Genomic DNA, 115,343 nt, shown 5'->3' on the forward strand with positions numbered 1-115,343 from the left:
CCATTTAGTGGATGCGCTCAATACATCGGCCGTGCGCGATCTCTTTGCCGCCAATATCGGCAAGGCGGTCAAGGCCGAGGCGATCAAGGCTGCTTTCGACAAGAGCTTCGGGCCGGGTGCGGGCGAGCGCGTCAAGATGAGCTGCCGGCGAGCCGGCAATGTCAGGGTGATCAGCGAGTTGACGATCGGCCTGTCTGCGGATGCGGGAACGGCATCGGCAAAAAGCGCGGGCCTTGCCGATCTGATCCAGGGAGCGGGAAAAACCACGTTCGGCTGTGACGAGGGCGTTGTCGATGCAGCGGGCTTCTGACCGGAATCCGGCGTAAACGGGTTTCGGCGTTGCTCACAGGCGCTGTTTCGCCTACATAGCGGCACGAAACGAAGTTTCCCGCCCGGAGCAGCGCAGCATGGCACGTCAATTCATCTATCATATGTCCGGCCTCAACAAGGCTTATGGCAACAAGAAGATCCTGGAGAACATCCACCTTTCCTTCTACCCGGATGCCAAGATCGGCATCCTCGGACCGAACGGCGCCGGTAAATCCACTGTGCTGCGCATCATCGCCGGCCAGGACAAGGAGTATACCGGCGAAGCCTGGCTCGCCGAGGGTGCCACGGTCGGCTATCTCGAGCAGGAGCCGAAACTCGACCCCACCAAGACGGTTTTCGAGAACGTCATGGAAGGTGTTGCCGCGAAGACGGCGATCGTCGATCGTTACAACGAATTGATGATGAACTACTCGGACGAGACCGCGGAAGAGGGGGCGAAGCTCCAGGACATCATCGACAGCCAGAACCTCTGGGATCTGGAAAGCCAGGTCGAGATGGCGATGGAAGCCCTGCGCTGCCCGCCGCGCGATGCCGATGTCACCAATCTTTCCGGTGGTGAGCGCCGCCGCGTCGCGCTCTGCCGTCTGCTGCTGTCGCAGCCGGATCTGCTGCTGCTCGACGAACCGACCAACCATCTGGATGCCGAAACCATCGCCTGGCTCGAAAAGCACCTGCGCGACTATCCCGGCGCCGTGATGATGATTACCCACGACCGCTACTTCCTGGACAACGTCACCGGCTGGATCCTCGAACTCGATCGCGGCCGCGGCATCCCTTATGAAGGCAACTACTCCGCCTATCTGCAGGCCAAGGCCAAGCGCATGCTGCAGGAAAACCGCGAAGAGGCATCACGCCAGAAGGCGATCAGCCGCGAGCAGGAATGGATTGCTTCCAGCCCGAAGGCTCGCCAGGCCAAGTCGAAGGCGCGTATCAAATCCTACGAGCAGTTGGTGGAGGCGGCCGAGAAGCAGCGTCCCGGCGACGCGCAGATCATCATCCCGGTGAGCGAGCGCCTCGGTCAGGTGGTCATCGAGATGGAGGGCATCACCAAGGGCTTCGACGGCCGCACGCTGGTCAACGACCTGTCGCTGAAGCTGCCGCCGGGGGGCATTGTCGGCATCATCGGTCCGAACGGCGCCGGAAAGACGACGCTGTTCAAGATGATCACCGGCCAGGAAACGCCGGATGGTGGTACGATCCGGATCGGCGAAACCGTGCACCTCAGCTATGTCGACCAGAGCCGCGATGCGCTCGATCCCAACAAGACCGTCTGGGAAGAAATCTCCGGCGGCGCCGAAGTGATCAAGCTCGGCAAGTTCGACATGAACTCCCGTGCTTATTGCGGCGCCTTCAACTTCAAGGGCGGCGATCAGCAGCAGAAGGTCGGCAGTCTCTCGGGCGGCCAGCGTAACCGCGTTCACCTCGCCAAGATGTTGAAATCCGGCGGCAACGTTCTGCTGCTCGACGAGCCGACCAACGACCTTGATACGGAAACGCTTGGCGCCCTTGAGAACGCGCTTGAGAATTTTGCCGGTTGCGCCATCGTCATCAGCCACGATCGCATGTTCCTCGACCGCCTGGCGACGCATATCCTGGCTTTTGAGGGCGAGGGCCATGTCGAATGGTTCGAAGGCAACTTCGAGGATTATGAGGAGGACAAGGTCCGTCGCCTCGGCCCGGATGCGCTCAATCCGGGCAGCCAGGCCCATAAGCGCCTGACACGCTGATCCCTGCTTCATTTCTGCTTCCGAAGCCCCGGTTCGACCGGGGCTTTTTCGTGTCAGACCCCGTCGCAATTTGCGCAGGCAATTTCGCGAACAGTGCGAATTGCCGCTTGCCACCGCTTTTCAAATCACATAAAGATATCTTTATATCTTGATTGGGCCAATGATGAGCGAACCTTTGAAGCTGGGACTGGATGGGCTGGTGGACGTCTTGAAGGCGGCCGGAGAACCCACGCGTCTGCGTCTTCTGGCGCTTCTCGACGGCGGCGACCTGACGGTGACCGATCTTACTGAAATCCTCGGCCAGTCGCAGCCGCGCATCTCCCGCCACCTGAAGCTGCTCGGCGAGGCCGAACTGATCGAACGCTATCAGGAAGGCGCCTGGGCCTATTTTCGCCTCAAGCAGGACGGCAAGGCGGCCATGCTGGTGCGGGCGCTGCTGAAACATGTCTCCGAGAACGACCCGACCATCCTTCGTGACGGCGAGCGTCTTTCGGCTGTCAAGCGCCAGCGGGCCGAGCGGGCGCAAGCCTATTTCAGCCGCAATGCCGCGGAATGGGACGAGCTTCGCCGCCTGCACGCGGCGGATGAGGAGGTCGACGCCGCCGTCATTCGGCTGCTCGGCAACCAGCCGATCGATTCGCTGCTGGATCTCGGCACCGGCACCGGCCGCATCCTCGAACTCCTGTCCGGACTTTACCGCCGTGCTGTCGGTGTCGACGCCAGTCGCGACATGCTGAGCGTGGCGCGCGCCAATCTCGACAAGTCCCGCATCACCAAGGCGACGGTGCGCCACGCCGATATCTTGAACCTTCCGTTCGAGGGGCAGGATTTCGACCTTGTGACGATCCATCAGGTGCTGCATTTCTTCGATCAGCCGGAGATTGCGATCGCGGAAGCGGCGCGCATGCTGCGGCCGGGCGGGCGGCTCGTGGTCATCGACCTCGCGCCGCACACGCTCGAATATCTCAGAGACGAACATGCCCATGTCCGTCTCGGCTTTTCGCACCAGGCGATGTCCGACTGGTTGCGCAAGGCCGGGCTCGACGTCGAGCAGGTCGTCGATCTTCATCCGGGTCAGCAGGGCGGGCAGGGGTTGACGGTCACCGTCTGGCTCGCGCGCGATCCGAGGCGCCTCATGGCTTCGCAAACGAGCGAAGGCGCCGAACCCACATTTGCCGGGAGAGTATGACATGGCTTTGAAAAGCGAAGGACGCGGGCGCAACTTCGGGATCTCCTTCGAATTTTTTCCGCCGAAATCGGAGGAAATGGAAGGGCAGCTCTGGGATACTGTCAGCAAGCTGCAGGATTGGGATCCGGATTTCGTGTCGGTGACCTACGGCGCCGGCGGCACCACCAAGGCGCCGACGCTGTCTGCTGTTACGCGTTTCCTGTCGCAGACGCCGCTTGCCACCGCCTCGCACCTGACCTGCGTTGGTGCGACGAAGGAGGAAACGCATCATATGATCGATACGTTTCGCAAGGTCGGCGTAAAGCATTTCGTGGCTTTGCGCGGTGATGCGCCCGGCGGCGTCGGCGCGCCCTATCAGCCGCATCCCGGCGGTTACGCCAATGCGGCAGAACTGGTGGCAGGCCTCAAGTCGGTCGGTGATTTCGAGATTTCGGTCTCCGCCTATCCGGAAAAGCACCCGGAAAGCCGTGATACGGCCGCCGATATCGACATGCTGAAGCGCAAGGCCGATAACGGCGCCGACCGGGCGCTGACGCAGTTCTTCTTCGACAATGACAATTTCGAGCGCTACCTGGAGCGGGTGCGCGCCGCCGGCATCTCGATCCCGATCGTGCCAGGTATCATGCCGATCCAGAACCTGACGCAGTTGAAGCGTTTCGCCGGCGCCTGTGGCGCGGTCATCCCTGGCTTCCTCGACGAGCGTTTCGCGGGCCTCGACGATAAGCCCGAGGACCGGGCGAAGGTCGCGGCCGAAGTTGCCGCCGAGCAGATCGAGGATCTCGTCCGGCGCGGCATCGGTGATTTCCATCTCTATACGATGAATCGCGCGCCGCTGGTTTCCGCGGTGCTTGACAATCTCGGCTTTGCCCGCCGAACGACAAAGAGCGCGGGAGCCGCCGCCTGATCCTTGCAGACGTTCAAAAGTGAAAAAGCGCATGTCGGGCGGGACATGCGCTTTTTCGTTGGCGGATTGATCAGGGGAGTTTAGGCACTATCAGCGTTCCGCCTCCGTCATTCCGGCTCAAATGAAGAGCATGGATAAGACGAAAGCAAACGCTGCACTGACCAACAGAACATTCAAGGATTGCGTGAGTCCCATGTCTGTCTCCTCGCGTTAGCCGTCGGATATTATGTCTGAAATATGTCGGTTGGGAAGCGGATTTTATGCTGCGCTGCCGAAACGGCCAGTGGACAAGTCGAACATCATTTTCCTAAGGCCATGAGATGAAACGATAATTTCGAGAAAATTTTTCTTCACACATTTTAACACGGCGTTAAATCAGGCGACTGCGAATTTACCTATGCGCCCGAAACTTGGCGAAGCCGCAACTGGTTGAAAACATACGAAAAATGCAACCTGAGGTCAGGCGGGCTTGGCCAGCAGGCGATAGGCGCGCCCGTCGAGGATGACGAGGCCGAAACCGATCAACGCCATGCCGGCGAATTCGCTCAGGCTGAGCCTTTCGCGGAGGAAGAGCACGCCGAGAAGGATGGCGCTCGGCGGCACCAGCAGCGTGACGAGCGAGGCGTTGGTGGCGCCGGCGGTCGCGATGACCCTGAAATAGAGAATATAGGCGAAGGCGGTCGAAAGCAGCGCCAGCGCCAGGATGGCAAGCAGCACTTCGAGTGGCGGTATGGTCAGTGCCCAGGGTCGATCGGCCAGCAGCGACAATGGCAGAGCGATCAGTGAGGATGCGGTCAACTGGCCGGCGGCGGTGACCGCGGCAGGGACGCCCTTGAAACGCTTGCCGTAGGTGGCGGCAAAACCGTAGGAGACGGCGGCGAGCACCGGAAACAGCAGCGCCCAGAGCGGGGCTTCGCTGCCGGTGGAGATGCCGGGGCCGACCAGCACGATCGTCCCGAGGAGACCCACGAGGCAGCCTGCGATCTTGGCCGAGCTCAACTTCTCGTCCGAGGTGAGGTAATTGGCGATGAGCACCGTCCAGATCGGCGTCGTCGCGTTCAGGATCGCCGCAAGGCCGGCGCCGATGCGGGTCTGGCCGAAGAAGATCAGGGCATGCGGCAGGACATTGTTGATGACGCCGAGGATCAGGAACTCGCGCCAGCGGGCCTTGAAGATCGAATAGATGTCAAGACGCCCGGCAATATAGACATGCAGCGCGAGCGCGGCGAGCAACAGCCTGAGGAAGACGAGGGTCAGCGGTGGCACGTGCTGGACGGCGATGCGGGCAAAGAAAAAGGAGCCGCCCCAGATCAGGCCGAGCAGGACCAGCAGCCCCCAAGTCCAGGCATTCATCTTGCTGTCCATGCCGCTTCCTCCACCGCAAGCGAACCGTCCGCAACCGGCACCGGTTCTTCATCAGGAAGCTTTAGCCCAAGCGGCAAATGCCGCCACCCGTTTCTTGCAAAACGGGTGGCGGTAAACGTCAGCGGCGATCAGAGAGCGTTGAGAAGGGCAGGCGTCGCCCAGCCGTCGGCCGGTATCCCCAAGCGCTGCTGTTCCTTCTGGATCGCGATACGCGTGCCGGAACCGAGAATGCCGTCGATCTCTCCGACATCGTGGCCGAGCGACTGCAGCTTGGTCTGCAGCGTCTTCATCTGGTCGTTGGCAAGCCCTTGTTCCGGCGCGCCCTTGAGATAGGTCGGGGCGCCGGAAAGGCGGGTCGCGAAATAGGCGGCCGAGGTCGTGTAGATGAAAGACTTGTTCCATTCGAGATATATCTTGAAATTCGGGTAGGCGATGAAGGCCGGTCCCATGCGGCCCTGCGGCAGGACCAGATCGCCCTCGAGCTCACCGAAGGCCGTATTGCCGTCGCGCGGCTTGACGCCGAGCGCGAACCACTCGCTGGCCTTCATTGCGCCGCCAAGGCCGGATTTCTCCCAAGGCAGGTTGTCGGGCAGGGTGACTTCCTGCAGCCAGGGCTGACCGCGCTCGAAGCCGAGATGCTGGATGAATTTCGCTGCCGTCAGGATGGCGTCCGGGCCGCTCTGCTTCAGGCGGACATGGCCGTCGCCGTCGCCGTCCATGCCATAGGCGATGATGTCGCGCGGCAACATCTGGACCTGGCCGATCTCCCCGGCCCAGGCGCCGGTGTTGGTGGCGGGGTCAAGGTCGCCGTGCTCGACCATCTCGATCAAGGCGATCAGCTGCGGGCGGAAGAGTTCTGGGCGGCGGCAGTCGTGCGACAGCGTCACCAGAGCATTGCGGGTGTTGAAATCGCCCTGGACGGCGCCGAAATCGGTTTCCATCGCCCAGAATGCGGTGATGACGCCTTGGGGAATGCCGAATTCCTGCTCGGCCCGGGCAAAGACGTCGGCATATTGCTTCATCTTCTGGCGGCCGATGTCGAGACGGGCTTGGCTGACGGTGCGCTGCGAGAATTCTAGGAAGGTCTGCTTGAAGACGCCCTGGGCGCGATCCCGGCTCAGGACCTTGGGATCGATTTCGGCGCCGGCCAGCGCCTCGTCGGCGGCTGCGGCGCTGGCGCCTGCGGCGACCGCATCAGCCTTGACGCCCTGGAGAAAGGCAGACAGATCGCCGCCGCAGGGGGCTGCCGGAGCCGAGGCCGCGGGCGCCTGCTGGGCGGCCGCGCCGCCTGCAAAAGCGAGGGCAAACAGGAGGGCGAGTGCAGAGCGGCTTGTGAGCGAGCGGTGCATGAATGCGGTCCTTATAGCAAATGGATGCCCGTCGCTTTCACAGAGGAATGTGACGGAAGCAAGAAAGATTGAAAGACGTTACTAAGAATTTCTATCCTTGGAAACGGCCGCGACCCAATTGTTCCAGTTCTTTGCGCTGCCGGCAAAGACGTTGATGTCGGTCGGCCCCTTGATGCCGGGAATCACGCCGGTCGAGGTATATTGCCAGAAGGCCCAGCGGCGGTCGGAATAGGTCACCTCGGGATGTTTTGCCACCGAGCGGACCCAGAAATGATAATCCTGGAAGTAGCCGGCGAGATTATCGCGGTGGAAATCGACCGAGGTGTAGATAATCGGGCGCTTGCCATAATAGGCCTCCAGCCGGTCCATGAAACGCTGCATTTCGGAGCGCACGGTTTCCGCGTCGGGGCGGTAACGACAGGTCTTCGATTCGGCGTTCCATTCGACGTCGAGCACCGGCGGCAGGCGCATGGCCTCCTTCGGCACGTTGCGGATGAACCAGTCGGCCTGCTCATCGGCCGAGGAGCAGAAATAATAGAAATGGTAGGGGGCGTGCGGGATGCCGGCGGCCCGCGCCTCGCGCCAATATTCATCGAAGCGGGGGTCGACCCTGTCCTTGCCTTCCGTCGCCTTGATGAAGGCAAAGGCGACGCCGGAATTCCTCACCGTGCTCCAGTCGATATCGCCCTGCCATTTGGAGATGTCGATGCCGTGGATCGCATTCTGCTGCGGATGCTTGGGGCCGAAATCCTGCGGATCGGTATCCCGGAAGCGCGTCTTCGGCTTGATCGATGCGGTTTCGAGATAGTCGTGACCGGAGGAGGAACACCCCGCCAGCAGGATGGCCAGGGGCAGAACGCAAAACAAAAGCCGGCGCATGGGTATCCCGTCGTGAACCGAATGATCTCTTTGCTCCACAGCCTGACCTTCGAAAATGACGAGCCCAGCAGAGGAATAACCCTCTTTTCATCATATCAACGTAAAAAATCGGTTAGTTTCAAGCGAATTATGAGCGCCTGCTGATGATGGCCGCCCGCCAGGCGTAACCGCCGCCGACTGTTTCGAAGGATAAACGCGCATTGTGTTCCTGGGCCTGCGCTTCCAGGACCTCCCGCAGATCGGCGCGCGGAGTGACATGGAATCTCGCAAGCCAAGCCTGCAGCATGCGGCGGAACCAACGCGGCAGGCCTTCCTGCTGGCCGAAATCGACGATATGCAACTGGCCGCCGGGATTAAGTGCGGCGATCGACGCGTCGACGGCGCGTTCCCAGTCCGGGATCATCGACAGGGCATAGGAAATGAGGATGCGGTCGAAGCCGCTGACGCCGAATTCGCGCGGTGTAAACGCCGTCGCGTCGGCGACGCGGAATTCCGGGATGGTCGCCTTGGTGGCGAAGGTCTTGCGGGCCGAAATCAGCATTTCCTGGGAAATGTCGAGGCCGAACAGCTTTGCGCCTGGAAAATGCTTGTGCGCCAAGGCCATGTTGCGGCCGGTGCCGCAGCCGACTTCGAGCAGGGTGCCGCCGTCTGGCACGTCGAGATGGCGGATCGTGCTGTCGCGGCCGAGGAGGTAATATTTGCGGGTCAGGTCGTAGATATGGCGCTGGTAGCGGTACATGCCATCCATCAGGCTGGCATGTTGATCGCTCTTTCCTGCCGTCTCGGCGCCGATCTTACTCACGCCTTCTTCCCGTAAATGTGGAAACCGCCGTAGATCGCGGAGCGATCGAGCGCGGTCAGTTCTCGCGATTTCTCCTCGAAATAATCCCATTGGTCGCGGATCGAAGGAGACAGACGGCCTTCGATGATGCTCTTTTCGGCGGCGGTGCGGAAGATCACGCGCGCGCCTTCGCGCGCCGTGCGGGTGATTTCCCGCCAGACGTCGTTCAGTTGGTCGTCAGTCATCCAGTCCTGCGCGTCGAGCAGGATATAACGGTCGCGAGAGGCTGCCGGCTCGCAGGCCAGAAGTTCGGTGAAGCTTGCGTGGTGGACGTTGACGCGGTCGACATTGGCGCGGATCACCTCGTAGTGCTCCGCCTTTAGATAGGTCGGCAGCGGGCCCTCTTCTTCGGTGCCGTAGCGGCGGCCGAAGGCCTGCCAGGCGAAATAGTTGTCGCGCATCGGGAAATGACAGGCGAGCTTTTCCAGGCGATGCTTCAGCACCGGTGCGATCGAATGATCGGCGGCAAGGCTTGCGAGCTCGTCATATTGCTGCGGCGGAATGCCGAGGCCGAAGAGTGAGCTCTTGCGGCCGGTGATCCAGCGCACGACCGGCTTTTCGAACAGGGGGGCGATCTGTTCTTCGAAGAATTGGCGCTGTTCGCGGATCGAGCGGGTCTTGGTCATTTCGCGCAGCTTGACGCCATGCAGGCGGGCCAGAAGATGGGCTGCGCCGATGAAGCGGCCGAGCAGGCCTGTTTCGTAGATGTTGCGGTCGAAGACGGTGACGCGGCGGCGGCCGAACTTGCGGCCGTTCCAATAGCTGCGGGTCGCTTCATCGAGTTTGGCAGCGAGATGCTGGTCATAAGCGCGGCTGTTCGACTTCTCGTTCGGCATCGCCAGGAATCGGACGAGATCGGCGTGACCGGGAAGGTGCTTGAACGCAGCAAGCTTCAGGCGGTTCAGCGCGATGTGGTGCGGGTTGAGGTCGACGACGTCGATCGAGGCCGGCGCCTTGGAGAGATAGGCGAGCATGTTGCAGCCGCCGGAGCCGATGGTGACGATGCGATGATCGGGCTTCAGCTCCATCGCCTGCATGTCGAGATCCGGATCCTCCCAGATCTGCGGATAGACGAGACCGGAGAAGAGAAGACTGAAGAGACGCTCGGAGAAGCCCTCCTTTGAAAAAGCCTTGTGGCGGAGAAGGGCGTCCTTGAGTTTCCGGTTCTTGCGGAAGCCGGCATCCGGTGCAAATTCTGACATGAGTCTGTCACCTTTTTAGCGTTCAGGGCGTGTAGCGCGCCACTGCTACAGTTTGATGACGCGGGCTGTGGGCCTGTGCCGTTCGAAAACATCGCCCCTCCTCGGAAAGTGATCGGGGTGACGGAATATTCTTCGCGCCGCGCCCTTCCAGGCAGGCGGAATTCCTGCTTCTCTCCGGGCATTCGGAGGAATGCCATGCGATTTGTCCTGCGTGTCCTGAAGGCGCTTGCGCTCCTTGTCGTTCTCATCGTCGTTGCCGGCGCCGTCTGGCTGCTCGTCCGGCCGCCGGAGCTTCTGCGCGTCGGCGACGGCTATGCCGCCAAGATCGTCTGCTCCAATGTCTTCGTTGCCGGCCGGAACGCCGAAGACGTGCTGGCGGATGACGTGCAGGCGCCGGGAAATCCGTTGCTGCGGCTCGTGCGCGTCAGCGTCGACCGCGACAACAACCGTGTGACCGCGCGCTTCCTGGGGCTGTTTGCTTCGAGCTACGCGCTTTACCGCGGCGCTTTCGGCTGCACGAGCGTGCCCGACGGCGATTTCGAGGCGGCGGCGAATGCCGTAGCTTTCGACGCGCCGGCAAGAATGGAGGCGAACGCGGCGCTGTGGCCGGAAGGCGAGGGTGTCGGCGGTCGGGACGAAAAGATCGCTGCGGTGCTTAACGACACAGGGATTGCCGGCCCGGCCATGCGAGGGATTGTGGTCGTGCGCGATGGCCGAATCGTCGCCGAAGCCTATGGTCCCGGATTCTCAGCGAAGACGCCGCTGATCGGCTGGTCGATGACGAAGACGGTGAATGCGGCCATCCTCGGCCGGCTGATGCTCGATGGTAAGATTTCCTTCGACGACAATCATCTGCTGGCGCAGTGGAAGGATGATGCGCGCGCCAAAATCAAAGTTTCCGACCTGCTCGGCATGGAGAGCGGTCTTGCCTTCAACGAGAATTATGGCGATGTCGCGGATGTGACGCGCATGCTCTATCTCGACCCCGACATGGTGTCGTTGCCGGCCAATGCGCCGATGGAGGCGGCGCCGGGTCAGCGCTTCCTCTATTCGAGCGGCACGGCGGTGCTCTTGTCGCGCATCTGGATGGACAGAGTCGGCAGGGCGCCGGCAGCCTTCTCCTACCCGCACGACGCGCTCTTCTCCCCACTCGGCATGACGAGTGCCGTCTTCGAACTCGACGCGCGTGGCACCTTTGTCGGAAGCTCCTATCTCTACGCGACGGCGCATGATTGGGCCCGCTTTGGGCAGTTCCTGCTGCAGGATGGCGTGTGGAACGGCCAGCGGCTGTTGCCGGAGGGTTTCGTCGGCGCCATGCGCACGCCGACGGCGGCGTCGAACGGCCGGTATACTCAAGGTCAGGCCTGGCTCGCGCCCGGTGGCTCAAGCGCCGCGTTCGGGCTGCCCGAGGATACGTTCTGGCTCACGGGGCATGACGGGCAGAGCATGGCGATCGTGCCTTCCGCCAATCTGATCGTCGTTCGGCTCGGCCTGACACCGGGCTGGCTCGGCTATCAACCGCAGACGCTTCTGAAGGCAGTCCTGGCGGCGTTGCCGCAAGCGCGAGCGCCGCAACAGCAGGCCGAATCACAGGGGCATCAGCCGCAACCGCAGCCGTAGGCTACGACCGCTGTTTCGATTGGTTTGTCTCGATAGCTGCCCGGTTTCAGTAATTACCCTGGGCGACATCATTCATGCCCTTGCGCTTGGCATCGTAGTAATAGCCGCGCGCATAGAGGCGGACGGCGTCGTCTTCCTTGTTGTCAGAGACGAGCCAGGCGCCACGCAGATATTTCGCGGCATATTTGATGTTGGTCTCGGCGTCGAAGAGGCCGCCCGGCGCACCGTCATAGCCCATGGATTTGGCGGTGTTGTATTTAATCTGCATGAGGCCGAAATAGCCGCGCTTGTTATAAGCCTTCGGATTGTAACGGCTCTCGCGATGGACGATGCGGTGGAGCAGCGTCTCGGGAATCTCGTAGATCTTCGAATATTTCTGGATGAGCTTGGTGACGAAGCTCTTCTCGACGGTCGGCGCATCGTCCCTGTCGTCGTCGCTGAACATCGGGGGAGCTGTCGGCGGATCGATCGGTCCGGATTCGTCGAAGCCGTAATCCATGGAGCGCGGCGTCGTGTCGACGGCGGCCAGTGCTGCAAGCGCGCTGTTCTGGGGGGTGGCGGCAAAGGCAAGCTGCGTCGCCGGCTGTGACGGCGTTCCCGGGCGCGGGGTCGGCACGACGGATTGGATCGCCGTCATCTCAGGCGTCAACGGGATCTGCGCATAGGCTGCCGGCTGTATGCCTGCCTGCATGGTAAGATCGACCGGCTGGGATGCGGCCACCGCCGGCATTGCCGTTGCGGTGAGCGACGGGCGTGGCTGGGGAAGCATGGCGCCTGCAATTGCCTGGCCGGTCGCGCCTTCTGCCGTCGGGATCGCGGCGAGTGTCGCGTCTTCGCCAGGCTTCGGCGTCGGCACCACTGTCTGAGCGGCTGTCAGTTCGGCCTGAGAGGTATATTCAACGCTCGTGCAGCCGGTGATCACGCCGCAGCAGAGCACCGTGGAAACGACAAGACTGCGTTTCAGGCCGGACAATCCGATCGCTACCATTCCGTCACTTTCGTGAAATCGCGCCGCCCCGGCAGCGTATAAAAGTTACTAAAAAATTTAAACCCGATGACCCCATTAACCTATTCGTTGCATTCCGGCAACCACGGAATATTTCTCAGCTGCAATAGCGCGATACCCGGATTTCAAGCCGCAATACGGCGATACCCAGCCGTTACGGCGCCTGCAGCGATCAGCAGGGTGCCGCCGGTCCGGTTCACGGCGCGCTGGACACTCGCCTTGCGAATCAGTCCGCGAGCGGAATGGGCGAGAAAAGCGTAGGCAGCGGCGTTGAGGATCGCCAGCACCAGGAAGGTCGCTTCCATGATCGCCATCTGCCCGAAGAAGGGCAGGGTCGGGTTGAGGAACTGCGGCACGAAGGCGACGAAGAAGACGATACTCTTCGGATTGAGGGCGGTGACGACATAGGCGTGGAGGAAGATCTTAAGCGACTTTTCCTCCGGCAGATTGTCGTTGTCGGCGACCGGCTCGCCAATCACGGGAGCCCGCCAGAGCTTGATTCCCAGCCAGATCAGGTAGGCGCCGCCGATCCACTTCAAAAGGGTGAAGAGGGCGGCGGAGGTGGCGAGCACTGCGCCGAGACCGAAGAGGGATGCGGTCATTGCGGTGAAGTCGCCAAGCGCCACGCCGCTCACCGTCGCAAAGGCCGTCCGGCGGCCATGGCCAAGCGCATAGGAAACGACGAGCAGTATCGTTGGTCCCGGTATGGCCAGCATGATGGCGGATGCGGCAGCAAAAGCGAGCCAGGCTTCAAGCGACATGGAATCTCCTCCTATTCCGTCGGGAATAAGCAAAGACACCATATTAACCGTCCGTCAATCATGCTTCTTTGTATTTCTGCCCTATATTGTCCATGACTTCTGCAAACCACGCCGTCGACAGGTCGAAAGCTTTGCCACCTTTGATGCGGGGAAATTCTATAGTGCGCAACTTACCGTTCTGCGCTTCGTCATGGCCGGTGACGCCGGACACCTTATTGAGCGCGCTTTCGACGGCGAGATCGACCATGCTCTGGATCAGCCTGAGGTCGTCGCCATTGGCCGGGGCCGAGCGAGCGAAATAGCCCGATTTCTGCACCAGCGAACGCTCGGCGTCCAGGAGGTTGGCGAACTGCTTCTGGAACCAGGCGCCGACATTGATCGTGTCGATCTTCACGTGGCCGAAAGCGTCACGCTTTACGGTCTCACCCGCAGCTTCACGCTCGGCGACGATAGCGTCGAGGCAGGCGCCTTCCGAGACGAAGACGGTGGCATGGCCGGTGCGGTCCATGATTTCCTTCAGGCGGGCGGCCTCGGCGTCGAGGTCGAAGGACATTTCGGGCAGATAGACGGCGTCGATGCTCTTCAGATGCGCGTCCATCAGCAGGCCGTCGACATACTGGTTGCGGCTGGTGCGCTGAAGATAGGAACGGGCGGTGGCTGCCGTCAGCCAGCCGCAATGGCGGCCCATCACTTCGTGGATGACGAGCGTGCGCGGCGCAGCCGTCTGCTCGTTGCTGACATTGTCGAAGAAATGCGCACCGACTTCGGCGGCCGTCCAGGCGCCGAGCGATTGGCGGATGGGCACGACATCGTTGTCGACCGTCTTCGGCAAGCCGACGACGGTCAGGTCATAGCTGTTGGCGGCGAGGTAGGCAGCAAGGTCGGCGGCCGTCGTATTGGTGTCGTCGCCCCCGATCGTGTGGAGAATGGTGATGCCGTCATCGGCAAGACGCTCGGCGGCGACCCTCAGCGGATTCTCGCCTTCCTTGACAAGGCCGCGCTTGACGCAGTCGGCGGCATTGGTGAGCTTGACGCGGCTATTGCCGATCGGTGAGCCGCCATAGCGGTGCAGCAGCGGCGCCTTTGCACGCATTTGACCGGTGATCTCGATGCGGTCACCGAGCAGCACGCCCTGATAGCCGGACTTATAAGCGACGATGTCGATTTCGGGGGCGATGTCGCTGTAGCGTTCAATGAGGCCGCCGACGGCAGAGGAAAGACAGGGCGCCAGGCCTCCAGCGGTCAGCATTGCGACTTTCTGTTTGGCCATGGATCCCTCCTGCGATGTTTCTGTGGGCAGCGTTAGCTAGCGCATGGATGCGGCAGGGAAAGGGCCCTGTAAAGTAAAGAATTTACGAAAAACGCGGCTTTCTGCCGAGTTGAACGGCAAAGGCGGCGGGAAGCGCGATATAATCGTTTCAAGCCCGAGCTGCCGCCGGGAACTGTTTGTGGAAATCGGCGGTCAAGCATTGAGCGAGCGTGGTGCGGCAACCCCTCTCACGGCGGATCCGGCGAACCGGTCGATCGCTTGCTGCAGTGCAATAATTACTGAATCGTGAAAACTGTTTTCGATGCTACGACCAATAGTCGCCTTGCAAAGGCTACGATTCTTTGGTCAAGCTGATTGCTCATACTTGGCACGCTTACGAGAGATTTCGATGTCCTTCTGGGAAAAATTGTTGAATGCCATTGGCAATACCGCGGGCAATGCGCTCTCCGCGGTGGTCGAGGCTATTCGAACGGTTTTCGAAGGCGATCCCGAGACCCGGCGTAAAGTGGCTTTCTCCGTGGCGATCATTGCGCTTTCGGCCAAGATGGCCAAGGCCGACGGCATCGTCAGCGAGAAAGAGGTCGAGGCTTTCCGCGAGATCTTCGAATTTCCCGAGGATCAGGCCAAGAATGTTGCCAGGCTCTATAATCTCGCACGCCAGGACGTCGCCGGCTACGAAGCCTATGCCGAGCGGCTTTCGACGCTCTGCGTCACCTGCGCGGCCAATTGCCCGGTCTTGGAAGACGTGCTTGACGGCCTGTTCCACATTGCCAAGGCCGATGGGCTGATTCACGAGAAGGAGCTGAATTTCCTCGGCCATATCGCCGAGATCTTCCAGATGAGCGAGACTCGTTTCGAGCAGATCGCAGCTCGCCATGTCTCGTCCGGCGGCGATCCCTACAAGGTGCTCGGCGTGTCGCCTTCCGACGATTTTCCGACGATCCGCCGCCGTTACCGTGGCCTGGTCAGCGAACATCATCCCGATCGACTGATCTCGCGCGGGGTGCCGAAGGAGTTTCATTTGATCGCCAATGAGCGCATGGCGGCGCTGAACGCAGCATATGCGGCGATCGAGAAGGAACGCCGCGCCGCATGACCTCTTTCGAGGCCGATTATCGAGGCGCTTGCGTGCGGCCATCGCCCAACCGAGGCGAGCGGGCGGGCGGGCGTCGTCCCGATATGATCCTCCTGCATTATACCGGGATGCCGACGGCCGATGGCGCGCTCGACTGGCTGTGTCGGGAAGAGAGTCAGGTTTCCAGCCATTATTTCGTGCATGAGAATGGCGAGGTGATCCAGCTTGTGCCGGAGGCGCGGCGCGCCTGGCATGCCGGCAAGAGCAGCTGGCACGGCGAGAGCGATATCAATTCGCTGTCGATCGGCATTGAAATCGCCAATGCCGGCCATCCCGGCGGTCTTCCCGATTATCCGAAAGAGCAGATCGCAGCAGTCATCGAATTGTGTCGTGACTGTGTCAAACGTTGGTCGATTGTGCCGGAAAGAGTGCTCGGGCATTCCGATGTCGCACCGATTCGCAAGGTTGATCCTGGCGAGAAATTCCCTTGGGCCGAGCTTCATCGGGCGGGTGTGGGCCATTGGGTCGAGCCGGCGACGATCACCGGCGGGCGTTTCTTCCAGCGCGGGGACGCCGGCCAGCCGGTGGAAGCGCTGCAGTCAATGCTGTCGCTTTACGGTTACAGCACTGAAATTACGGGCAAATTCTCCGAAAAGACGGCCGGCGACGTGGAAGCCTTCCAGCGCCATTTCCGGCCCGAACGGGTGGACGGGATCGCCGATTTCTCGACGATCGACACGCTGCACCGGCTGCTGTCGGCGCTACCGCGATTTTCCTGACGGCGGCAGCCGGAATTCCGGGCAGTTTTGCCGTCACAAGCGAGAAATCCGCCCCGCCACATCATTTCCCTATTATCTCCTCATTGCGATGGTCTAAGGACGCCCGCTGAACGGCGCTCGCGGCTGATTTCAAGTGTAACCGTGGCCGCCAAATGAAACGATAAGAATTGCCATGGAGCGCGATCAGTCCTTGATCGCGTGTATCCGGATGACAGCGAGGCGCGCAGTCCCTGCAGTTCTTTGGGTCGGAGTGAAGAAACTATATGAAAGAGTTTATTATTGGTGCTGCGGCATGCCTTGGCATGCTGCTGGCGGGGTATAACTTTGCCTCGGCTAATGATGACTGGGGCGTCAGGGCCGAAACCATCCCGCTGAAAACCGTCGATCGACAGAGCGGCTATGCCATGCCCGATTTCTCCAACAGCATTCCCTATGCTGCGCTGATCAACAAATATGCGGCTGAATACAACGTTCCGGTGGCGCTCGCCCAGGCGGTCGTTCGCGTCGAGAGCAATTTCAATCCGAAGGCACGCGGCAGCGCCGGCGAAATCGGCCTGATGCAGATCAAGCCGGCAACGGCCAGGATGATGGGATATTCCGGCACGCGCAAAGGCCTGTTCGATCCCGAGACCAACATCAAATACGGCATGAAGTATCTGGCGGCCGCCCACCAGCTCGGCGGCGGGCAGACCTGCAACACCATCCTCAAATATAATGCCGGCCATGGCGCAACGCGCATGAATCCGGTGTCGAAGACTTATTGCGGCAAGGTCCTGGCGATGCTCGACTGAGCCGCCGCGCGGCTCGGAGGGAAATCTTCCGCTGCTGTTTTTGTAATATGAATCGGGACGCTCGCCGTGATATCCCACCTCGAAACGAGGTGGTCACCTCGATATGAGGTGAGATATGGCAGTCGATTTCAGGTTCATCGTCATCGGGCGCGGCATGATGGGAGCGGCGGCCGCACGGCATCTCTCTTCCATGGCCGACGGCGTCGCGCTGATCGGCCCTTCGGAGCCGGAGGATCGCAAGGTCCATCACGGCGTTTTTGCCAGCCATTATGACGAAGCGCGCATTACCCGCACCTTCGACGGCAATCTCGCCTGGGGAACTTTCGCCGCGCGGGCGCTCCGGCGCTACCGCGACATCGAGGCGAAGAGCGGCATTTCCTTCTTTTCGGAAGTCGGATGTCTTTTTGCCGGTCCCCCACCGAAGGACGAGCAGGACTTTCTTCTGAGGGCGCTGACCGTCAGCGAGACGCTCGGCAGCGATATCGAGATCGTCGCCCCGGCGGAACTCGACCGGCGTTTTCCCTATCTTGCCGTCGGCCCTGATTTCAGCGGATATTTCGAGCGCAAGCGCGCCGGGCACATCAATCCGCGGGCGCTGGTGCGCGCGCAAGCCAGGCTTGCCGAACAGGGCGGCGTCTCGCTGATCAAGGCGACCGCGACGTCGGTGCGCGACACAGGTTCCCATGTCGAGGTGACGGCCGGTGACAGAAGCTATAGCGCCGAGCGCGTATTGGTCGCGGCCGGCGCTTTCAGCAATTTCCATGCCCTGCTGCCGCGTCCCGTCGATTTGAGAGTGATGGCGCGTACCGTTGTCTTCTACGAAATCGGCGACCGCGAAATGGCGATTTTCGGCGACATGCCATCGACCATCGTGCTCGGCGACCGGGAGGAGGACCACATCTATATTCTGCCGCCGGTGCGTTATCTGGACGGCAAGATCTATCTGAAGCTTGGCGGCGATACCGAGGCGCTTTCCTTCAGCCGGCTGGAAGAGGCCGGCACGTGGTTCCGTTCCGACGGCAGCATGGCCGAGCGCGATCATCTCTCGCGCATCGCCCTGCGACTGATGCCGGAGCTTGCCGGATGCCCGGTCACGTCGGCTCCGTGCGTGGCGAATTTCACCCCGACCGGTTATCCTTACGTCGGCTTCACGCCGTCGCCGCGGATCGCGGTGCTGACTGGCGGCAATTTCGTCGCGGCCAAATCTTCCGACGAACTCGGGCGTCTCGGCGCCGTGCTTCTCAGGGAAGGGCGGCTCGGGGATGAGGATTTCGGCCGCGAGCTGACGCCGGTCTTCGCTTGAGAGGGATATCATGGCAGTCGATTTCAAATATATCGTCGTCGGCCGCGGGCTGATGGGAGCCGCCGCCGCGCGGCATCTGGCGCGGCAGACGGATGGTGTCGCGGTAATCGGCCCGGACGAGCCTGACGATCGCAAGGCGCATGAAGGCGTTTTCGCCAGCCATTACGACGAGGGGCGCATTACCCGCACCATCGATCCCGACCGCAACTGGGCGCTGCTCGCCAATCGCTCGATCGGTCGCTACGGCGAGATCGCGAACGAGAGCGGCATCGACTTCTATCGGGAGGCCGGCTGCGTCGTCGTCGCGCCTGATAGAGGCGATTATCTCGAAAGGACTCGGCAGGCCGCCGTTTCGCTCGGCATCGAGACCAGGCTTCTGGACGCGGGCGGATTGAAGACCGCATTTCCCTTCTTTGCCTTTCCCGCCGGCAGTGCAGGTGTGTTCGAGGCGAGGGGCGCCGGACATATCAGCCCGCGCAAACTGGTCAAGGCACAATCTCTGCTGGCAGAAAGGGCAGGCGCGACTGTCATCCGAGATCATGTGGTCTGGATCCGCGAGGAGGACGGGCTAGCGAGCGTCAAGACTGCCGGGGGCCTCAGCTATCGCGGTGAAAAGGTGCTGCTGGCAGCGGGCGGATTTTCCATTGCCGAAAATCTCTTGCCACGGCCTGTTGCCATGACGGTTTATGGCCGGACCGTAACGCTGTTCGAGATCGGCGAGGCTGATGCGCTCCGCCTTGCGGCGATGCCGTCGCTCATTCTCGACGTGCCCGGCACCCATATCTATCTGCTGCCGCCGATCCGTTATCCCGATCGCAAATTCTACCTGAAGATTGGCGGCGATCCCGACGATCTGATCTTACACAACGACATCGAGATGCGGGCCTGGTTCAAGACCGAAGGGCGAGAGAGCGTGCGCTCGCATCTGCAGCGCTTCGTCGCCGACCTTGTGCCCGATATGGCGCCGCTGTCGATTTCGACGGCCGCCTGCGTCGTCTCCTATACGGAAAGCGGCTATCCGATGATCGGCTATACCTCTTCGCCTGCGATCGCGGTGCTGACGGGCTGCGCCGGCACCTCGGCGAAGAGTTCGGACGAAATCGGCAGACTCGGCGCGGAGCTGCTTTTGTCGGGCAGAATCAGCGAACAGGGCTACTCCACGGATTTCACACCTAATTTCCGTTAGGGCTGTCCCCTATATTTCGGTGGCATTTACGGGCTCTCTCGTTTATGGGAGCCCTGCCAGTTGGCCGGGCAGCCGCGCTTTACCAATGCCGAAAGGCGGTAAGGTGAGGAAAGTCCGGGCTCCACGGAAACACGGTGCCGGATAACGTCCGGCGAGGGCGACCTCAGGGAAAGTGCCACAGAAAGCAAACCGCCTGTCAAGACAGGTAAGGGTGAAAGGGTGGGGTAAGAGCCCACCGCATCTCCGGCAACGGATATGGCACGGTAAACCCCACCGGGAGCAAGACCGAATAGGGATGACGTGGAGGGCCGAAAGGCTCTCCGGCCGGTTTCCAGGCCAGTCATCCGGGTGGGTTGCGTGAGGCAGCGTGCGAGCGCTGTCCCAGAGGAATGGCTGCCACGTTCCGGTTCGCGCCGGAGCCATACAGAACCCGGCTTACAGGCCAACTGGCGATTAACATCCGAGCTGCGGCAGGGCCTGGATTTTCAGCCTAAGTCGCTGAAACCGACTGTTTCCAAGCTGATATTCATGCACGTTATGGACGGATTTTAATAAGGCGCAATCAATGCTTGCCATCTGCAAAATGGCTGCGCTAACCCTTTGTTAAACTTAACAGCTTATAAATGTTTGATCATACGTCCGTTGCAAAACGGTCGCATCCCATTGACGCCCATATGGTCCCATGCTATCCCAAATGCGCACTGCGCCAGGGCAATCATTTGCCCATTCATCGCAAAGCAAAGGCGCCTTCCTCTCTGGAAGCGTCGGGTGGGATTTGGCTCATCCGGCTTGCGAGGCTGTGCCTGATATTGGGACTTTCGGGCGTCTTTTTGTCCGGCTCCCTGCGGGAACGGATGTTTCGAGTCATGAGCCGCTTCCTTTCGAACGCGACCAACAGGATCGATGCCAAGGGCAGGGTTTCCGTGCCTTCGGCATTCCGTTCCGTGCTGGCGCAGCGCAACGTCCAGGAGCTCTACTGTTTCCAGGACTTTGTGTTTCCGGCGATCAGCGTCGGCGGCTCGGATCTTCTCGAAAGATTCGAGCGGCAGATTGCTGCGGAAGATCCATTTTCGCCGGATGCGAACGCGATGTCGCTTCTGATCCACGGAGGCGGGGTCTTCATGAAGCTCGATGCCGAGGGGCGGCTGATGGTCACGGATTTCATCCGCGACTTCACCGGCATCTCGGACGAAGTGACCTTCGTCGGTCGAGCGGATCATTTTCAGCTCTGGCAGCCGCAGGCATTCTTGGCTGCGCAGGCGCAGGCACGAGGGGAGCGCAAGCTGGCGGGCAAGCGTTCCTAAAGGAACGAGGGAACGGAATGGTGACGAATCCTGGCGGAGGTTCAACTGATGCCGGTGGCGGACCGGTTCGTCACATTCCTGTTCTTCTCAATGAGGTCCTCGCAGCGCTCTCGCCCGCACCCGGCAAGCTCATCCTCGATGGTACATTCGGTGCGGGTGGTTATAGCGCGGCCATCCTCGCGGCCGGCGCCGAGGTGATTGCGCTCGATCGTGATCCCACAGCGATTGCGGCGGGCCAGGCGATGGTTGCCGCTCATGCCGGCCGCCTCCGGCTCATTCACGCGCAGTTCTCGAATCTTGCCGATCATGCGCCGCAGGGCGGGCTTGACGGCGTGGTGCTCGATATTGGCGTCTCTTCCATGCAGATCGATGAGCCCGAGCGCGGCTTCTCCTTCCAGAAGAGCGGGCCGCTCGACATGCGCATGTCGGCAACAGGCGTTTCGGCCGCCGATGTCGTCAATCGCGCCAAGGTCGCGGATCTGATCCGCATCTTCCATTTTCTCGGCGAGGAAAACCAGGCACCGCGAATCGCACATGCGATCGAGAAGCGGCGCGAGGAAAAGCCCTTCGAAACGACGCGCGATCTTGCCGGTCTCATCGAGTTGGTCACTCCGCGCAAGATGAAGGACAAGATCCATCCCGCGACGCGCGTCTTCCAGGCATTGCGCATTTTCGTCAATGACGAGCTCGGGGAGCTGGCGCAGGCATTGTTTGCGGCGGAACGAGCTCTGAAGCCCGGCGGCCGGCTCGTCGTCGTCACCTTTCATTCGCTTGAAGACCGCATCGTCAAGAAATTCTTCTCCGACCGCGCCGGCAAGGCGACCGGCTCGCGGCACCTGCCGGCAGCACATGAGCGGGCGGCGACGTTCACGGCAATCGGCAAGCCGATGGTTTCTGCGAGCGAGGCGGAGGCTGAAGCCAATCCGCGCGCCCGCTCCGCCAAGCTGCGCGCCGGCCTGCGGACAGACGCGGCCGCCGAGGCCGCGGATATGTCGCTCTTCGGGTTTCCCAATCTTGCCTCGCTCGGAAAGCTCGGAGGTTGATATGCTGAAAACATTCGATCTCGTGCTCATCGGCGTCATGACGGCGACTGCCGCCGTCACCTACACGATCAAACATCGCGCCGAATTGAAGCTCGAGGAGGTTCATCGCCTCGAAGCCGAGATCAAGCTCGAGAAGGACACGATCGATCTTCTCAAGGCCGATTGGGCGCTGCAATCGCAGCCGAACCGGCTGGAGCGGCTGGTCAATGCCTACAATGCGGAATTGCAGCTGCAGCCGACGGATTCGACGGCACTCGTGCATGCCAAGGAATTGCCGATGCTGAAATCCGCGGTTCCGGTACCCGACGTAACGGAGGCCAAAGCCGATGCCAAGGGTGCGACGGTCGCCAGCGCCAAAGGCGCGACCGGCAAAGCGCAGCCCGTGCCGATGCCCGCGCCACGCGGCGCAGCACAGCAGCGCGACGCGGCCGAGCAGCGTGGAGTGGTGGCGGATGAAGCAGACGAGATCGAAACGGGGTCGGTGGAATAATGTCGTTTCTTTCCCGCATCATGGTCCTGAAGAGCCAGGCGCATTTCTCCGCCGGCGTCTATAACCGCTTCGGCGGCCCTTCTGCCGGCGTCGCCATCGAGGGGTCGCGCAAGAAGAAGACGGGGCAGGCAAAAAGCCGCGTCGGGCTGCTGATCCTTGGCTTCATGGGTGTCTATGTCGTCATCGGCGGCCGTCTGGTCGAATATGCCATGAAGGATCAGGAGGTCGTCTCCAGCATCCTGCCGCCCGACCGGCTTATGGCCTCGCGGCCCGACATTCTCGATCGCAATGGCGAGGTGCTGGCGACCGACATCCGCACGGTCTCGCTGTTTGCCGAGCCGAACAAGATCGTTGACGTCGATGAGGCGGTCGAGAAGCTTGCAACTGTTCTGCCGGAGCTCGACGTCAGGGACACCTACAAGAAACTTTCGGTCAAGAGCTCGCATTTCGCCTGGCTGCGCCGGCAGCTGACGCCGAAGCAGCAGAGCCAGATCCTGGCGCTCGGCATTCCCGGCATCGGCTTTCGGCCGGAGAAGCGCCGCTTCTATCCCGGCGGCTCGACCGCGGCGCACATCCTCGGCTATGTCAACATCGACAACCGCGGCGTGGCCGGCATGGAGAAATTTATCGACGACCAGGGGCTCGCCGATCTCGCCTCGGTCGGCATGACGAGCGACCAGCCGCTGGAGCCGGTGCGGCTGTCGATCGACCTGCGCGTGCAGAACATCGTTCGCGATGCCGTCGTCAACGCCGTCAACAATTTCCAGTCCAAGGGGGCCGGCGCGGCTGTTATCGACGTGCACACCGGGGAAGTGCTCGGCATGGCATCGGCACCCGACTTCGATCCGAACAATCCGCAGGAGGGCGCCAAGGAAGGCTGGCTCAACCGGATGACGAACGGCACCTTCGAAATGGGGTCGACCTTCAAGACCTTCTCGCTGGCGATGGCGCTCGACAGCGGCAAGGTGAAGATGTCCGACACGTTCGACGCCAGCAAGCCGATCTATATCGGCGGCTTCACCATCCATGACTTTCACGGACAGCGGCGCTGGCTGACCGTTCCCGAAATCTTCCAGTATTCATCGAATATCGGCACGGCGCGCGTCATCGACCTCGTCGGCATCGACGCGCAGAAGGACTATCTGACCAAATTCGGCTTGCTGACGAAGATGCAGACCGAACTGCCGGAAGTGAAGATGCCGAGCCAGCCGCGCGTCTGGAAGAAGATCAATTCGATCACGATTTCCTTCGGCCACGGCGTCTCGACGACCGCGCTGCAGACGGGCGTGGCGGCTGCCGCCCTTGTCAACGGCGGCAAGCTGATCGAGCCGACATTCCTGCCGCGCACCCGCGAACAGGCTGACCAGGTCGCCAAGCAGGTCCTCAAGAAGTCGACCAGCGATGAGATCCGCTATCTTCTCGATTTCAACGGTTACAAAGGGTCGGGACGCGTCGCCCGTGTTCCGGGCTTTGCCGTCGGCAGCAAGACCGGCACGGCGGACAAGGTGGTGAACGGGCGTTATTCCGCGACGCTCAACTTCAACTCATTCATCTCCGCCTTCCCGATCGACAATCCCCAATATGTGGTCATCACCTTCTGCGACGAGCCGAAAACAGGCGAGAAGCAATATGGTGGAACGATCTCCGCCGGTACTGCCGGCCCGATCGCTCGTGAGATCATCCGCCGCGCGGCTCCCATTCTCGGCATCGAGCCGAAATTTGGGGAGGGCGGTTCGGCCTTGCTGGTGTCTTATTGAGTGTGAATGAATACCGACGCCGATTCGCGAGGGGTGAACCGGCTTCAAGAGAGAAAAGTGCGTTCGATGAAATTGCGAGACCTGGCCGGAGATCAGTTTCCGGAACTTGAAGCACAACTGGAAGGCCCGGCAGGCTTGCTTGATATCTCAGGCCTGTCTTCGGACAGCCGCAAGGTGGAACCGGGCAACGCTTTTGTCGCGGTCGCCGGCACCAAGGCGGATGGCGCGGGCTTCATCACGGATGCCGCCGGCCGCGGGGCCGCCGTCGCGATCACCTCCCAGGCTGTCGATGCTCCCATCCCGGTGCTTGCGGTCAAGGAGCCGCGCCGCTTCCTTTCCATTGCCGCCTCCCGCTTTTACGGCAGGCAGCCCGAGACCATGGTCGCCGTCACCGGCACGGCCGGCAAGACTTCCGTCGCCTCTTTCACCCGCCAGATCTGGGCACATGCCGGCCAGGCAGCCGCGATGATCGGCACAACAGGTGTCGTTTCGCCGACGCGCAATGAATATGGCGCACTGACGACGCCGGATCCGGTGTCGCTGCACAAACTGCTGGCGGAGCTCGCCGACGAGGGTGTTACGCATGCCTCGATGGAGGCTTCCAGCCACGGCCTCGACCAATGCCGTCTCGACGGCGTCAGGCTCGCCGCCGCAGCCTTCACCAATCTCGGCCGCGATCACATGGATTATCATCCGACGATCGAGGCCTACATGGCCGCCAAGATGCGGCTTTTCGATACGCTGCTGCCCAAGGGTGCCCCGGCCGTCGTCTTCGCGGACGATCCGTGGTCTGCTCAGGCCATCAAGGCGGCTGCCGATGCGGGTCACGATGTCCGCACCGTCGGGCGCAAGGGGCAATATCTGTCATTGAAACGCGTCGAGCATTTTCGCCACAAGCAGACGGCAGAGATCCATATCGGCGACGAGATCTTCGAGGTGGATATTCCGCTGGCCGGCGATTTCCAGGTCGCCAACGCGCTGGTTGCGGCAGGACTTGCCATGTCCACGGGAGTCGAACCGAAGGTCGCGATGGCGGCGCTCGAGAAACTGGTGGGCGCGTCCGGCCGCCTCGAACTGGTCGGCCATACCAAAGATGGCGCACTCGCTTATGTCGATTATGCCCACAAGCCGGATGCGTTGGAAAATGTGCTGAATTCGGTGAGGCCATTCACCACCGGCCGTGTCGTCGTCGTCTTCGGCTGCGGCGGCGACCGCGACCGCGGCAAGCGGCCGATCATGGGTGAAATCGCCTGCCGCCTTGCCGATGTCGTCATCGTCACCGACGACAATCCGCGTTCGGAGGAGCCGGCTTCGATCCGGGCCGAGATCATGGCGGCAGCAGGTTGCGCCTCCGAGATCGGCGATCGCGCCGCGGCTATCCGCGAGGCGGTCGGCATGCTGAAAACCGGCGATACGCTGATCGTTGCCGGCAAGGGGCACGAGGAGGGGCAGACGATTGGGAGCGTCACACTGCCGTTCTCCGACCACGCGGAGGTGCGCAAGGCCTTGGAGGAACTGCAATCTTGAGCTGGCTCTGGACGACCGAAGACATGATCGCAGCGATGGCGGGGCGCCCCTTCGGCACGCTGCCCGAAGGCATCACCGGCATTTCCATCGACAGCCGCTCGATTAGATCAGGCGAAGCCTTCTTCGCGATCAAGGGCGACCGCGTCGACGGTCACGATTATGCTTCGATGGCAATGGCGAATGGGGCTTCGCTGCTGGTCGTCAGCGAGGCGAGGCTTCCCGCGATGGGTCGCCTGACGGTGCCGATGATTGTCGTCGACGACGTGCTCGCCGCACTCGGCCGCCTGGGACAGGCTTCCCGCGAGCGCTCGCGGGCAAAGATCATCGCCGTCACCGGTTCTGTCGGCAAGACAACCACCAAGGAGATGCTGCGGCACGTGCTGTCGCCGTCGGGCAAGGTGCACGCCTCCGTCGCCTCCTTCAACAATCACTGGGGCGTGCCGCTGACGCTGGCGCGCATGCCTGATGATACGGATTACGGCGTCTTCGAGGTCGGCATGAACCATCCGGGTGAGATCCGGCCGCTGGTGGCGATGATTCGCCCCGATGTCGCGGTCATCACGACGATCGCGCCGGCCCATCTCGGCAATTTCAAGAGCATCAGGGAGATTGCTGCCGCTAAAGCGGAGATCTTCGAGGGGCTCGAGCCCGGCGGCCATGTCGTGCTCAACCGCGACAATGACCAGTTCAATTTCCTTGATCGAACGGCGCAGTCGCTCGGCATCGAGCATATTCATTCCTTCGGCCAGCATGCCAAGGCGGAATTCCGGCTCGCGGAATTCAACGGCTCGGACGAGAATTCGACGTTGTGGCTGACGATCGGCGGCGAGACGCTGGAGGTCGCGATCGGTGCGCCGGGCCGCCATATCGCCGAAAATGCTCTCGCGGCGCTCGGCGTTGTCAGGATCGTCGGCGCCGATATGGAAAAGGCGATCGGGGCGCTTGGGACGCTGCAGCCGGAAAAGGGCAGGGGCAAGCGCCACCGGCTGTCGATCGGCAGCGGCAGCTTCACGCTGATCGACGAGAGCTATAACGCCAATCCCGCTTCGATGCGCGCGGCGATCGCACTGCTGGCGGCCTCCGAGCCGACCGGCCGCGGACGCCGTATCGCCGTGCTCGGCGACATGCTCGAGATGGGCGAGTATGCTCAGAAGGTCCATAGCGATCTCGCCGTGCCGCTACTTGCGGCCGGCATCGAACATGTCTGGCTCGCAGGAGCAGAGATGGTGGCGCTGAAGGAATCGCTGCCGGAAAGCGTCCAGGTCGAATATAGCGAGAGGACGGACGAATTGGCGAAATATGTATTGAACTCGGTCGCACCGGGCGACGTGTTGATGGTGAAATCGTCTCTGGGCATCGGTTTCGGCAAGATCGTCGCCGCGCTCCTTGACAAGTTCCCAGCATTTGCCGACACGCAACGCGAACTTTGATCGGGTAAACAAGGGGCCCTGAATGCTGATCTGGCTTGTCGAACTGTCGGAATATTTCAAATTTCTGAATCTGTTCAGATATATCACTTTCCGCACAGGGGCCGCTCTCTTCACCTCCGCATTGATTGTTTTCCTGTTCGGGCCGACGATCATCAATTCGCTGCGCATCCGGCAGGGCAAGGGGCAACCGATCCGCGCGGACGGGCCGCAGACGCATTTCAAGAAGGCCGGCACGCCGACCATGGGCGGGCTGATGATCCTGGCCGGCATCGTCGGGGCGTCGCTGCTCTGGGCCGATCTTTCCAACGTCTATGTCGTCGCCACCTTGCTGGTGACGCTGGGCTTCGGCGCAATCGGCTTCTATGACGATTATCTCAAGGTGACCAAGCAGAGTCACAAAGGCTTTTCCGGCAAGGCGCGTCTCGGCATCGAATTCGTCATCGCCGGCATCGCGGTCTATTTCATGATGCGCACGGCCCTTGCATCGGGGACCGCCGGTTCGACCTTCGGTTCCTCCATCGCTTTTCCCTTCTTCAAGGACTTCCTGATCAATCTCGGCATCATGTTCGTCGTCTTCGGCGGCTTCGTCATCGTCGGCGCCGGCAATGCCGTCAATCTGACCGATGGCCTCGACGGGCTTGCCATCGTGCCAGTCATGATCGCTGCCGCCTCCTTCGGCGTCATCGCCTATCTCGCCGGCAATGTGGTGTTTGCGAACTACCTGCAGATCAATTTCGTGCCCGGCACCGGTGAGCTCGCCGTCGTGCTCGGCGCCGTCATTGGCGCCGGCCTCGGCTTCCTCTGGTTCAACGCGCCGCCGGCCGCCATCTTCATGGGCGATACCGGCTCGCTTGCGCTCGGCGGCACGATCGGCACCGTTGCCGTCGCCACCAAGCATGAGATCGTCATGGCGATCATCGGCGGCCTCTTCGTCATTGAGACGCTGTCGGTCATCATCCAGGTCGGCTTCTTCAAGATGACCGGCCGGCGCGTCTTCCTGATGGCGCCGATCCATCATCATTTCGAGAAGAAGGGCTGGACCGAGAGCCAGGTGGTGATCCGCTTCTGGATCATCGCCGTCGGCCTGGCCCTGCTCGGCCTTTCGACGCTGAAGCTCCGGTGAGGCGGCGATGATCCCCGCCACGACGCTCAAGGACAAGAAGGTCGCGCTCTTCGGGCTCGGCGGCTCCGGTTTTGCGACTGCTCACGCGCTCGTCGCGGGCGGCGCCGAGGTGACCGCGTGGGACGACAATCCCGACAGCGTCGCCAAGGCTTCGGCGGAAGGCATCCGGACGGAGGATCTGCACGTCATCGACTGGAGCCAGCAGGCGCTGTTCGTGCTGTCCCCCGGCGTGCCGCTCACCCATCCCAAGCCGCACTGGACCGTCGACCTCGCGCGGGCGGCCGGCGTCGACATCGTCGGCGACGTCGAGCTCTTCGTGCGCGAACGCCGCGCCCATGCGCCGGATTGCCCCTTCATCGCCATCACCGGCACCAACGGCAAGTCGACGACGACGGCGCTGATCGCCCACATCCTGAAATCCGCAGGCTACGACACTCAGCTCGGCGGCAATATCGGCACGGCGGTGCTGACGCTCGATCCGCCGAAGGCGGGGCGTTATTTTGTCATCGAATGCTCTTCCTATCAGATCGATCTGGCGCCGACGCTGAACCCCTCCGCGGGCATTCTGCTCAACCTGACGCCCGATCATCTCGACCGCCATGGCACAATGCAGCACTACGCCGACATCAAGGAGCGTCTGGTCGCCGGCAGCGATGTCGCAGTCGTCGGCATCGATGACAGCCATTCGGCGCTGATCGCCGACCGGATCGAGCGGGCAGGTGTCAAGGTGGTCCGGATTTCGCGCCGCAACGTGGTGGCTGAGGGCATCTATGCCGAGGGCACTACGCTCGTTAAGGCCGGCGGCGGCGCCATGCTGCCCTTTGCGGAGATCGACGGCATTCAGACGCTGCGCGGCAGCCACAATGCGCAGAATGCCGCCGCGGCCGTTGCCGCCTGCCTTGCCGTCGGGGTTTCCGCCGACGACATTCGTTCGGGCCTTGCCTCCTTTCCCGGCCTCAAGCACCGTATGCAGCCTGTGGGCAAACGAGGCCGCGTCGTTTTCGTCAACGATTCCAAGGCGACCAATGCCGATGCCGCGGCGCCGGCGCTTTCGAGCTATGATCGCATCTACTGGATCGCCGGCGGCCTGCCGAAGGCTGGCGGCATCACGACGCTCGTGCCCTATTTCCCGCGCATCGCCAAGGCCTATCTGATCGGCGAGGCGGCAGCGGAGTTCGCCGCCACACTCGGCGAGGCCGTGCCCTACGAGATCTCCGGCACGCTGGAGCGCGCAGTCGCACATGCGGCGGCCGATGCGGAGCGCGACGAAGCTGCTGCTTCCGCCGTGATGTTATCCCCGGCTTGCGCAAGCTTCGACCAGTATAAGAACTTCGAAGTCAGGGGCGATGCCTTCGTCAGCCATGTGGCCGCCCTTGACGGAATGACGATGCTGATCGGTCCGGCAACAGGAGAGAGATGACATGGTAAGCCGCGCGGAACGTGGGCCTCTGGCCGATTGGTTCTGGACCATCGACCGCTTCTTCCTGGCGATGTTCATATTCCTGATGGGCATCGGGTTCATGCTGTCGTTTGCGGCATCTCCAGCTGTTGCCGAGCGCATCGGGCTCGAACCCTTCCATTTCGTCAAGCGTCATGCGGCCTTCATGATCCCGTCGATCGCCGTCATGCTCGGGCTGTCGTTCCTGACGCCGCGCCAGGTGCGGCGAACCGCGATCCTGCTCCTGATCATTTCGCTCGCCATGATGGTGCTGGTTCTCTTCGTCGGCCAGGAGGTCAAGGGCGGCAGGCGCTGGATCTGGATCGCCGGCCTTTCAATCCAGCCGTCGGAATTCATGAAGCCCGCTTTCGTCGTCGTCTGCGCCTGGCTGTTTGCCGAGCATGCGCGTCAGCCTGAAATCCCCGGCAATCTCTTTGCCATCATTCTGTTCGGCATCGTTGCGGCGCTGCTGGTCGCGCAGCCCGACCTCGGTCAAACCATCCTGACGACCGCCGTCTGGGGTGGCATGTTCTTCATGGCCGGCATGCCGTGGATCTGGATCATGCTGCTCGGCATCGGCGGCGCCGGCGGTCTGCTCAGCGCCTACTACGTCTTTCCGCACGTTGCGCTGCGCATAGACAAGTTCATGACCGGCGAAGGTGACACGTTCCAGATCGACACGGCGCGTGAGGCGATCATCCGCGGCAGCTGGTTCGGTCAGGGGCCGGGCGAAGGCATCGTCAAGCGTATTATCCCGGATGCGCATACCGACTTCATCTTCTCGGTCGCGGCCGAGGAATTCGGCATCGTCTTCTGCATGGCGCTCGTTGCGCTGTTTTCCGCGCTGGTGCTGCGCGGCCTCTCGCATGCCTATCGCGAGCGCAATGATTTCAACCGCTTTGCCGTCGCTGGCCTCGTGCTGCAGATGGGCATTCAGTCGATTATCAACATCGGCGTCAATCTTGAACTGCTGCCGGCGAAGGGGATGACGCTGCCGCTGATTTCCTACGGCGGCTCGTCCATGGTGGCGATCTGCGTCACCGCCGGCTTCATTCTGGCGCTGACGCGCCACCGCCCGGAAAAACGTGCGCAGGACCGGAGCCTCTTCCGCGTCCCGCACGGCATGCCCGCGGAGTAAGAGGTCATGAGCAAAGGCATCGTGCTGCTTGCCGCCGGGGGGACCGGCGGCCATGTGTTCCCGGCGGAGGCGCTGGCCTTCAAGCTGAGGGAGCGTGGTTATTCGGTGCATCTCGTCACTGACAGCCGGGCCGAACGCTACGCCGGCAAGTTCCCGGCCGAGGAGATCCATGTCGTGCCGTCGGCGACGATCGGCTCGAAGAACCCCGTTGCCGTCGCCCGCTCGCTGTGGACACTGTGGAGCGGCATTCGAGCGGCCAAAAGGCTGATCCAGCGGCTGAAGCCGGTGATTGTTGTCGGCTTCGGCGGTTACCCCACCGTGCCGCCGCTGCTGGCCGCGACGCGGCTCGGCGTCGCCTCGATGCTGCATGAGCAGAATGCGGTCATGGGCCGCGCCAACAAGGCGCTGGCGCCGCGCGTCAGGGCGATTGCCGGCGGCTTTCTGCCGGAAAGTGGCGATGCTTTTTCCGATAAGACGGTTGCAACAGGCAATCCCGTGCGCCCGGCAATTCTTGCCGCAGCCGAGCAGCCTTACACGCCGTCGCATCCCGGTGAGCCCTTCAATCTCGTCGTTTTCGGCGGCAGCCAGGGCGCGCAGTATTTTTCCAAGGCCATGCCGACGGCGATCAGCCTTCTCGATGACGGTCTGCGCACACGGCTCAGGGTGACGCAGCAGGTGCGCCCTGAGGATTTGGAAATGGTCAGCGGCTGTGTCGCCAAGCTGGAGATGGGAGCCGACATCGCGCCATTTTTCAACGATATGGCGGAACGTCTTGCACAGGCACATCTGGTGATCTGCCGCTCCGGCGCTTCGACGGTTTCGGAGATCTCCGTCATCGGACGCCCGGCCATTCTCGTGCCCTATCCGCATGCGCTCGACCATGATCAGGCGGCGAACGCCGCAGCACTGGCTGCGACCGGGGGGGCGAAGGTGATCTCTCAGTCTGAGCTTTCACCTGAGCGTATCGCCTCTATACTGAGCCATGTGATGAACGATCCGGACAAGCTTTCGCAGATGGCGGCGGCGGCCAAGCTCGCCGGGAAACCGAATGCGGCGAACTTGCTTGCCGACATGGTTGAGGCTATTGCCGCCGGCAAGACAGTCTCAGAATTCAAGAGGACACGCGCATGAAACTGCCGAAGGCGATCGGTCTCGTCCATTTTATCGGCATTGGCGGCATCGGCATGAGCGGCATTGCCGAAGTGCTGCACAATCTCGGGCACAAGGTGCAGGGATCGGATCAATCCGACAGCGCCAATGTGCAGCGACTGCGCGACAAAGGCATTGAGGTATTCGTCGGCCATCGCGCCGAAAATCTCGGTGATGCCGAAGTTGTGGTCGTTTCGACGGCGATCAAGAAGACCAATCCGGAACTTATCGCCGCGCGTGAAAAGCTGCTGCCGGTGGTACGCCGCGCCGAAATGCTCGCCGAGCTGATGCGCTTCCGCAATGCGATCGCCATTGGCGGCACCCACGGCAAGACGACGACCACCTCGCTGGTCGCCACCCTGCTCGAAGCCGGCGGGCTCGATCCGACCGTCATCAACGGCGGCATCATCAACGCCTACGGCACCAACGCCCGCATGGGCGAGGGCGAGTGGATGGTGGTCGAGGCCGACGAATCCGACGGCACCTTCCTGAAACTTCCAGCCGATGTCGCCGTCATCACCAATATTGACCCGGAGCACCTCGACCATTATGGCAGTTTCGACGCCGTGCGCGCCGCCTTCCGGCAATTCGTCGAAAACGTGCCGTTCTACGGCTTCGGCGTGATGTGCCTCGACCATCCCGAGGTGCAGGCGTTGGTCGGCCGCATCGAAGACCGCAAGATCATCACCTATGGCGAGAACCCGCAAGCCGACGTGCGTTTCAAGAATGTGCGCATCGACGGCACGCGCTCGATCTTCGACGTCGAGATCCGCCGTCGCCGCACCGGCCAGAGGACCGAGCTCAAGGGGCTGGTCATGCCGATGCCCGGCCGCCACAATATATCGAACGCCACGGCGGCGATCGCGGTCGCCAACCGACTTGGCATCTCGAGTGAAGATATCGCCAAGGGGCTTTCTTCCTTCGGCGGCGTCAAGCGTCGCTTCACGCTGACCGGCGAATGGAACGGGGTGCAGATCTTCGACGACTACGGCCACCATCCGGTGGAGATCAAAGCGGTGCTGAAGGCGGCCCGTGAATCCTGCAAGGGGCGCATCATCGCCGTCCATCAACCGCATCGTTACACGCGTCTCGCGAGCCTGTTCGAGGAATTCGCCGCCTGCTTCAACGACGCCGACAGCATTTTCCTGGCGCCCGTTTATGCGGCAGGCGAGGATGCGATCGAAGGGATCGACTCCATGTCGCTCGTCTCGCGGATTAAATCCGGCGGCCATCGCGACGCCCGCTTCCTCGCTTCGGCGGAGCTTCTGCCGCAAATGGTTGCGGAGGTTGCAAAGCCTGGTGATTTCGTGGTTCTGTTGGGGGCTGGGAGCATCACATCATGGGCGGCAGCACTGCCCAAGCAACTGGAAGGTCTATCGGGAAAGTCCGCATGAAACAGGTGAATGGGGAAAAGCTTCTGGCGTCTCTCGGAGACGGTGTAAAGGATATCCGCGGCCGTATCACGCCGGATGCCCCCATGGATCGCGTCACCTGGTTCAGGGCCGGCGGCCTCGCCGAACTGATGTTCCAGCCGCATGACGTCGACGACCTCATTGCCTTCCTGAAGATATTGCCGGAAGAGGTACCTCTGACGGTGGTCGGCGTCGGCTCCAACATCCTGGTGCGCGACGGCGGCATTCCAGGCGTTGTGCTGCGCCTCTCGGCCAAAGGCTTCGGCTTCGTCGAGCTTGCCGGCGAAAACCGCATCCTCGCCGGCGCCATCTGCCCCGACAAACACGTCGCGGCAATGGCGATGGACAACGGCATCGGCGGCTTCCATTTCTTCTACGGCATTCCGGGCGGTATCGGCGGCGCGGCGCGGATGAATGCCGGCGCCAACGGTGTCGAGACGCGTGAGCGGCTGATCGAGGTTAACGCCGTCGACCGCAAGGGCAACAAGCATGTGCTTTCCAATGCGGAGATGGGTTATTCCTACCGGCATTCAAAGGCACCCGCCGATCTGATCTTCACCTCGGTCCTGTTCGAGGGCTATCCGGAAGATCGCGCCCAGATCCGCGCCGAAATGGACGCTGTGCGCAATCACCGCGAGACGGTGCAGCCGGTGCGTGAGAAAACCGGCGGTTCGACCTTCAAGAACCCGCCCGGCCATTCCGCTTGGAAGCTGATCGACGAAGCCGGCTGCCGCGGCTTGGTGATCGGCGGTGCGCAGATGTCATCGCTTCACTGCAACTTCATGATCAACATGGGCCAGGCGACCGGCTATGATCTCGAATATCTCGGCGAGCAGGTTCGCCGTGAGGTCTTCGAGAAAGACGGCATCAAGCTCGAATGGGAAATCAAGCGCCTCGGCGTCTTCATGCCCGGCCGGGAAGTGCGCCCGTTCCAGGGCGTGACGAGCGAATAGGGCCTACTTCACTGCCAGTTTCAGCCCTTCGCGCGGGGTGACGACGGGCGACCAGCCCAGAACCTCACGCGCCCGGGATATGTCGACCTGTAGCGAACCGCAAAGGCGCTGGTAGACGGCTTCCTTCCCGGCTGCCTTCGCCGCCATGTGCAGCAGCGCAGGCGGGACGGGGACCAGCATCGGCTTGACGCCGAGTCCTGCGGCAACTCCCCTGATGAGCTCAGGCGTCGAGAGGTCCTCGCCATCTCCGGCAAGGAAAGTCTCGCCCGCGGCGGCGGGATGGTCAATGCAGGCGATGATCAGATCGACGAGATTTTGCACCGCGACCAATGTGCGGCGGTTCTTCAGTGAAGCGAAGGGGAGTGGCAGCTTCTTGCGGACAAGATTGACGAGAAGCGCGAAGTTGCCGCGTGCGCCGGGGCCATAGACCAGCGGCGGGCGGATGATGACGACTTCCATGCCGGTGCGTGCCGCGATTTCGCGCAGGCCGATTTCGCATTCCAGCTTCGAAATGCCGTAGGGATCAATCGGCTTCGGTGTGTCATCGTGCCGGAACGGCCGGTCGTTCTCTTCTCCGTTGACCTTGATGGTGCTGACGAAGACGAATCTCTTCACGCCGGCGCGGGCGGCCTGTTCGGCGAGATTGAGCGCGGCGGCGGTGTTGACCCGGCGGAATTCCGCCAGCGGATCGGCTGCGCGGTCGTCCATGATGTGAACGCGGGCGGCGAGATGGATGATGACGTCGACGCCTTCAAGCGCGGCCTTCCAGTCGGTTCCGTCGGTAATTTCAATCGGAAAATGCGCTACCGCAGACGGAAAGGCAGAGGTCTTGGATCTCGTGGTGGCCACGAGCTTGCAAGTCTTGTCTGTGTGCAGCCGTTTGACAAGCGGACTACCGACGAAGCCGGCAGCGCCGGTGACGAGGCATCGCATGATTTTCTCCCTGCTCACCCATGCGCCTTCGCTAACCGGAAGCGCTATCGGCATCAATAGAAAAGCGGTGACGCCCGCGCGCCGAGGCGCTCTGCATTAATCAATTCGAGACGCCGGCCGCCGCCTCACTGTTGCCGGTATCCGGCTGAGAGATTGCATCCGATTCCCTTGGCTATCTCCATCGCGGGTGAGCGCAATTGGGTATGTCGTTGAACGGATGCGCTTTTTCACCTCCGCGCAGGTTCATTCCCGGACGGCGAGGGGTCGGTCGCACAATGAGCAAATGTTAAAAGGCCGCGAAACTCCGGGCTAACAGTTAACCAAAGTAAACACTTCATTAACCATAATGATGCTCTAATGCATGTGAGGCCCGGCAAAGGCGCGAACGACGTAGACAGCTTCGCGCAAGCGTCGATTTCAAAAGTGGAAGTTATTTTTGGGGGCGTTGATGAGTCGCAAGCATGTTGCTGTCCTGATGGGCGGATTTTCCTCGGAAAGGCCCGTCAGCCTTTCCTCGGGAAAGGCTTGCGCAGAGGCACTCGAAGCAGAAGGCTTCAAGGTGACCACGATCGATGTCGCCCGCGATGTTTCTGAAAAGCTTGCGGCATTGAGGCCCGATGTCGCCTTCAATGCGCTTCATGGGCCGTTCGGTGAGGACGGGACCATCCAGGGCATCCTAGAATATCTGGAGATCCCCTATACGCATTCAGGTGTGCTTGCCTCGGCGCTCGCAATGGATAAGGACAAGGCGAAGCGTGTCGCTGCCGCCGCCGGCATCCCTGTCGCCGAATCGCAGGTCATCAACCGTTTCGCCTTTCCTCCGACGCATCCGATAAAGCCGCCTTATGTGGTGAAGCCTGTGCGCGAGGGCTCGAGCTTCGGCGTCGTGATCGTCAGCGAAGATCAGGCGCATCCGCCGCAGGTCGTCAGTTCGCCCGAATGGCGTTATGGCGAAGAAGTGCTGGTCGAACGCTATGTCTACGGCCGCGAGCTCACCTGCGGCGTCATGGGCGAGACTGCGCTCGGTGTCACGGAGGTGGTCCCGCAGGGACACAATTTTTATGATTACGATTCCAAATATGCTGCGGGCGGTTCAAAACACGTCATCCCGGCGAAAATTTCACCGAATATTTACCAAAAAATACAAACATTGGCCCTAAGGGCGCATCAGGCAATCGGTTGTCGCGGCGTCAGTCGGTCCGACTTTCGTTACGACGATCGTTTCTCCGAAGACGGCGAGATCATCTGGCTGGAGGTCAATACCCAGCCAGGCATGACTCCTACCTCGCTCGTGCCCGAAATGGCCGGTCATGCCGGCTATTCCTTTGGTGAGTTTCTCCGGTGGATGGTGGAGGACGCGTCTTGTTTGCGTTGACGGTCAAAAGGATAGGGCGCCCCAGCCATCATGCCGTGCTTCCGATCGTGGAGGCCGAAGAGCGGTTCGTGCTGCCGCGTCCGCTGCGCCGCGTCACCCGTTTCCTGATCAGTCTCGGCAGCGGCCGCATCTACATTCCGGCCCATACCGGGACGGTGTCGGCGCTTGCCTTCCTGGTTGCGACCGGCCTCTACGGCATGTCGCTCGGCGGTCACACTGAAGCCGTCGCGCAGGCCACGACGACGGCCGCAGGTTTTGCGATCGAGGACGTAAAAGTCTCCGGCAATTCGGAAACCTCCGAAATCGAGATCCTGCAGCTGATCGGTCTCGACGGCACGACCTCGCTGGTCGCGCTCGACGTCGATGCGGCCCGCCGGAAGATCGCGCACCTTCCGTGGGTCGAGAATGTCGAGGTTCGAAAGGTCTATCCGAGGACGATCGAAGTGAAGCTCAAGGAGCGTGAGGCCTATGCGATCTGGCAGCACGGGCAGGAGCTTTCGCTCATCGAGAAGAACGGCAGCGTTATTGCGCCACTGCGTGACAACAAGTTTTCGTCGCTGCCGCTCGTCGTCGGCCGCGACGCCGAGACCGCGGCGGCTTCGCTCGGCGACGCCTTCTCGAAGTGGCCCGACGTGAAGGCCCGCGTGAAGGCCTATGTGTGGATATCGGGCCGTCGTTGGGATCTGCACATGGATAACGGCGTCATCGTCAAGCTGCCGGAAGACGGCATCGATCAGGCGCTGGCGACGCTTTCGAAGTTCGACAGGGAGCATCAGCTCCTGGAGCGGGACATCGCCGCGGTCGATCTGAGATTGCCCGACAGGACCGCGATCCAGCTGACACCGGAAGCGGCGGTCCGCCGGCAGGCGGCGGTAACGGAGCGTACCAAGGAATTGAAGAAGGCGGGGCAGAATATATGAGCTTGTTCGGTTCATCCCATTTCGGATTGCCGCGCCTGAAGCCGCTTTCGTCGAAGCGCTCGCATGTCGTTTCGGTGCTCGACATCGGCTCGACCAAGGTCGTCTGCATGATCGGTCGGCTGACGCCGCGCGAGGAAAGCCAGATCCTGCCGGGCCGCACGCACAATATCGAGATCATCGGTATCGGCCATCAGCGCTCCCGCGGCATCAAGACCGGCGTCATCGCCGATCTCGACGCGTTGGAAGGCGTCATCCGTCTTGCCGTCGATGCGGCGGAGCGGATGGCGGGGCTGACCGTCGAAAGCCTGATCGTCAACCTGACGGCCGGCCGCCTCGGCAGCGATATCTACACCGCGACAATCGACCTGGGCGGCCAGGAAGTCGAACTCAACGATTTGAAGAAGGTGCTGTCGGCCGCTTGTCAGCAGTCGCTGCGCCAGGACCGTTCGGTGCTGCATTCGCTGGCGACCGGCTTCTCGCTCGACGGCGAGCGCGGCATCCGCGACCCGCTGGCAATGTACGGCGATGCGCTCGGCGTCGACATGCATGTCGTGACCGCGGAGCGCTCGGCGCTGAAGAATCTGGAACTCAGCGTCAACCGCGCGCATCTGTCGGTCGAGGGCATTGTGGCGACCCCCTATGCATCCGGTCTTGCGGCTCTCGTCGACGATGAGGTCGAACTCGGCTGCGCGGCGATCGACATGGGCGGCGGCACGACGACGATTTCGGTCTTTGCCGAAGGGAAGCTCGTTCATACCGATGCCGTCGGCCTCGGCGGCCATCATGTCACCACCGACCTGGCGCGCGGCCTTTCGACCCGCATCGAGGATGCAGAGCGGCTGAAGGTCGTGCATGCCTCCGCACTCTTGAATTCCTCCGATGAGCGCGAGCTGATCTCGATCCCGCCAATCGGCGAGGACGATCGCGACCAGCCGTCTCAGGTGCCGCGGGCGCTGGTTTCGCGCATCGTATCGGCCCGAATCGAAGAGACGATGGAACTGATCCGCGACCGGATCCAGCGTTCCGGCTTCAGCCCGATCGTCGGAAAACGCGTCGTGTTGACGGGAGGCGCGAGCCAGCTGACCGGCCTTGCCGAGGTGGCGCGGCGCATTCTGGCCCGCAACGTCCGCATCGGCCGTCCGATGGGCGTCTCGGGACTGCCGACGGCGGCCAAGGGCCCGGCCTTTTCGACGGCCGTCGGCCTGATGATTTATCCGCAGGTCGCGGACATGGAGACACATGCGTCACAGAGCGGTCTGCTCATGTCGCTTGGGGGAAATAACAGCCGCATAGCCCGCATGGGCCAGTGGCTGAAGGAAAGCTTCTGAAATTTGCGTAATTGGCCGGCGTGGCGATGCGGCCAGAGAGAGAAGGAACAGGTACCATGACCATCAAGCTGCAAAAGCCTGACATCACCGAGCTGAAGCCGCGCATCACCGTGTTCGGCGTCGGCGGCGGCGGCGGCAACGCCGTCAACAACATGATCACCGCAGGCCTCCAGGGCGTCGACTTCGTCGTTGCCAACACGGACGCGCAGGCGCTGACGATGACGAAGGCCGAGCGCATCATCCAGCTCGGCGCCAACGTCACCGAAGGCCTCGGTGCCGGCTCGCAGCCGGAAGTCGGCCGTGCGGCCGCCGAAGAGTGCATCGACGAGATCATTGATCACCTGAACGGCACGCATATGTGCTTCGTCACCGCGGGCATGGGCGGCGGCACCGGCACCGGCGCTGCGCCCGTCGTCGCGCAGGCAGCCCGCAACAAGGGCATCCTGACGGTCGGCGTCGTCACCAAGCCGTTCCATTTCGAAGGCGGCCGCCGCATGCGTCTGGCCGAGATGGGCATCCAGGAACTGCAGAAGTCTGTCGACACGCTGATCGTCATTCCGAACCAGAACCTCTTCCGCATCGCCAACGACAAGACGACCTTCGCCGATGCTTTTGCCATGGCCGACCAGGTTCTCTATTCAGGCGTCGCCTGCATCACCGACCTGATGGTCAAGGAAGGCCTCATCAACCTCGACTTCGCCGACGTCCGCTCGGTGATGCGCGAGATGGGCCGCGCGATGATGGGCACCGGCGAAGCCTCCGGCTCCGGCCGCGCACTGCAGGCAGCCGAAGCGGCAATCGCCAACCCGCTGCTCGACGAAACCTCGATGAAGGGTGCGCAGGGCCTGCTGATCTCCATCACGGGCGGTCGCGACCTCACCCTCTTCGAAGTCGACGAAGCTGCGACCCGCATCCGCGAAGAAGTCGATCCGGACGCCAACATCATCCTCGGCGCCACCTTCGACGAATCGCTCGAAGGCATCATTCGCGTCTCGGTCGTCGCGACCGGTATCGACCGGGCGATCAGCGAAGCCGCCGAGCGCAACTTCCAGCCGGCCGCCAGGCCCGCTATCCGTCCCTCCGCGGCTGTTGCTCCGGCAGCGGCCGCAGTTCAGCCTGCCCCGGTGATGCAGGCACCGAAGGCCATCGATCCGATCGCGCAGACCATCCGCCAAGCCGAGATGGAACGTGAGCTCGAAATTTCGGCCCCGCGTGCCGCAGCACCCGTCCAGCAGCCTGCTGCGCAGCAGGAAGTCTTCCGCCCGCAGAGCAAGATCTTCGCGCCTGCACAGGAAGCTCCGGCGATCCGTCCGCAGGTGCAGCAGCAGGCTCCGGCGCCGGTAATGAGCCAGCCGGTGATAAGCCAGCCCGTCCAGCAGCAGCCCATCCAGCAGCAGCCGGTCCGACAGGAGCCGGTTATCCGGCAGGCGGCTGAACCGGTGCGCATGCCGAAGGTCGAGGATTTCCCGCCGGTCGTCCAGGCTGAACTCGACCATCGCACGCAGCCGGCTTCCGCGCATAGCCAGGAAGAGCGCGGCCCGATGGGCCTGCTCAAGCGAATCACCAATTCGCTTGGCCGCCGCGACGATGACGCCGTTGCCGCCGACATGACCGCCGCACCGCCGGCCGCGTCACAGCAGCGCCGTCCGTTGTCACCGGAAGCAAGCCTCTATGCGCCGCGTCGCGGCAATCTCGACGATCAGGGTCGCGCGGTTCCGCAGGCTCGCATGATGCAGGAAGACGATCAGCTGGAAATTCCGGCATTCCTGCGCCGCCAGTCGAACTGAAATATCGGGGCATCGGCACCGTTCATGCCCGGGATCCAGGTCCCGGGCATTGCTGTTTTTCGGCCGGGAATTCTTGAGCGATATCAACCGTGTGACTTCGTAACAAAACGAAAGAAACAGTGATTTGGATTGGAGCGCCGGCGCACGTAAATATGGCGCAAGAAAACTGCGCTGGGAGTCGTCTGGACGAGACTCTTTCTGCAGAAGGAATGATAACCGCGCCGTGGGACAAGCCGCTGGAGCGGAAAAATAAAGGCAGATTTTATGGCAATTGGCTTGCTGGGTTTTCAAACGACGGTTTCGCGTCCCGTGACGCTCTCGGGCATCGGCGTTCATTCGGGTGCGAATGTCTCGATCACGCTGAACCCGGCCGAAGCGGACACCGGCGTCGTTTTCCAGCGCCTGCACGATAATGGCGACATCACCGAACTGAAGGCCGTCTCCTCGCAGGTCGGCAATACAGACCTCTGCACGGTGCTCGGTTTCTCACCCACGCGTTCAATCGCGACGATTGAACATGTCATGGCCGCCGTCTATGCGCTCGGCCTCGACAATGTCATCATCGAGGTGCAGGGCGCAGAAATGCCGATCATGGACGGCAGTTCGCTGCCCTTCGTCGAAGCGATCGAGCAGGCCGGTCTCGTCTCGCTCGGCGTCAAGCGTCGTTATATCCGCATCACCAAGCCGGTGCGGATCGAGCATGGCGGCTCCTGGAGCGAATTCCGTCCCTACGACGGCACGCGCTTCGAAGTCGAGATCGATTTCGAATGCCCGCTGATCGGCCGGCAGAAGTGGGTCGGCGACATAAGCGCCGCCGTCTTCAAGTCCGAACTTTCTCGCGCCCGCACCTTCGGCTTCATGCGTGATGTCGAGCGTCTCTGGGCATCGGGCCATGCGCTCGGTTCTTCGCTTGAAAATTCCGTCGTCATCTCGGACGACAATACGGTCATCAATGTCGAAGGCCTGCGATACGCCAAGGACGAGTTTGTCCGCCACAAGACGCTTGATGCCGTTGGCGACCTGTCTCTCGCCGGCGTCCAGTTCATCGGTTGCTACCGATCCTATCGTGGCGGCCACAAGATGAATGCCAATGCTTTGAAGGCGCTGCTCGCCGATCCCTCTGCCTACGAGGTGGTCGAGACTTCGACGCCGCGCCAGCGCGTCGCCGCTCGTGAGCTGATCGCCGTCAGCGCTTCGGAATTCACTCCCTGGTCGGCATGACCTCCAGCATATTCTCAAGACCAGGCCGCCTCTTTCCCGGAGGCGGTTTTTTTATATCCGGTCGCACTGGCGGCAACAGGCATTTCTTGCAGATGCGCTGCTGCAACAGATCGGCAAGAAGATGAAAAGCCGGCCAATCCGGCGGCGGCTGCCACAAAAATGCGTTAATGCCTTATCATTGCGTTGCTCTTGATGCACATTTGTGGCTAGAAACGCCAGCGAGGCGTGGCTGTCGTGGAGCGAGCGGCGGCAGTGGGGTTCTTTTGAATGGCTTATGCAGGATCTGAAGGTATGATGAAGACAGCGCGCGCTTTGTTCGCATCGCTTCTGGTGCTTAGCGCAGGCGCCTCGATCTCCGGCTGCCAGTCGGATCCCGATATCGACATCACCAAGCTTGGCCTCGAAACCGATCCGCCTGACGTGCTCTACACCCAGGGCCTTGCCAATATGAAGGCGGGCAACATGGCGGAAGCGTCGCGCAAGTTCGATGCGATCGATCGCGAGAACCCATTCTCCGAATGGGCGCGCAAGGCGCTTGTGATGAGCACCTTCGTCAAATACCGCCAGGGCAAGCTCGATGATGCGCTTGCGTCGGGCAACCGTTACATGTCGCAATATCCGAAGTCTCAGGACGCTGCCTATGTGCAGTATCTCATCGGTCTCACCTATTCCAAACAGATCGTCGACGTCACCCAGGACCAGCGCGCCTCGGCCAAGACGATCGAGGCGATGCAGGCGGTCGTCGACAATTATCCGAACTCCGAATATGTCGACGATGCCCAGGCGAAGATCCGCTACGCCCGTGATCAGCTCGCCGGCAAGGAAATGCAGATCGGCCGTTACTATATGGAGCGGAAGGAATATCTCGCCGCAATTTCGCGCTTCCGCATCGTCGTCGAGAAGTATCCGAACACGAACCAGATCGAAGAGGCCCTGGCCCGTCTCGTCGAGGCTTATTACGCCATGGGTATCGTCGACGAGGCGCAGACCGCGGCAGCCGTTCTTGGTCACAACTATCCGGACAGCCAGTGGTACGCCGATTCCTACAAGCTGCTGCAGACGGGTGGCGCCGAGCCGCGTGAGAACAAGGGCTCGTGGATCGCTGCGGCAGGCAAGAAACTCCTGCTCGGTTCCTAAGTCCCATGCTGATCCAGCTTTCGATCCGCGATATCGTCCTGATCGAGCGGCTGGATCTTGCCTTCGAGACCGGCCTTTCCGTGCTGACGGGCGAGACGGGAGCGGGCAAATCCATCCTGCTCGACAGTCTGTCGCTGGCGCTCGGCGGGCGCGGTGATGGCGGTCTGGTGCGCCATGGCGAAGACAGGGGCCAGGTGACGGCGGTGTTCGATGTCGGCATGGACCACGGGGCGCGGGTGCTCCTGCGTGAAAACGGCATAGACGACGATGGCGACCTGATCTTCCGCCGTCAACAATCAGCCGATGGGCGCACCAAGGCCTATGTCAACGACCAGCCGGTCAGTGTGCAGCTGATGCGCCAGGCCGGCCAGATGCTGGTCGAGATCCACGGCCAGCACGATGATCGCGCTCTTGTCGACACCAATGCCCACCGCAACCTGCTCGATGCCTTCGGCGGCCTTACTGATGAAGTCGCTGAGGTGTCCCGGCTGTATCGTCTGTGGCGCGACAGCGAACGGACGCTGAAGAAACACCGCGAGAAGGTGGAAAGCGCGGCGCGCGAGGCTGACTATCTGCGTTCCTCTGTCGAGGAGCTCGAGAAGCTTTCGCCGCAAGACGGTGAGGAAGAAGAACTCGCCGAAAGCCGGCAGAGGATGATGAAGGCAGAGCGAATCGCCGGCGACATCGCCGAAGCCTCCGAATTCCTCAACGGCAATGCCTCGCCGGTGCCGCATATCGCCTCGCTGGTGCGCCGACTGGAACGCAAGAGCCATGAAGCGCCCGGGCTGCTCGAGGAGACGGTGACGCTGCTCGATGCCGCGCTCGACCAGCTTTCCAATGCGCAGATGGAAGTCGAGGCAGCGCTGCGCAAAACCGAATACGATCCCAGGGAGCTGGAGCGGGTGGAGGAGCGGCTTTTCGCGCTCAGAGCCGCGTCGCGCAAATATTCCGTGCCGGTCACCGAGCTGCCGGCGCTGGCGGTGCGCATGATCGCCGATCTTGCCGACCTCGATGCGGGCGAGGAGCGGCTTGCGCGTCTGGAAGCGGAGGTCGGTCTGGCGCGAGAGAATTACGATTCGGCGGCGCGCTCGCTTTCCGACAAGCGCCATCAGGCCGGCGCCGCGCTGGCTGCCGCCGTGATGGCCGAACTGCCAGCTCTGAAGCTCGAACGCGCTCGTTTCATGGTCGAGATCACCACGGATGCGCAGGAGGCGCTGCCCGAAGGCATCGACGTCGTCGAGTTCCATGTCCAGACCAATCCCGGCACGCGCCCCGGCTCGATCATGAAGGTCGCCTCCGGCGGCGAATTGTCGCGTTTCCTGCTGGCGCTGAAGGTGGCGCTCGCCGATCGCGGGTCCGCGCCGACGCTCGTCTTCGACGAAATTGATACCGGTGTCGGCGGTGCTGTGGCCGATGCGATCGGCCAGCGGCTGAAGCGGCTCTCTGATCGGGTGCAGGTGCTATCGGTCACGCATGCGCCGCAGGTCGCAGCCCGGGCGGCGACGCACCTGCTGATCTCCAAGGGGCCGGCGGCCGAAGGTTCCGAAAAGATCGCCACTCGCGTCGCGACGATGGCGCAGAAGGACCGCACCGAAGAAATCGCCCGCATGCTCGCCGGCGCTTCGGTGACGGAGGAGGCGAGGGCGGCCGCCAAGCGGTTGCTGGCCGGTAACGGCTGATCGCTGCTGCCGGCAACGGTGACAAGCGTTCGGCTTGACGGATATTGTCCGACCAGCGCTTTCCATTTCTACGATCAAGTTTGGCGCGAACATTCACGTCAATCTCCCTCATCCCTGTGGCCTCAGGGCTTTGCCCGAGGGAGGTCACAGAGATCCAGCAAGCTCAAGTCCTTGGGCGCGGAAGACTCCTTTCATTCTGCGTGAGTCATTCACCGCGCAGACGCGCGGTGGCTGGATTCCTGTGACGGGCACAGGAATGAGGAGGAGAGGTAGGCGAGCTTGTCCGATGCTGAGCCATCCGGCATGCTATACATGCAGCGGTGACAAATATTCCGCTTCACATTATGCCGGTCACTCCGATCAGCGGCGATCCATTGCCATGCGTCTTTTCCATTTCAGTGATGGTCCCGACATTGCAGCCTTCGAGCCGCGCCGGGTTCGCATTCCCTCGGCCCGCCCAGCGGGCAAGGAATGGCTGAACGCTCCACTCGTCTGGGCGATCGACGCTGACCATGACTTCATGTATCTCTTTCCCCGCGATTGCCCGCGCATCCTGATATGGGCAACCTCCGAGACGTCCGGAGCCGAGCGGCGGCACTGGCTCGGCGACTGGCGGGCTGCCGCCTTCATCGAGCGCCAGTGGCTGGAAAAGCTCGAAGCGGAGACGATCCATCGCTACGAGCTGCCGGTCGAGGATTTCGAGGATCTCGGCGATGCAGGCATGTGGGTCGCCCGTACACGCGTCGTTCCCATCGAGCGAACTGCGATCTCGCGCGTCGACCGGGAGTTTGCGCCGCGCGGGGTGGAGCTGCGGGTAGTCGACAGCTTGCGGCCGCTGAAGAGCCTTGGGAATACCGGCCTGCATGTCAGCGGCATCCGGCTGCGCAATGCGCGGGATTGGGAATAGGGCGGGCAGGACGGCGACAACGGTTTCGTGAGCAGAGGTCTGGTGCATACGCCTACCTCAACTTCCCTCATCCCTGTGCTCGTCACAGGGATCCGGAACGCCCAAGTCTTTGGGTGCGAGAGATTGTTTGCCGACCTGTAAGTCATTCACGGCGCGGACGCGCCGTGGCTGGATTCTTGTGACAGGCACAGGAACGAGGGTGGAGAAGCCGGCGGGTCGATCTTCCCGATACGGGATATGCAGCCTCTCTTTTCATCCGTCGATTTTGCTCTAAAAACAATGCAGATTTCTGGCCAGATTCTCTGGAGTGATGTTCCATGTCCACCGAAAGTTCCGCCGTCGATACGGTGACGATCGAAGAGGCTGCTGTCGAGCTCGAACGGCTGGCGAAGGAGATCGCGCATCACGATGCGCTCTACCACGGCAAGGACCGGCCGGAGATTTCGGATGCCGATTACGACGCATTGAAGCGCCGCAACGATGCGCTGGAAGCGCGGTTTCCCGAGTTGATCCGTGAGGACAGCCCGTCGCGGCGGGTCGGTGCTGCGCCCTCGGTCACCTTCTCGCCCGTCGTCCACGCGCGGCCGATGCTGTCGCTCGACAACACCTTTTCGCAGGAGGACGTGCAGGATTTCGTCGCCAGCGTTTATCGATTCCTCGGTCGCCTGCCGGACCAGTCGATCGCCTTTACCGCCGAACCGAAGATCGACGGGCTTTCGATGTCGATCCGCTACGAGAACGGCAGGCTGACGACGGCTGCCACGCGCGGCGACGGCACCACGGGCGAGAACGTCACCGCCAATATCCGGACGATCGCCGAAATACCCAACCAATTGCCGAAGGGCGTTCCCACGGTCGTGGAGATCCGCGGCGAAGTCTATATGGCCAAGAGCGATTTCCTGGCGCTGAACCGGCAGATGGAGGCGGAGGGCAAACAAACCTATGTCAATCCGCGCAACACGGCAGCGGGGTCGCTGCGCCAGCTCGATGCCAAGGTGACGGCGAGCCGCAAGCTGAAATTCTTTGCCTATGCCTGGGGCGAGATGTCTGACATGCCGGCCGATACGCAATTTTCCATGGTGCAGACCTTCAAGGATTGGGGATTTCCGGTCAATCCGCTGATGAAGCGGCTGAATTCGGTCGCCGACATCCTGGCGCATTACGATGAGATCGGCCTCAAGCGCCCGGATCTCGATTACGATATCGACGGCGTCGTCTACAAGGTCGACAGCCTGGAACTGCAGCAGCGCCTGGGCTTCCGTTCGCGCAGCCCACGCTGGGCGACGGCGCATAAATTCCCGGCCGAGCAGGCCTTTACCGAGGTCGAGAAGATCGAGATCCAGGTCGGCCGCACCGGGGCGCTGACGCCTGTGGCGCGGCTGAAGCCGATCACGGTCGGCGGCGTCGTCGTCACCAATGCGACGCTGCATAATGAGGATTACATCAAGGGCATCGGCAATAGCGGCGAGCGCATCCGGCCGGAGGAACACGATATCCGCGAGGGCGATACCGTCATCGTCCAGCGCGCCGGCGACGTCATTCCACAGATCCTCGATGTCGTGATGGAGAAGCGGCCGGAGGCGGCAAGGTCTTACGAATTTCCGAAGACATGCCCGGTCTGCGGTTCGCACGCGGTGCGCGAGGTCAACGAGAAGACCGGCAAGATGGATTCGGTGCGTCGCTGCACCGGCGGCTTTATCTGCCGGGCGCAGGCGACAGAGCACCTGAAGCATTTCGTGTCGCGCAATGCCTTCGATATCGAAGGGCTCGGTTCGAAGCAGATCGACTTCTTCTTTGAAAACGAGGACCCGTCGCTGCAGATCCGCACGGCCCCGGAGATTTTCACGCTGGAGAAGCGCCAGCAATCCTCGCTCACCAAGCTGGAGAATATCGACGGCTTCGGCAAGGTCAGCGTCGGCAAGCTCTATGCGGCGATCAACGAGCGGCGCAGCATCGCGCTCCACCGCTTCATCTATGCGCTCGGGATCCGCCATGTCGGCGAGACCACGGCAAAGCTCTTGGCGCGCTCCTACGGCACCTATGAGGCCTTTGCGACCGCGATGAAGGAGGCGGCACCGCTTTCCGGCGATGCCTGGAACGATCTCAACACTATCGAGGGCATCGGCGAGGTCGTGGCGCGCGCCATGGTCGAGTTCTACAAGGAGCCACGCAATATCGAGGTGATCGGCCGCCTGCTCGACGAGGTGACGCCTACGGAGGCCGAACAACCGGTCACGTCAGGCAGCCCGGTCGCCGGCAAGACGGTGGTCTTCACTGGTTCGCTCGAAAAATTCACCCGCGACGAGGCGAAGGCGAGGGCCGAAAGTCTCGGCGCCAAGGTGGCGGGCTCGGTGTCGAAGAAAACCGATATCGTCGTCGCCGGCCCTGGCGCCGGCTCGAAGCTCGACAAGGCGCGTGAGCTCGGCGTCCAGACGATGGACGAGGATGAGTGGCTGGCGCTGATTGGCGGGTAGGAGATCGGTGTGAAAGCCTTGAGGGTTCCTCGGAGTCATCCTCGGCTTTGTGTCGAGGATCTCCCCTGTATCGATCGTTGCAGATGCTCGGGACAAGCTCGAGTATGACGAAGGAGCGTTTGGCAGGCCCTCCCTGCGTTTGACGTCGGTGTCGATGGCCCTTTGTCTCAAGTCCTCAGCCGCGCCATCGTGTAGGCGTCGACATATTCTCCGGCGCGGTAGGCGAATGCGCGCAGGAGCCCTTCCTTCTCGAAATCGAATTTCTCGTAGAGGGCGATCGCGGCCTCATTATCCGTGTAGACGGTCAGTTCCAGCCGTTTGACGTCGAGCCAGTCGTCGGCGGCGTCGACCATCGCACCAAGCAAGATAAGGCCGAACCCGCGGCCGGTGAAGTCGTCATGCACGCCCATGCCGATGCTGGCGACGTGTTGCCGGCGGCCGCCGAGGCGGTTGAGGCCGCAATTGCCGACGATCTTGCCCTCCAGCGTGACGACGAGGTTGAGCGCGCCTGGCGAAGGATTTTCCATGTTCTTGCGGACCTCTTCGACCCGCTGGTAGGGCGGCCGCAGCGTGCCTGCCCGATAGCCCGGCAAATTTATGAGATCGGTGATTTCCTCGGCATCGGAAAGACGGACGGCGCGCACGACGACGCCATCCGGAAGGCGCGCTCGGTCGCGGGGTTTATTCTCTTCGGTTTCAGACATTGGATGGCCTCCTTGGATTTCAGGGGAGGAGAGCCGGCTTTTCGAAAACCCTGCTCGCCTCGGCAGGGTTCTCGGGATGATCGGACGGCTAGTGACGCACCATCGCTCCCGCGTACCCCGGAAGGGTCGTGGCGATATGATGCATGGTAAGGGTCACAGAGTTGATCATGCGCGGAAGTTTCCCCACCGGTGTGCAGATGTCAACAGGTCGAAATTTGCCTTCGCGCGCCGCTATGGTTATTCCGGTAGGGCAGACGATTCGGATATTTATCCTTGACGACCATTGCCATCGATTTCGAGACTGCCAATGAGCAGCGCGGCAGCGCTTGCTCGGTCGGCCTTGCCTGGATCGAAGAGGGGCGGGTGACGCGTGTCGAGGAGAGGCTGATCCGGCCGCGCAACATGCGGTTTTCCGGCATGAACATCGCGATCCACGGTATCCGGCCGGAGCATGTCGAGGATGCGCCGGAGTTTCCCGAGGTGATGGACGAGTTCTACGATGATATCAGCGGCGCGACGATGATCGCGCACAACGCGGCCTTCGATTTCAGCGTCTGGCGGGCGAGCCTCGATCTCTACCGGCAATCCTATCCGGAACTGACCTATCTCTGCAGCCTGAAGATGGCGCAGCGGATCTGGCCACATTTCCTCTCACATCGGCTGAACCTGATCGCCGAGCATCTTGGGCTGCGTTTCATGCACCACAACGCCGCCGAAGATGCGGCGGTCTGCGCGGCAGCGGCGATCGAAATGGCGAAGGCAGTCAAGGCGAAAGCCGTGGAGGCGATCCCGGCGCTGATCGGAATGACGCCGGGGCGGTTGACGGCGAGGGGCTATGAGCCCTGCACCTGCAGGAAGGGCTGAGTGTCCCGCGCCGCAGCGGCGCTTTCTTGCAAAGCCTGTGGGCATGCTTATCTAGGATGCGGATCATCCAGGGAGCCGCCATGTCCAAGCTGCGCACGTTTTTTCTCGCCGCATTTTCCTTCGCTGCCATTTCCGCGGGCGCCACCTCGGCCGAGGTCGTCGGCAAGGTCGGGGTCGACTGGATCGGCAACGACATCATCGTCGAGGCACTCTCCGATCCCGAGGTCAAGGGTGTCACCTGCCACGTCACCTATTTCGATCGCAGCCTGATCGATCGCTTCAAGAACGGCAACTGGTTCGAAGATCCGTCCAACAATTCCATCGCATGCCGGCAGACAGGCCCCATAGAGATCGGCAACATCGACCTCTCCAGGGACGGCAGCGAGGTGTTTCGTCAGGGCATGTCGCTGATCTGGAAGACGCTCGTTGTCAACCGCATTTACGACAAGAGCAACGACACGCTGATCTATCTCGCCCATTCGCGGGAGTTGACGGACGGCTCGGCGAAGATGTCGATTTCGACCATTCCGCTCTATGGGCAGAATGTGACGTGGAAGAATGGGAAGCCATAGTAGGGTTGCGGATGTTAGGAAGGGTGTGAGTCGTCTCCCCAAACTCCCTCATCCCTGTGCTTGTCATAGGGACCCAGCGCGCCCAAGTCTTTTGGCGCAGAAGACTCTCCGCCCATCAGGTCAATAGGTCAGATCAGTCACGTCTTCCAAAACGAAAAGGCCCGGACGAGCCGGGCCTTCTCAATCTCTGGTGATAAATATCAAGCCGCCTGATTCAGCTCGTCGGCGATGACCGTATCGAGGTTCAGGAAGCAGACCATGGTCTTCTCCAGCGCGACGATGCCACGGCAGAAGGCGCGCTGGGCTTCCGGGATGATTTCCGGCGGCGGCTGCAGGTCTTCGCTCTTGATCGTCATCATGTCGGAAACCTGCTCGACCAGCAGACCAACCAGCTTGCCCGCGATGTCAGTGACGATGATCGCCGAACGCTCGGAAGGCTCGGTCATCTTCATGCCGAGGCGGCAGGCCATGTCGATGACCGGGATCACCGCGCCGCGCAGGTTGATGAGGCCGAGAACGTAGGGCGGGGTGTGCGGCATCGGCGTCACCGGCGCCCACCCACGGATTTCGCGGATGGCCATGATGTCGATGCAGAACTCCTGGTCGCCCAGGTGGAACGAAACGATTTCGAGGTAGGCGCCTGACTGCTTGATGGCGTTGTTGTTCATGATCAGAATTCTTCCCAGTTGTCCCCGGCGGGAGCGGCGATGGCTTTGGCGGCGGAACCGCCGTTGAATGCGCCCGCGACTTTGCCTATCAGGCTGCGTGCGGGAGAAGGTCTCGAATGCGAGGCGGCCGTTGCCTCTCGCGGCGTTTGCCGGGCGCTCATGCCCTCGCCGGTCTTGAACTGCTTGACCAACTGCGTCAGGTTTTCGGCATCGATGGCGAGCGTATGGCTTGCGGCGTTCGTCTCTTCCACCATGGCCGCGTTCTTCTGCGTGACCTGATCCATCTGGCTGATCGAAGTATTGATTTCGTGCAATCCAACCGATTGTTCGCGCGCAGAGGTTACGATTGATTTAACATGCTCATCGATGCGCAGAACATCCTCGCCGATCTGGCGAAGCGCTTCACCTGCGGCCGTCACCAGTTCGCCGCCGATCTTCACTTCCTCGCCGGATTTTCCGATCAAGGCCTTGATATCCTTGGCAGCACCCGCAGCACGGCCAGCGAGTTCGCGCACTTCCTGGGCGACAACGGCAAAACCCTTGCCGGCCTCGCCGGCACGCGCTGCCTCGACACCGGCGTTGAGCGCGAGGAGGTTCGTCTGGAACGCGATCTCGTCGATGACGTTGATGATCTTGCCGATCTCGCGGGAGGCGCCCTCGATTCGCTCCATCGCGGCCATCGCATCACCAACGACGATGTCCGACTTCGCTGTATTTTCGCGGGTGTGAGAGACCATGTGGCCCACTTCCTCGGCGCGGTTGGTGGCGTTACGGACGGTGGCGGTGATCTGGTCGAGGGCGGCGGAGGTCTCTTCCAGCGAGGCGGCCTGCTGCTCGGTGCGTTTGGCGAGGTCGTCGGCGGCGGCGCGCATCTGGCGGCTGTTCGCTTCGATCGAGCTGCTGTTGATGGCGATGTCGCTCATCGCTTTGCGCAGCGTCACGGTCGTCTGGTTGAAATCCAGGCGCAAGCGCTCCAGCTCGTCGCGGAACGGCTGATCGATCGTTACGGTCACATCGCCGCCCGACAGACGGGTGAGGCCGGCGCCGAGAGCGCTGACGGCGGCGTTCAGAGCTTCAGCATCGGCAAGCTTGGCGGCTTCGCGGGCACGGTGCTCGGCATCGCTGCGTTGCCTTTCGGTCTGAGTCTGGGCTTCAAGGTCGCGTTTTTCGATGGCGGCGAGGCGGAAGCTGTCGGCGGCGCGGGCCATTTCGCCGATCTCGTCGCCGCGGTTCTTTTCCTGAACGTCGCTGGCTAGGTCGCCGCTCATGATGCGCTGCATGCTCTGGCGCACGGCGCCGATGCCGCGCCGGATCGAGCCGCCATGGACATATTGCAGGACGCCCATTGTGAGGATGGCCAGGACACCGAGGCCGATCTGCAGGATGAGGGCCTCCCGCGATACGGCATTGGCGAGCTCGACATGTTGTTGGGCGAAAATGGTGCCGTCAGCGGCCAGCTTGTCGAGGGTCGCGGTCAGCTCGTCGCCGGCGCTATCGATCGCGTCGTCGATCTTGTCGAAGTCCGCATCGGGCGCGCCCTGCTGAACCAGCGCGACTAGATCGGTCTGGATGGCCTTACCCATTGCGGCGACGTCGGCGTCGTAACTCTTTAGCAGATTGCCGTCATTCATCTCGTCGGCGAGCAGACGCATTTCCTTCGAGCCGCTGGTAAGGGCGGCGAGGGAGTCGCCGATCAGCTTAAGGCGTGCCGGCTCCACCACCTTGTCATCCTTGTCGACGATGATGTCCATGGCGGCCAGGACCATCGTCAAGTTCGCAACCCGCATGTCGTCGATATGATTGACGCTCGTCTGTATTTCGCCGGCGCGACGCAAGCTGGCGTCGACCCGCACATTTTCGTACCAGCCGATGCCGAGCATCGTGCCGAAACCAATGAAGGCCGCGCCGCCGAGCGTCCAGAGCCGCTGGCTGACCGACAGGCTCTTGCGCACTGCTGATTTCGTCATGAAAGACCTCCCATAAACCGCGCGGGGTTTATCTTTTTCCTACCCTCATGCGGACGTCCGGAGGTTTCGCCACTCGGCAGACTTCATGTCAGAACGGCTCGAGTACGCCGCACGCACCGCTAAATATAGACATGACGGTTTAAGCCTTTCCTAATGGTGTTGATCGTGAGATCGTCGGTTCGGGCAGAAGGGAAGTCGTTCAAGCGCAATGCTTTTTTGATGAACGCCAAGTCTGGCAGGCTGACTTTCGGGTGATCGACGGCTGCGGTTCGTGAGACAATTAATCACGGGTCAAAAAACATATTCTTGAATTGCGCGCCTTCGGCCGAGACGATAATCACGCCGACAGGGGCGGGTGGCAAATCCGCCCGATCGAGGATCACGCCATGAAGACATTCCGCATCGCCGTCTGGATCGGTGTTCTGATACTTGCCGGAGTTCTCGGCGCGGTGAGTTATTCCATGAAGTCGCGGGATGTCGTGGCGGAAGCTCCCTTCGGCGTGCCTTTCACGCTGGTTTCTCAAAGCGGCCAGCCGATCACCGAACAGGCGTTGCGCGGCAAGCCGACGGCATTGTTCTTCGGCTTTACCCATTGCCCGGAAGTCTGCCCGACGACGCTTTTCGAGCTGAACGGTTGGATGGAGAAGGTCGATCCCCATGGTGACAAACTGCAGGCCTATTTCGTGACCGTCGATCCGGAACGCGATACGCCCGAGATCATGAACGAGTACGTCTCCAACGTTTCCAAACGCATTACCGGCATTTCAGGCCCGCCCGACAAGATCGCCGAAGTCATCAAGGGGTTCCGCGTCTATGCCAAAAAGGTGCCGGTCGACGAGAAGGATCCAAACGGCGACTATACGATGGATCATACTGCCTCGGTATTCCTGCTCGATTCAGCCGGGCGGTTTGCCGGAACGATCGCCTATGGCGAAAATCCGGACACGGCGGTAAAGAAACTGGAGAATCTCGTCAGTAAGGGATGACGGCTTCAGCGTGATAGGGCGTTGGCTCGACCGGTGGCGGGCAACGGAAACGGGAAAGACCGCCTATCGTGAGTGAAATCCGCCTTTACGTGTCGACCACCGAAAGCGAGGCAGAAGCGATCCTCGACCTCCTGACCCAAGTCTTCGGCGAAGAAGACTTTGCCATCGGCACCACCGAAATCGATGAAAAGAAGGATGTCTGGGAAGCCTCGGTCTATATGATGACCGAGGACGAGTCAGATGTGCGCTCCCGCATCGAGGCGGCGCTGAAGGTTGCTTTTCCCGATGCTCAGCTGTTGCGAGAAGTCATCCCGGATGTCGATTGGGTGGCGAAATCGCTCGAAGGGCTGAAGCCGGTCAGGGCAGGGCGCTTCCTGGTGCATGGCTCGCATGACCGCGACAAGGTCCTCTCCGGCGACATCGCCATCGAGATCGATGCCGGCCAAGCCTTCGGCACCGGCCATCACGGCACAACGGCCGGTTGCTTGGAGATGATCGATGCCGTGGTGCGTTCGCGCCGGGTTCGCAACGCGCTCGATCTCGGCACCGGCAGTGGCGTTCTGGCGATCGCGGTGCGCAAGCTCAAAAATATACCGGTGCTTGCGACCGATATCGATCCGATCGCGACGCGGGTCGCGGCTGAGAACGTACAACGCAACGGCATCGCGTCGGGCATCGTCACGAAGACCGCGCCGGGCTTTCATTCGACGGCCTTCTTGGAGCATGGCCCATTCGACCTTATCATCGCCAATATTCTCGCCCGGCCGTTGATCCGAATGGCGCCAAAGCTCGCTACGCATCTTGCGCCCGGCGGTTCGGTGATTCTTTCGGGCATTCTCGCGTCACAACGGTGGAAGGTGATCGCCGCCTATAGTGGCGCCCGGCTCCGCCATGTCAGGACGATCTGGCGGAACGGTTGGGTGACAATTCATTTCGATCGGCCTTGAGTTTTCGCTACGAAGCTCAAACTCGCCCTGAAACATTACCGTTGCCAAGGCGCGGCTGCTCGTCACAGGAATCCAGCCACCGCGCGTCTGCGCGGTGAATAGCTTTATGAGCGATTGAAGAGAGTCTCTTGTGCCCAAGGACTTGGGCACGCTGGATTCCTGTGACGAGCACAGGAATGAGGGAGGTGGAGGTTTGCGCGCGCCATGGGAGACAAACTGCTTTTGGCGCTGTCTAAAAACAATAGCTCCCTTCAGGCAAAAGAAAAAGGCGGCGCCAGTGGCACCGCCTTAGACCGGCCTATCCGGCCAACGCCCGCGAGCTCGAAGGAGGAGGAGTGCTCAAGCGGGCTCTACTGCATTCCAATGGGCCTGTCCGGGAGGGAGGAGACGACAGGCTTTAAGCTTAGAACGCGTAGCTGGGTGCGCCCTGGTGGCGCGTGACGCGCTGACCGGCACCGAGCAGCTTGAGGCTGTCCTCGTTCTGCGGGCGGCGGGCGCCGATCACGTGACGCACGGTCTGGCGTTCGCCAGCCTGTACCGGGCTGCTATATGCGAAGCGCGAGAGAGAGGCGGTCATTTCAAAAACCTTTGTTTGCTGTTCATCCGAACTGTTCGATGGCGCCTATATAGCTATTCTGAAATGCGGAGGCAGAGGGTTTTCCTCATGGGAGCCATGCGGCCAATGCATAAAGCGTGCCAAATAAACTCTTGGCGTCATCGTTCTGTCAAAATGACGAGCGTCCGCAGTGACTTCGACTCGTTTCGTCGCTTTTTCTCCCCATCGATTGAAATTTCGCTAACATGGCGCGCATCCCATTAACCGGATTCGTTTCAACCATTCGGATTTCCCAGCATGTTCCAGTCTTTCGAGGTCACCTCCACGCCGCAGTTCGGCAAGGATCGGGTTTCGGCGTTGCGTGCCGGATTCGATGCGCTCGGCATAGATGCCTTCCTCGTGCCGCGCGCCGACGAATTCAACGGCGAATATGTTCCGGCCTGCTCCGAGCGCCTGGCATGGCTGACGGGCTTCACCGGCTCGGCGGGCATTGCGCTGATCCTGCGGACCCAAGCGATCGTCTTCGTCGACGGGCGCTATGTGACGCAACTGGCCGAACAGGTCGACGGCTCGGTGTTCTCGGGTGGTGATCTCGTCAACGAGCCGCCGCATGTCTGGCTTGCCGCAAACGGAAGCAAGGGGCTGAGGCTCGGCATCGATCCCTGGCTGCACGCGGGCGCGGAGGTACGGCGCCTGGAAAAAGCACTGGCGCAGATCGGCGGGACGTTGGTCTTCCTGCCGTACAATCCGCTCGACAGGCTCTGGCACGACCGGCCCGCCGAGCCGCTCGGCGCCGTCACCATCCAGAATGTTGCCCAGGCCGGCGTGCTGGCGAGCGACAAGATTGCGACGATAGCTGCCGATCTTTCGAAGAAAAACCTTGCTGCGGTGCTGATCGCCGATCCCTCGTCGGTTGCCTGGATCTTCAATATCCGCGGCGCCGACGTGCCGCACACGCCGCATCCGCTGGCGCGCGCTATCATTCATGCCGACGGACGGGCCGAACTCTTCCTCGACAAGCGCAAGACAGGCATCGAGCCCGAAGCCTATCTCGGGCAGATCTGCACGCAGCTGCCGCCTTCGGCGCTCGAAGAGAGGCTCGCTGCCGTTTCCAGGGACGGCGGCCGCGTGCTGATCGACGCTGATATCGCCTCTCATGCGCTGGCGGAGATCATCCGCCGGGCTGGCGGTGAAGTGGTGGAGGGCGCCGATCCCGCCAAGCTGCCGCGTGCTGTGAAAAACGACGTCGAAATCAACGGCTCGGCCGCTGCACATCTGCAGGATGGAGCAGCGATGGTGGAATTCCTTTATTGGCTGTCGCAGGAGAAACCAGGCAGCGTAAGCGAGATCGCCGCCGCCGAACATCTGGAGGCGGTGCGCGCCCGTGTCGGCCAAAGCATGCAGAACCCGCTGAAGGACATTTCCTTCGATACGATCTCGGGCGCCGGCGAACATGCAGCGATCATGCATTATCGCGTCACCACCGAGACCAACCGGATGATCGAGGCAGGCGAACTCTTCCTCATCGATTCCGGTGCGCAATATATCAACGGCACGACCGATATTACCCGCACGGTCGGAATCGGCACGGTTTCAGAGGAGCATCGCCGTTTCTTCACGATGGTGCTCAAGGGAATGATCCAGATCAGCACGGCACGTTTCCCGAAGGGTACACGCGGCTGCGACCTCGATCCGCTGGCGCGCATCGCACTGTGGCGGGCAGGCGCCGATTTTGCCCATGGCACAGGCCACGGAGTCGGCTCCTATCTCTCGGTGCATGAGGGACCGCAGCGCATCTCCAGGCTCTCGACGCAGGAGCTGCTGCCCGGCATGATCCTTTCGAACGAACCCGGTTATTATCGGCCGGGCAGCTTCGGCATCCGCATCGAGAACCTGATCTATGTGCGCGGCGCCGAGGAGATTGACGGCGGCGACATGCCGATGCTCGGCTTCGAGACGCTGACCTTCTGCCCGATCGACCGCAGCCTCGTCATTCCCGAGCTTCTGACCCATGATGAGCTGCATTGGTTCAACGACTATCACCGCCGCACATGCGAGGCGCTGATGCCGCTGATCCACGATCACGACGTCAGGGCTTGGCTCGAAAACGCGACGCTGCCGCTCGAATATTAGGCAAGAGGTGGCGGACACTGCTTTCGGGCTGCAAGGTCGCGCATCTTTCAGGCGCAAGGCAGGGCTAGGCGCCGATCGTGTAGCGCCATGCCATCACGACAACCCAGGCGGCAACCAGCATCCATGTATGAGCAATGCGCAGGCCGACGATAAGGGCAACGATCAGCGCCAGTTTCGATTCCCAGCCGCCGATGAAGAAGGCAGGTGCGACAAGAGTCGTCAGCACGGCGGCCGGCACGGCATTCAGCGCCGCTTCCACGCGCGGGGGAATGCTCTTCATTCGGGTGATGAGGATATAGCCGCCGATGCGGGTGGCGAAGGTGGCGACTGCAGCGGCGAGGATGACGAGCGCCATGTGGAGATCGAATTCCATGGCTCAGACCTCGTGCACTTCGGATTGAAGGGCGTCGGCTTCGAGATCCGGCACCTCGCGCGGCAGCGGCAGCAGGGCAGCCAGCACGATGCCGGCGGCCGCACCCAGGCTGACATGCCAGGGCGAGCCGACGTAACGGTAGGCGAGCACTGATGCCACCGCGCTGACGAGCGCCACCGGCAGGAAATTGTCGCGCTTGCGGAAACCAACGACAATGCCGAGAAAATAGGCTGGCAACAGGATATCGAGGCCGATCGCCTTGGGATCGCCGATGAAGCCGCCGAGCATGCCGCCGGCGATGCTGATCAGCACCCAGGGGATGTAGATGATGATGCCGAAGCCGAGATACCAGGCGAAGGTGAGCGGCTTGCCGGCTTCGCCGCGCTTGACCGCCGCCGCAAATTGCGGATCGACGAGCAGGAAGAAGGTGAAGAATTTCTGCACCGAGCTGAAATGGCCGATGTAGCGCGCTAAGGCCGCGGAATAGAGCACGTGGCGGAAATTGACGGCAAGGATCGACAGCACGATCAGCCAGGCATGGACATTGTGGCCGAAGAGTTCGATGCCGACCATCTGGCTGGCGCCTGCATAGACCGTGGCGCTCATGAAGGCGGCCTCGGAAAGCGACATGCCGTTTTCAACCGCCAGCGCTCCGAACAGCGCGCCAAAGGGCGCCGATGCCAGTGCAACGGCCGAGCCGCCCCGCAAACCTTCAACAAAGTCGGCGCGATTCATGTGAGTGTCCTGTTGGAAATTCAGGTTTCCCTTATGAGCTATGGTCTTCCGCGACAATTGAATTTCGTTGATTGACCAATCGATTTCGCTGAAGCATCAACGTGGTGATTGCATTTGTCGGAGAGGCAGACGTGCAGAAGATCGAATTTTCCAGGGAAGAAAAGACTGAGATCGTTGCACGCATCCGCGCTTATTTCGACCGCGAACTTGATCCCATCGGCATGCTGCCGGCCGAATTCCTGCTCGATTTTTTTACCGAGGAGATTGGCCCGTACTTCTACAATCGAGGGCTGAGAGATGCCCAGGCTGCCCTACTGAAGAGAATGGAAGACGTGGCCGAAGATATTCATCTTCTTGAGAGAGAGCAGAAATCCAGCGCCTGAAAATCGGGCGGCGGGCCCGCTTAACGCCAAATTATGGCTGCGGCGATACGGTCGGCGCTTTCCTTCACCAGGTTGGTGTCATTTGGCCCTGATTGTCTCTGTTATTGATGAACCTCGATCCGCCAGGCTCGCCAAGGCGATGCTCTTTCTCGCCTGGCTTGCGCTGGCGTCTGCGCTTTGCTGGTCCGAAACGGTATGGCGTGACGAAGTTCGCGCATTGTCACTGGCCCTTCAGGGAGACAATTTCGCCGCCATGCTTCGCCAGCTGCGTGGCGAGGGGCATCCTGCCCTGTGGTATATCCTGCTGCGCGCCGCCCATGTCATGGTCGGCTCGCCCGTCGTCTTGAAAATCGTCGCACTGACGATTGCGGCCGCCGCCGCCTACCTTCTTGTTTTCCGGTTGAAACTGCCCCTTCCCATCATGCTGCTGTCGCTGTTCAGCAGCTTTTCGATCTTCGATTACGCGGCGATGTCGCGAAATTACGGCATCAGCATGCTGGTGGTCTTCCTTATCGTCCTGAACTGGGGGAAAGGCCGACGCAACGGAATATTGCTCGGCCTGCTGTTCGCCTTGCTGGCCAATACCAACGTCCATTCGGTGGTCCTCGTCGGCGGTTTCCTCGCCCATTGGTTTTTCGATCTGGTTCTGGCGCGGCCAAGACCCCCTTTGAGCGCATATCGGGCCTTTTCGACAGCCGCTGCCATTGCCGCCGTCGGCATTGTTCTCTGCGTCATGACGGTCTATCCGACCTTCAACGATGCGGGGCAGAACGATCTTGCGGGCAAGAATTTCGCTTTGCTTGTCCTTTCGGCGCTTGTCGCCCCCAGTTCCTATTTCATGGCGTTCTACCCCGACCGGATCCTTGCACTGGTCTCGGCTGATCCATTGTTCGCCCGGATATTCGCGTCGCTCATGGCTGTGCTCATCTATGGCAGTCTGTTGGGGCTGGCGAACCGGCGACCGGCGATGTTCGCAGCAGCACTGGTTCTCCTCGGGCTTTCTCTGCTTTTTACGCTGGTTTACCCAGGTAGCTACAGGCATCAGGCGCTGTGGCTGGTCTTCATGATCGCAATCACCGCTTTGACCCTGCCGCCTCGGGCCGGCCTCGCCGATGTTGCCGGCACCGAAGCTGCCGGCGGCATCGTGAAGATCGGGCGCCTGTGCTTCATGATATTGCTCGCGCTGCAGGTCGCTTCCGGCATCGAGAGGGTCCATCAATTCCTTTTCACCGACATGCCGCTCAGCCGAGCCCAGGATCTCGGCTCGTTCATTCAATCCCGTCCTGATCTCAAGGATGCGATCATCATGGCGGATCCCGACTATCTCGTGGAAGCCTTGCCCTATTATGTTTCCAATCGCACCTATCTCCTAAGAGAGGAGCGGTTCGGTGCCATTGTGCACTATACCCGCAATGCGCGGCTTTCTCTCAGCCTTGCCGACATTCTGCAGACGGCGCGGCAGTTGCAGCAGAGCGAGCATGCTCCTGTCGTCGTTCTTCTCTCACAACGGCTTGACCGAATTGCCGCGCCGGCGTCATTGCGCGAAAGTTACAATTGGCTGCTGTCCCTGACGCCAGAGGACATTTCCGCATTCCGGAGCGAGATGACCCTGGTCAAGCGCTTCGGCCCCGTTGCCGGCAGCGATGAGACATTCGATGCCTATTTGTTGAAATAGCCGGCGATCGCAAGCTCATTGGCGCAAGGCATCTGCGCTTTTTATCACAGTGATGCCGTGCGCCCGCATTTCGTCGATGGCGGCGGCAACACCTTCGGGGGTGATGCCGCGGCTTGCGTCCTCGATGAAGCGGACGCGCACCCCAGGCATCATCTCGAGCGCGTCGAGCGCCGAGAACTTGACACAGTAATCGGTCGCCAGCCCGCAGACGTCGAGATCGGTGACACCCTGTTCCTGGAGAAAATTGGAAAGACCGGTCGAAGCATCGCGGTCATTGTCGCGGAATGCCGAATAGCTGTCGATCCTGGGATCCTCGCCCTTCTGCTGGATCAGGTCGATCTCTTCGGATCTCAGTTCCGGATGCAATTCGGCGTCGAGCGTACCCTGGATACAGTGGTCGGGCCACATCATTTGTGGCTTGCCGGACAATTCGCCCATCTCGAAGGGGGTGGCACCCGGATGGGCAGAGGCGAAGCTGCCGTGGCCGGGCGGATGCCAATCCTGGGAGGCGACGATCAGATCATATCTGCCACTGTCGATCAGCCGGTTTGCGACGGGGACCACCTTGTCGCCGTCTGGCACCGGCAGATTGCCGCCCGGACAGAAGCCGTTCTGGATATCGACGAGCAGCAGCGCTTTCATCAAGGCCAATCCCTTCGCGTTATTGCAATGCAAATGCCAAATGCACCGAACACACCAACACACCAGTAGTGGATTTCCCAGCGCGGGCGCGCAAGTGTTAATTCTGGTACCTCCGGTAGTGGCTAGTCGAAAAAGCACACGCTAATGCAACCATTGATATGTGATCGCAGTAACTCTCCTCTCGAAACGGCGGGAAGGCGAAGGTTTTACACTGCGGATCTCCCCGGCCGAGCCTCATTTTCCGGTGTCAGCCTTCATCGGTCTGCCGGCTGAGGTGCTGCAGCGCCTTCTTCGACGGCGACGTCCGCTCGATCTTGCCGGCCGCCGCGATTTCTGTCTTTCTGAGCTCATCAGCAAGTCAAGATTGAAGCCATGTCCGAGCCTCAAGCAGATGAAAAGATCGACGCCACCTTCCGCAACGGGTCGCTGACGGCGACCGGGATCATTCTTGGTTTCTCCCTCAATTTCATCAGTCTTTGGGTGTCCAATCCCAATGACTGGAGCCGCGTCGATCTGCTGCCGATGTCATTTCTGACCGTCGGTATCGCCATTCAGGTGAAGGTGTTTGCGGATCTGCTCGCGCGCGACTCCCTGCTCGCCGCAAAATATGACCGGGCTCGGCGACTGTTCCTGATCGGGCTGTCGATCGTCGCCGTCGGAATGGGCATCGCCCTGCTGAACGATATTCTCGGGCTCAGCAGTATGCGGATGTTCGGATAACGGTTTCCACGCGGTATAACCGCAAAATCACACGCGCTCGACGAACCCGTCCAGCACCCGCTTCTGTCCGGCGCGATCGAAATCGATCGTCAGCTTGTTGCCTTCGATGCCAGTGATGTTGCCATTGCCGAATTTCAGGTGGAAGACGCGGTCGCCGAGGGTGAAGCGCGATGATTCAGAGGACGTGGACTTCGCCACCAGTTCCCCGTCGATCGTGCGTCCCTTCGGGCCGCTTTCGCCATAACCGATGCGTTCGACGGCGTGGCCGGAGCGGGTGCCCCAATTGTCGCGGGTGGCGTCGGTCCTGTTGGCCTGGGCGCGCTTCCAGCCGGGGGTCGAATAAGAGTTGGCGAAGGGTTCGGCTTTGTCGAAGCGGGACTGGCCGTAACCGCCGCGGCCGTAACCGCCGTAGCTCTGTTCCATCTCGGCGACCTCGACATGGGTCTCCGGCAATTCGTCCAGGAAACGCGAGGGCAGGGTCGATTGCCAGAGACCGTGGATGCGGCGGTTGGAGACGAACCAGATGTGGCAGCGACGTTTGGCGCGGGTGATGCCGACATAGGCGAGGCGGCGTTCCTCCTCCAGGCCGGCACGGCCGCTTTCATCGAGCGAGCGCTGGTGCGGAAAAAGGCCTTCCTCCCAGCCGGGCAGGAAAACGGTGTCGAATTCCAGGCCCTTGGCCGAATGCAGCGTCATGATCGAGACGGCGTCGAGGTTCTCGTTGGTCTCGGCATCCATCACAAGGGAGACGTGTTCGAGAAAGCCGCGCATTGACTCGAAGCTTTCCATCGAGCGGATCAGTTCCTTCAGGTTTTCCAGGCGGCCCGGGGCTTCCGCGCTCTTGTCGTTCTTCCACATGTCGGTATAGCCGGACTCTTCGAGGATCTGCTCGGCAAGTTCGGTATGTGGCGTGTTTTCAAGCAGTTCCTGCCATCGGCGGAAAGATTGAATCACGTCGAAGAGGGCTTTTCGCGCCTTCGGCTTCAGCTCGTCCGTCTCGATGATGTGCGCGGCGGCCGCCAGCATCGGGATGTCGCGGGCGCGTGCATAATCGTGCAGCGCGCGCACCGTCGTATCGCCGAGGCCGCGCTTCGGCGTGTTGATGATACGTTCGAAGGCGAGGTCGTCGGCCGGCTGCGCCACCAGGCGGAAATAGGCCAGGGCATCGCGGATTTCGAGGCGCTCATAGAAGCGCGGGCCACCAATGACGCGGTAGTTGAGGCCAAGGGTGACGAAGCGATCTTCGAATTCGCGCATCTGGAAGGAGGCGCGCACGAGGATCGCCATGTCGTTCAGCAGATGCTTGTTGCGCTGGAGTTGCTCGATCTCCTCGCCAATGGCGCGGGCTTCCTCCTCCGAGTCCCAGGAGGCGTGAACCTGGACCTTGACGTCATCTGGGTCGGCGCGATCGGTGAACAACGTCTTGCCCAAGCGGCCTTCATTATAGGCGATCAGATGGGCGGCGGCGCCAAGGATATGTTCGGTCGATCGGTAATTGCGCTCGAGCTTGATCACCTTGGCGCCGGGGAAATCCTTCTCGAAGCGCAGGATATTGTCGACCTCCGCGCCGCGCCAGCCATAGATCGACTGGTCGTCGTCACCGACGCAGCAGACATTCTGCGGCTCACCCTTGGCGCGCTGGGCAAGAAGCCTCAGCCACATGTACTGAGCAGTGTTGGTGTCCTGGTACTCGTCGACAAGGATATAGCGGAAGCGGCCGTGATATTCCTTCAAAAGATCCGGATTCTTGCGGAAGATCGCGATCGGATGCATCAGCAGGTCGCCGAAATCGCAGGCGTTGAGCGTCGACAGGCGCGCCTGATAGGCGAAATAGAGATCGCGGCCGCGGCCATTGGCAAAGGCGCGGGCGTCGCCTTCGGGAATATCGGCCGGTCCGAGGCCCTTGTTCTTCCAGGTGTCGATCATGCCGGCGAACTGCTTTGCCGGCCAGCGCTTGTCGTCGAGGCCTTCGGCCTGGATCAGCTGCTTGATCAGGCGCACGACGTCGTCGGTGTCGAGAATGGTGAAACCGGAGCTCAGGCCGACGAGCTCGCCATGGCGGCGCAGGAGCTTGACGCCGATCGAGTGGAAGGTGCCGAGCCACGGCATGCCTTCGACGGCGCCGCCGACGAGCAGAGCGATGCGCTCCTTCATCTCGCGCGCGGCCTTGTTGGTAAAGGTGACGGCGAGGATCTGTGACGGGAAGGCGCGGCCGGTATTGAGGATATGGGCGATGCGGGTCGTCAGCACGCGCGTCTTTCCCGTGCCGGCGCCGGCGAGCACGAGGACGGGGCCTTCCAGCGTTTCGACGGCTTCGGTCTGTTCCGGGTTCAATCCGGCGAGATAGTCCGGCCGTTTGCCGCCGTCACGGGCCGCCATGGCGCGGGCGGCGATGCCGCCGCCGGCGGCCGGCCTTCCGGCGGTTGCGACTGACGGCTGCGGCTTACGCGCCACTTCGCCCGGCTCCTCGTCGAAGAAGGGAATATCGTCGAAACTATTGCTCATGGCGCGTAATGTAGTGATTCGGGAAGGAAAGACCAGAAAAGATGTTCTGCTTTCATTCCCGAGCCACCGCTATTGCGGGGGGGTGGGCGGCCAAAAAATCCGATCGCGGCCTGTCGGAACCGGTGCCGACCAGACGTCCTCGAAGCATCGGACAGAAGTCCGGGATACTCGCCAACAAGGAGGCTGTCCATGCCCAAGGTCATTTCAAATCTCTGGTTCGCGGAGCAGGCACGCGAAGCCGTAGAATTCTACGTGTCGATCATTCCGGATTCCAGGATCGGCCGAACCACCATACTTCCGGCGGAAACCCCGAGCGGCCCTCCCGGCAGCGTCGAGCTGATCGAGTTCACGCTTGGCGACCAAGCCTTCCTGGCGATGAAGGCCGGTCCGCTCGACAGCTTCAACCATTCCTTTTCGATAGCGATCCTTCTGGAAAGCCAGGCGGAGATCGATCGGATATGGGATGCCTTCCTCGCCAATGGCGGCACGCCGGAGGCCTGCGGCTGGCTGAAGGACCGCTGGGGCCTTTCCTGGCAGATCGTCCCGCGCGCGCTCTCCGAGATGATCGCCGACGAAGATCGCGAGCGGGCAAGGCGCGTCACCGAAGTCATGCTCGGCATGGTCAAGATCGATGTGGCTGCGCTGGAAAAGGCGTTCAACGGCTGAGAGCCAGGAGGCGCATGAGTAGGATATGCCGGTCGGATGTGACGTTCGCCCGGTTTCATTCTGCGGGCGGCGAACTCGCTGCCCGCTGTCGGAGCCGACTGGCTCTCACCGGCGGGCAATCGCCGATTATTTACGGCTCGAATCACGGGCGCTATTGCATACCTTTTTTACTTCCATGTCACGTCGCTAAATGTGCTGATATCGCGACAAGCCTTTTCTCAACTACAATAAGAAACAGTTTCGTGGAGTAAAAAAATACCGGTGCATGCACGATTTTGTGCATTGCCACAAACGGCCGGTCAGCGTGGAATATACCTACGAAACTATTGATTCTTAGGAACGCCGTGGCCATCTCGATGGTTATACGGCTTAGAGCCTGCGGCATTACCTTAATGGAGGTCCCATGCTGAGTGAATCCGTATTCGATGCGTTCACACGCAGTTATGAAGCGCGCCGCGAAAGCGACATGTCGGTGTCGGAATATCTCGATCTCTGCAAAACCGACCCGATCGCCTATGCCAACGCGACCGAGCGTCTGCTCGCTGCCATAGGCGAACCACAGATGGTGGACACCGCCAAGGACGCGCGCCTCGGCAGGATCTTCATGAACAGGACCATCCGGGTTTATCCGGCCTTTGCCGGCTTTCACGGCATGGAAGAGACAATCGAACGCATCGTCTCCTTTTTTCGGCATGCGGCGCAGGGGCTCGAGGAGCGCAAGCAGATTCTTTATCTGCTCGGTCCGGTCGGCGGCGGCAAGTCGTCGCTGGCGGAGCGGCTGAAGCAGTTGATGGAGGTGTATCCGATCTACGTGCTGAAGGCCGGTGACGAGATCAGCCCTGTGTTCGAAAGCCCGCTCAATCTCTTCGATCCCGAGACGATGGGCTCGCTCCTGCAGGAGCAGTACGGGATCCCGCAGCGGCGCCTGAACGGATTGATGAGCCCGTGGTGCCTGAAGCGGCTCGACGATTTCGGCGGCGATGTCTCCCGATTCCGCGTCGTCAGGATACAACCCTCGCGATTGCGCCAGATCGCGATTGCCAAGACCGAGCCTGGAGACGAGAACAACCAGGACATCTCCTCTTTGGTCGGCAAGGTGGATATCCGCAAACTGGAAACCTATTCTCAGAACGATCCGGACGCCTACAGCTATTCGGGCGGACTGAACCGTGCCAATCAGGGCGTGCTCGAATTCGTCGAGATGTTCAAGGCGCCGATCAAGATGCTGCACCCGCTGCTGACGGCAACGCAGGAGGGCAATTATATCGGCTCCGAGAATATCGGCGCCATACCTTTCTCCGGCATCGTCCTTGCGCATTCGAACGAGGCGGAATGGCAGACCTTCAAGGCCAACAAGAACAATGAGGCCTTCATCGACCGCATCTGCGTGATCAAAGTGCCCTATTGTCTCAGGGTGACAGAGGAACAGAAGATCTACGAAAAGCTGATCGAGGGATCGGAACTGGTGGATGCACCATGCGCCCCGGCAACGCTCGAAATGCTGGCGCGGTTCTCCGTCCTTTCGCGCCTGCGCAAGCACGAGAATTCGACCTTCTTCTCGAAGATGCGCACCTATGACGGGGAGAGCCTGAAGGAAAGCGATCCACGCGCCCGCAGCGTCCAGGAATACCGGGATGCTGCCGGGATCGACGAAGGCATGGACGGGATATCGACCCGTTTCGCCTTCAAAGTGCTCGCCTCCACCTTCAATCACGACACCACGGATATCGGCGCCGATCCCGTCCATCTGATGTATGTGCTGGAACAGGCGATCCGTCGCGAGCAGTTTCCCGACGATGTCGAGAAGCGTTATCTGGAATTCATCAAGGCCGATCTTGCGCCACGCTACGCAGAGTTCATTGGCAACGAGATTCAGAAGGCTTATCTTGAATCCTATGCGGACTACGGACAGAATCTGTTCGACCGCTATGTAGATTATGCCGATGCCTGGATCGAAGATGTGGACTTCAAGGATCCCGATACCGGTCAGCTTCTCGACCGCGAGCTCCTCAACCAGGAGCTAACGAAGATCGAAAAGCCGGCGGGGATCGCCAATCCAAAGGACTTCCGCAACGAAATTGTCAAGTTCTCTCTGAGATCGCGGGCAGCCAACGGCGGAAAAAATCCGTCATGGACGAGCTACGAGAAAATCCGGGAAGTCATCGAGAAGCGTATGTTCTCGCAGGTCGAAGATCTCTTGCCGGTCATTTCCTTCGGATCGAAGAAGGATTCGGAAACAGAAAAGAAGCATAGCGAATTCGTCTCGCGCATGGCCGCGCGAGGTTACACGGAACGGCAGGTTCGGCGCCTCGTCGAATGGTACATGCGCGTCAAACAGGCAAGTTAATGCGGAGCCATTATGCACATTGTCGACCGGCGGCTAAATCCGCGCGGTAAAAGTCTGGAAAATCGTCAGCGGTTCCTTCGACGCATGAAGGGAGCCGTGCAGCAGGCGGTGAAACGTTCGCTGCAAAATCGAAACATTCGAGACGTGCTCGACGGTGGGGAGATCAGCCTGCCGATCGATGGAATGGCCGAACCAAGCTTTCGACGGGGCGAAGGCGGCATCGCCGATCACATCCTGCCCGGGAACCGGGCTTTCGTCGAAGGGGACATCATTCCGCGGCCGCCGGGTGGAAAGGGCGGAAAACCAAAAGATGCAGGCGAAGGCGACGGTGAGGACGGCTTCCGCTTCGTGCTGACGCGGGAGGAATTCCTCGATGTGTTCCTCGATGATCTTGAATTGCCAGACCTTGCCAAGCGGCGTCTAGCCGAAACGGAGGAAGAAACTCCGTTTCGGGCCGGTTATTCCGTATCGGGATCCCCCGCCAACATTGCCGTCGGTCGCACCACGAAGCTGGCGATGATGCGCCGCGTTGCGCTTGGCCGCCCGCGCCGCGAAGAAATCGAAGCCCTGCAGCGGCAGATCGAGGAATGCGAGGACGACGAGACCCGCGTGACGCTTGAGGCAAAACTCAAATCCCTGACGGAAAAAAGCCGGCGCATTCCCTATATCGATCCGCTCGACGTGCGTTATCGCCGCTTCGAAAACGAGCCGAAGCCTGTCGCCAAAGCGGTGATGTTCTGCCTGATGGACGTCTCGGGCTCCATGTCGGAGCACATGAAGGACCTTGCCAAGCGGTTCTACCTGCTGCTCTACCTTTTCCTGTCGAAACGCTACAAGAAAGTGGAAATCGTCTTCATCCGCCATACTGACAGGGCAGAGGAGGTCGACGAAGAAACCTTCTTCTACGGTCCTGCGACGGGCGGCACGCTGGTGTCGAGCGCGCTTGCCGCTATGCGGGCGATCATCGCGGCGCGTTTCGATCCGGCGGAGTGGAATATCTATGGCGCCCAAGCCTCGGACGGCGACAACGCCCATTCGGACGGAAATCTGACCGGGCAGCTGCTGCGCGAGATTTTGCCGCTGTGCCAGTATTTCGCCTATATCGAAGTCGGCGAGGAAGGCGGCGATTCTTCAGTGTCGCGGTCGCCCCTCTGGATGCTCTATGACGGGATCCGTTCCGAACCGCTGCCGCTTTCGATGCGCAAGGTCTGCCGGCGAAGCGAAATATTCCCTGTTTTCCACGATCTCTTCCAGAAACGTGAGGCACAGTCGAAGGTGACGCCATGACCATGACGGTGAGGCCAAGAGAGCGGCTCTTATTCGAGGGAGCCGACTGGGACTTTGCAACGCTGCAGCGCATCCATGATGCGTGCGAGGAGATCGCGCTCGGCGAGCTCGGTCTCGATGTCTATCCGAACCAGATCGAAGTCATCACCTCGGAGCAGATGCTGGATGCCTATTCCTCGACCGGCATGCCGCTGTTTTACCGCCATTGGTCCTTCGGAAAACACTTTGCGCATCATGAAACCTTCTACCGCCGCGGGATGCGCGACCTTGCCTATGAGATCGTCATCAACAGTTCTCCCTGCATCTCATATCTGATGGAGGAAAACACGGCGACGATGCAGACGCTCGTCATCGCCCATGCGGCCTTCGGCCATAATCACTTCTTCAAGAACAATTATCTCTTCAAGCTCTGGACCGATGCCGAGGGAATTCTCGATTACCTTGATTTCGCCAAGGGTTATATCACCCGCTGCGAAGAGCGTTACGGCGAGACGGCCGTCGAAAGAACGCTCGATGCGGCGCATGCGCTGATGTCGCATGGGGTGCATCGATATGCCGGCAAGACCACAATCGACCTTCGCCAGGAGGAGAAGCGGCAGCAGGAGCGTCGCGCCCACGAAGAGCAGATGTTCAACGACCTGTGGCGCACGGTTCCCGTCGGCAAGGCGAAGAAGGCGGGTGACATCGGCTTGGAGAAGCGCCGTGCCGCGCTCGGTCTCCCGCAGGATAACATCCTCTATTTTCTTGAGAAATCCGCGCCCCGGCTGCAGCCGTGGCAGCGCGAGATCCTTCGCATCGTCCGCCACGTCGCGCAATATTTCCACCCCCAGCGGCAGACTAAGGTGATGAATGAGGGAACCGCCACCTTTGTCCATTACCAGATCATGAACCGGCTTCACGAGCGGGGGCAGATCAGCGACGGGAACTTCCTCGAATTCCTGAAGTCCCACGCCAATGTCGTCTTCCAGCCAAACTACGACGATCGGCGGTTCTCGGGCTTCAATCCCTATGCGCTTGGTTTTGCGATGATGCAGGACATCGAGAGGGTCGTCACGAAGCCGACGGAAGAGGACCGGGCATGGTTTCCCGATATTGCGGGACGAGGCGACGCGATGGGGGTCCTGCGCGACGTTTGGGCAAATTATCGGGACGAAAGTTTCATCAGTCAGTTCCTGAGCCCGAACCTGATCCGGCGGTTGCGGCTGTTCCATCTCTACGACGACCCGGAACAGACCGAAGGTGTGCTGGTCTCGGCAATTCACAATGAGCGTGGCTATCTGCGCATCCGCCGCCAGCTCTCCCGCGAATACGATATCGGCTGGACCGATCCGGCAATCGATATCGTCGATGTCGATCTCGCCGGCGACCGGCGACTGCTGCTGCAGCATATCGTCATGAACGGCTGCTATCTGCAGGAAGGTGACACGAAGCTCGTTCTTCAACATCTCGCCGATCTCTGGGGCTACGATGTGTTGCTTCAGGAAATCGACGGTTCGAGCACCGTGGCGAAAGAACATACGGCGAGCCCGCGCAAGATCGTTCAATGATCTGGGTTTCTTGCGGCGCGCCGGGCTAACGCGCGTCGTGCGCGTCCATCCATTCGTCCGCATCCGGCGGCGATCTGCAATTATCGATGGCAACAAACACAAAGGCTGCGTAATTTACCGCCGCTGCAATCGTTCATATTGGTCTCCACTCAACCCAATTCCACCTTGCAGCGACCTTTCGGGGCCGATAGCGCAAAGGCGAGTGACCATGAGCGAAACCCGGCGGAAGCTGACGACGATCTTCTGTGCTGACGTGCAGGACTATACGCGGCTGATGGGAGCCGACGAGGAGGGGACGCTCGCGACGCTGAAGCGCTGCCGCGAGGCGATGGCACACCTCATCGAAAGCCATGGCGGCCGTGTCGTCAACACCTGGGGCGACGGGTTGATCGCCGAGTTTCCGAGCGTGGTCGAGGCGGTGCGCGCCGCCGTCGATACGCAGAACGAACTTGCCGGCTTCAATGCCCGCCGCCCAAGCGACGGGCGCATGCTCTTCCGCATCGGCATCAATCTCGGCGACGTGATCGTCGAGGGCGATGACATCTATGGCGACGGTGTCAATATCGCCGCGCGGCTGCAGGCCTCGGCCGCCCCCGGCGGCATCGTGATATCGAGCACCGTCTACGACCAGGTGCGCAACAAGGTGGCGGTCGGTTTCGAGTTTCTCGGGCCGCTGATGGTGAAGAACGTCGAAGAGGGCGTGCCGAGCTATGCGGTGAGAATCGGCGACGGAAGCGACGAGGCCCCGCCTGCCGAACGACCCGTCGCCGCCCGGCCGCAGCCAGCGGCCGCCGCCCGGCCGCAGCCAGCGGCCGCCGTCATGACGGAGGCAAGGCCGGCGCCTGGCGGACGGAAGCTGTTTGCCGTGCTCGGCGTCATCGCCGTGATGCTGATCGCCATCAATCTCCTGTCGTGGGAGGGCGTTTTCTGGGCGCGGTTTCCCGTGCTGGCGCTTGCCGTGGTGGCGGCGCTTGCCTGGAATCGCGGCCAGACCTGGTTCGATCGCAAGTTTGCCACGCTCGCGATCGTCGCGCTCGGCATCATCGGCATCAACCTCTTCACCTGGAGCGGGACCTTCTGGGCGGTGTGGCCGATACTGGGGATCGCAGCGACGATCGGCCTGCGGTGGTCGATGCGCCGATAGACATTGCTCTTCACTGGTTTTGCTGGATATCCCGTACCGACAGAGCCGGCGAGAAGACGTTTGCGAGCTTCGTTCAAGCAAAAGTGAGCGGCCGGATTATTTCCAATCTTTGCTGATATTACAAATCGGTAATGCCGGGTGCTTATGCTTGCCGTTAAGCTGCAAAAGCGCGATATTGTCGCACCAGCCGGGAATCTCGATCCTTGGGGATTAGATCTCCGGGATGCCGATCGCGCAGCGCCTCTTTCGACCGACCCTGGTCCAACCTCGAGTCCCTCCGGAGACGTGAATGGCCTTTTGGAAGCAGTTTGTACTTTCGCTCATCGTCATCATTGCCGGTTTTGCCGCGTGGGTTTTCCTTGCGCCCGGCGCCGGCGACAAGATGCGCGATGCAGGCATTCCGGATAGCCTCGTTTCCATGATCGCGCCTAAAGCTCCTGAAACAGCTGATGCCGGTGCTTCCGGCGGGGGGCAGGGGCAACGGGGCCAAGGGCCGGGACAGGGACAGAACCACCGCAGCGGCGGCGGGCGCAACAGCGCCATTCTCGTCGCGACGCAGGCCGTCGTTCAAGGCGTCGTCAACGACCGGCTGAACGCCATCGGCACGGGGGATGCGATCCGCTCGGTCGCGGTGACGCCGCAGGCCACGGGCACGATCCGCGAAATACTCATCAAGTCGGGCGACAGGGTGAAGGCGGGGCAGGTTCTCGCCAAGCTGGACAGCGAGGAGCAGGTGATCGCCCGTGGCCAGGCGGATGTGGCGGTGAAAGCCGCCGTCGAGAAGTCCAATCTCTACCACAACATCAAATCCAGCGTGTCGCGCATGGACGTCTTCGATTCCGAGATCGCCGAGCAGGGCGCGCGGCTGCAGCTGCAGGCCGCCGAGCTCAATCTCGCCCGGCGCAACATCACGGCGCCGATTGACGGCATCGTCGGCATCGTGCCGGTCAATATCGGCGATAATGTCACGACATCAACGCCGATCGTCACATTGGACGACCGATCGGAAATCCTCGTCGACTTTTGGGTGCCGGAGCGTTTTTCCAATACGGTTGCAGTCGGCCAGCCGGTGGAGGCGATGTCGGTGGCAAAGCCTGGGCAGGTGTTTTCGGGCGTGATAGAGGCGATCGACAACCGTATCGACGCGGCAAGCCGCACGCTGCGCCTGCGCGCCCGGATCGACAACTCTTCCGACGAGCTGCGCGCCGGCATGTCCTTCAGCGTCAGCATGAAATTTCCCGGCGACAAATACCCGGCGGTCGATCCGCAATCCGTGCAGTGGGATTCGCAAGGATCTTTCGTGTGGCAGGTGACGGACGACAAGTCGCACAAGGTGCGGGTGAGAATCGTGCAGCGCAATCCCGACTTCATTCTCGTCAAGGCCGATCTCAAGGACGGCGATAAGATCGTGACGCAGGGCCTGCAGCGCGTGCGTGAGGGCGGCGCGGTCCGTGTTTCCGCCGATATCGCCGCGAGCGGGGAGGTCGCGACCCAATGAGCGTGACCGAGATGCCTCAGGACCGAGCGTCGGGCAAGCAGAGCTTCACCGCGCTTTTCGTTCGCCGGCCGATCCTGGCGCTGGTGTTCAACACGCTAATGGTCGTCGCCGGCCTTGCAGCCTATGTCGGCGTCGAAGTGCGAGAGCTGCCGGATGTCGACCGTCCCGTTGTCACGGTACGCACCACCTTCGACGGCGCTTCGCCGCAGACGATTGACCAGGAACTGACCAAGGTGATCGAAGGCGCCGCCGCCCGCGTCAGCGGCCTGAAATCGATCTCGTCTACTTCTTCGTTCGGCCAGAGCCGGGTAACGCTCGAATTCTCCGATGCGATCGATCTCGCGGTCGCCGCCAACGACGTGCGCGATGCAATCGGCCGCATCACCCAGAACCTGCCCGACGAGGCGGATGCGCCGCAGATCGTCAAGGCGGATTCAGATTCCTCGGCGATCATGCGCCTTGCCGTCACCTCGACCAAGCTCAACATGGACGACCTGACGCAACTGGTCGAGAACGAGGTGATCGATCGCCTCGCCTCCGTCGACGGCGTCGCCGATGTCGAGGAATATGGCGAACAGGAAAAGGTATTCCGCGTCGATGTCGATCAGGGAGCGCTTGCCAGCCGCGGGCTGACGATCGGCGACATGACGAAGGCGCTGGACAATGCCGCGCTCGACGTTCCCGCCGGCTCGCTGAAGAGCACGACGCAGGATATCGTCGTGCGCGCTACCGCCAACCTGCAGACGCCGGCGGATTTTTCCAATGTTATGCTGCAGGACCGCGTCCGGTTGGGCGACGTGGCGACCGTGACGCTCGGGCCCCGCGACGGCGATACGGCGCTGCGTTCAAACGGCAAGGCGGGCATCGGCCTTGGCATCATCCGCCAGGCGCAGTCGAATACGCTGAATATCTCGACCGGCATCAAGGCTGCCGTCGAGCAGCTGTCGAAGACGCTGCCTGAGGGAACGACGATCGCTATCACTAGCGACGACGCCGTCTTCATCCAGGGCGCAATCCATGAGGTGGTGCTGGCGCTGGTGCTCGCCGCCGTCATTGTCACCGCCGTCATCTATCTCTTCCTGCGCGACTGGCGGGCGACGCTGATCCCGGCCGTCAGCATGCCGGTGGCGCTGATCGGGACTCTGGCCGCGATCTACATGGTCGGATTCTCGATCAACATCCTGACGCTGCTCGCCATCGTGCTCGCCACCGGCCTCGTCGTCGACGACGCGATCGTGGTGCTCGAAAACATCGTGCGCCGGCGCGCCGAGGGCATGGGGCCGCGTGCGGCCGCCGTGCTCGGCACGCGCGAGGTATTCTTCGCCGTTATCGCCACGACGGCGACGCTCGCGGCCGTCTTCATCCCGCTCTCCTTCCTGCCAGGGCAGGTCGGCGGTCTCTTCCGCGAATTCGGCTTCGTGCTCGCCTTCTCGGTCGGACTGTCGTCGATCGTGGCGCTGACATTGTGCCCGATGCTTGCCTCGCGCATGTTGACGAAGCCGATGATTGAAGATCACGGCGCCCTCGGCCGTTTCGGCGGCGCGCTCGCCCGTTGCTATAAATGGGCGCTGCACGGATGCCTCAATGCGCCCTTCGTCGTTATCCTGGTCTCGATGATTTTTGCCGGCGCGGCACTCATCGCCTTCTCGACGGTCAAGAGTGAACTGACCCCGGAAGAGGACCGGTCGCTGGTGATTATGCGGCTGACGACGCCGCAGGGATCGAGCCTGGAGTATACCCGAGACAAGATGCAGCTCGTCGAGGAATATCTGCAGCCGCTGGTCGACAGCGGTGACATCCGCAATGTCTTCTCGATCTCCGGTCAGGGCGGCTCGCTGAACAGCGGCTTCATGGTGCTGACGCTTGCCCCTTGGGGAGAGCGGCAGAGGACGCAGGCGGAGATCGTCGGCGACATCAACCAGGCGGCGGCGAAGGTGCCGGCGCTGCGCGGCAACGCCATTTCCTCCAACAGCCTGCGCATCCGCGGCGCCGGCAGCGGCGTGCAAATGGCGCTTGTTGGTAACGATCACGAGGCGCTGACGGCGGCGGCCGCCAAGCTGGTGCAGGCGCTCGATGCCACCGGCCAATACGATACGCCGCGGCTGACCAACGAGCCCAGCCAGGCGCAGGTATCGGTGGCGATCGACCGCGAGCGCGCGTCCGATCTCGGCATCGACATATCAGGGCTTTCGACGGCGATCCAGTCGCTGCTCGAAGGGCGCTCGGTGGTCGACGTCTTCGTCGACGGCGAATCCTATCCCGTGCTTTTGACTTCGACGACGCGGCCGATCGATGATCCCACGGATCTCGAAAACGTGTTCCTGAAAACCAGCGACGGCAAGATCGTGCCGATGTCCGTCATTGCCACGATGAAGGAAGGTTCGGTCGCGCCGCAGCTGAACCGCGAGCAGCAGCTCGCCTCGGTCGCGATCACCGCCGGCCTCAGGAACGGCATGTCGCTCGGCGATGCAGTCAGACAGGTGACGGAACTTGCGGAACCCCTGCTGCCGCCCGGCGCGCGTCTACTGCCGCTTGCGGAAGCCGCGACGCTGGAAGAGAATTCGAGCGGCATGGCGCTGACCTTCGGCTTTGCCATCGTCATCATCTTCCTGGTTCTCGCCGCCCAGTTCGAAAGCGTGCTCTCCTCGGTGATCATCATGTCGACCGTGCCGCTCGGCCTTGCCTGCGCCGTCTTCGCTTTGATCATCACCGGCTCCAGCCTGAATATCTACAGCCAGATCGGCCTGGTGCTGCTCGTCGGCGTGATGGCGAAGAACGGCATCCTGATCGTCGAATTCGCCAATCAGCTGCGCGACAGGGGCGAGGACGTGCGCTCCTCGATCGAAAAGGCCTGCGCGCTGCGCCTTCGCCCGGTGATGATGACGATGATCGCCACCATTCTCGGCGGCGTGCCGCTGGTCTTTGCCCATGGCGCGGGTGCGGAAGCGCGCGTGGCGCTCGGCTGGGTGATCGTCGGCGGCCTCGGTTTCGCCACGTTGGTGACGCTGTTCATCACACCGGTCGCCTATCTCCTGCTTGCCCGCTTCGCCAAACCGCATGCGCATGAGGAGGCGCGCCTGCACGAGGAGATGTCGGTCGCGACAAGGCCGCTTGCGGCACCCGGCGAGGAGCAGCTGCAGGCCGCCGAATAAGCCTTCCATCCGCATTGAACACGCCGCCGGATTGCCTTCGGCGGCGTTTCTTATGGTGTATGAAGTCTTGCGGAATAAGATAAATTTCCTTTGAAGATTAGCCGTTTTTTAAGCATAAGCGGCAATGATCGTGGCCAGGAACCGTGGCCTTCTTCGTTTCTTGAAGGCAATGCGCTGGAGACCCAGCGACCCCGGACATGAGTGTCTGCGTGGAAGGTTCATCCCTGTTCAGTTGCGTTCTGTTGTGTTTTTGGAGTCTAGTTCCGTGAGTATTTATCAGCGCGTTTCCGTTGATGCGGCGCTCTCTGTGCTGCGTGATATCAATCGCAGTATGACGGTCACGCAGAACCACATCACGACAGGCATGCGTGTCGCCAAAGCGGCCGACAACGCCGTCTACTGGTCGATCGCCACCACCGCACGCACCGACAACAAGGCCGTTTCGGCGATCCAGGACGCGCTCGGTATGGCGGCTGCGACGATGGGCACGGCCTATACCGGTGTGCAGAATGTCATCGACGTCGTCTCCGAGATCAAGGCCAAGCTTGTCGCCGCCACCGAGAACGGGGTCGACAAGAACAAGATCAACGAAGAACTCAAACAGTTGCAGGAGCAGCTGCGCAGCGTTTCGGAATCGGCAACCTTCAACAGCGATAACTGGGTGATCCTCAATAATGATGCGACGCCCACGCAGCCGCGCCAGATTCCGGCGTCCTTCATTCGCAATGCCGACGGCACGGTCTCTGTGGGCATGCTGAGCTACCATATCGACAATACGCCTGTCGGGGCCACAACCTCAAAGGATGCGCGCTACCTGATCGACGACCGGGCCACCGGTTCGGGCGAATACGGCGTGCTGACCTCGGCCTATTTCGCCACCGAGCTCGGGACCGCGCAGAACTACGTGCTGATAACCAGCAAAAACGGGACCACAGCAGGGCAGGTCGTCATTTCGCTATCGGCAAACACGACGAAAGGGCAGGTCGACGAAATGATCAGCGTCGTCGATGCCGCGCTGACGCAGCTGACGACGGTCGGATCTGCCTTCGGCGCGCTGGAAAAACGCATTGAGCTGCAGAACGACTTCGCCACGCAGCTGCACGACAACGTCACCGCCGGAATCGGCCGGCTCGTCGATGCCGATATGGAGGAGGAGTCGAGCAGGCTCAGGGCGCTGCAGACGCAGCAGCAGCTCGGTCTGCAATCGCTGAACATCGCTAATGCGACCTACGATACGGTCAGGCAGCTGTTCCAGAATTTCTAAAGGTTGATCATCCAGCTAACCGCTCTCGTGGTTCGAGGCGGCCCCTTGGGCCTCCGCACCATGAGGGCTAATTGTTGTGCTCTTCACTGCGTCTTGCGTTGGCAAGCCGCGACTCCGACCTCATCCTGAGGTGCCTCACAGGGGCCTCGAAGGGCGGGGCCGGCCACTGGCGTTCCGCGCGATATCAGATGCAGCCTAGCGCCCCACCTATTGATAAAAACTGGTGATATCAGCGCATTGCTGCAACATGGCTGCTGTTTCGGCGCCTGAAATTCCCCTATCAAGGGAACATCTTCATTTTCTTGCCGTAATCCTTGCCATTTGCTCGCATCAGTTTTGAACGGAGACCGTCCTGTCCATGATCAAGAAATTCATACTTCTGGCTGTCGCAGCAAGCTATCTCAGCGCCTGCACGACGACCGATCCCTATACTGGTGAGCAGAAAGTTTCCAATACCGCGGGCGGTGCTGCGCTCGGCGCGCTCGGTGGCGCTCTCGTCGGTGTGGCCGTCGGCGGCGGCGGACATGGCAAGCGCAACGCAGCGCTGATCGGCGCCGGTATCGGCGCGCTGGCCGGCGGCGCGATCGGCAACTACATGGACCAGCAGGAAGCCGAGCTTCGCGCCCAGCTCGAAGGTACCGGCATCTCCGTCACCCGCCAGGGCGACAACATCATCCTCAACATGCCCTCGAACATCACTTTCGACGTCGACCAGGATGCCGTGAAACCGGGCTTCTATCCGACGCTGAATTCGGTGGCGATCGTGCTGCGCAAGTTCAACCGCACGCTGATTGACGTCAACGGCCATACGGATTCGACCGGCAGCTTGCAGCATAACCAGGACCTGTCGCAGCGCCGCGCGCTTTCGGTTGCCGATTATCTCGGCGGCCAAGGTATCGACCAGCGCCGCGTCTCCGCCGTCGGTTTCGGCCCGTCCCAACCCGTCGCCTCCAACGCGAGCGAAGCTGGACGTGCCCAGAACCGCCGCGTCGAAATCCAGATCGCGCCGATCACGCAGGGCTGAGCAGGCGCTCTTTCAGACAACAGAGGCCGAGCTCGCGCTCGGCCTCTTTCGTTTCCGCTGATCGCATCAATGCTGCATCGTCGCGCCTTTGGTGATCTTGTCGACGATCTTCTTGTCGGCTCTGATCGCGATGCCGACGACATTGGCGTCGTCAGGGGCAAACTCGGCAAAGACGGCGCGGTTGGCGGCGTCGTGGCCGGTGGCAAACATCTCCTCGATGAAGATGGAGGAGGTTACCTCACGTTCCAGCGCGCGGCGGTGGATGGTCGATATCGTCGCTTCGTCGGCGGAAAGCACGATGATTGGCTGGATCGATAGCGGATTGTAGAGATTGCCGGCGCGGTCCTTGTAGGGCTCGCCGATGATCTCAGGATATTGTCCGACGATGCCTGTCGACAGGAAGGCTGTGACGTTCAGCTTCTGCCAGCCAGCAAGATTGTTTCGCAGGACGATCGCAATTTTGGTATCAAACATTCCAGTCTCTCTCATCAGGGTATCGAAACGCGTTGAGCCAGGATCTAACGCCGCAGGTCTTCGAGGGTCTTGAACGTTTGTGCGAGCCGCAGGTGGGCAGCGGCATGCTGGCCGTGCCCGCCGGCAGCGGCATCCTGACTGCGCCCGCCTTTCCCGGCATCGAGCGTATCGAGGCGCAGTTTTCCGGCAACGTCTTCGAGCCGCATCGGCACGATACCTATGCGCTTGGTGTCACGCTGCACGGCGTTCAGACTTTCACATATCGCGGCGAGCGGCGCTTCAGCCTGCCGGGGCAGGTGATCGTGCTGCATCCCGACGAGGAGCATGACGGCGGCGCGGCGACCGAGGCCGGGCTGCATTACCGCATGCTCTACCTGGAGCCTTCGCTGCTGATGGAATGCCTTGAGGTGGAGAAGGTCGGGCTTCCCTTCGTCGAGCAGCCCGTGACTGCCGATAGTGCGCTGGCGAAGGTGCTTCTGGGAGCGCTCGGCGCACTCGATCGGGAGCTGGACGAGCTTTTCGTCGACGATTTCGTCAGCCGCGTCGCCGGTGGCTTGTTACGGCATTCGCAGGTGCGCCGCCGGCCACTGGGCACGGTCGCCTGGCGGCAGGTGCGGGCAGCACGCGATTATCTGGAGGCACATGCGCTCAGGCCGGTGCGCTCGGACGAACTGGAGAAGATTACCGGCCTCGACCGCTTCACGCTGTCACGGCATTTCCGCACGGCCTTTGCCACCAGCCCGCACCGTTACTTGCTGATGCGGCGCCTGCAGCAGGCGAGGGCGCTGATGGGTGCCGGCGAGGGTTTTGCCGATGTGGCGGCCGCGACGGGTTTTGCCGACCAGGCGCATTTCAATCGCCATTTCAAGAAGGCGTACGGCGTCACTCCCGGCCAGTGGGTCAGTCTCAGACGGGATTTTCCGCAAGGCCGGAACGGCGCGCGATGAAGCGGGCGAGCGCCGGCCCGATCAGCAGAATGACCAAGAAACGGCCGGTCTGCATCGCCATCACGAAGGGCACGTCGACATCGCTTGATGCGGCGATAATGGCGACGGAATCGGCTCCGCCGGGGCTGGTGGCGAGATAGGCGGTCAGCGGATCGATGCCGGCGAAGACGTGCAGTGCCGCTGCCATGCAGCCGCAGAGCGCCATCAGCAGCACGATGCAGGCGGCGACCCGCGGCAGGGCGCGCGCCACGTGGCTGATGATCGAGCGGGTGAAACGCAGGCCGATGCTCCAGCCGACGAGCGCATAGGCCGTGGCGAGCAGCCACATCGGCAGCTCGATCTTCAGCAGGCCGATGCCTTGCAGGAAGGCGCCGAGAAAGAGCGGAACGATGATCATGCCGCCCTGGATGCGCAGGCGGCGTACGGCATAGGTGCAAATGCCGGCAAAGGCGAGCGTCGCCGCAAGGGCCGGCCAGTCGACTGCGGGAAAGAGGACGAGCGGCGGCGGCTCGCCACCGTCGGCCGCCACCCAGAGGCGCGAAATCCCCGAAGCGCCGACGGCGACGAAGACGACGCGCAGATACTGCATGAAGGCGACGAGGCGGGCATCGGCGCCATAGGCTTCCGACATGATGACCATGGCGGAGGCAGCGCCCGGCGACGAGCCCCAGACGGCCGTTGTGCCCGGCAGCACCTGCCAGCGCGTCAACAGCCAGCCGAGACCGGTGGCGATGGCGATCACCGAGAAGACGAACAGCAGGAAGAGCGGCGCTTCCTTCGCCATGGCGCCGAGAATATCAGGGGTGATGGTGCGCGCCATCATCAGACCGACGAGGACCTGACCGAACTGCAGCGGTTGAAGCGGCACGCGAAGCTTTCCCTTGCCGACGGTCAGCGCCAGCACGATGGCGGCAACCATCGGTCCGATCAGCAGCGAGGCGGGCAGGGCGAAGAGTTCGAGAAAGACGGTGAAGGCCGTGGAAAGCGTGAGCAGCAGCGCCCATTTCGGCAGGCCGGCATCCCGCATCAGGCGGCGTGCGTGGCTGAGTGGCATGAATCCCCGTATGTTTCCCGGCCGGTGCCAAGTCCTGAGGGCTGAAGATGGGAGGAAGCTCCGGCATGACGAAGAGAGGCCGGCTGAAGGGCCGGTCGGCGCGGCCTCGGTATAGGCGGCTGCCTCGAGTGCGGTCAATTACGAAATCTGGCTTCCGGCCGATCTGCCATGCGAACTTGACTCAAGCCGCCGCATCAAGTCCTTGTTATCTCATCAGAGACGCACATGTTCGACGAGGAAATCGAGCAGCGCGCGCACGCGCGCCGGCAGCGGCCCGCCCTGGCCCATATAGACGGCATAGAATTCCTCGATATCGCCGGGATTGGCCGCTTCCAGCACCGGCACCAGCCGGCCGGCTTCGATATCGGCGCGCACCGTGAACGCGGCCAGTCGTGCAAGGCCTGCGCCGGCAAGTGCCAGATGGCGCATGGCTTCGCCGTCGGCGACCTGCACGCCGGGCGTGATCGGCACCGACACGGTTTCGCTGTCCTCGCGCAGCGGCCAGCCCTCTACGGCGCGGGCGTAGGAAAATCCGATCCGGCAATGACGGCTGAGATCGGCGACGCTGCGCGGTTCGCCATGCCGCCTGAGATAATCGGGTGAAGCGACGATGAGCTTGCCGGTGGCGCCGAGCTTGCGGGCGATCAGGCTGGAGTTCTTCAAGGGGCCGGTGCGGATCGCAACATCGGCGCGTTCTTCCATCAGATCGACCACCTTATCGGTGTGGGCGATATCGAGCGTCACGACGGGATGAAGCGCCAGGAAGGCGGGCACGAGCGGGGCCAGCACATGATTGCCGAAGGAGCCGCTGGTGTTGATGCGGATGCGGCCCGAGGCCTGTTCGCCTGAGGAAGCCTGGCGTTCGGCCTCGGCGATATCGGCAAGAATGGCGATGCTGCGCTCATAGAAGGCGCAGCCCTCAGGCGTCAGTTGCAGCTTGCGGGTCGAGCGGTTAACGAGGCGGGCGCCGAGGCGCGCCTCCAGCCGGGCGACGAGCTTGCTCACGGCCGACGGCGTCATGCGCCGCGCGGTGGCGGCTGCTGAAAAGCCGCCGCGCTCGACAACGCTGACGAAGACTTCCATCTCGCCGGAGCGGTTGATGTCCTGACGGCTCATGATGAATTCAAGTCACAGATGATGTTCTATCAGGCAATCTATATCAATGGAGAGGCTGGGTCTATCTCAGAGGAAACAAAGGAGACAGATCGATGGAGTACAGAAAACTCGGGGCCTCCGGGCTCAGGGTGCCGGTTTTGAGCTTCGGCGCGGGTACGTTCGGCGGCAGCGGCCCACTGTTCGGCGCCTGGGGCAATACCGGTGCCGAAGAGGCCCGGCGGCTCGTCGACATCTGCCTCGAAGCCGGCGTCAATCTTTTCGACACGGCTGACGTCTATTCGGTCGGCGCTTCCGAGGAAGTGCTCGGCCAGGCGATCCGCGGCCGGCGGGACGCCGTGCTGATCTCGACCAAGACCGCGCTGCCGATGGGCGAGGGGCGGCAGGACTGGGGCACCTCGCGGGCACGGCTGATCCGGGCGACCGAGGATGCGCTGCGCCGGCTTGGCACCGACTATATCGACCTCTTGCAGCTTCACGCCTTCGATGCCTCGACGCCGATCGAGGAGGTGCTGTCGACGCTCGACGGCCTCGTCGCCGCAGGCAAGATCCGTTATGTCGGCGTCTCGAACTTTTCCGGCTGGGAGTTGATGAAGTCGCTGGCCGCGGCCGAGCGTCAAGGCTATCCGCGTTATATCGCCCATCAGGTCTATTATTCGTTGGCGGGCCGCGACTATGAATGGGAACTGATGCCGCTCGGCGCGGACCAGGGCGTCGGCGCTCTCGTCTGGAGCCCGCTCGCCTGGGGGCGGCTTACCGGCAAGATCCGCCGTGGCGAGCCGCTGCCGGCCGCAAGCCGCCTGCACGAGACGGCTCAATACGGCCCACCTGTCGATGATGAGAGGCTGTTCGACATCATCGCGGTGCTCGATTCGATCGCAGCGGAGACCGGCAAGACAGTACCGCAGATCGCGATAAACTGGCTGCTCGGCCGGCCGACAGTATCGAGCGTCATCATTGGCGCCCGGAACGAAGATCAGCTCAGGCAGAACCTTGCCGCGGCCGGCTGGAGCCTGTCGAAGAATCAGATTGAAAGACTCGACGAGGTCAGCGCGGTGACTGCACCTTATCCTTATTTCCCCTATCGACGGCAGCAGGGCTTTGCGCTCCTCAATCCACCGATCGTCTGAGGCGGCCGGGGCCTGTCCATAGCCCCTGGTCTCCAACAAAAGAGGAGTGAAATCTTTTCCCAATCTGAACTGGACAGCCGCGTTGACTTGCCCCATACCCAGCCTGCTGCATATCTCCTTAAACTCGGAATCGATGTGAGACGAATTACGCAGCAATTTTAAAGTTGTACAGCGTCCTTGTGCGTCTGAGCAGGCGCACGGCGCTGTAGTTTCCGGGACGCGGTCTCGTCTACGCGGAATGGCAGGGAGATCAAAGGGATGGCGCTGAAGGACGCAAGGGCTGGAACACGCAATGAGGCGGGGATATCCGCCGTCCTCGGTATTCTCAAACAGAGCTTCGGCGAGCGCTTCCAGACCGGCCAGTCCTTCCGTGAACAACACGCCCATACGACCACCTATATCCCGCCGCAACTGCCCGACGGCGTTCTGTTTGCCGAAAGCGCCGACGATGTGAAGATGGCGGTCAGGGCCTGTGCGGCGCACAAGGCTCCAGTGATCGGCTTCGGCTCCGGCTCCTCGCTGGAAGGTCAGGTCAATGCCGTCAGCGGCGGTATTTCAATCGATTTCAGCCGCATGAACCGGGTCCTTGAGGTCAATCCGGAGGATCTCGACTGCACGGTCGAACCCGGTATCACCCGCGAGGCCCTGAACATCCATCTGCGTGATACCGGCCTGTTCTTCCCGATCGATCCCGGAGCCAATGCCTCGATCGGCGGCATGGCGTCGACGCGGGCTTCCGGCACCAATGCCGTGCGCTACGGCACGATGAAGGACAATGTCCTTGCCGTTACGGCAGTCACCGCCAATGGTGAGGAGATCCGCACGGCGCGGCGTGCCCGCAAGTCGTCGGCCGGCTATGACCTGACGCGGCTCTTTGTCGGCGCCGAAGGCACGCTTGGCATATTGACCTCGGTGACGCTGCGCCTGCAGGCTATCCCGCAGAAGATAGCCGGCGGCGTCTGCGCCTTTCCGAGCATCAAGGCAGCTTGCGATGCCGTCATCATGACGATCCAGATGGGCATTCCGGTGGCGCGCATCGAGCTGCTCGATGCTGTGCAGATGCGGGCGTGCAACGCCTATTCCGGCCTGTCTTATGCCGAAAGCCCGACACTTTTCCTCGAATTCCACGGCACCGACGAGACCGTGCCGCTGCAATCGGCAGCCTTCGCTGAGATCGCGGCTGAATGCGGCGGGGGCGAGTTTTTTTGGACCGCCAATGCCGAGGAGCGGACAAAGCTCTGGAAGGCGCGTCATGACGCCTATTGGTCCGCGAGGGCGCTGGCGCCGGGGCTTGCCGCACTTTCGACCGATGTTTGTGTTCCGATATCGAGGCTTGCCGACTGCGTTTCCGAAACGCAGGCGGATATCGAGGAACATGGGCTGCTCGGCCCTATCGTCGGCCATGCCGGCGACGGGAACTTCCATGTGCTGCTGCTGTTCGACGACAAAAGCGCCGGAGACATCGCCAGGGCCGAGAGCTTCGTTGAGCGGCTCAACCGCCGGGCACTCGATATGGACGGAACATGCACCGGCGAGCACGGGATCGGACAAGGCAAGATGGCCTTTCTAGAGCAGGAGCTCGGAGGCTCGGTGGATCTGATGCGACAGGTGAAGCAGGCGCTCGATCCGGATGGTATCTTCAACCCCGGCAAGATTTTTCACCAAGGCTGAAAACGGAATATTCTCATGAACTTGGGCCTTGCCCATCCCATGAATAGCGCTAGTGTCGACAACAGAACCCTGAACAGTGTCGGCAACACAATCCCGAATGGAGAATCCTCGCATTGGTAGGCCGGTTCCTCGTCTTTCTGGGGGGAGTGATCGTCGTAGTGCTGTTTGTGGCGCTGCTTGCGCCGCTGTTCATCGACTGGACCGATTTCCGCAAGAACTTCGAGGATCAGGCAAGCCGCATCATTGGCAAGAAAGTCACCGTCCATGGCACGGTGGATGCCCGTCTGCTGCCGTTTCCGTCGGTCACGCTGCATGACGTGCGTGTCGGTCAGGAGGCCGACGGCACGCCCATCGTCAAGGTCGAACAATTTTCCATGGATGCCGAGCTTGCGCCATTCCTGTCGGGCGAGGCGCTGATCTTCGATATGCGCGTCGTCAATCCGAAGGTGCGCCTCAGATTGCTCAAGGACGGCACACTCGACTGGATGCGCGGCAGCCGCGCCGAAATACCGGCCAAAACAGTCGTTCTCGAAAATGTGCATGTCAGCGGTGGCGAAGTCGACTTCCTCGACGACCAGTCGGGCCGGGCGCGCCGCATCACCGGCCTGAATGCGGAGATGTCGGCCAAATCGCTCGCCGGCCCCTGGCGCGTCGAGGGCGATGCGGTCCTCGACGGCGAACATGGCAATTTCTCGATTTCGAGCAGCCAGCCGGACGAGAGGGGCGTGCTGCGCATGCGCACGAAGCTGTCGCCGGACAAACATCCGGTCAGTATCGATCTCGACGGCGAACTGAAGCTGGTCGACCGCAAGCCGAACTATCAGGGCCAGCTTTCGGCGGCGATCGAAAGCGGCAACAGCGCCAAGTCGGCCAACAAGAACGAGCAGCCGCCGAGGCTCAAGGGGCGCTTCGAGCTTACCAACGAACGTATCCGCATTCCCGAATACCGGATGGAGATCGGTCCGACGGACGATCCCTATGTGATAACCGGGGAGGCGACGCTCGATACCGGCAACGCGCCGGAATTCCTGTTGACCGCCGACGGGCAGCAGATAGACGTGAACCGCATCGGCAATCAGGGCGCGGCTGGCAAGACGACGCGGGATGCCGCGGTTTCGGCGCGCCAGCGGTTGAATTCTCTGATCGATATTGTTGCGCAGGTGCCGATCCCGCAGGTGCCGGGGAAGGCAAGCGTCAAGCTGCCGGCGATCGTCGCCGGCGACACGACGCTACGCGATGTTCAACTGGAGCTGGAGCCGGCCGGTACGGGCTGGATGATCGATAGCGCCGTCGGCACGCTGCCGGGGCGGACCCAGGTCGAGGGCAAGGGCAAGCTCCTGCTTCAGGGAGACCCGTCTTTCAACGGCCAGATCGTGGTGGCCTCTAACCAGCCAACGGGCCTAGCCTCCTGGCTGGCCGGCTCGGTCGACCCGGCCATCCGTCAATTGCGGCAGGCGGGGTTTTCCGCCAATGTCAGCCTGACTCATGAATTGCAGCGTTTCGAGAACCTCGAAATCGCCGTCGGATCGGCGACGCTGAAGGGCCGCCTGGAGCGGCAGGCGATCTCCGGCCAGACGCCGACCCTGTCGGTGGCTCTGAATGGCGATACGCTCGATCTTGACGCGCTGCAGGCGCTGGCCGGGCTTGCGACCGGGCAGGAGAGCGGCGACAATGTCCTCGACCATAAGATCGCCGCACAGCTCAAGGCCGACAGGTTCACCGCCTTCGGGGTCGACGCCGAGAATGTCGAGACCACCTTCACGATCGCGGACGGGGCGCTTGCGGTCGACCGGCTGTCGGTCAAGAATCTCGCAGGCGCCGAGTTGACGGCGACCGGCCGCGCCGAAGGCTCGCTGCTCGACTACAAGGGTGCGGGCGAAATCACCTTCAAATCGGCCGATCCCGGCGGCTTCTTCACCATGCTGCGCGAGCATCTTCCACACCACCCCGTGCTCGACCGGCTGGTGCGCAATGCCGGCTGGTACGGCAATACGGCGTTGCGCGGCGCGCTGACGCTCGGTGGCGATGAGGGTGATGCGCTGACAGTGACACTGGCCGGCGTCTCGAACGGCAGCCGGGTCAACCTCGATTACCGCATGTCCGATCTTCTGGCGCTGACCGGCAACGGCACGACGAGCCTCGAGGCGACGCTCGAAAACGCCGTGCCGTCAATCTTGTTCGGCCAGGCCGGACTCGACCCGCTGCCGGTCGATGTCGGCGCGAATGGCCGCCTGACGCTCAAGGTGAAGGCGTCTGGCAACGATCCTGCCGATGCGGCGCTGACCTTTGCGACCGACCGGACCTCGTTTACCGCGAAGGGCAAGGTTGACGTGCGGCCGGAGAGCTTCATGAACGGTCAGATCGTCGTCTCGCTCGACAGCGCCGATATCGACCCCTATCTCATCATGAACGGCATAGCCCTGCCGCAGACCGGAACGGGGTTGCCGTTCGGCCTGCAGGTCAACGCCGCCGTCGATCGTGACAAGATCGTTTTGTCCGATCTCAAGGGACATGCGGCCGACAATGCGTTTTCCGGTGCGCTGACCTTCGACCGCAAGGCTGCGAAGACGACGGCGAGCGGCGAGCTGACGCTCGCCAAGGCAGATGCCGGCTGGCTCGGCGAGGCGGTGTTCGGCCAGATCGTTGATCCCGCCAGCGGCACGCTGTCGAAGGCGCCGCTGGGCTTGCCCACCTTCAAGGATCTGGACGTCAGGGTGAAGCTGTCGGCCAAGGAATTCTGGCCTGGCCTGCCGGAAACGCCAGTGTCCGATTTCATCAGCAACGTCGCCTATAAGGGCGACGAGTTGCAGCTCAACGACATGGCCGGCAACTGGGATGGCGGCAAGCTCTCCGGTAATCTTCTCTTCACCAATGCCGACGGCACCGGTTTCCTGCAGACGAAGCTGGCGCTTGCCGATTCCGATCTTGCGGGCGTCATCTGGCTGCGCGATGGCGCACCGATCGCCAACGGCAAGTTCGGCCTGTCGCTGTCGATGGAGGCCTCGGGAAAGACGATTGGCGAGATCGCCAGCTCGCTCAATGGTTCGGGGGAGCTGAGACTCGGCGACACGAGCATACGCGGACTGAACCTTGCCATCCTTCCGCCGCTGCTTGCCGCCACCGACCCGATGCAGGAACAGATCAATGCCGGCAAGGTGCATCCGATCGTCGAGACGTTGCTCAACAACGGCGAGGCGAAGCTGCCGCCGCTCGGAATTCCCTTCAACGTCACCGACGGAACGCTCAGGGTGCAGAATGTGACCGTGGCCAACGATCTGGCCCGGGTTACCGCTGACGCACAGATCGCCTTGCCGGAGAAGCGGATCAGCGCGACGGTCGGCATCGGCCTCAATCCAGGCGCGGAGGCGCTTCCGGGTGTCGAGCCGGCGCTGAGGCTGAACTTTTCCGGCATGCTGCCGTCACCCGGCAAGACGATGGACGTGACCGATATCACCAGCTATCTGTCGCTGCGCGCCTTCGAGCGCGAGCGGCGGCGCGTCGAGCGGCTGCAGGCGATCGTGCTCGAAAAGCAGCGGCTGCGCCGCGAAGTGGCGCTCTATCGGTTCAACGACGCCGAGCGCGTCAGAGCGGCCGAAATCGAACGGCAACGGCAGGCGGAAGAAGAGCGGCTGCGCAGACTGGCGCAGGAGGCGGCTGCGCAGAAGGCCGCCGCGGAGGCGGAGGCCGCACGTGCAGCGGAGGCAAAAGCCAAGGCCGATGCGCAGGCGAGGGCGGCCGCCGAGGCGGAAGCGGCCCGGCGCTCTGGGCAGACGCAGCCGGGTCAGCTCGATTTCGACCAGCTGCCTGGCATTCAGGCTCAATGAAGACACTTGGGGTTTGCCTCCCCTGAGATCTTAGGTTTTTATTTGAATTCCCGGCGTCACGGCTGGCGGCCACAGCCGGCCTTCGCCCACGAAAGCACATGGAGCCGCAGCGCCGAGGACAAGTTACTGTCCGGCGGGCGGTGGTCGTCGATCTCGGAAATCAGGGCGGCAAGCGACATCGAACGGCTTGCCGCAATCGTCTTCAGCTCGGCCCAGAATTCATCTTCCAGCGAAAAGCTGGTGCGATGGCCATGCAGTGTCGCCGAGTGTTTGCGGATCATCAGCCGGTTCACATCGCAATCGGCTTGGAGGATCGATTCAAAGAAATCGCGCAAGTGGCTGATCGCAGAGTCGTTTCCTGCTCTTCAAGCTTTGCGTGAAGCTTCATGCGCCGTCGTCATCCGTCTCGATCCGGCCGTCGCGGTGAGCCTTGTCGGCCTTCTCATTCAGGCTGCGGGTAAGCTGCTTTTCGGCCTTGGTGCGGCCGAAGGAAATGCGGTTCTGCTCGGCCTGCTTCTCCTTTTCGGAGCGGGCCTGCTTCTTGCGGAACTGACGCAGATTGATGATTTCGGCGCTCATGCGCGAGACTTGATCCTTATGAAAAAGGGAGGCTGAGCCTCCCTTTGAAATCACTGCTTCTTGCGGAAGGAGTCGAGCGAGACGACGGAGCCCGGTTTCTTCTCTTCGCCGTCGGCCGGTTTTGCGCCGGCGGCTTCGTCAGGCTTTCCTGCCGCGTCGACGGGATAGGCGGTGATCTCACCGGACGGCAGCTCCTCGCCGTCAGCGAGCGGCACGTCGAATTCGAGCTCGAAATTGACGGAGGGATCATAGAAGCCGCGGATCGCATTGAACGGAATGACCAGTTTTTCAGGAACGTCGGAGAAGGAGAGGCCTATTTCGAAATGCGTCTCGGTGATCTTGAGATCCCAGAACTGATGCTGGATGACGATGGTCATCTGCTCGGGATATTTGGACTTCAGGTGCTGCGAGATGCGCACGCCGGCGGCGCCCGTGAGGAAGGTGATGAAGAAGTGATGGTCGCCGGGCAGGCGGCCCGTCGTTGCCACCTCCGCCAAAACCTTGCGGATGACGCCGCGAAGTGCATCCTGCGCCAGAATGTCGTAGCGGATATGATCCTGCCCCATGCTTTTCCTGTCTTTCGTCGGTTCTGAAGTCTTTTCACAAGGTATATGGCACGTTCAGGCGCCTTGGGAAAGTCCGGAGCCGAGTCACGCTAGAGATCAGCATACATGATTTCGTCAGCAGGGAGAAGGTGAAGGCTTCTGTTGCCAGGTGCCTTCGGACCCCGCCTAGAGGTGCGAACCACTAGGACTTTGATTGAAGTGTCACACCGCGATTAAGCAGCGAGACGAGCTTCCGCATAGTTGTCGTTTGCAACTACAATTTTAGCCCGATAACGGCGGTACAATGCCGAGCAAAAAGTCGATCTTTACACCCTTGTCGATCCTGTTTCGCCCCCATCAAAAGCCGGCCTTTGATGCCGCCGGTTTTTGGTGGAGGCGCCGGGTACCGCCCCCGGGTCCAATAGGTTTATTACACCGCTCATTTATTGCCATAGCCGGCCCGAAAGCCGGCAGGTTTCATATAGTGATTTCCTTTGCCCAAGGAAAGGGCAAACGTCATAAAAGCTTTATCTCCGGCGGCAGAAAGAACGGGAAAATGCCTGCCGGCGATTGGTTTCGTGAAGGCGAAGGCTTAAACTGGGGAAAACGGAATCAGCGCGCCATGCAGCAATATCTTGATCTTCTGAAGCATGTGATGGAAAAGGGCTCCGACCGGGGCGACCGCACGGGCACCGGCACCCGCTCGGTTTTCGGCTATCAGATGCGATTCGACCTAGAAGAAGGCTTTCCCGTGCTGACCACGAAGAAGCTGCATCTGCGCTCGATTATCCACGAGCTTTTGTGGTTCCTGAAGGGCGAAACGAATATCCGCTATCTCAGGGAGAACGGCGTCTCGATCTGGGATGAGTGGGCCGATGAAAACGGCGACCTCGGGCCGGTCTATGGCGCCCAATGGCGCTCCTGGCCGGCACCGGACGGCGGCCATATCGACCAGATCGCCAATCTGGTCAAAGGCATCGTCAACAATCGGAATTCGCGCCGTCACATCGTCTCGGCGTGGAATCCGGCCGAAGTGGACAACATGGCGCTGCCGCCCTGTCATTGCCTGTTCCAGTTCTATGTTGCCGACGGCAGGCTCTCCTGCCAGCTTTACCAGCGCTCCGCCGACATCTTTCTCGGCGTGCCCTTCAATATCGCTTCCTATGCGCTGCTGACGATGATGGTGGCTCAGGTGACCGGGCTCAAACCCGGCGATTTCGTCCACACGCTCGGCGATGCGCATCTCTATCATAACCATTTCGACCAGGCGAAGCTGCAGATGACACGCCGGCCGAAGCCGCTGCCCTTCATGCGCATCAACCCCGATGTGAAAGACATCTTCGGCTTCACCTTCGATGATTTCGAGCTGATCGGCTACGAGGCCGATGCCAGCATCAAGGCGCCGATCGCCGTCTGATCCGGGACATTTCATGGCCGACTTTCGCAGGACCATCATCGCCGCCGTTGCCCACAACGGTACAATCGGCCGCGACGGCGACATGCCGTGGCGCCTGTCGAGCGATCTCAAGCGCTTCAAGGCGCTGACGCTGGGCAAGCCTGTGGTGATGGGCCGCAAGACCTATGATTCGATCGGCAAGCCGCTGCCGGGACGGCCGAACGTGGTGATCTCGCGGCAAGCGGCGATCGATCATCCCGATGTCAGTATGGCGCATTCACTGCCTGAGGCAATGGACGCGGCTGGAAGGCTGGCGCGCGAAACCGGCGCCGACGAGATCTGCATCATCGGCGGCGGCCAGATCTACGCGCAGGCGATCAATCTTGCCGACCGAATGTGCATCACCCATGTCGAGGCCGACCTCGACGGCGACGCGTCGTTTCCGGCGATCGATCCCGATCTCTGGCAGGCGGCGGAGACGATCGTGGTGCCGGCCGGCGAAAGGGACAGCTATCCCACTCGCTACGTCGTCTATGAACGCCGTCACGCCTGAAAACGAACTATTTTCCAATTAAATTGACCAAGTTTCTCACGCTGCGTTGAAAGCCGGTGCGGCGATACTTATAACGGTCACCAACGCATCGGCCGGTCAGCCCCCACGGTCCCGGATGCGGGGAAGACTTAACGAACAACGAGGTTTTGATGCCCTGGAGCAATCAGAATGGCGGCGGCGGCCCTTGGGGCGGCGGCGGTAACAATCAGGGACCATGGGGCCAGGGGCCGAACCGCCCGCGTGGCGGCAAGGGCGGACCGCCCGATCTGGAAGACATCATCCGGCGCGGCCAGGATCAGTTGCGCAATATCGTTCCCGGCGGTTTCAATGGTGGGGTGGCGGCGATCGTCGTGGCGATCGTCGCCGTTTTCTGGCTGATCCAGTGCGTCTACACCGTCCAGCCGGACGAACGCGGCGTCGAACTGCGCTTCGGCAAGCCGCGAGAGGAAATTTCCATGCCCGGCCTGCATTTCCGCATCTGGCCGATGGACGCGGTCGAGATCGTGAAGGTGACCGAGCAGCAACAGAATATTGGCGGACGCAACAACAGCAATTCGACGGCTGGACTGATGCTCTCCGGCGACCAGAACATCGTCAACGTGCAGTTCTCCGTGCTCTACACAATCAACGACCCGAAATCCTATCTTTTCCGTCTCGAAAATCCGGCTGAAACGCTGCAGCAGGTTTCCGAAAGCGCCATGCGCGAAATCGTCGGCCGGCGCCCGGCACAGGATGCCTTCCGCGATAATCGCGGGCCGATCGAAACCGAAGTGCGCAACATCATCCAGGATACGATGGATCGCTACGGCGCCGGCATTGCGATCAACCGCGTGACGATCGAGGACGTCGCACCGCCGCGTGACGTGGCCGATGCCTTCGAGGAAGTGCAGCGTGCCGATCAGGACAAGCAGCGTCTCGTGGAGGAGGCGAACCAATACGCCAACCAGAAGCTCGGCCAGGCCCGCGGTGACGCGGCCCGCATCCGCGAAGCCGCAGCCGCCTACAAGGACCGGATCGTCAAGGAGGCTGAAGGTGAAGCGCAACGCTTCGTTTCGATCTACGACGAATATTCCAAGGCTCCTGACGTGACGCGGGAGCGGCTGTTCCTGGAGACGATGGAACAGGTCCTGAAGGGTTCCAAGAAAGTGATCATAGACCAAAAGGCGGGCGCCGTGCCCTATCTGCCTCTCAATGAGGTCGGCAAGCCGACGCAGCAACAACAGCAGCAGGGAGGCTGAGACCCATGTCGAACAGACTTCCTGTAATTCTGGTCCTTCTGGCGGTCATGCTGGTCGGGATCTATTCCTCGGTCTTCGTCGTGACCGCCCGCGAACAGGCTATCGTCGTTCGCTTTGGTGAAATCCAGTCGGTCAAGACTGACCCAGGCATCTATTTCAAACTGCCTTTCGCCTTTGCCGATGCCGACAGGGTGCAATACGTGCCGAAGCAGGAACTGCGCTTCGATCTTGACAACATACGTGTCCAGGTTTCCGGCGGAGCCTTCTATGAGGTGAACGCCTTCCTCATTTACCGCATCAACGACGCGCGCCGTTTCCGCGAAACGGTCTCGGGCGACAGGGAGGCGGCGGAAGCGCGGCTTCGCACGCGTCTCGATTCCGCCTTGCGCAGGGTCTACGGCGTGCGCAGCATCGAAGCCGCGCTCTCCCGGGAGCGCGTGGCGATGATGCTCGAGGTTCGCAACGAGCTGCAAGCCGATGCGGAGACGCTCGGAATCACGCTCGACGACGTGCGCATCAGCCGGACCGACCTGACACAGGATGTTTCCGAGCGCACCTATAACCGCATGCGGGCTGAGCGACTGGCAGAAGCTGAGCTTCTGCGCGCGCAGGGCAACGAGGAAGGTCAGCGCCGCCGCGCCATTGCCGACCGCCAGGTCGTTGAGCTGACTGCCGGCGCACAGCGCGACTCCGAGATCCTGCGTGGCCAGGGCGACGCCGAACGCAACCGCGTCTTCGCCGATGCATTCTCAAGAGACCCGGGCTTCTTCGAGTTCTATCGCTCGATGGCAGCCTATTCAGCAGCGCTTTCGTCGCAGGACACAACGCTGGTCCTGTCGCCGGATTCGGAATTCTTCCGCTATTTCAACAAGGCCGCCGGCCCCGCGGCGGCCAGCCCGGGCGCGCCGGCTCCCGCAACACCCGGAGCAACCGCTCCGGCGGCGCCAGCCCCGCCGGCAAACTGAAAACACGGGATCTGCTTCCCGCCAACATCGAGAAAGGGTCGGCCCAGCGCCGACCCTTTTCGGTTTCAAGAGCCAAGGCCGGACTTTTGTGATGGTCCGTCAGATTGCACGGGGATTTCGCGAAAAGGTGATTTCACCCTCCATCATTCCGCCTTATGCTGGTGCTCAATGTGCGCATTTACCGCTTATGAGGAAGCTTGATGGCCACCACGATTCGCTCGCCCTTCAGACGAACGCTCGCGCTTCTGGCCAGCGCCGCCATCTTGGCGCAAGCCGGCATGAGCGGGATTGCTTTTGCGCAAACCACGCCTGAAACAGCAGCGCCCGGGGTTGCCGCGCCCGTTCCGGCTGCACCCGCTCCGGCGCCGTCCGCACCGGCCGAACCGCAGCAGACCCCACCGGTTCAGACCACCGTGCCGTCCAACGGTCCCGCTTCCGTTGCCGATCTCGCCGAAGGGTTGCTCGATGCGGTGGTCAATATCTCGACCTCGCAGAATGTGAAGGATGACGAGGGGGTCGGCCCGGCGCCGCGTGCGCCTGACGGGTCGCCATTCCAGGAATTCTTCAACGATTTCTTCAACAAACAGCAGGGCAACAAAGGCCCCAACCATAATGTCAGCTCGCTTGGGTCCGGTTTCGTCATCGATCCGGCCGGTTATATCGTCACCAACAACCACGTGATCGAGGGGGCCGACGACATCGAGGTCAATTTCGCCGACGGCTCGAAGCTCAAGGCGAAGCTGATCGGAACGGATACGAAGACCGACCTCTCGGTGCTGAAGGTCGAGCCGAAGACGCCGCTGAAATCGGTGAAATTCGGCGATTCCAGCGAGATGCGCATCGGCGACTGGGTCATGGCGATCGGCAATCCGTTCGGCTTCGGCGGTTCGGTGACGGTCGGCATCATTTCCGGGCGCGGCCGCAACATCAATGCCGGCCCCTACGACAACTTCATCCAGACGGATGCGGCGATCAACAAGGGCAACTCCGGGGGGCCGCTCTTCAACATGAAGGGTGAAGTGATCGGCATCAACACGGCGATCATCTCGCCGAGCGGCGGCTCGATCGGCATCGGCTTCTCGGTACCGTCCGAACTTGCTTCCGGCGTCGTCGAGCAGTTGCGCCAGTATGGCGAGACGCGGCGCGGCTGGCTCGGCGTGCGCATCCAGCCGGTGACCGACGACATCGCCGACAGCCTCGGACTCGACACCGCCAAGGGCGCGCTGGTCGCCGGCGTCATCAAGGGCGGTCCCGTCGACGACGGCTCGATCAAGGCGGGCGACGTCATTTTGAAATTTGACGGCAAGACGGTCAATGAGATGCGCGACCTGCCGCGCGTCGTGGCCGAAAGCACGGTCGGAAAAGAGGTCGACGTCGTGGTGCTGCGCGACGGCAAGGAGCAGACCGTCAAGGTGAAGCTCGGACGGCTCGAAGACAGCGATCAGGCGGCATCCGGCGATGCGGCGCCCGATGGCTCGCAGGACGGCGTGATCACCCCTGATCCCGGCGAGAACGACGATATGGACCAGCCGGATACCGGCGACCAGGCAGCGCCCGTACCGGGCGCACCGGCGCCGAATCAGCACCAACAGGGCCAGGTATCGCCGGATGCGGCCACGCCGAAGAACGTGCTCGGCTTGTCGCTGTCGCTCCTCAGTCCCGAAACACGCAAGGCTTTCGGCATCGCCGAGAGCGTCGACGGCGTCGTCGTGACGGAGGTGGAGCCCGGCTCCGCCTCGGCCGAAAAGGGGTTGAAGCCAGGGGACGTTATTGTCGAGGTGGCGCAGGAGTTCATGAAGTCCCCGGACGCGGTTGCCGCAAAGGTGAAATCGCTGAAACAGGAAGGCCGGCGCAACGCCCAGCTGATGATCGCATCGGCCAATGGCGATCTGCGGTTCGTGGCGGTGCCGATGGAGTGAGCGAGCTACGGCGGCGACTAGGCGCAGCTTTCCTGTTCTCGCCCAATCTCTCCTTGCTCATTCCTGTGACATCCCTCGGGCAAAGCCCTGAGACCACAGGAATGAGGGCGGAGAGGCGTGCTTCGGCCTTCAACCCGTCACAAAATCCGTCTTCCGGTAACCCTGGATGTAAAGAAGTGCCGTCAGGTCGGCGTGATTGATGCGCATTTGTGCCTGGGCGGCAACGGTGGGCTTAGCGTGAAGGGCGACGCCGGAGCCGGCGAGTTGCAGCATGCCGAGGTCGTTGGCGCCGTCGCCGACGGCAATTGCCTCTTGTGGCGAAATGCCGAGGCTTGTCGAAATTTCGTTCAGCGCATCCACCTTCGCCTGCTTGCCGAGGATCGGCTCGGCGACAAAGCCGGAAAGGATGCCGCCCTCTTCGAGCAACGTGTTGGCGCGGTTCTCATCAAAGCCGAGGCTGGCGGCGATGCGGCTAGTGAAGACGGTGAAGCCGCCGGAGACAAGGGCGGTGTAATGGCCTTTCGACTTCATCGTGGCAATCAGTTCCGGACCACCCGGAGTGAGCGTGATACGCCGGGCGATGACCTCGTCGACGACCGATAGTGGCAGGCCCTTCAACAGAGCGACCCGCTCACGCAGGGCGGGCTCAAAGGCGATCTCACCGTTCATGGCGCGCGCAGTGATCGCGGCGACTTTTTCCTTCAGCCCGACTTCGGCGGCAAGTTCGTCGATGCATTCCTGGCCGATCATAGTCGAGTCCATGTCGGCGATCAGCAGCTTCTTGCGGCGGCTGTCCTGCTCCTGGATGACGAGGTCGATTGGCGCACTGGCGATGACCGCCAGGATATTGGCCTCGGCGGCTTGCGCATCCGTGCCGTCGCGCAGCGCGATGTCACAGGCAATGCCGTCGGCCAGCCAGTAGAGGCCGGAAGCCGTGACGGCCTCAGCCGCCTGTTCGGCGACGTCGGCGGTCAGAACGGGATTTGACGGATTGGCAACAAGCGTGGCAACGAGGGCCATGATGGAAAACCTTCTGAGCGTAAAGAACGCGATCCTGATAACCGGGCCGACCGCCAGCGGCAAGTCCGCGCTCGCCGTCGAATTGGCCAAACGCCATGACGGCGCCGTTATCAATGCCGACAGCATGCAGGTCTACGATACATTGCGGGTGCTGACCGCGCGTCCGTCGGCAGAGGAGATGCAAGGCGTGCCGCATCATCTTTACGGCCACGTGCCGGCGGGGGCCGGCTATTCCACAGGCGCGTGGCTGCGTAATGTCTCGGCGCTTTTGCCGGCGCTCAGGGCCGCCGGGCAGCTGCCGGTCTTCGTCGGCGGCACGGGGCTTTACTTCAAGGCGCTGACCGGTGGTCTCTCCGACATGCCGGATATCCCCGAGGCACTGCGGGAAGAATTACGCACGCGACTCGTAGAAGAAGGGCCGGACGCGCTTTACGCCGAGCTGTCCGACGTCGATCCCGTCATGGCGGCAAGCCTCAACCGCCAGGACGGCCAGCGCATCGTCCGGGCGCTGGAGGTGATCAAGGCGACGGGACGCTCGATCGCCGATTTCCAGGGCCGGTCCGGGCCTGTGGTGATCGATGCCGACGAGGCCCTCAAGATCGTCGTTCTGCCGGACCGGGCGGTGCTGCATGCCCGCATCAACGGCCGTTTCGAAAAGATGCTGCAACAGGGTGCGGAAGACGAGGTGAAGGCGCTGCTTGCGCTCGGCCTGCCGGCCGAAGCGCCTGTCATGAAGGCCATTGGCGTGTCGCAGATCGCGGCGATGCTGAAGGGCGAGATGACGCGCGATGAGATGCTGGAGAAGGGGGCTGCGGCGACACGGCAATATGCCAAGCGGCAAATGACCTGGTTCCGCAACCAGATGGACGAGAGCTGGCAAAGGCTGACCGTCTAGTTGTCATCCCCGTTGCGGACCTCCCGCTCCAGTTTACGCGATAAGCGCTTACAGAAGTCTGGAGAGCTCGCCTACCGCCGCCTCCAGTTGCGCCTGTGGGAAGCCGCCGAAACCCAGCATCAGGCCAGCGCGCGCAGGCTGCGCGGCATACATCGGAGAGATCGCCCGCACCGCGAGGCCGGCCGAGAGGGCGCGCGCCGCAAGTCGCACGTCATCCATCTCCTCTGGCAGCCACAGAAGAACGTGCATGCCCTGATCGCTCGGCTGAACCTGGCACCCCTGCGGCAAAGCCCGCTCGAGCGCCGCGAGCAGAATAGCGCGGCGTTCGGCATAGAGACTTCGGATGCGCCTGATATGCGCTTCGAAATAACCTTCCCTCATGTAGGCCGCCAGAACGTGCTGTTCGGCTATCGGAGAATGCCGGTCCAGAATGGCGCGTGCTCCGGCGAAGGCTTCTGCGAGCGGCGGCGGGACGATGGCGTAACCGAGGCGCAGCGAAGGAAAGAGGACCTTGCTGAAGGTGCCGAGATAGATGACACGCGACGGACGCAGCCCCTGCATCGAAGGAAAAGGGTGTCCGGCATAACGCAGTTCACTGTCGTAATCGTCCTCCACGATCCAGGCGCGGTTCCTGTCGGCCCACGCGATCAGGGCGTTGCGCCGCGTCATGCTGAGCGGCATGCCGATCGGATATTGGTGTGACGCCGTCACGAAGGCGGCGCGCGCTTCTGGACATAACTCGAGCCCGCGTTCGACGTTCATTCCCTGTGCATCGACCGGCAGGCGATGCGTCCGGACGTCGAGATCGTCGAGCACGGCGGTGAGTCCGGGATAGGCGGGATCCTCGGCCCAGACGGGGTCGTGGCGCGACAGCAGGACCCGGCCGGCCATGTAGAGACCCTGCTGGGTGCCTGATGTGACGATCACCTGTTCCGGTTCGCAATGGACGGCTCGCGCACGGCGGACGTGTTCGGCAATGGCGAGGCGCAGCTCGAGCAGGCCCATCGGATCCTGATAGCCTGACGGGGCAGCCTGCTTCGAAGCACGCACCCGATTGCCGAGACGGCGCCAATTATCGTCAGGCGCAATACCGGCTGCCGGGACTGATATGGCGAAGGGAACGGGCGGGTGAGAGGTGAGCGCGCGGGCGATTGATATCAGCCGGGCCGCCGGGGCGGGCAGGTCGATCGCATCGTCGGCGGCCGGTTCGGCCGGTGCCGGCGGGATGGCTGGAGACGCGTCCGTCAGAGCCGCGGCAACACGGGTTCCGGCTCCCACTCTCGCTTCGAGATAACCCTCGGCGGTCAACTGATCGAAAACCTCGACGACGGTGCCGCGGGCGATCTTTAGGGATGCCGCAAGCGTGCGCGTCGAAGGCAGGCGCTCGCCCGGTCTCAACTCGCCGCGGGCGATCGCGCTCCTTAGCGCCTGGGCAAGCTGGCGGCCGATATTCGCCGTCCTGTCGAGCACATTGAGCGATGGGATTGCGATGCTGCTGCGCCGCTTCGACATTGAGAGTGGTCCATGAAGATTCTTGAAAATGGCGCTTCATGATGAACCAATTTCCTGGGAGAAGGAAGCGCATCAACAGCTTCCGGAAAAGGGACATGCAAGATCTTCTCGTCGTCTATATCGCCTATGTCATCGCCGCAGGCAGCCCTGGGCCAAGCAACGTGGCCATCATGAACGTGGCCATGAGCCAGGGGCGCCAGCCGGCGCTGGCGCTTGCCGCCGGGGTAATCACGATGTCGACCTGCTGGGGCCTGATCGCGGTCACCGGCATTTCCACATTGCTGGTCCGCTATGCTCATGCCCTCATCCTCCTCAAGCTCGCGGGCGGGCTCTACCTGCTCTGGCTCGCCTGGAAGGCCGCTCGCTCGGCCGTTGCCGTGGAGGCGCCGACAGGCGAGGTCCCCCGGCCTGCCACCGCGCTCGGCGCGCTGTATCGGCGTGGAATCCTGATGCATCTCGGAAACCCGAAGGCGGTGTTGGCCTGGGTGGCGATCATGTCTCTCGGCCTCAAGCCCGTCGCTTCGCCTGAAATGGCCCTCCTGGCTTTCGGCGGCTGCGTGCTTCTCGGGGTCTCGATATTTTCCGGTTATGCCGTGCTCTTCTCGACGGCGCCACTGGTGCGCGGCTACGCGCGGGCGCGCCGCTGGATCGAAGCAAGCCTTGCCGTTTTCTTCGCCGGCGCGGGTTCGCGCCTGCTGTTCTCCCATTGACCGCGTTTTGAGGATTGCATCATGTCTTCTTCACCGTTTCATGGCCTCTCGGCCTTTCCGCCGACGCCTGCCGGTCCGGATGGCCGGGTCGACGCCGAGGCCATCGGCCGCTTGCTGGAACGCCTTTGCGAGGCAGGTGTGGCCTCCATCGGTCTTCTCGGCAGTACCGGGATTTACGTCTATCTCACCCGTGAGGAGCGGCTGCGGGCCGTCAAGGCGGCGGTCGAATGCGTCAAGGGCCGTGTTCCGCTGGTTGTCGGCGCCGGCGCACTGAGGACGGATCATGCCGTCGATCTTGCCAGGGATGCCGAGGCTGCCGGCGCCGATGCGCTTCTGCTTGCGCCTGTGTCGTATACGCCGCTGACCCAGGAAGAGGTCTATCAGCACTTCCTCGCTGTGGCGAAGGCGACCAAGTTGCCGCTTTGCATCTACAACAACCCCGGCACGACACACTTCACGTTCAGCCGCGAGCTTCTGCAGCGCCTCTCCGATATCGATACGATCAAGGCGGTGAAAATGCCGCTGCCTGTTGACGGCGACTTGCGAGGGGAGCTTGCGACATTACGGAAAAAGACCGATCTCGCGATCGGCTACAGCGGTGACTGGGGTGCGGCGGAGGCGCTGCTTGCAGGTGCAGACGCGTGGTACAGCGTCATCGGCGGGCTGCTCCCGCGCACGGCGCTTGCTTTGACCAAGGCCGCCATGGTTGGCAATGACGGCGAGGCGCGTCGGCTCGATGGTCTTCTGCAGCCGCTCTGGGCGGTGTTCAAGGCGCATGGAAGCATCCGCGTGGTCTATATGCTGGCCGAGCATCTCCATGATGTCCGTACGGAGCTCCCGCGGCCGCTCCTGCCGCTTGGGTCGGCGGATCTCCAACATGTGCTCGATACTGCCCGGCCGTTGATCGCGCTGGAGCATCAATCCTTGTTGTAAAGGCTGCTCAGCGGCTTTTTCAGGATGCTTTCGCGCAGTGACGTGCCGGGTTCCCGGCGGGTGATCGGCGACTGGTCTGTCGGCGGCACCGGCCGGGGAAAGACCGGCTCCTCGCGACGCAGTTCGCGGCGCAGCGCGTCCAGCCGCGGATCGGTCGGGGTCGGCTCGGCCGGGTCCAGCCGCGGCGCCTGCGGCAGCAATTCGCGCCGGTAGGATTCGAGTGGCGCCGAAGGCGGCGGGGGCGGGGGGACGGGTGTTGTGTCGAAAACCTCGGCGGCTTCCAGCGCCTCGTCGAAACCTGGCATGGATGCCGCAACGCTCTGCTGGAAATTCGAAATATCGGGCCCGACGGTCACCGCCCTCATGCGGGTGACGATCTTGCGCAGATCGACGGTGTCGGGATCTTCCTCGCTATGTTTGTTGTTGGCGCTGGCGGCCTTCGGCAGCAGGTTCTCGTCGACACGGGAGAAGCGCATGCGCATCGGCACGCTGATCGCCTCGCCGAAGGCAATCGCCTCGCCATTGCCGATCGAGGAGATGAAGCTTGTCGTCGAGATCGACGAATTCGGGATCGCCGAGCGGATGATTTCCTGGTCGCGGTCATTGGCAAGGCGCATCGCAAACAGCGTCGAGCACTGCGACAGGATGGTCTGGTCGAGCTCGCCCGGCCGCTGGGTGATGATGCCGAGCGAGACGCCGTATTTGCGGCCTTCCTTGGCGATGCGGGCGATCGCCTGGCGCGTCGGCACGAAGCCCAGTGTCGGATCGGAGGGAATGTAGCGGTGGGCTTCCTCGCAGACGACGAGCATGTGGATGGCGCCGTCGCTCCACAGCGCCACTTCGAAAGCCATGCGGCAGAGCACTGACGCAACCGAGTTGACGACCTCGGAGGGGATGCCTGCGAGCTGGAAGGTGCAGATCGGCCTGCTATCGCCCGGGATGCGGAAGATCTGAGCGATGGTATCGGTGATCGTGTCGCTGATCGTGTTGTTGGAGAACATGAAGTGATAGCGCGGATCGTTTATCGCGGCGATGAGTCGCATCTTCAGCGAACGCAGGGAGGGCTTTTCCGCGCGGCCTTCCAGACGGCCGATGCGTTCGTCGATCAGCGCCAGGAGATCGGCCATGCGGTAGGGAACGGGTGTGTCGGCGGTGATCGAACTTTTTTCCGTGGTGCGGCGCACCAGCGAATTGTCGCTGCCGCGGAAGGCGCGCTTGGCCTCCGGCATGATGTCGCGCAGCAGGTCGAGCTCTTCGGGCACCGGCGGGCGGCCGCGGAAGACGACTTCGGCAAACTCTTCGAGCCGCATCAGCCAGAAGGGCAGGTCGAGCGTATCGGTATCGATGGTGACAGCGTGCTGGGGAAAGGCGGCGGCGAATTCATTGTGCGGATCGAGGATCAGCACGCGCAGCTTCGGATCGGCGGCGATCGCCTTGTGCAGCAGCAGCGATACGGCGGTCGATTTGCCGACGCCAGTCGAGCCGACGACGGCGAAATGCTTGGAGAGCATCGAGGGGATGTGGATTGCCGCATCGATGCTTTCGTCCTGGGTCAGTTTGCCGATGACGGCCGTCGTGCCCGTTCCGGCATCATAGATGCGCATCAGGTCGGCGGCGCGGATGCGATGAGCGATGGCGCCGAGATAGGGGTAACGCGAGATGCCGGTCGAGAATTCCTCGCGCCCGTCTTCGTCGACGCGGACTTCGCCGAGAAGCTCCGTCTCGATCTTGAAATAATTGTCCTCGCCTTCGCCCCAGGCATGGCTACCGGTATTCATCGAATAGACGAGAGCGACGACGCGGTTGCGGCCGACGCTGATCGAAATCAGCCGGCCGACGGACCAGAGTTCGGTAAGATCGGTGCCGCCCTGTTCGGCGACCGCGGCAATCGTCGCCCTGGAGCCGCTGCATGCAACGACGCGGCCGAGAAAGCGATTTCCCGGCGCGTGGCCGTCTCGTCGATCGTGCTCGCCTGCCTTGCCAGACATGCGCAAGTCGTTGTTGAGCAAAGGCTACTCCTTACGGTAGCGTTAAAGGATAAAGTCGATCCTTTAACAAATCCTTCATCCTACCGATTTCGGGGTTGCGGAGGCGCGAGGCAGTTTTTGTTGCGGCATGCGTTGACGCTGCGAAATTTTCTGTCTATCACTTCCCGCCATGAAAATCGCAACGGCTCTTATCGTGGTGGGAAGGCGCATGGGCAGGATGGTGTAACCATCCGGCGATAGCCACCCATGCGCTAGATGACAGGTCCTCCGGGGCCTTTTTTTGTGCCCGAAATCGGGCTCCCGGCCACAAACGCAAATCCCAGCATCAAACGGAACAGACACAGATGAGCACGGACAATCAGGCGGTAGGCAATCGGATGACGGGGGCGGAGATCGTTCTCAAGGCGCTGAAGGATAATGGCGTCGAACATATCTTCGGCTATCCCGGCGGCGCGGTTCTGCCGATCTATGACGAGATCTTCCAGCAGGACGAGATCAAGCACATTCTCGTCCGCCACGAGCAGGGTGCCGGCCATGCGGCCGAAGGCTACGCCCGCTCCACCGGCAAGGTCGGCGTCATGCTGGTGACCTCGGGTCCGGGCGCTACCAATGCGGTCACGCCGCTGCAGGATGCACTGATGGATTCGGTCCCGCTCGTCTGCCTGACCGGTCAGGTTCCGACCCCACTGATCGGTTCCGACGCCTTCCAGGAATGCGACACGGTCGGCATCACCCGGCCCTGCACCAAGCACAACTGGCTGGTCAAGGACGTCAATCAGCTCGCCGCCATCATTCATGAGGCCTTCCGCATCGCCCAGTCCGGCCGTCCGGGCCCCGTCGTCGTCGACATTCCGAAAGACGTGCAGTTTGCGACCGGCACCTACACGCCGCCCGCCGATTACGCGATCCAGAAGAGCTACCAGCCGAAGATCCAGGGCGACCTCAACCAGATTCACGCTGCGATCGAGATGATGGCGAATGCGCGCCGTCCGATCATCTATTCCGGCGGCGGCGTCGTCAATTCCGGCCCCGAAGCCTCCAAGCTGCTGCGCGAGCTGGTCGAGCTCACCGATTTCCCGATCACCTCGACGCTGATGGGTCTCGGCGCTTATCCCGCCTCGGGCAAGAACTGGCTGAAGATGCTCGGCATGCACGGCTCCTACGAAGCCAACATGGCGATGCATGATTGCGACGTCATGGTCTGCATCGGCGCCCGCTTCGACGACCGCATCACCGGCCGCCTCAACGCCTTCTCGCCGAACTCGAAGAAGATCCATATCGATATCGATCCGTCCTCGATCAACAAGAACGTCCGCGTCGACATCGGCATCCGCGGCGATGTCGGCCATGTCCTCGAAGACATGGTCCGCCTGTGGCGGGCGCTGCCGAAGAAGCCGGAGAAGAATCGCCTCGAAGGCTGGTGGAGCGATATCGCCCGCTGGCGCGCGCGAAACTCCTTCGCCTATACGAAGAACAGCGACGTCATCATGCCGCAATATGCGCTGGAGCGGCTCTTTGCGCATACCAAGGACCGCGACACCTACATCACGACCGAAGTCGGCCAGCATCAGATGTGGGCAGCACAGTTCTTCGGTTTCGAGCAGCCGAACCGCTGGATGACCTCGGGCGGCCTCGGCACGATGGGCTACGGCTTGCCGGCCGCCCTCGGCGTCCAGATAGCTCATCCCGGCAGCCTCGTCATCGACATTGCCGGCGACGCCTCGATCCAGATGTGCATCCAGGAAATGTCGACGGCGATTCAGTACGATGCGCCGATCAAGATCTTCATCATGAACAACCAGTATATGGGCATGGTGCGCCAGTGGCAGCAGCTGCTGCACGGCAACCGCCTGTCGCATTCCTATACGGAAGCGATGCCCGATTTCGTCAAACTGGCGGAAGCCTATGGCGCGGTCGGCCTGCGCTGCGACAAGCCGGACGAGCTCGACGATGCCATCGTCGAGATGATCGAGGTCAAGAAGCCGGTCATTTTCGATTGCCGCGTCGCCAATCTCGCCAACTGCTTCCCGATGATCCCCTCGGGCAAGGCGCATAACGAGATGCTGCTGCCCGACGAAGCTACCGACGAAGCGGTTGCCAACGCGATCGACGCCAAGGGCCGCCAGCTCGTCTAAGACTTAATAATTGCGCATAATCCTTTCCGAAAATCGTGGCCGATTTTTCGGGGTTATGCGGCGAGAGGAAACCCAGGACCATGAACGCACACCTTCAGCCCACGGGCTCTGCCTATTTCATCTCTCCGGAAACGACCGCGGTCGAGAGCCACACGCTCTCGGTTCTCGTCGACAACGAGCCCGGCGTCCTTGCCCGCGTCATCGGCCTGTTCTCCGGCCGCGGCTACAATATCGAGAGCCTCACCGTCTCCGAGACCGAACACCAGGCACATCTTTCCCGCATCACCATCGTCACCCGCGGGACGCCGCACGTGCTGGAGCAGATCAAGGCGCAGCTCGAGCGCATCGTGCCGGTGCACCGCGTCGTCGATCTCACGGTACGAGCCCGTGAACTCGGCCAGGATCGGCCGATCGAGCGTGAAGTGGCGCTGGTCAAGGTGATCGGCGAGGGCGACATGCGCGCCGAGACACTGCGCCTTGCCGATGCCTTCCATGCCAAGGTGGTGGATGCGACGATCGACCACTTTATCCTGGAGATAACGGGCAAGTCGTCGAAGATCGACCAGTTCATCGCGATCATGAAGCCGCTGGGCCTGATCGAGGTCTGCCGCACCGGCATCGCGGCAATGAACCGCGGCGCGCAGGGGATGTGAGCCTGCTACCGCTGTCAGGTCCGTGCCGATAAGCTGCCCCTCACCCTAACCCTTCCCCGTAAACGGGGCGAGGCGACGTGCCAAATACAACGTCGAGGTGGATGAAGCCGGTGCGGCATATCCCCTTCGCCCCGCAAGCGGGGAGAAGGTGGCGGCAGCCGGATGAGGGGCTTTTAGCTGGGTAGCCGCTGTCGATCACAGCATCTCCAGCGGCTTTTTCCTGGCCGGTGGCGGGAAGGCGGCGTCGAGCGCTTGCCAATCCTCGTCGGTGATATCAAGCGAGATACAGTCGCGGTTTTCGCGAACGCGTTCGGCATTCGAGGTCTTCGGGATGGCGATGACGCCGTCGCGTTTCAGGAGGAAGGCGAGCGCCAGTTGGGCTGGTGTCGCCTGGTAGGCCTTTGCGATGTGAATTAGTTCCGGATGATGGAGGACGTGCCCCTGCTCGATTGGCGAATAGGCCATAACGGGGATGCCGCGGCTCCGGCACCAGGGCAAAAGGTCGAACTCGACGCCGCGGCGGGTGAGGTTGTACAGCACCTGGTTAGCGGCGACATTGGCGCCGTCGGGCACGCCAAGCAGTTCCTCCATGTCGTCGGTATCAAAGTTGGAGACGCCCCAGGCGCCGATCTTGCCGGAGGCCTTCAGCATCTCGAAGGCGGCGACGGTCTCGGCAAGCGGATAGTTGCCGCGCCAGTGCAGGAGATAGAGATCGATGCGGTCGGTGCCGAGGCGTTCGAGACTGTGTTCGCAGGCTTCGATCGTGCCTTTCAGGCTGGCGTTCCAGGGATAGACCTTGCTGACGATGAAGACCTCGTCGCGCCGTCCCTTGATCGCCTCGCCAACGATCTCTTCGGCGCCGCCGTCGCCATACATTTCGGCGGTGTCGATCAGCGTCATGCCGAGATCGATGCCGGCTCTGAGGCTCTCGATCTCGGCGCTCGCATGGCCGGCATCCTCGCCCATGGCCCAGGTTCCCTGGCCGAGCGCCGGCACTTCCGTGCCGTTCGGGAATGTGATCGATGGGATAGGGTCGTCCTGCATGGTCTTGATCCTGGGGAAGAGATTGGGCTGCGCCGCTATCTTTCAAGTAATCCTGTCACCATGACAATGATGCGATGGCATCGGCGATGCCCTCGTTCTCTTCGCCTTCACCACTTCGATCACGCCGGGGCCGAACAATATGATGCTCTTCGCCTCGGGCGTGAATTTTCGGCCTCCGCCGAACGATCCCGCATATGTTCGGCATTGGCGCCGGTTTCTTCTCGCTGCTGATCGGCGTTGGTTTCGGGATCGGGGCGCTGCTGCACACGATGCCCGTGGTCTATACGGCGCTGAAGTTCGCCGGCGGCGCCTATCTCGTCTGGATTGCCTGGAAGATCGCCTCGTCGCGCTCGCTCAGCGAGGGTAAGAGTGGCGCTGCGCCAATGTCCTTTGTCCCGGCGGCAGCCTTCCAATTGGTCAATCCGAAAGCCTGGGTGATGGCGGTGACCGCGATGGCGACCTATACCAATCCCGAGCTCTACCTCTTGAGCGTGCTGATCGTCGGCCTGGCTTTCGCGGTGGTCAACGTGCCGAGTGTCTCGACCTGGGCAGGTTTCGGTTTGGCGCTCCGGGAATGGCTGTCCGATCCGGTGCGGCTGAAATGGTTCAATGTCAGCATGGCGGTGCTTCTGGTGACGAGCCTCTGGCCGATGCTAAAATAGAGCGATCGAGGGTTTCGTCAGCATCAGCCAGAATATGCCGAGGACGGCCGTGAAGGCCGGAAAGCCGAAGGCGAACCAGATGCGGTAGAGGCTGTCATAGCTCGGCGGCAGAGCGCTTCCCGAGCTTGCCGCGGCGCGGGCGAGGTCGCGCAGTTGGATCTGAATCCAGACGACCGGCAGCCAGAACAGGCCGGTCACGACATAAAGCAGCAGCGACAGCGCAATCCAGCCCTCCGACAGGTCCCAGCCGATCGACCGCGCCAGGAGATAGCCGCTCACCGGCTGGAGAAGGGCAGCGGTCGCCGTGAAGACGGTGTCGGCGATGACGACGGTTGCCGCGACATGGGCGATCAGCACGGGATCGCGCGTGCGGTGCGCCATCACCATGAAAAAGGCGATGCCGGCGCCGGTGCCGAAGAGCACGGTCGCGCCGATGACATGGGCAAGCAGTAGCCATTGCTCGAGCATCAGCGTTCATCCAGGGTGGCAAGCGCCGTGAGCGTCAGCAGGATGGACGGCAGCACCTTGACGAGCGGGCCGAGCGGATCGAGCCAGAGGGCGGGTTCGAGAAGTGAGCCGCCTGTGAGATAGGCCAGTGAGACGGCGAGCATGCCGAGGAGGGCGCGTCCGGCGAGCGGGCGGACAAGGACGGCGGCGCCGAGCGCGATATCGATGAGGCAAGTGACAAGCGTCAGCACCGTCGCCGCCGCTTCGGCATGAAGGGCAGGAAATGCGCGGAGGCCTTCTGCACCGCCAGCAGCGGAATCAGGCCGGAGAGCAGCCAGAAGACCGACAGGCCTGCTATGACCAGCGGCTTCAGGAGATAGAGCCTGGCGAACCAGAGATCCTGCACGCCGGAGGGATTGGCCGAAAGCGTTGCCACGGCTGATGTCGCGGCAAGGCCGCTCTCCGCCTTCGCGCTTTTGATGCCTTCGGACATGACTGTCGTCGCCGTCGAGCGCAGCGGCGAACGCCAGCCGAGCAGGCCCGCGGCATCGGCGAGCCAGGTCACGGGCCGCGCAAGCCAGGCGCCAAGGGAAATCACGCGGGCGGGCGGCAGGCCCAGCCATTGCCGGTGAAGGCGCACGAGATCGGCGAGCGTCAGCACCTCGTCGGCGGCAAGAACGATATCCCCGCGCAGATCGCCTGCGACCGCCCGCGACACGGCCTCCGCCACGTCATCCACGGAAAGCGTTTCGACCGGGCTTTGCGCATGGGTGAGCGGCAGCGCCAGGGGAAAGGCGGCAAGCGCCCGGATGAGCGACGAGCCGCCATGGGCGTTGCGGCCGAGAACGAGGGCAGGGCGCAGGATGAGGTGAGGCAGGCCGCTTGCCGCCAGCGCCTCGTCGGCCTGCCGCTTGGTGGCGAGGAAAGGCAGTTCGCCGGCCGCGCCGGCCGTCCTTGCCGATATCTGCACGATCAGAGGATGGGAGCCTTTCGCGGCGGCATAAAGCGCCAGCATCGCCTCTGCCTGAGTGGCCGCCAGATCGTCCGATAGGCCGTCCTGCAGCGCGCCGGCGCAATTGACGACGACATGCTGGTCCTTAAGAATATCCTCCCAATCCTCAGCCTTCGTCATGCGCGAGAGATCAGCCCGCCGCCAGTTTATCGCCGGCTGCTTCAAGCGCGCTCGTGCGGGATTGCGGCCGAGCCCGGTCACGGCATCCCCATCAGCCGCAAGCCGGGCCGCGACGACGGAGCCTATGAAGCCGGTTGCGCCGAGAATCAGGATGTTCATGGCAGGAGATTAGCGGAAAAGTTCGAGGGGGATAGGAGGGCTTGGCGGGGTTTTGGGGTGTGATAGAAAGAGAAGAGATGTTTATGCGAGAATGCTTTGAGGAAGGGCCGGGCCTTGCCGCGAGTCCCCTTCTCCCCGCTGGGTGGAAGGGGTGTCCGGGCTACCGCGGAGATAAGAAACGGACGCTCCGTTCTGGGAGGACATTGCCTTGCACGACCATGACCACGACGATCTCCATCGTCATGCCCATGGGCATGACGGAGACAATCACTATTCCGACATGCAGGCGCGCGTCAAAGCGCTGGAGACGCTGCTGACGGAGAAGGGGTTGATCGATCCGGCGGCGATCGATGCGATTGTCGAGACTTATGAGACGAAGGTGGGGCCGCGAAATGGTGCGCGTGTCGTCGCCAAGGCCTGGAGCGATCCGGAATTCGCGGACTGGCTGAAGCGCGATGCGACGGCGGCGATTGCGAGCCTTGGGTTTACCGGCCGGCAGGGCGAGCATATGCGCGCCGTCTTCAATACGCCCGACACCCATAACCTCATCGTCTGCACGCTCTGCTCCTGTTATCCCTGGTCGGTGCTCGGCCTGCCGCCGGTCTGGTACAAGGCGCCGGCCTATCGCTCGCGCGCCGTCATCGATCCGCGCGGCGTGCTGGCCGAGTTCGGGCTGACGCTGCCTGAGGGGAAAAAGATCCGCGTCTGGGATTCGACGGCGGAGCTGCGTTATCTCGTCATCCCCGAGCGACCCAAAGGTACGGAGGGCATGGACGAGGCCGCGTTGGCTGGTCTCGTCAGCCGCGATGCGATGATCGGGACGGCTGTTGCAGGCAGCCCGGAGGCTCTGTCATGAACGGACCGCACGATCTCGGCGGGCAGATGGGTTTCGGGCCGGTCGCGCCTGAAAAGGACGAGCCTTATTTCCATATGGAATGGGAAAAGCGGGCGCTCGGCCTCACGCTTTCCTGCGGCGCTTTCGGGGCCTGGACGATCGATGAAAGCCGGCATGCGCGCGAAAACATTCCGCCGGCCGATTATCTCGCGGCGAGCTATTACGAGATCTGGATACGAGGCGTCGAGACCCTGCTCGAACGGCACGGTTTTGTGACGCGCGAGGAGCTGTTGTCCGGGCATCGGCTGCAGGATGGGGCGGCGCCCAAACGGGTGCTGAAGGCAGAGATGGTGCCGGCAGTTCTCGCGAAAGGCGGGCCATGCGATCGTCCTGTCGAGGCCGCGCCGATCTTTGCGGTCGGCGAGACGGTGCGGACGAGGAATTTCAATCCGGCGACCCATACGCGCCTGCCGCGTTATGCCAGGGCCAAGACCGGTATCGTCGAAGCGGTGCAGGGTTCCTTCGTCTTTCCCGACGACAATGCGCATGGCAGGGGCGAGAACCCGCAATGGCTTTATACCGTCGTCTTCGACGGCACTGAGGTCTGGGGCGAGGGCGCCGACCCGTCGCTCACGGTCTCGATCGATGCGTGGGAGAGCTATCTTGAGCGCGTGTGAAAACCCCTCTCAGCTCTCGCAATCTCCGGGCCTGCCGAAGTCGCCGGAGGGTGATCCCGTCTTCCCCGAACCCTGGGCGGCCGAAGCTTTCGCCATGACCGTGCATCTGCATGAGAAGGGGCTGTTTTCCTGGAGCGAGTGGGCGGCGGCTCTCTCAAACGAATTGCATCAGCCCGGCCGGGCCGAGGACGGCAGCGACTATTTCGACTGCTGGGTGGCGGCGCTTTCGGGCATGCTGGTCAGTCGTGGCGTGGTGGATGCCTCCGCCATCCTTGATCTGCAAAAGAGCTGGCAGCGGGCGGCGGAAGCGACGCCGCATGGCAAGCCGATCGAGCTTGGCAACGATCCGCTGCGCTGAGCGTCACGACGGAAACTGCCGGTAGCACTCCTCGGCCACCGCGCGCAGCGCTTCGCGCGAGATTTCGCCGGTGACCGCATAGCCGAGCTCTCCGTCGATCCAGTAAAAGGTTTCGAGATTACCTGACGAGGCGAAGCGGAAGCTGGTCGTGCGGTTTTCCCGATGGCGCCCGACCATGACGGTCAGGCGCTCGCCGGCCTGGTTCTCGTACATGAACATCGCCCCCGGCTTGCCGTCGACCGGCAGCAGGCGGCCGCCGACCAGCTTGAAGCCGAGCGGCTGCAGGTTCGGGATCTTGAGGTTTTCGATCGCCAGGCGCTTGCCGAGCCAGGTGGCGAGATGAGCCTCCTCGTCGGCGAAGACCTCGACGGGATGGCGGACCTCGGCGGCATAGACGGTAAAGGCGGTCTCGGCCTGTTTCGGAAAGGTTTCGGAGCCGGTAAGCTGCAGATCCGGCTTTTCCAGAAGGCCCGGGCCGTAATGGCCGCTGACGGCGCCGAGGACGAAGACGACGAGGGTTGCGGCGGCGAGTGCCCAGCGATTTCGCGTGGGCGAGACTGCGCGCGGGAGCGCGACCAGCAGAGGATCGGTCTTCCTGGCCTTCTCGTAGCCTGAAAACAGCGAGCGGATGCCGGCATTCTGCGCCTGCCATTCGGCGACCATCGCCGCTTCGTCCGAATTGTCGGCGAGGTAGGCTTCGATGCGCGCGCGGGCCATTTCAGGCAGTTGCCCGTCGGCATAGGCGTGGAGATCGGCTTCGGTGACGATCGGGTTGGTCTCGTTCATTTCGGCCTCCGAAGCGTAATGACGTTGTCGGCCTTCAGGTGCTCGGCGACGCGCCGGCGGGCGCGCGACAGGCGCGACATGACGGTGCCGATCGGGATATCGAGGGCGGCGGCGATCTCGCTGTAGCTATATCCCTCGATGACGACGAGCATCAGCACGGCGCGGTGCTCCTCCGAAAGGCTGTTCAGCGCATCGTTGAGCCGGGCGCGCTCCAGCGGATCGGCCGGCGGTTCGGGCGCTGCCATATCCTCCGCGGCATCAAGCTCGACCATGCCGGCGCGTGCCTTGCCGCGCCGGCCGTTGCGGTAGAGATTGGTCATGATGGTCAGGACCCAGCCGCGCAGATTGAGGCCGCGCCATTGGCCGCGGCGCGTCAGAATCTTCTCGACGCAATCCTGAAGCAGGTCCTCGCCATCGGCATCCGAGCGCGTCAGGCTGCGCGAATAGCGCCTGAGCGAGGGGAGGAGGGCCAGGATCTGGCCCTCGAATGTTTCGGGTGCGGGTGTCTTCACGCCGGTTCTCTTGTGATCAGGGCCTCTACGATCAAGGTTTGGCGAGATCCCAGTTGCCGCCGACGCCGTCGCCGGTGATGTCGCCGGCCTTCTTGTCCTTGACCCAGTAATAGAGCGGCATCCCGTCCTTGGCCCATTGCTTTGTGCCGTCCTTGCGTTCGATGATCGAATATGGACCATCGGCCTTGGCATCGGAAGCCGCCATCAGCGGAGGCCAGTTCTTGGCGCAATCGTCGTAGCAGTTGGAAACGCCCTTGGCGTCCTTCTTGAAGGTGTAGAGGGTCATGCCGTTTTCGCCGGCAAGCACCTTGCCCTTGGTGGATTCGACTTCCTTGACAGGAGGGGCGGCGAAAGCAGCACTCGCGGCAAGGGCGGCTGCCGCCGCGACGGACAGGAATTTCACGGATGTCATGATGTCTCTCCTCAGGTTGGGCTCGCAATGCTGCGATACCTGAGATGAGACACGGGACGACGCAAATTTATTCCCGGCTGAGCGAAAGTTTTTCGCGGAAAATGGCGGTTGCGGGACGATCTGCTCGGCGAAGGTGGATGTCTTCACTATCATCGCCGGTCATTTACATCATGCCCTCTTGCGGATATTCTATGTCCTTAATTTGGTTCGCGGAACCAGCCATTGCGAGTTGCTGAATGATCCTGAAAAGCCAGGTCGAGTGGGCGCTGCATTGCTGCGCCATTCTCGCGGGCCTGCCCGAGGGCAGGTATCTCTCCACCAAGGCGCTCGCCGAGCTTCATGGTCTGCCGAAGGAATATCTCTCCAAGGCGCTGCAAAGCCTTTCGCAAGCCTCGCTCGTCAATACCACGCTTGGCCCGAGCGGCGGCTACAGGCTTGCGAGATCCCCGTCCGAGATCAATTTCCTCGACATCGTCGAAGCGGTCGAGGGAAAGGCGCGCAGCTTCACCTGCACGAATATCCGGGAGAACAATCCGTGCCGGCCCGCCGGCTACTGCGACAGCAAGCCTTGCGCGGTCGCGCGCATCATGTGGGAAGCCGACGAGGCCTGGCGAAATACGCTGAGAGCCGTCCGGCTTTCCGATCTCGTCGGCACCTTATCCGAGGAGGTGCCGGCGGACATCTGGCAGAATACGTTTCAATGGGTCCTCCAGCGCGCCGGCTGATCATGCCCTGAAAATGGTTCTGATGGTGTTCAGGATGGCATGCGCGTTGCGGACCTGTTCCGGAGGCAGGGCGGCGCCGTCGCGGAAGCGTTCGGCGCGGCCGGCGAGGGCTTCGGCGATCTCTTCGGCCAAAGCGGGGCGTTCGGTGAGCAGCGGCGCGAAGGCCTCTTGGTCGATTTCATAGACCGTCACCGGGGTCAGGGCCTCCAAGGCGCAGATCTCCTGCATGCCGGCGAGCAGGCCGGTCTCGCCGAAGAAATCGCCCGGCGCAAACCGCCCGCGCTCTTCGCCTTCGCGCCGCGCCACGATGATGCCGGCGCGCACCATCATCAGCGCGGGCAGCATCTCGCCCTCCCGCACGATCACATCGCCCCTGCGGAAGTGCCGGACAGCGGTGGTTTCGGCGAGTTTCTGCTTTTCATTTGATGTCAGCGTCGCAAAGACCGGAATGGCTTCGATCAGCGCAAGCGGTGTGACGCTCGGCGGCTTGGCGTTTTCTTCCGTGGGCAGGTCGGCCGCGAGGACATTGGCCGCGGGTGGGACGGCGAGAAGCAGGCCGGCGGATTTGCAATAGCGATAGACGAGATCGAGCACCTCGTTTCGCGCCGGCACGCGCTGGCTGGGGCTCGTCACCCGGAACTGCAGCTCGACTTCGAGCGCGGTGGCATCCAGCCCCTTCAACGCGACGACCGGCGGCGGCTCGCGCACGATCGTATTGCAGCTCGTGAGCGCGGAGAGCATGACCTGGCGGACCGATGCCGGCATCCGTGTCGGGGCGATGCGGATGGTGAGGATCAGGAGATGGGTCTCGTCCGGCCGACTCACATTGGTCAGGCCGAGTTTCGCGAGAAAGCTGTTCGGCAGGACGACGACATTGTTTGCGCCGGTCAGAATGTGCGTCGCGCGCCAGTTGCTTTCGGCGACGCGCCCTTCCGTGCCGTCGCTCAAAAGGATCCAGTCGCCGATGACATAGGGCCGTCCGAGCGTGAGCGCGATGCCGGAAAAGACGTCGGCGAGCGTGTTCTGGAGCGCCAGACCGAGAATGATGGCGACCACGCCCGACGTCGCGACGAGGGTGCCGATCGGCACGCCGAAGACGAAGGCGAGGATCGAGAGCGCCATGCCGATATAGACGACGCCGATGACTAGATCCTGAAGCAGCCGGGCCTCCCGCGGACTGCCCTCCAGCACCAGATAAAGCCTGATGAAACCGATGACGGCCCATGCCAGGTGGACCCACCAGAGCGATTTGGCGACGATGACGAGCAGGGCCTGCGGGTCTTCGGACTGATATCCCTGGAAACGGTGTGGTTCGATGCCGCTGCCGACGAGGATCAGCGTCATCACCGCAAAAAAGAGGATCTGCACCACCAGCCGCGTCGTCGGCCGCTGGCTGGAGAGGAAGTACCAGACGAGGATACCGGCAAAGCCGACCACGATCAGGGATATCAGCGGCTTGCCGAAGAGCGCGTCGTAGATCATCTCTGTCTGTCTCCGGAAGGGGCGGCGGCACCTGATTCAGCATGTCGGCCACCCGCGCAAGCGCGGGATTTGCGCGGATAGCCAATGGCGGGTCGTCAGTTCTGCAGCGGGAAGGTCAATTCCTTCTGGTTGGTGTCGACGACGAAGACGGCGAGCAGGCGGGCGGGCTCGGTCTCGCTGCCGTTGGCGCTGACGCCATGGCGGTCGCCCGGCATTTCGGAAAAGCTCTCCCCGGCCTGATAGACCTTGGCCGGGCCGTCATTGACCTGGCTGCGGATCGATCCTTCGAGCACGGTGGCGTAGATGAAGGCCGAATCCGGGTGGGTATGGCCTTCGGAAAAGCCGCCCGGGCCGTATTCGACCAGCACGCCCTTGATGCTCTTGCCCGGCACGTTCG

At 62.0% G+C, this 115,343-nt stretch carries 99 protein-coding genes, 2 other RNA genes and 2 pseudogenes (2 of these 103 running past the window's edge); 68 read left to right on the top strand and 35 right to left on the bottom strand.

What is annotated here, in order from left to right; genetic code table 11:
• The 4 genes from HJB91_RS02735 to metF form a co-directional block, all read left to right on the top strand.
• Positions 1–310, top strand: the end of a protein-coding gene (locus HJB91_RS02735; RefSeq protein WP_221145584.1) for a ribonuclease T2 family protein. The gene continues 431 nt to the left of window position 1, outside the view; only the last 310 of its 741 coding nucleotides appear in the window; the start codon falls outside the window, past its left edge; the stop codon is at positions 308–310.
• A gap of 97 nt (positions 311–407) precedes the next feature.
• Positions 408–2,057, top strand: a complete 1,650-nt coding sequence (gene ettA / locus HJB91_RS02740) for an energy-dependent translational throttle protein EttA (RefSeq protein ID WP_210630592.1) — start codon at positions 408–410, stop codon at positions 2,055–2,057.
• Between the two features lie 163 nt (positions 2,058–2,220).
• Positions 2,221–3,246, top strand: a complete 1,026-nt coding sequence (locus HJB91_RS02745) for a metalloregulator ArsR/SmtB family transcription factor (RefSeq protein WP_210630593.1) — start codon at positions 2,221–2,223, stop codon at positions 3,244–3,246.
• Between the two features lies 1 nt (position 3,247).
• Positions 3,248–4,150 (top strand): methylenetetrahydrofolate reductase [NAD(P)H], encoded by a 903-nt coding sequence (gene metF / locus HJB91_RS02750; RefSeq protein WP_210630594.1) that lies wholly within the window; start codon positions 3,248–3,250, stop codon positions 4,148–4,150.
• A gap of 459 nt (positions 4,151–4,609) precedes the next feature.
• Here the strand turns inward: metF and HJB91_RS02755 are convergent, their stop codons facing one another.
• The 5 genes from HJB91_RS02755 to HJB91_RS02775 form a co-directional block, all read right to left on the bottom strand.
• Positions 4,610–5,515 (bottom strand): DMT family transporter, encoded by a 906-nt coding sequence (locus HJB91_RS02755; RefSeq protein WP_221145582.1) that lies wholly within the window; start codon positions 5,513–5,515, stop codon positions 4,610–4,612.
• Positions 5,516–5,643: 128 nt separating this feature from the next.
• The gene (locus tag HJB91_RS02760; RefSeq protein WP_210630596.1) at positions 5,644–6,864 is read right to left on the bottom strand and encodes a lytic murein transglycosylase; all 1,221 of its coding nucleotides are present in this window, start codon (positions 6,862–6,864) and stop codon (positions 5,644–5,646) included.
• A gap of 81 nt (positions 6,865–6,945) precedes the next feature.
• Positions 6,946–7,743, bottom strand: coding sequence for a GH25 family lysozyme (locus HJB91_RS02765; protein ID WP_210630597.1), 798 nt, complete (start codon positions 7,741–7,743; stop codon positions 6,946–6,948).
• A 127-nt stretch (positions 7,744–7,870) separates the two neighbouring features.
• Complete coding sequence (locus tag HJB91_RS02770; protein WP_210630598.1) at positions 7,871–8,545, bottom strand: class I SAM-dependent methyltransferase; 675 nt, start codon at positions 8,543–8,545, stop codon at positions 7,871–7,873.
• A complete protein-coding gene (locus HJB91_RS02775) occupies positions 8,542–9,786 on the bottom strand; it encodes a DUF3419 family protein (protein ID WP_210630599.1) in 1,245 nt (414 codons plus the stop codon). The genes HJB91_RS02770 and HJB91_RS02775 overlap by 4 nt, the downstream gene beginning before the upstream one ends.
• 195 nt (positions 9,787–9,981) lie before the next feature.
• Here HJB91_RS02775 and HJB91_RS02780 point away from each other — a divergent pair, with 195 nt between their 5' ends.
• Positions 9,982–11,406, top strand: coding sequence for a serine hydrolase (locus tag HJB91_RS02780; RefSeq protein ID WP_221145578.1), 1,425 nt, complete (start codon positions 9,982–9,984; stop codon positions 11,404–11,406).
• 46 nt (positions 11,407–11,452) lie between these two features.
• Here the strand turns inward: HJB91_RS02780 and HJB91_RS02785 are convergent, their stop codons facing one another.
• The 3 genes from HJB91_RS02785 to HJB91_RS02795 form a co-directional block, all read right to left on the bottom strand.
• Entirely contained in the window at positions 11,453–12,394 is a 942-nt protein-coding gene (locus tag HJB91_RS02785; RefSeq protein WP_221145576.1) for a lytic transglycosylase domain-containing protein, read from the bottom strand.
• A 143-nt stretch (positions 12,395–12,537) separates the two neighbouring features.
• The gene (locus HJB91_RS02790) at positions 12,538–13,173 is read right to left on the bottom strand and encodes a LysE family translocator (protein WP_210630602.1); all 636 of its coding nucleotides are present in this window, start codon (positions 13,171–13,173) and stop codon (positions 12,538–12,540) included.
• A 58-nt stretch (positions 13,174–13,231) separates the two neighbouring features.
• The gene (locus HJB91_RS02795) at positions 13,232–14,443 is read right to left on the bottom strand and encodes a pyrophosphate--fructose-6-phosphate 1-phosphotransferase (protein ID WP_221153417.1); all 1,212 of its coding nucleotides are present in this window, start codon (positions 14,441–14,443) and stop codon (positions 13,232–13,234) included.
• Positions 14,444–14,831: 388 nt separating this feature from the next.
• On the opposite strand from HJB91_RS02795, the gene HJB91_RS02800 reads away from it, so the two are divergent.
• From HJB91_RS02800 to murB, 18 genes are all read left to right on the top strand, one after another.
• Positions 14,832–15,539: a DnaJ family molecular chaperone gene (locus HJB91_RS02800; protein WP_210630604.1), complete on the top strand. Its 708-nt coding sequence runs from the start codon at positions 14,832–14,834 to the stop codon at positions 15,537–15,539.
• A complete protein-coding gene (locus tag HJB91_RS02805) occupies positions 15,536–16,297 on the top strand; it encodes an N-acetylmuramoyl-L-alanine amidase (RefSeq protein WP_210630605.1) in 762 nt (253 codons plus the stop codon). The genes HJB91_RS02800 and HJB91_RS02805 overlap by 4 nt, the downstream gene beginning before the upstream one ends.
• 263 nt (positions 16,298–16,560) lie before the next feature.
• The gene (locus tag HJB91_RS02810) at positions 16,561–17,088 is read left to right on the top strand and encodes a lytic transglycosylase domain-containing protein (protein ID WP_210630606.1); all 528 of its coding nucleotides are present in this window, start codon (positions 16,561–16,563) and stop codon (positions 17,086–17,088) included.
• Between the two features lie 115 nt (positions 17,089–17,203).
• Positions 17,204–18,391, top strand: coding sequence for an FAD-binding oxidoreductase (locus HJB91_RS02815; protein ID WP_221153418.1), 1,188 nt, complete (start codon positions 17,204–17,206; stop codon positions 18,389–18,391).
• 10 nt (positions 18,392–18,401) lie between these two features.
• The gene (locus tag HJB91_RS02820) at positions 18,402–19,577 is read left to right on the top strand and encodes an FAD-binding oxidoreductase (RefSeq protein ID WP_210630608.1); all 1,176 of its coding nucleotides are present in this window, start codon (positions 18,402–18,404) and stop codon (positions 19,575–19,577) included.
• 56 nt (positions 19,578–19,633) lie between these two features.
• Positions 19,634–20,031, top strand: an RNA gene (rnpB, locus tag HJB91_RS02825) — RNase P RNA component class A.
• A 412-nt stretch (positions 20,032–20,443) separates the two neighbouring features.
• The gene (gene mraZ, locus HJB91_RS02830; RefSeq protein ID WP_221102475.1) at positions 20,444–20,881 is read left to right on the top strand and encodes a division/cell wall cluster transcriptional repressor MraZ; all 438 of its coding nucleotides are present in this window, start codon (positions 20,444–20,446) and stop codon (positions 20,879–20,881) included.
• 17 nt (positions 20,882–20,898) lie between these two features.
• Positions 20,899–21,924: a 16S rRNA (cytosine(1402)-N(4))-methyltransferase RsmH gene (rsmH, locus tag HJB91_RS02835; RefSeq protein WP_221122656.1), complete on the top strand. Its 1,026-nt coding sequence runs from the start codon at positions 20,899–20,901 to the stop codon at positions 21,922–21,924.
• Between the two features lies 1 nt (position 21,925).
• Complete coding sequence (locus HJB91_RS02840; RefSeq protein ID WP_210630611.1) at positions 21,926–22,414, top strand: hypothetical protein; 489 nt, start codon at positions 21,926–21,928, stop codon at positions 22,412–22,414.
• Complete coding sequence (locus HJB91_RS02845) at positions 22,414–24,171, top strand: penicillin-binding protein 2 (protein ID WP_221122657.1); 1,758 nt, start codon at positions 22,414–22,416, stop codon at positions 24,169–24,171. Before HJB91_RS02840 ends, HJB91_RS02845 begins: the two co-directional genes overlap by 1 nt.
• A 6-nt stretch (positions 24,172–24,177) precedes the next feature.
• Entirely contained in the window at positions 24,178–25,698 is a 1,521-nt protein-coding gene (locus HJB91_RS02850) for a UDP-N-acetylmuramoyl-L-alanyl-D-glutamate--2,6-diaminopimelate ligase (protein WP_210630613.1), read from the top strand.
• Positions 25,695–27,128: a UDP-N-acetylmuramoylalanyl-D-glutamyl-2,6-diaminopimelate--D-alanyl-D-alanine ligase gene (locus HJB91_RS02855; RefSeq protein ID WP_210630614.1), complete on the top strand. Its 1,434-nt coding sequence runs from the start codon at positions 25,695–25,697 to the stop codon at positions 27,126–27,128. Before HJB91_RS02850 ends, HJB91_RS02855 begins: the two co-directional genes overlap by 4 nt.
• A gap of 22 nt (positions 27,129–27,150) precedes the next feature.
• A complete protein-coding gene (mraY, locus tag HJB91_RS02860; protein ID WP_210630615.1) occupies positions 27,151–28,251 on the top strand; it encodes a phospho-N-acetylmuramoyl-pentapeptide-transferase in 1,101 nt (366 codons plus the stop codon).
• Positions 28,252–28,258: 7 nt separating this feature from the next.
• Positions 28,259–29,671 (top strand): UDP-N-acetylmuramoyl-L-alanine--D-glutamate ligase, encoded by a 1,413-nt coding sequence (gene murD / locus HJB91_RS02865; protein WP_210630616.1) that lies wholly within the window; start codon positions 28,259–28,261, stop codon positions 29,669–29,671.
• 1 nt (position 29,672) lies between these two features.
• Positions 29,673–30,827, top strand: coding sequence for a putative lipid II flippase FtsW (gene ftsW, locus HJB91_RS02870; protein WP_184459238.1), 1,155 nt, complete (start codon positions 29,673–29,675; stop codon positions 30,825–30,827).
• Between the two features lie 6 nt (positions 30,828–30,833).
• The gene (gene murG, locus HJB91_RS02875) at positions 30,834–31,958 is read left to right on the top strand and encodes an undecaprenyldiphospho-muramoylpentapeptide beta-N-acetylglucosaminyltransferase (RefSeq protein ID WP_210630617.1); all 1,125 of its coding nucleotides are present in this window, start codon (positions 30,834–30,836) and stop codon (positions 31,956–31,958) included.
• Positions 31,955–33,370 carry a UDP-N-acetylmuramate--L-alanine ligase gene (gene murC / locus HJB91_RS02880; protein WP_210630618.1) on the top strand — a complete coding sequence of 472 codons (1,416 nt, stop codon included), beginning with the start codon at positions 31,955–31,957 and terminating at the stop codon, positions 33,368–33,370. Before murG ends, murC begins: the two co-directional genes overlap by 4 nt.
• On the top strand, positions 33,367–34,341 hold the full coding sequence (gene murB / locus HJB91_RS02885) for a UDP-N-acetylmuramate dehydrogenase (protein ID WP_064810823.1): 975 nt from the start codon (positions 33,367–33,369) through the stop codon (positions 34,339–34,341). The genes murC and murB overlap by 4 nt, the downstream gene beginning before the upstream one ends.
• A gap of 3 nt (positions 34,342–34,344) precedes the next feature.
• On the opposite strand, the gene HJB91_RS02890 is transcribed toward murB, so the two are convergent.
• Positions 34,345–35,274: an SDR family oxidoreductase gene (locus tag HJB91_RS02890; protein WP_221153419.1), complete on the bottom strand. Its 930-nt coding sequence runs from the start codon at positions 35,272–35,274 to the stop codon at positions 34,345–34,347.
• Between the two features lie 448 nt (positions 35,275–35,722).
• Between HJB91_RS02890 and HJB91_RS02895 the strand changes: the two genes are divergently transcribed.
• The 9 genes from HJB91_RS02895 (at position 35,723) to ligA (ending at position 48,102) form a co-directional block, all read left to right on the top strand.
• Positions 35,723–36,649 carry a D-alanine--D-alanine ligase gene (locus tag HJB91_RS02895; RefSeq protein WP_221153420.1) on the top strand — a complete coding sequence of 309 codons (927 nt, stop codon included), beginning with the start codon at positions 35,723–35,725 and terminating at the stop codon, positions 36,647–36,649.
• On the top strand, positions 36,637–37,569 hold the full coding sequence (locus tag HJB91_RS02900) for a cell division protein FtsQ/DivIB (RefSeq protein WP_210630621.1): 933 nt from the start codon (positions 36,637–36,639) through the stop codon (positions 37,567–37,569). The genes HJB91_RS02895 and HJB91_RS02900 overlap by 13 nt, the downstream gene beginning before the upstream one ends.
• A complete protein-coding gene (gene ftsA / locus HJB91_RS02905; protein ID WP_064803798.1) occupies positions 37,566–38,897 on the top strand; it encodes a cell division protein FtsA in 1,332 nt (443 codons plus the stop codon). The genes HJB91_RS02900 and ftsA overlap by 4 nt, the downstream gene beginning before the upstream one ends.
• Positions 38,898–38,953: 56 nt before the next feature.
• Complete coding sequence (gene ftsZ / locus HJB91_RS02910; protein ID WP_210630622.1) at positions 38,954–40,684, top strand: cell division protein FtsZ; 1,731 nt, start codon at positions 38,954–38,956, stop codon at positions 40,682–40,684.
• Positions 40,685–40,948: 264 nt separating this feature from the next.
• Positions 40,949–41,905: a UDP-3-O-acyl-N-acetylglucosamine deacetylase gene (gene lpxC / locus HJB91_RS02915; protein ID WP_210630623.1), complete on the top strand. Its 957-nt coding sequence runs from the start codon at positions 40,949–40,951 to the stop codon at positions 41,903–41,905.
• Positions 41,906–42,172: 267 nt separating this feature from the next.
• Positions 42,173–43,042 carry an outer membrane protein assembly factor BamD gene (locus tag HJB91_RS02920; protein ID WP_210630624.1) on the top strand — a complete coding sequence of 290 codons (870 nt, stop codon included), beginning with the start codon at positions 42,173–42,175 and terminating at the stop codon, positions 43,040–43,042.
• Positions 43,043–43,047: 5 nt separating this feature from the next.
• A complete protein-coding gene (gene recN, locus HJB91_RS02925; RefSeq protein ID WP_210630625.1) occupies positions 43,048–44,721 on the top strand; it encodes a DNA repair protein RecN in 1,674 nt (557 codons plus the stop codon).
• 379 nt (positions 44,722–45,100) lie between these two features.
• Positions 45,101–45,628: a DUF6886 family protein gene (locus HJB91_RS02930; protein WP_221153421.1), complete on the top strand. Its 528-nt coding sequence runs from the start codon at positions 45,101–45,103 to the stop codon at positions 45,626–45,628.
• 317 nt (positions 45,629–45,945) lie between these two features.
• Complete coding sequence (gene ligA, locus HJB91_RS02935; RefSeq protein WP_210630627.1) at positions 45,946–48,102, top strand: NAD-dependent DNA ligase LigA; 2,157 nt, start codon at positions 45,946–45,948, stop codon at positions 48,100–48,102.
• A 167-nt stretch (positions 48,103–48,269) separates the two neighbouring features.
• Here the strand turns inward: ligA and HJB91_RS02940 are convergent, their stop codons facing one another.
• Positions 48,270–48,806, bottom strand: a complete 537-nt coding sequence (locus HJB91_RS02940) for a GNAT family N-acetyltransferase (protein WP_221153422.1) — start codon at positions 48,804–48,806, stop codon at positions 48,270–48,272.
• Between the two features lie 273 nt (positions 48,807–49,079).
• On the opposite strand from HJB91_RS02940, the gene HJB91_RS02945 reads away from it, so the two are divergent.
• Both HJB91_RS02945 and HJB91_RS02950 read left to right on the top strand, forming a co-directional pair.
• Positions 49,080–49,670 carry a 3'-5' exonuclease gene (locus HJB91_RS02945; protein WP_210630628.1) on the top strand — a complete coding sequence of 197 codons (591 nt, stop codon included), beginning with the start codon at positions 49,080–49,082 and terminating at the stop codon, positions 49,668–49,670.
• Positions 49,671–49,750: 80 nt separating this feature from the next.
• A complete protein-coding gene (locus tag HJB91_RS02950; protein ID WP_210630629.1) occupies positions 49,751–50,242 on the top strand; it encodes a CreA family protein in 492 nt (163 codons plus the stop codon).
• Between the two features lie 200 nt (positions 50,243–50,442).
• Here the strand turns inward: HJB91_RS02950 and HJB91_RS02955 are convergent, their stop codons facing one another.
• Positions 50,443–50,910 (bottom strand): chemotaxis protein CheW, encoded by a 468-nt coding sequence (locus tag HJB91_RS02955; protein ID WP_004668786.1) that lies wholly within the window; start codon positions 50,908–50,910, stop codon positions 50,443–50,445.
• Positions 50,911–50,912: 2 nt separating this feature from the next.
• On the bottom strand, positions 50,913–52,877 hold the full coding sequence (locus HJB91_RS02960; RefSeq protein WP_221153423.1) for a methyl-accepting chemotaxis protein: 1,965 nt from the start codon (positions 52,875–52,877) through the stop codon (positions 50,913–50,915).
• Between the two features lie 386 nt (positions 52,878–53,263).
• Between HJB91_RS02960 and HJB91_RS02965 the strand changes: the two genes are divergently transcribed.
• Positions 53,264–53,863 carry an SCO family protein gene (locus HJB91_RS02965; RefSeq protein ID WP_210630631.1) on the top strand — a complete coding sequence of 200 codons (600 nt, stop codon included), beginning with the start codon at positions 53,264–53,266 and terminating at the stop codon, positions 53,861–53,863.
• A gap of 68 nt (positions 53,864–53,931) precedes the next feature.
• Positions 53,932–54,810 carry a 50S ribosomal protein L11 methyltransferase gene (locus HJB91_RS02970; RefSeq protein WP_221153424.1) on the top strand — a complete coding sequence of 293 codons (879 nt, stop codon included), beginning with the start codon at positions 53,932–53,934 and terminating at the stop codon, positions 54,808–54,810.
• Between the two features lie 403 nt (positions 54,811–55,213).
• On the opposite strand, the gene HJB91_RS02975 is transcribed toward HJB91_RS02970, so the two are convergent.
• Positions 55,214–55,387 carry a hypothetical protein gene (locus tag HJB91_RS02975; protein ID WP_004668779.1) on the bottom strand — a complete coding sequence of 58 codons (174 nt, stop codon included), beginning with the start codon at positions 55,385–55,387 and terminating at the stop codon, positions 55,214–55,216.
• Positions 55,388–55,663: 276 nt separating this feature from the next.
• Between HJB91_RS02975 and HJB91_RS02980 the strand changes: the two genes are divergently transcribed.
• A complete protein-coding gene (locus tag HJB91_RS02980) occupies positions 55,664–57,499 on the top strand; it encodes an aminopeptidase P family protein (protein ID WP_210630633.1) in 1,836 nt (611 codons plus the stop codon).
• 64 nt (positions 57,500–57,563) lie between these two features.
• Here HJB91_RS02980 and HJB91_RS02985 read toward each other — a convergent pair whose 3' ends face one another.
• Together HJB91_RS02985 and HJB91_RS02990 are read right to left on the bottom strand one after the other, a co-directional pair.
• Positions 57,564–57,872: an AzlD family protein gene (locus HJB91_RS02985; protein ID WP_210630634.1), complete on the bottom strand. Its 309-nt coding sequence runs from the start codon at positions 57,870–57,872 to the stop codon at positions 57,564–57,566.
• A 3-nt stretch (positions 57,873–57,875) separates the two neighbouring features.
• Positions 57,876–58,607 carry an AzlC family ABC transporter permease gene (locus HJB91_RS02990; RefSeq protein WP_210630635.1) on the bottom strand — a complete coding sequence of 244 codons (732 nt, stop codon included), beginning with the start codon at positions 58,605–58,607 and terminating at the stop codon, positions 57,876–57,878.
• 131 nt (positions 58,608–58,738) lie between these two features.
• On the opposite strand from HJB91_RS02990, the gene HJB91_RS02995 reads away from it, so the two are divergent.
• Both HJB91_RS02995 and HJB91_RS03000 read left to right on the top strand, forming a co-directional pair.
• Entirely contained in the window at positions 58,739–58,990 is a 252-nt protein-coding gene (locus tag HJB91_RS02995) for a DUF2164 domain-containing protein (RefSeq protein ID WP_210630636.1), read from the top strand.
• Between the two features lie 82 nt (positions 58,991–59,072).
• Entirely contained in the window at positions 59,073–60,665 is a 1,593-nt protein-coding gene (locus HJB91_RS03000) for a hypothetical protein (protein WP_221153425.1), read from the top strand.
• Between the two features lie 15 nt (positions 60,666–60,680).
• Here the strand turns inward: HJB91_RS03000 and pncA are convergent, their stop codons facing one another.
• Positions 60,681–61,307, bottom strand: coding sequence for a bifunctional nicotinamidase/pyrazinamidase (gene pncA / locus HJB91_RS03005; RefSeq protein WP_210630638.1), 627 nt, complete (start codon positions 61,305–61,307; stop codon positions 60,681–60,683).
• Positions 61,308–61,679: 372 nt separating this feature from the next.
• Here pncA and HJB91_RS03010 point away from each other — a divergent pair, with 372 nt between their 5' ends.
• Positions 61,680–62,027 carry a hypothetical protein gene (locus tag HJB91_RS03010; RefSeq protein WP_097598119.1) on the top strand — a complete coding sequence of 116 codons (348 nt, stop codon included), beginning with the start codon at positions 61,680–61,682 and terminating at the stop codon, positions 62,025–62,027.
• Between the two features lie 27 nt (positions 62,028–62,054).
• Here HJB91_RS03010 and HJB91_RS03015 read toward each other — a convergent pair whose 3' ends face one another.
• Positions 62,055–64,532 carry an ATP-dependent helicase gene (locus tag HJB91_RS03015; protein WP_221153426.1) on the bottom strand — a complete coding sequence of 826 codons (2,478 nt, stop codon included), beginning with the start codon at positions 64,530–64,532 and terminating at the stop codon, positions 62,055–62,057.
• A 189-nt stretch (positions 64,533–64,721) separates the two neighbouring features.
• Between HJB91_RS03015 and HJB91_RS03020 the strand changes: the two genes are divergently transcribed.
• The 9 genes from HJB91_RS03020 (at position 64,722) to HJB91_RS03060 (ending at position 78,461) form a co-directional block, all read left to right on the top strand.
• Positions 64,722–65,198, top strand: a complete 477-nt coding sequence (locus HJB91_RS03020; RefSeq protein WP_088391641.1) for a VOC family protein — start codon at positions 64,722–64,724, stop codon at positions 65,196–65,198.
• A gap of 403 nt (positions 65,199–65,601) precedes the next feature.
• Entirely contained in the window at positions 65,602–67,545 is a 1,944-nt protein-coding gene (locus HJB91_RS03025) for a PrkA family serine protein kinase (RefSeq protein WP_221153427.1), read from the top strand.
• 12 nt (positions 67,546–67,557) lie between these two features.
• Positions 67,558–68,832 (top strand): YeaH/YhbH family protein, encoded by a 1,275-nt coding sequence (locus tag HJB91_RS03030; protein ID WP_210630641.1) that lies wholly within the window; start codon positions 67,558–67,560, stop codon positions 68,830–68,832.
• Complete coding sequence (locus tag HJB91_RS03035) at positions 68,829–70,379, top strand: SpoVR family protein (protein ID WP_210630642.1); 1,551 nt, start codon at positions 68,829–68,831, stop codon at positions 70,377–70,379. Before HJB91_RS03030 ends, HJB91_RS03035 begins: the two co-directional genes overlap by 4 nt.
• A 208-nt stretch (positions 70,380–70,587) precedes the next feature.
• Positions 70,588–71,523 (top strand): adenylate/guanylate cyclase domain-containing protein, encoded by a 936-nt coding sequence (locus HJB91_RS03040; RefSeq protein ID WP_221153428.1) that lies wholly within the window; start codon positions 70,588–70,590, stop codon positions 71,521–71,523.
• 289 nt (positions 71,524–71,812) lie between these two features.
• Positions 71,813–73,021, top strand: coding sequence for an efflux RND transporter periplasmic adaptor subunit (locus tag HJB91_RS03045; RefSeq protein ID WP_221122667.1), 1,209 nt, complete (start codon positions 71,813–71,815; stop codon positions 73,019–73,021).
• A complete protein-coding gene (locus HJB91_RS03050) occupies positions 73,018–76,173 on the top strand; it encodes an efflux RND transporter permease subunit (RefSeq protein WP_221153429.1) in 3,156 nt (1,051 codons plus the stop codon). The genes HJB91_RS03045 and HJB91_RS03050 overlap by 4 nt, the downstream gene beginning before the upstream one ends.
• Positions 76,174–76,438: 265 nt before the next feature.
• The gene (locus tag HJB91_RS03055) at positions 76,439–77,437 is read left to right on the top strand and encodes a flagellin (RefSeq protein WP_210630646.1); all 999 of its coding nucleotides are present in this window, start codon (positions 76,439–76,441) and stop codon (positions 77,435–77,437) included.
• Between the two features lie 358 nt (positions 77,438–77,795).
• Positions 77,796–78,461 (top strand): OmpA family protein, encoded by a 666-nt coding sequence (locus tag HJB91_RS03060; RefSeq protein ID WP_064694663.1) that lies wholly within the window; start codon positions 77,796–77,798, stop codon positions 78,459–78,461.
• 66 nt (positions 78,462–78,527) lie between these two features.
• Here HJB91_RS03060 and HJB91_RS03065 read toward each other — a convergent pair whose 3' ends face one another.
• On the bottom strand, positions 78,528–78,935 hold the full coding sequence (locus tag HJB91_RS03065) for a DUF2000 family protein (protein ID WP_210630647.1): 408 nt from the start codon (positions 78,933–78,935) through the stop codon (positions 78,528–78,530).
• A 32-nt stretch (positions 78,936–78,967) separates the two neighbouring features.
• On the opposite strand from HJB91_RS03065, the gene HJB91_RS03070 reads away from it, so the two are divergent.
• The gene (locus tag HJB91_RS03070; RefSeq protein ID WP_210630648.1) at positions 78,968–79,882 is read left to right on the top strand and encodes an AraC family transcriptional regulator; all 915 of its coding nucleotides are present in this window, start codon (positions 78,968–78,970) and stop codon (positions 79,880–79,882) included.
• Here the strand turns inward: HJB91_RS03070 and HJB91_RS03075 are convergent.
• Both HJB91_RS03075 and HJB91_RS03080 read right to left on the bottom strand, forming a co-directional pair.
• Positions 79,842–80,936: an AbrB family transcriptional regulator gene (locus HJB91_RS03075; RefSeq protein WP_221153430.1), complete on the bottom strand. Its 1,095-nt coding sequence runs from the start codon at positions 80,934–80,936 to the stop codon at positions 79,842–79,844. The genes HJB91_RS03070 and HJB91_RS03075 overlap by 41 nt on opposite strands.
• Positions 80,937–81,149: 213 nt before the next feature.
• Entirely contained in the window at positions 81,150–82,052 is a 903-nt protein-coding gene (locus tag HJB91_RS03080; RefSeq protein ID WP_210630650.1) for a LysR family transcriptional regulator, read from the bottom strand.
• 92 nt (positions 82,053–82,144) lie between these two features.
• On the opposite strand from HJB91_RS03080, the gene HJB91_RS03085 reads away from it, so the two are divergent.
• The 3 genes from HJB91_RS03085 (at position 82,145) to HJB91_RS03095 (ending at position 88,674) form a co-directional block, all read left to right on the top strand.
• The gene (locus tag HJB91_RS03085; protein WP_221145515.1) at positions 82,145–83,179 is read left to right on the top strand and encodes an aldo/keto reductase; all 1,035 of its coding nucleotides are present in this window, start codon (positions 82,145–82,147) and stop codon (positions 83,177–83,179) included.
• 258 nt (positions 83,180–83,437) lie between these two features.
• A complete protein-coding gene (locus HJB91_RS03090; RefSeq protein WP_221153431.1) occupies positions 83,438–84,850 on the top strand; it encodes an FAD-binding oxidoreductase in 1,413 nt (470 codons plus the stop codon).
• 113 nt (positions 84,851–84,963) lie between these two features.
• Positions 84,964–88,674, top strand: a complete 3,711-nt coding sequence (locus HJB91_RS03095; protein ID WP_221122670.1) for an AsmA family protein — start codon at positions 84,964–84,966, stop codon at positions 88,672–88,674.
• Between the two features lie 56 nt (positions 88,675–88,730).
• Here HJB91_RS03095 and HJB91_RS03100 read toward each other — a convergent pair whose 3' ends face one another.
• The 4 genes from HJB91_RS03100 to ssrA all read right to left on the bottom strand — a co-directional run bounded on the left by HJB91_RS03100 (position 88,731) and on the right by ssrA (position 90,309).
• Complete coding sequence (locus HJB91_RS03100) at positions 88,731–88,955, bottom strand: ribbon-helix-helix domain-containing protein (protein ID WP_064706123.1); 225 nt, start codon at positions 88,953–88,955, stop codon at positions 88,731–88,733.
• Positions 88,956–89,058: 103 nt separating this feature from the next.
• Positions 89,059–89,253, bottom strand: coding sequence for a DUF4169 family protein (locus HJB91_RS03105; RefSeq protein ID WP_011426047.1), 195 nt, complete (start codon positions 89,251–89,253; stop codon positions 89,059–89,061).
• A 50-nt stretch (positions 89,254–89,303) separates the two neighbouring features.
• Positions 89,304–89,819 carry an SspB family protein gene (locus tag HJB91_RS03110; protein WP_064803733.1) on the bottom strand — a complete coding sequence of 172 codons (516 nt, stop codon included), beginning with the start codon at positions 89,817–89,819 and terminating at the stop codon, positions 89,304–89,306.
• Between the two features lie 127 nt (positions 89,820–89,946).
• Positions 89,947–90,309: a transfer-messenger RNA gene (ssrA, locus tag HJB91_RS03115) on the bottom strand.
• Between the two features lie 111 nt (positions 90,310–90,420).
• Here ssrA and HJB91_RS03120 point away from each other — a divergent pair.
• The 5 genes from HJB91_RS03120 to HJB91_RS03140 all read left to right on the top strand — a co-directional run bounded on the left by HJB91_RS03120 (position 90,421) and on the right by HJB91_RS03140 (position 95,869).
• Positions 90,421–91,215, top strand: a complete 795-nt coding sequence (locus HJB91_RS03120) for a thymidylate synthase (protein WP_210630654.1) — start codon at positions 90,421–90,423, stop codon at positions 91,213–91,215.
• A 13-nt stretch (positions 91,216–91,228) separates the two neighbouring features.
• Complete coding sequence (locus HJB91_RS03125) at positions 91,229–91,747, top strand: dihydrofolate reductase (RefSeq protein ID WP_210630655.1); 519 nt, start codon at positions 91,229–91,231, stop codon at positions 91,745–91,747.
• A 149-nt stretch (positions 91,748–91,896) separates the two neighbouring features.
• On the top strand, positions 91,897–92,985 hold the full coding sequence (gene hflK, locus HJB91_RS03130; RefSeq protein WP_210630657.1) for an FtsH protease activity modulator HflK: 1,089 nt from the start codon (positions 91,897–91,899) through the stop codon (positions 92,983–92,985).
• A 5-nt stretch (positions 92,986–92,990) separates the two neighbouring features.
• On the top strand, positions 92,991–93,950 hold the full coding sequence (hflC, locus tag HJB91_RS03135; protein ID WP_221145509.1) for a protease modulator HflC: 960 nt from the start codon (positions 92,991–92,993) through the stop codon (positions 93,948–93,950).
• Between the two features lie 200 nt (positions 93,951–94,150).
• Complete coding sequence (locus tag HJB91_RS03140) at positions 94,151–95,869, top strand: DegQ family serine endoprotease (RefSeq protein WP_221145506.1); 1,719 nt, start codon at positions 94,151–94,153, stop codon at positions 95,867–95,869.
• 129 nt (positions 95,870–95,998) lie between these two features.
• On the opposite strand, the gene serB is transcribed toward HJB91_RS03140, so the two are convergent.
• The gene (gene serB, locus HJB91_RS03145; RefSeq protein WP_210630661.1) at positions 95,999–96,889 is read right to left on the bottom strand and encodes a phosphoserine phosphatase SerB; all 891 of its coding nucleotides are present in this window, start codon (positions 96,887–96,889) and stop codon (positions 95,999–96,001) included.
• On the opposite strand from serB, the gene miaA reads away from it, so the two are divergent.
• Positions 96,888–97,784: a tRNA (adenosine(37)-N6)-dimethylallyltransferase MiaA gene (gene miaA / locus HJB91_RS03150; RefSeq protein ID WP_221145504.1), complete on the top strand. Its 897-nt coding sequence runs from the start codon at positions 96,888–96,890 to the stop codon at positions 97,782–97,784. The genes serB and miaA overlap by 2 nt on opposite strands.
• 48 nt (positions 97,785–97,832) lie before the next feature.
• On the opposite strand, the gene HJB91_RS03155 is transcribed toward miaA, so the two are convergent.
• Positions 97,833–99,296, bottom strand: coding sequence for a PLP-dependent aminotransferase family protein (locus HJB91_RS03155; protein WP_221145502.1), 1,464 nt, complete (start codon positions 99,294–99,296; stop codon positions 97,833–97,835).
• A 95-nt stretch (positions 99,297–99,391) separates the two neighbouring features.
• Here HJB91_RS03155 and HJB91_RS03160 point away from each other — a divergent pair, with 95 nt between their 5' ends.
• Together HJB91_RS03160 and HJB91_RS03165 are read left to right on the top strand one after the other, a co-directional pair.
• The gene (locus HJB91_RS03160; RefSeq protein ID WP_221145500.1) at positions 99,392–100,006 is read left to right on the top strand and encodes a LysE family translocator; all 615 of its coding nucleotides are present in this window, start codon (positions 99,392–99,394) and stop codon (positions 100,004–100,006) included.
• 18 nt (positions 100,007–100,024) lie between these two features.
• Positions 100,025–100,939, top strand: a complete 915-nt coding sequence (locus tag HJB91_RS03165) for a dihydrodipicolinate synthase family protein (protein WP_221153552.1) — start codon at positions 100,025–100,027, stop codon at positions 100,937–100,939.
• Here the strand turns inward: HJB91_RS03165 and HJB91_RS03170 are convergent.
• The gene (locus HJB91_RS03170; protein WP_221153432.1) at positions 100,924–102,948 is read right to left on the bottom strand and encodes an ATP-binding protein; all 2,025 of its coding nucleotides are present in this window, start codon (positions 102,946–102,948) and stop codon (positions 100,924–100,926) included. The two genes, HJB91_RS03165 and HJB91_RS03170, sit on opposite strands and share 16 nt — an antisense overlap.
• A gap of 323 nt (positions 102,949–103,271) precedes the next feature.
• Between HJB91_RS03170 and HJB91_RS03175 the strand changes: the two genes are divergently transcribed.
• A complete protein-coding gene (locus tag HJB91_RS03175) occupies positions 103,272–105,062 on the top strand; it encodes an acetolactate synthase 3 large subunit (RefSeq protein ID WP_221153433.1) in 1,791 nt (596 codons plus the stop codon).
• 80 nt (positions 105,063–105,142) lie between these two features.
• Positions 105,143–105,715, top strand: coding sequence for an acetolactate synthase small subunit (gene ilvN, locus HJB91_RS03180; protein WP_210630667.1), 573 nt, complete (start codon positions 105,143–105,145; stop codon positions 105,713–105,715).
• A gap of 195 nt (positions 105,716–105,910) precedes the next feature.
• Here ilvN and HJB91_RS03185 read toward each other — a convergent pair whose 3' ends face one another.
• Complete coding sequence (locus HJB91_RS03185; protein ID WP_210630669.1) at positions 105,911–106,759, bottom strand: aldo/keto reductase; 849 nt, start codon at positions 106,757–106,759, stop codon at positions 105,911–105,913.
• A 79-nt stretch (positions 106,760–106,838) separates the two neighbouring features.
• Between HJB91_RS03185 and HJB91_RS03190 the strand changes: the two are divergent.
• Positions 106,839–107,421, top strand: a pseudogene (locus HJB91_RS03190) (LysE family translocator).
• On the opposite strand, the gene HJB91_RS03195 reads toward HJB91_RS03190, so the two are convergent.
• Together HJB91_RS03195 and HJB91_RS03200 are read right to left on the bottom strand one after the other, a co-directional pair.
• Positions 107,413–107,889 (bottom strand): DUF2269 domain-containing protein, encoded by a 477-nt coding sequence (locus HJB91_RS03195; protein WP_221145487.1) that lies wholly within the window; start codon positions 107,887–107,889, stop codon positions 107,413–107,415. The pseudogene HJB91_RS03190 and the gene HJB91_RS03195 overlap by 9 nt on opposite strands.
• Positions 107,889–109,159 (bottom strand): annotated as a pseudogene (locus HJB91_RS03200) (SDR family oxidoreductase). The gene HJB91_RS03195 and the pseudogene HJB91_RS03200 overlap by 1 nt, the downstream one beginning before the upstream one ends.
• Before the next feature lie 208 nt (positions 109,160–109,367).
• Between HJB91_RS03200 and nthA the strand changes: the two are divergent.
• The 3 genes from nthA to HJB91_RS03215 are packed head-to-tail and all read left to right on the top strand — an operon-like array spanning position 109,368 to position 111,029.
• A complete protein-coding gene (gene nthA / locus HJB91_RS03205) occupies positions 109,368–110,015 on the top strand; it encodes a nitrile hydratase subunit alpha (protein ID WP_210630672.1) in 648 nt (215 codons plus the stop codon).
• Entirely contained in the window at positions 110,012–110,671 is a 660-nt protein-coding gene (nthB, locus tag HJB91_RS03210; RefSeq protein ID WP_221153434.1) for a nitrile hydratase subunit beta, read from the top strand. Before nthA ends, nthB begins: the two co-directional genes overlap by 4 nt.
• Positions 110,658–111,029 (top strand): nitrile hydratase accessory protein, encoded by a 372-nt coding sequence (locus HJB91_RS03215; RefSeq protein ID WP_210630674.1) that lies wholly within the window; start codon positions 110,658–110,660, stop codon positions 111,027–111,029. The genes nthB and HJB91_RS03215 overlap by 14 nt, the downstream gene beginning before the upstream one ends.
• 3 nt (positions 111,030–111,032) lie before the next feature.
• On the opposite strand, the gene HJB91_RS03220 is transcribed toward HJB91_RS03215, so the two are convergent.
• Genes HJB91_RS03220 through HJB91_RS03230 form a run of 3 tightly spaced genes read right to left on the bottom strand, consistent with a single transcriptional unit; the run spans position 111,033 to position 112,739 of the window.
• Positions 111,033–111,815, bottom strand: a complete 783-nt coding sequence (locus HJB91_RS03220) for an anti-sigma factor (protein ID WP_210630676.1) — start codon at positions 111,813–111,815, stop codon at positions 111,033–111,035.
• The gene (locus tag HJB91_RS03225; RefSeq protein WP_210630677.1) at positions 111,812–112,327 is read right to left on the bottom strand and encodes an RNA polymerase sigma factor; all 516 of its coding nucleotides are present in this window, start codon (positions 112,325–112,327) and stop codon (positions 111,812–111,814) included. The genes HJB91_RS03220 and HJB91_RS03225 overlap by 4 nt, the downstream gene beginning before the upstream one ends.
• A gap of 31 nt (positions 112,328–112,358) precedes the next feature.
• Positions 112,359–112,739, bottom strand: coding sequence for a hypothetical protein (locus tag HJB91_RS03230; protein ID WP_221145485.1), 381 nt, complete (start codon positions 112,737–112,739; stop codon positions 112,359–112,361).
• Positions 112,740–112,975: 236 nt separating this feature from the next.
• On the opposite strand from HJB91_RS03230, the gene HJB91_RS03235 reads away from it, so the two are divergent.
• Positions 112,976–113,464, top strand: a complete 489-nt coding sequence (locus HJB91_RS03235; RefSeq protein ID WP_210630681.1) for an Rrf2 family transcriptional regulator — start codon at positions 112,976–112,978, stop codon at positions 113,462–113,464.
• Here HJB91_RS03235 and HJB91_RS03240 read toward each other — a convergent pair whose 3' ends face one another.
• On the bottom strand, positions 113,465–114,946 hold the full coding sequence (locus HJB91_RS03240) for a cyclic nucleotide-binding domain-containing protein (protein WP_221153435.1): 1,482 nt from the start codon (positions 114,944–114,946) through the stop codon (positions 113,465–113,467).
• Between the two features lie 95 nt (positions 114,947–115,041).
• Positions 115,042–115,343, bottom strand: the 3' portion of a protein-coding gene (locus tag HJB91_RS03245; protein ID WP_210630685.1) for a cupin domain-containing protein. 115 nt of this gene lie beyond the right edge of the window; 302 of the gene's 417 nt are visible here — the last part of the coding sequence; the start codon falls outside the window, past its right edge; the stop codon is at positions 115,042–115,044.

Source organism: Rhizobium sp. NLR10b (assembly GCF_019685435.1).
Lineage (GTDB): Bacteria > Pseudomonadota > Alphaproteobacteria > Rhizobiales > Rhizobiaceae > Rhizobium.

Excerpts from the sequence above, each read along its gene's own strand:
- ettA (WP_210630592.1), top strand. The coding sequence starts at position 408 with ATGGCACGTCAATTCATCTATCATATGTCCGGCCTCAACAAGGCTTAT.
- HJB91_RS02745 (WP_210630593.1), top strand. The coding sequence starts at position 2,221 with ATGAGCGAACCTTTGAAGCTGGGACTGGATGGGCTGGTGGACGTCTTG.
- metF (WP_210630594.1), top strand. The coding sequence starts at position 3,248 with ATGGCTTTGAAAAGCGAAGGACGCGGGCGCAACTTCGGGATCTCCTTC.
- HJB91_RS02755 (WP_221145582.1), bottom strand. The coding sequence starts at position 5,515 with ATGGACAGCAAGATGAATGCCTGGACTTGGGGGCTGCTGGTCCTGCTC.
- HJB91_RS02760 (WP_210630596.1), bottom strand. The coding sequence starts at position 6,864 with ATGCACCGCTCGCTCACAAGCCGCTCTGCACTCGCCCTCCTGTTTGCC.
- HJB91_RS02765 (WP_210630597.1), bottom strand. The coding sequence starts at position 7,743 with ATGCGCCGGCTTTTGTTTTGCGTTCTGCCCCTGGCCATCCTGCTGGCG.
- HJB91_RS02775 (WP_210630599.1), bottom strand. The coding sequence starts at position 9,786 with ATGTCAGAATTTGCACCGGATGCCGGCTTCCGCAAGAACCGGAAACTC.
- HJB91_RS02780 (WP_221145578.1), top strand. The coding sequence starts at position 9,982 with ATGCGATTTGTCCTGCGTGTCCTGAAGGCGCTTGCGCTCCTTGTCGTT.
- HJB91_RS02785 (WP_221145576.1), bottom strand. The coding sequence starts at position 12,394 with ATGGTAGCGATCGGATTGTCCGGCCTGAAACGCAGTCTTGTCGTTTCC.
- HJB91_RS02790 (WP_210630602.1), bottom strand. The coding sequence starts at position 13,173 with ATGTCGCTTGAAGCCTGGCTCGCTTTTGCTGCCGCATCCGCCATCATG.
- HJB91_RS02795 (WP_221153417.1), bottom strand. The coding sequence starts at position 14,443 with ATGGCCAAACAGAAAGTCGCAATGCTGACCGCTGGAGGCCTGGCGCCC.
- HJB91_RS02800 (WP_210630604.1), top strand. The coding sequence starts at position 14,832 with ATGTCCTTCTGGGAAAAATTGTTGAATGCCATTGGCAATACCGCGGGC.
- HJB91_RS02805 (WP_210630605.1), top strand. The coding sequence starts at position 15,536 with ATGACCTCTTTCGAGGCCGATTATCGAGGCGCTTGCGTGCGGCCATCG.
- HJB91_RS02810 (WP_210630606.1), top strand. The coding sequence starts at position 16,561 with ATGAAAGAGTTTATTATTGGTGCTGCGGCATGCCTTGGCATGCTGCTG.
- HJB91_RS02815 (WP_221153418.1), top strand. The coding sequence starts at position 17,204 with ATGGCAGTCGATTTCAGGTTCATCGTCATCGGGCGCGGCATGATGGGA.
- HJB91_RS02820 (WP_210630608.1), top strand. The coding sequence starts at position 18,402 with ATGGCAGTCGATTTCAAATATATCGTCGTCGGCCGCGGGCTGATGGGA.
- mraZ (WP_221102475.1), top strand. The coding sequence starts at position 20,444 with ATGAGCCGCTTCCTTTCGAACGCGACCAACAGGATCGATGCCAAGGGC.
- rsmH (WP_221122656.1), top strand. The coding sequence starts at position 20,899 with ATGGTGACGAATCCTGGCGGAGGTTCAACTGATGCCGGTGGCGGACCG.
- HJB91_RS02840 (WP_210630611.1), top strand. The coding sequence starts at position 21,926 with ATGCTGAAAACATTCGATCTCGTGCTCATCGGCGTCATGACGGCGACT.
- HJB91_RS02845 (WP_221122657.1), top strand. The coding sequence starts at position 22,414 with ATGTCGTTTCTTTCCCGCATCATGGTCCTGAAGAGCCAGGCGCATTTC.
- HJB91_RS02850 (WP_210630613.1), top strand. The coding sequence starts at position 24,178 with ATGAATACCGACGCCGATTCGCGAGGGGTGAACCGGCTTCAAGAGAGA.
- mraY (WP_210630615.1), top strand. The coding sequence starts at position 27,151 with ATGCTGATCTGGCTTGTCGAACTGTCGGAATATTTCAAATTTCTGAAT.
- murD (WP_210630616.1), top strand. The coding sequence starts at position 28,259 with ATGATCCCCGCCACGACGCTCAAGGACAAGAAGGTCGCGCTCTTCGGG.
- ftsW (WP_184459238.1), top strand. The coding sequence starts at position 29,673 with ATGGTAAGCCGCGCGGAACGTGGGCCTCTGGCCGATTGGTTCTGGACC.
- murG (WP_210630617.1), top strand. The coding sequence starts at position 30,834 with ATGAGCAAAGGCATCGTGCTGCTTGCCGCCGGGGGGACCGGCGGCCAT.
- murC (WP_210630618.1), top strand. The coding sequence starts at position 31,955 with ATGAAACTGCCGAAGGCGATCGGTCTCGTCCATTTTATCGGCATTGGC.
- murB (WP_064810823.1), top strand. The coding sequence starts at position 33,367 with ATGAAACAGGTGAATGGGGAAAAGCTTCTGGCGTCTCTCGGAGACGGT.
- HJB91_RS02890 (WP_221153419.1), bottom strand. The coding sequence starts at position 35,274 with ATGCGATGCCTCGTCACCGGCGCTGCCGGCTTCGTCGGTAGTCCGCTT.
- HJB91_RS02895 (WP_221153420.1), top strand. The coding sequence starts at position 35,723 with ATGAGTCGCAAGCATGTTGCTGTCCTGATGGGCGGATTTTCCTCGGAA.
- ftsA (WP_064803798.1), top strand. The coding sequence starts at position 37,566 with ATGAGCTTGTTCGGTTCATCCCATTTCGGATTGCCGCGCCTGAAGCCG.
- ftsZ (WP_210630622.1), top strand. The coding sequence starts at position 38,954 with ATGACCATCAAGCTGCAAAAGCCTGACATCACCGAGCTGAAGCCGCGC.
- lpxC (WP_210630623.1), top strand. The coding sequence starts at position 40,949 with ATGGCAATTGGCTTGCTGGGTTTTCAAACGACGGTTTCGCGTCCCGTG.
- HJB91_RS02920 (WP_210630624.1), top strand. The coding sequence starts at position 42,173 with ATGGCTTATGCAGGATCTGAAGGTATGATGAAGACAGCGCGCGCTTTG.
- recN (WP_210630625.1), top strand. The coding sequence starts at position 43,048 with ATGCTGATCCAGCTTTCGATCCGCGATATCGTCCTGATCGAGCGGCTG.
- HJB91_RS02930 (WP_221153421.1), top strand. The coding sequence starts at position 45,101 with ATGCGTCTTTTCCATTTCAGTGATGGTCCCGACATTGCAGCCTTCGAG.
- ligA (WP_210630627.1), top strand. The coding sequence starts at position 45,946 with ATGTCCACCGAAAGTTCCGCCGTCGATACGGTGACGATCGAAGAGGCT.
- HJB91_RS02940 (WP_221153422.1), bottom strand. The coding sequence starts at position 48,806 with ATGTCTGAAACCGAAGAGAATAAACCCCGCGACCGAGCGCGCCTTCCG.
- HJB91_RS02950 (WP_210630629.1), top strand. The coding sequence starts at position 49,751 with ATGTCCAAGCTGCGCACGTTTTTTCTCGCCGCATTTTCCTTCGCTGCC.
- HJB91_RS02955 (WP_004668786.1), bottom strand. The coding sequence starts at position 50,910 with ATGAACAACAACGCCATCAAGCAGTCAGGCGCCTACCTCGAAATCGTT.
- HJB91_RS02960 (WP_221153423.1), bottom strand. The coding sequence starts at position 52,877 with ATGACGAAATCAGCAGTGCGCAAGAGCCTGTCGGTCAGCCAGCGGCTC.
- HJB91_RS02965 (WP_210630631.1), top strand. The coding sequence starts at position 53,264 with ATGAAGACATTCCGCATCGCCGTCTGGATCGGTGTTCTGATACTTGCC.
- HJB91_RS02975 (WP_004668779.1), bottom strand. The coding sequence starts at position 55,387 with ATGACCGCCTCTCTCTCGCGCTTCGCATATAGCAGCCCGGTACAGGCT.
- HJB91_RS02980 (WP_210630633.1), top strand. The coding sequence starts at position 55,664 with ATGTTCCAGTCTTTCGAGGTCACCTCCACGCCGCAGTTCGGCAAGGAT.
- HJB91_RS02985 (WP_210630634.1), bottom strand. The coding sequence starts at position 57,872 with ATGGAATTCGATCTCCACATGGCGCTCGTCATCCTCGCCGCTGCAGTC.
- HJB91_RS02990 (WP_210630635.1), bottom strand. The coding sequence starts at position 58,607 with ATGAATCGCGCCGACTTTGTTGAAGGTTTGCGGGGCGGCTCGGCCGTT.
- pncA (WP_210630638.1), bottom strand. The coding sequence starts at position 61,307 with ATGAAAGCGCTGCTGCTCGTCGATATCCAGAACGGCTTCTGTCCGGGC.
- HJB91_RS03010 (WP_097598119.1), top strand. The coding sequence starts at position 61,680 with ATGTCCGAGCCTCAAGCAGATGAAAAGATCGACGCCACCTTCCGCAAC.
- HJB91_RS03015 (WP_221153426.1), bottom strand. The coding sequence starts at position 64,532 with ATGAGCAATAGTTTCGACGATATTCCCTTCTTCGACGAGGAGCCGGGC.
- HJB91_RS03020 (WP_088391641.1), top strand. The coding sequence starts at position 64,722 with ATGCCCAAGGTCATTTCAAATCTCTGGTTCGCGGAGCAGGCACGCGAA.
- HJB91_RS03025 (WP_221153427.1), top strand. The coding sequence starts at position 65,602 with ATGCTGAGTGAATCCGTATTCGATGCGTTCACACGCAGTTATGAAGCG.
- HJB91_RS03030 (WP_210630641.1), top strand. The coding sequence starts at position 67,558 with ATGCACATTGTCGACCGGCGGCTAAATCCGCGCGGTAAAAGTCTGGAA.
- HJB91_RS03035 (WP_210630642.1), top strand. The coding sequence starts at position 68,829 with ATGACCATGACGGTGAGGCCAAGAGAGCGGCTCTTATTCGAGGGAGCC.
- HJB91_RS03040 (WP_221153428.1), top strand. The coding sequence starts at position 70,588 with ATGAGCGAAACCCGGCGGAAGCTGACGACGATCTTCTGTGCTGACGTG.
- HJB91_RS03045 (WP_221122667.1), top strand. The coding sequence starts at position 71,813 with ATGGCCTTTTGGAAGCAGTTTGTACTTTCGCTCATCGTCATCATTGCC.
- HJB91_RS03050 (WP_221153429.1), top strand. The coding sequence starts at position 73,018 with ATGAGCGTGACCGAGATGCCTCAGGACCGAGCGTCGGGCAAGCAGAGC.
- HJB91_RS03060 (WP_064694663.1), top strand. The coding sequence starts at position 77,796 with ATGATCAAGAAATTCATACTTCTGGCTGTCGCAGCAAGCTATCTCAGC.
- HJB91_RS03065 (WP_210630647.1), bottom strand. The coding sequence starts at position 78,935 with ATGTTTGATACCAAAATTGCGATCGTCCTGCGAAACAATCTTGCTGGC.
- HJB91_RS03075 (WP_221153430.1), bottom strand. The coding sequence starts at position 80,936 with ATGCCACTCAGCCACGCACGCCGCCTGATGCGGGATGCCGGCCTGCCG.
- HJB91_RS03080 (WP_210630650.1), bottom strand. The coding sequence starts at position 82,052 with ATGAGCCGTCAGGACATCAACCGCTCCGGCGAGATGGAAGTCTTCGTC.
- HJB91_RS03085 (WP_221145515.1), top strand. The coding sequence starts at position 82,145 with ATGGAGTACAGAAAACTCGGGGCCTCCGGGCTCAGGGTGCCGGTTTTG.
- HJB91_RS03090 (WP_221153431.1), top strand. The coding sequence starts at position 83,438 with ATGGCGCTGAAGGACGCAAGGGCTGGAACACGCAATGAGGCGGGGATA.
- HJB91_RS03100 (WP_064706123.1), bottom strand. The coding sequence starts at position 88,955 with ATGATCCGCAAACACTCGGCGACACTGCATGGCCATCGCACCAGCTTT.
- HJB91_RS03105 (WP_011426047.1), bottom strand. The coding sequence starts at position 89,253 with ATGAGCGCCGAAATCATCAATCTGCGTCAGTTCCGCAAGAAGCAGGCC.
- HJB91_RS03110 (WP_064803733.1), bottom strand. The coding sequence starts at position 89,819 with ATGGGGCAGGATCATATCCGCTACGACATTCTGGCGCAGGATGCACTT.
- HJB91_RS03120 (WP_210630654.1), top strand. The coding sequence starts at position 90,421 with ATGCAGCAATATCTTGATCTTCTGAAGCATGTGATGGAAAAGGGCTCC.
- HJB91_RS03125 (WP_210630655.1), top strand. The coding sequence starts at position 91,229 with ATGGCCGACTTTCGCAGGACCATCATCGCCGCCGTTGCCCACAACGGT.
- hflK (WP_210630657.1), top strand. The coding sequence starts at position 91,897 with ATGCCCTGGAGCAATCAGAATGGCGGCGGCGGCCCTTGGGGCGGCGGC.
- hflC (WP_221145509.1), top strand. The coding sequence starts at position 92,991 with ATGTCGAACAGACTTCCTGTAATTCTGGTCCTTCTGGCGGTCATGCTG.
- HJB91_RS03140 (WP_221145506.1), top strand. The coding sequence starts at position 94,151 with ATGGCCACCACGATTCGCTCGCCCTTCAGACGAACGCTCGCGCTTCTG.
- miaA (WP_221145504.1), top strand. The coding sequence starts at position 96,888 with ATGATGGAAAACCTTCTGAGCGTAAAGAACGCGATCCTGATAACCGGG.
- serB (WP_210630661.1), bottom strand. The coding sequence starts at position 96,889 with ATGGCCCTCGTTGCCACGCTTGTTGCCAATCCGTCAAATCCCGTTCTG.
- HJB91_RS03155 (WP_221145502.1), bottom strand. The coding sequence starts at position 99,296 with ATGTCGAAGCGGCGCAGCAGCATCGCAATCCCATCGCTCAATGTGCTC.
- HJB91_RS03160 (WP_221145500.1), top strand. The coding sequence starts at position 99,392 with ATGCAAGATCTTCTCGTCGTCTATATCGCCTATGTCATCGCCGCAGGC.
- HJB91_RS03175 (WP_221153433.1), top strand. The coding sequence starts at position 103,272 with ATGAGCACGGACAATCAGGCGGTAGGCAATCGGATGACGGGGGCGGAG.
- ilvN (WP_210630667.1), top strand. The coding sequence starts at position 105,143 with ATGAACGCACACCTTCAGCCCACGGGCTCTGCCTATTTCATCTCTCCG.
- HJB91_RS03185 (WP_210630669.1), bottom strand. The coding sequence starts at position 106,759 with ATGCAGGACGACCCTATCCCATCGATCACATTCCCGAACGGCACGGAA.
- HJB91_RS03195 (WP_221145487.1), bottom strand. The coding sequence starts at position 107,889 with ATGCTCGAGCAATGGCTACTGCTTGCCCATGTCATCGGCGCGACCGTG.
- nthB (WP_221153434.1), top strand. The coding sequence starts at position 110,012 with ATGAACGGACCGCACGATCTCGGCGGGCAGATGGGTTTCGGGCCGGTC.
- HJB91_RS03220 (WP_210630676.1), bottom strand. The coding sequence starts at position 111,815 with ATGAACGAGACCAACCCGATCGTCACCGAAGCCGATCTCCACGCCTAT.
- HJB91_RS03230 (WP_221145485.1), bottom strand. The coding sequence starts at position 112,739 with ATGACATCCGTGAAATTCCTGTCCGTCGCGGCGGCAGCCGCCCTTGCC.
- HJB91_RS03235 (WP_210630681.1), top strand. The coding sequence starts at position 112,976 with ATGATCCTGAAAAGCCAGGTCGAGTGGGCGCTGCATTGCTGCGCCATT.
- HJB91_RS03240 (WP_221153435.1), bottom strand. The coding sequence starts at position 114,946 with ATGATCTACGACGCGCTCTTCGGCAAGCCGCTGATATCCCTGATCGTG.